Annotated in this window: 105 protein-coding genes, 1 pseudogene and 1 CRISPR repeat array (2 of these 107 cut by a window edge); of the genes and pseudogenes, 39 read left to right on the forward strand and 67 right to left on the reverse strand. The window is 69.3% G+C overall.

Translation table 11 applies throughout. The features are described 5' to 3' along the window. On the forward strand, positions 1–1032 hold the end of the coding sequence (locus tag HZS55_RS01440) for a hybrid sensor histidine kinase/response regulator (RefSeq protein WP_179909993.1). 1344 nt of this gene lie to the left of the window's left edge; the window shows 1032 of its 2376 coding nt (coding positions 1345–2376); its start codon lies off the left edge, out of view; it ends in the stop codon at positions 1030–1032. Positions 1033–1038: 6 nt separating this feature from the next. Here the strand turns inward: HZS55_RS01440 and HZS55_RS01445 are convergent, their stop codons facing one another. From HZS55_RS01445 to HZS55_RS22760, 6 genes and pseudogenes are all read right to left on the reverse strand, one after another. Further along, on the reverse strand, positions 1039–1467 hold the full coding sequence (locus HZS55_RS01445) for a plastocyanin/azurin family copper-binding protein (protein ID WP_179909994.1): 429 nt from the start codon (positions 1465–1467) through the stop codon (positions 1039–1041). A 43-nt stretch (positions 1468–1510) separates the two neighbouring features. Continuing rightward, on the reverse strand, positions 1511–2191 hold the full coding sequence (ribB, locus tag HZS55_RS01450) for a 3,4-dihydroxy-2-butanone-4-phosphate synthase (protein WP_179909995.1): 681 nt from the start codon (positions 2189–2191) through the stop codon (positions 1511–1513). 1 nt (position 2192) lies between these two features. Next, positions 2193–2900: a DUF120 domain-containing protein gene (locus tag HZS55_RS01455; protein ID WP_179909996.1), complete on the reverse strand. Its 708-nt coding sequence runs from the start codon at positions 2898–2900 to the stop codon at positions 2193–2195. Between the two features lie 158 nt (positions 2901–3058). Beyond that, positions 3059–4657: a methyl-accepting chemotaxis protein gene (locus HZS55_RS01460; RefSeq protein WP_179909997.1), complete on the reverse strand. Its 1599-nt coding sequence runs from the start codon at positions 4655–4657 to the stop codon at positions 3059–3061. Beyond that, positions 4650–4946: a hypothetical protein gene (locus tag HZS55_RS01465; RefSeq protein WP_246308331.1), complete on the reverse strand. Its 297-nt coding sequence runs from the start codon at positions 4944–4946 to the stop codon at positions 4650–4652. Before HZS55_RS01465 ends, HZS55_RS01460 begins: the two co-directional genes overlap by 8 nt. Before the next feature lie 176 nt (positions 4947–5122). Then, positions 5123–5350: pseudogene (locus HZS55_RS22760) on the reverse strand (4-demethylwyosine synthase TYW1); the annotation flags it as partial. Between the two features lie 676 nt (positions 5351–6026). On the opposite strand from HZS55_RS22760, the gene HZS55_RS01475 reads away from it, so the two are divergent. Further along, positions 6027–6659, forward strand: coding sequence for a YIP1 family protein (locus HZS55_RS01475; protein ID WP_179909998.1), 633 nt, complete (start codon positions 6027–6029; stop codon positions 6657–6659). Between the two features lie 149 nt (positions 6660–6808). Next, positions 6809–7003 (forward strand): hypothetical protein, encoded by a 195-nt coding sequence (locus tag HZS55_RS01480; RefSeq protein ID WP_179909999.1) that lies wholly within the window; start codon positions 6809–6811, stop codon positions 7001–7003. 58 nt (positions 7004–7061) lie between these two features. On the opposite strand, the gene HZS55_RS01485 is transcribed toward HZS55_RS01480, so the two are convergent. From HZS55_RS01485 to HZS55_RS01515, 7 genes are all read right to left on the reverse strand, one after another. Beyond that, a complete protein-coding gene (locus HZS55_RS01485) occupies positions 7062–9530 on the reverse strand; it encodes an ABC transporter ATP-binding protein (RefSeq protein WP_179910000.1) in 2469 nt (822 codons plus the stop codon). A 339-nt stretch (positions 9531–9869) separates the two neighbouring features. Further along, positions 9870–10967 carry an ABC transporter permease gene (locus HZS55_RS01490; RefSeq protein WP_246308333.1) on the reverse strand — a complete coding sequence of 366 codons (1098 nt, stop codon included), beginning with the start codon at positions 10965–10967 and terminating at the stop codon, positions 9870–9872. Then, positions 10954–11949: an ABC transporter permease gene (locus HZS55_RS01495; RefSeq protein WP_179910001.1), complete on the reverse strand. Its 996-nt coding sequence runs from the start codon at positions 11947–11949 to the stop codon at positions 10954–10956. Before HZS55_RS01495 ends, HZS55_RS01490 begins: the two co-directional genes overlap by 14 nt. Before the next feature lie 187 nt (positions 11950–12136). Beyond that, positions 12137–14104: an ABC transporter substrate-binding protein gene (locus tag HZS55_RS01500; protein WP_179910002.1), complete on the reverse strand. Its 1968-nt coding sequence runs from the start codon at positions 14102–14104 to the stop codon at positions 12137–12139. Between the two features lie 152 nt (positions 14105–14256). Next, complete coding sequence (locus HZS55_RS01505; protein WP_179910003.1) at positions 14257–14490, reverse strand: hypothetical protein; 234 nt, start codon at positions 14488–14490, stop codon at positions 14257–14259. Between the two features lie 624 nt (positions 14491–15114). Then, positions 15115–16335, reverse strand: coding sequence for a Gfo/Idh/MocA family protein (locus HZS55_RS01510; RefSeq protein ID WP_179910004.1), 1221 nt, complete (start codon positions 16333–16335; stop codon positions 15115–15117). 96 nt (positions 16336–16431) lie between these two features. After that, complete coding sequence (locus HZS55_RS01515) at positions 16432–17163, reverse strand: inositol monophosphatase family protein (RefSeq protein WP_179910005.1); 732 nt, start codon at positions 17161–17163, stop codon at positions 16432–16434. A gap of 409 nt (positions 17164–17572) precedes the next feature. Here HZS55_RS01515 and HZS55_RS01520 point away from each other — a divergent pair, with 409 nt between their 5' ends. The 3 genes from HZS55_RS01520 to HZS55_RS01530 all read left to right on the forward strand — a co-directional run bounded on the left by HZS55_RS01520 (position 17573) and on the right by HZS55_RS01530 (position 21143). Next, entirely contained in the window at positions 17573–18661 is a 1089-nt protein-coding gene (locus tag HZS55_RS01520) for an endonuclease/exonuclease/phosphatase family protein (protein WP_179910006.1), read from the forward strand. A 172-nt stretch (positions 18662–18833) separates the two neighbouring features. Next, positions 18834–19613 (forward strand): inositol monophosphatase family protein, encoded by a 780-nt coding sequence (locus HZS55_RS01525; protein WP_179910007.1) that lies wholly within the window; start codon positions 18834–18836, stop codon positions 19611–19613. Positions 19614–19760: 147 nt separating this feature from the next. Then, on the forward strand, positions 19761–21143 hold the full coding sequence (locus tag HZS55_RS01530) for a BNR-4 repeat-containing protein (RefSeq protein ID WP_179910008.1): 1383 nt from the start codon (positions 19761–19763) through the stop codon (positions 21141–21143). A gap of 63 nt (positions 21144–21206) precedes the next feature. Here HZS55_RS01530 and twy1 read toward each other — a convergent pair whose 3' ends face one another. Then, a complete protein-coding gene (gene twy1 / locus HZS55_RS01535) occupies positions 21207–22190 on the reverse strand; it encodes a 4-demethylwyosine synthase TYW1 (protein WP_179910009.1) in 984 nt (327 codons plus the stop codon). Between the two features lie 105 nt (positions 22191–22295). Here twy1 and HZS55_RS01540 point away from each other — a divergent pair, with 105 nt between their 5' ends. The 3 genes from HZS55_RS01540 (at position 22296) to HZS55_RS01550 (ending at position 24645) form a co-directional block, all read left to right on the forward strand. Further along, positions 22296–22619, forward strand: a complete 324-nt coding sequence (locus tag HZS55_RS01540; RefSeq protein ID WP_179910010.1) for a hypothetical protein — start codon at positions 22296–22298, stop codon at positions 22617–22619. 95 nt (positions 22620–22714) lie between these two features. Then, entirely contained in the window at positions 22715–23368 is a 654-nt protein-coding gene (locus HZS55_RS01545; protein WP_179910011.1) for a hypothetical protein, read from the forward strand. Next, on the forward strand, positions 23365–24645 hold the full coding sequence (locus tag HZS55_RS01550) for a hypothetical protein (RefSeq protein ID WP_179910012.1): 1281 nt from the start codon (positions 23365–23367) through the stop codon (positions 24643–24645). The genes HZS55_RS01545 and HZS55_RS01550 overlap by 4 nt, the downstream gene beginning before the upstream one ends. Before the next feature lie 27 nt (positions 24646–24672). Here HZS55_RS01550 and HZS55_RS22765 read toward each other — a convergent pair whose 3' ends face one another. The 10 genes from HZS55_RS22765 to HZS55_RS01600 form a co-directional block, all read right to left on the reverse strand. Next, on the reverse strand, positions 24673–24804 hold the full coding sequence (locus HZS55_RS22765; RefSeq protein WP_281372868.1) for a hypothetical protein: 132 nt from the start codon (positions 24802–24804) through the stop codon (positions 24673–24675). A gap of 65 nt (positions 24805–24869) precedes the next feature. Then, positions 24870–26189, reverse strand: a complete 1320-nt coding sequence (melA, locus tag HZS55_RS01560) for an alpha-galactosidase (RefSeq protein WP_179910013.1) — start codon at positions 26187–26189, stop codon at positions 24870–24872. Positions 26190–26394: 205 nt separating this feature from the next. Next, positions 26395–29049: a CRISPR direct-repeat array (repeat unit 30 nt; unit sequence GCTTCAACCCCACAAGGGTTCGTCTGGAAC). 335 nt (positions 29050–29384) lie between these two features. After that, positions 29385–31997 carry a polyphosphate kinase 1 gene (ppk1, locus tag HZS55_RS01565; protein ID WP_179910014.1) on the reverse strand — a complete coding sequence of 871 codons (2613 nt, stop codon included), beginning with the start codon at positions 31995–31997 and terminating at the stop codon, positions 29385–29387. Then, positions 31997–32692, reverse strand: a complete 696-nt coding sequence (locus HZS55_RS01570) for a metallophosphoesterase family protein (protein ID WP_179910015.1) — start codon at positions 32690–32692, stop codon at positions 31997–31999. The genes ppk1 and HZS55_RS01570 overlap by 1 nt, the downstream gene beginning before the upstream one ends. A gap of 343 nt (positions 32693–33035) precedes the next feature. Continuing rightward, positions 33036–33836 carry an inositol monophosphatase family protein gene (locus HZS55_RS01575; protein WP_179910016.1) on the reverse strand — a complete coding sequence of 267 codons (801 nt, stop codon included), beginning with the start codon at positions 33834–33836 and terminating at the stop codon, positions 33036–33038. Then, positions 33829–35430, reverse strand: coding sequence for an ABC transporter ATP-binding protein (locus HZS55_RS01580; RefSeq protein ID WP_449405178.1), 1602 nt, complete (start codon positions 35428–35430; stop codon positions 33829–33831). The genes HZS55_RS01575 and HZS55_RS01580 overlap by 8 nt, the downstream gene beginning before the upstream one ends. Next, complete coding sequence (locus HZS55_RS01585; RefSeq protein ID WP_179910017.1) at positions 35427–36476, reverse strand: ABC transporter ATP-binding protein; 1050 nt, start codon at positions 36474–36476, stop codon at positions 35427–35429. The genes HZS55_RS01580 and HZS55_RS01585 overlap by 4 nt, the downstream gene beginning before the upstream one ends. Next, the gene (locus HZS55_RS01590) at positions 36473–37939 is read right to left on the reverse strand and encodes an ABC transporter permease (protein ID WP_179910018.1); all 1467 of its coding nucleotides are present in this window, start codon (positions 37937–37939) and stop codon (positions 36473–36475) included. Before HZS55_RS01590 ends, HZS55_RS01585 begins: the two co-directional genes overlap by 4 nt. 1 nt (position 37940) lies before the next feature. Then, positions 37941–38960, reverse strand: coding sequence for an ABC transporter permease (locus HZS55_RS01595; protein ID WP_179910019.1), 1020 nt, complete (start codon positions 38958–38960; stop codon positions 37941–37943). Between the two features lie 177 nt (positions 38961–39137). Continuing rightward, the gene (locus HZS55_RS01600) at positions 39138–41105 is read right to left on the reverse strand and encodes an ABC transporter substrate-binding protein (protein WP_179910020.1); all 1968 of its coding nucleotides are present in this window, start codon (positions 41103–41105) and stop codon (positions 39138–39140) included. A gap of 146 nt (positions 41106–41251) precedes the next feature. Between HZS55_RS01600 and HZS55_RS01605 the strand changes: the two genes are divergently transcribed. The 8 genes from HZS55_RS01605 (at position 41252) to HZS55_RS01640 (ending at position 49597) form a co-directional block, all read left to right on the forward strand. Further along, positions 41252–41734: a DUF7529 family protein gene (locus tag HZS55_RS01605; RefSeq protein ID WP_179910021.1), complete on the forward strand. Its 483-nt coding sequence runs from the start codon at positions 41252–41254 to the stop codon at positions 41732–41734. Beyond that, the gene (locus HZS55_RS01610) at positions 41731–42783 is read left to right on the forward strand and encodes a metallophosphoesterase family protein (protein WP_179910022.1); all 1053 of its coding nucleotides are present in this window, start codon (positions 41731–41733) and stop codon (positions 42781–42783) included. The genes HZS55_RS01605 and HZS55_RS01610 overlap by 4 nt, the downstream gene beginning before the upstream one ends. A 162-nt stretch (positions 42784–42945) precedes the next feature. Next, the gene (locus tag HZS55_RS01615; RefSeq protein WP_179910023.1) at positions 42946–44181 is read left to right on the forward strand and encodes a PstS family phosphate ABC transporter substrate-binding protein; all 1236 of its coding nucleotides are present in this window, start codon (positions 42946–42948) and stop codon (positions 44179–44181) included. 33 nt (positions 44182–44214) lie between these two features. Next, positions 44215–45348, forward strand: a complete 1134-nt coding sequence (gene pstC, locus HZS55_RS01620; RefSeq protein WP_246308334.1) for a phosphate ABC transporter permease subunit PstC — start codon at positions 44215–44217, stop codon at positions 45346–45348. After that, positions 45348–46997, forward strand: coding sequence for a phosphate ABC transporter permease PstA (gene pstA, locus HZS55_RS01625; protein ID WP_179910024.1), 1650 nt, complete (start codon positions 45348–45350; stop codon positions 46995–46997). The genes pstC and pstA overlap by 1 nt, the downstream gene beginning before the upstream one ends. Continuing rightward, positions 46990–47892: a phosphate ABC transporter ATP-binding protein PstB gene (gene pstB / locus HZS55_RS01630; RefSeq protein WP_179910025.1), complete on the forward strand. Its 903-nt coding sequence runs from the start codon at positions 46990–46992 to the stop codon at positions 47890–47892. Before pstA ends, pstB begins: the two co-directional genes overlap by 8 nt. Before the next feature lie 5 nt (positions 47893–47897). Then, a complete protein-coding gene (gene phoU, locus HZS55_RS01635; RefSeq protein WP_179910026.1) occupies positions 47898–48569 on the forward strand; it encodes a phosphate signaling complex protein PhoU in 672 nt (223 codons plus the stop codon). Then, positions 48569–49597, forward strand: coding sequence for an AbrB/MazE/SpoVT family DNA-binding domain-containing protein (locus tag HZS55_RS01640; RefSeq protein ID WP_179910027.1), 1029 nt, complete (start codon positions 48569–48571; stop codon positions 49595–49597). Before phoU ends, HZS55_RS01640 begins: the two co-directional genes overlap by 1 nt. A gap of 125 nt (positions 49598–49722) precedes the next feature. On the opposite strand, the gene HZS55_RS01645 is transcribed toward HZS55_RS01640, so the two are convergent. The 5 genes from HZS55_RS01645 to HZS55_RS01665 form a co-directional block, all read right to left on the reverse strand. Beyond that, positions 49723–50766, reverse strand: a complete 1044-nt coding sequence (locus HZS55_RS01645; RefSeq protein ID WP_179910028.1) for a halo transducer protein — start codon at positions 50764–50766, stop codon at positions 49723–49725. A gap of 127 nt (positions 50767–50893) precedes the next feature. Beyond that, entirely contained in the window at positions 50894–52672 is a 1779-nt protein-coding gene (locus tag HZS55_RS01650) for a histidine kinase N-terminal 7TM domain-containing protein (RefSeq protein WP_179910029.1), read from the reverse strand. Between the two features lie 320 nt (positions 52673–52992). Further along, a complete protein-coding gene (gene argS / locus HZS55_RS01655) occupies positions 52993–54756 on the reverse strand; it encodes an arginine--tRNA ligase (RefSeq protein ID WP_179910030.1) in 1764 nt (587 codons plus the stop codon). Positions 54757–54883: 127 nt separating this feature from the next. Next, entirely contained in the window at positions 54884–55552 is a 669-nt protein-coding gene (locus HZS55_RS01660; protein ID WP_179910031.1) for an AIM24 family protein, read from the reverse strand. A 68-nt stretch (positions 55553–55620) separates the two neighbouring features. Beyond that, positions 55621–56427 carry a MinD/ParA family ATP-binding protein gene (locus HZS55_RS01665; RefSeq protein WP_179910032.1) on the reverse strand — a complete coding sequence of 269 codons (807 nt, stop codon included), beginning with the start codon at positions 56425–56427 and terminating at the stop codon, positions 55621–55623. A gap of 168 nt (positions 56428–56595) precedes the next feature. Between HZS55_RS01665 and prf1 the strand changes: the two genes are divergently transcribed. Further along, positions 56596–57840: a peptide chain release factor aRF-1 gene (gene prf1 / locus HZS55_RS01670; protein ID WP_179910033.1), complete on the forward strand. Its 1245-nt coding sequence runs from the start codon at positions 56596–56598 to the stop codon at positions 57838–57840. A 384-nt stretch (positions 57841–58224) separates the two neighbouring features. Here the strand turns inward: prf1 and HZS55_RS01675 are convergent, their stop codons facing one another. From HZS55_RS01675 to ahaH, 14 genes are all read right to left on the reverse strand, one after another. Next, complete coding sequence (locus HZS55_RS01675) at positions 58225–58617, reverse strand: DUF6276 family protein (RefSeq protein ID WP_179910034.1); 393 nt, start codon at positions 58615–58617, stop codon at positions 58225–58227. Positions 58618–58699: 82 nt separating this feature from the next. After that, positions 58700–59392 carry a V-type ATP synthase subunit D gene (locus tag HZS55_RS01680; protein WP_179910035.1) on the reverse strand — a complete coding sequence of 231 codons (693 nt, stop codon included), beginning with the start codon at positions 59390–59392 and terminating at the stop codon, positions 58700–58702. Between the two features lie 160 nt (positions 59393–59552). After that, a complete protein-coding gene (locus HZS55_RS01685; RefSeq protein WP_179910036.1) occupies positions 59553–60590 on the reverse strand; it encodes a Brp/Blh family beta-carotene 15,15'-dioxygenase in 1038 nt (345 codons plus the stop codon). Next, positions 60581–61303 carry a lycopene cyclase domain-containing protein gene (locus HZS55_RS01690; protein WP_179910037.1) on the reverse strand — a complete coding sequence of 241 codons (723 nt, stop codon included), beginning with the start codon at positions 61301–61303 and terminating at the stop codon, positions 60581–60583. The genes HZS55_RS01685 and HZS55_RS01690 overlap by 10 nt, the downstream gene beginning before the upstream one ends. A gap of 188 nt (positions 61304–61491) precedes the next feature. Continuing rightward, positions 61492–62223: a bacteriorhodopsin gene (locus HZS55_RS01695; protein ID WP_394353547.1), complete on the reverse strand. Its 732-nt coding sequence runs from the start codon at positions 62221–62223 to the stop codon at positions 61492–61494. Between the two features lie 269 nt (positions 62224–62492). Beyond that, positions 62493–64478: a bacterio-opsin activator domain-containing protein gene (locus HZS55_RS01700; protein WP_179910039.1), complete on the reverse strand. Its 1986-nt coding sequence runs from the start codon at positions 64476–64478 to the stop codon at positions 62493–62495. Between the two features lie 140 nt (positions 64479–64618). After that, positions 64619–66034, reverse strand: a complete 1416-nt coding sequence (locus HZS55_RS01705; RefSeq protein WP_179910040.1) for an ATP synthase subunit B — start codon at positions 66032–66034, stop codon at positions 64619–64621. A 2-nt stretch (positions 66035–66036) separates the two neighbouring features. Then, the gene (locus tag HZS55_RS01710) at positions 66037–67803 is read right to left on the reverse strand and encodes an ATP synthase subunit A (protein ID WP_179910041.1); all 1767 of its coding nucleotides are present in this window, start codon (positions 67801–67803) and stop codon (positions 66037–66039) included. 1 nt (position 67804) lies between these two features. Beyond that, positions 67805–68128, reverse strand: coding sequence for a V-type ATP synthase subunit F (locus tag HZS55_RS01715; RefSeq protein ID WP_179910042.1), 324 nt, complete (start codon positions 68126–68128; stop codon positions 67805–67807). Beyond that, positions 68125–69183 (reverse strand): V-type ATP synthase subunit C, encoded by a 1059-nt coding sequence (locus HZS55_RS01720; protein ID WP_179910043.1) that lies wholly within the window; start codon positions 69181–69183, stop codon positions 68125–68127. The genes HZS55_RS01715 and HZS55_RS01720 overlap by 4 nt, the downstream gene beginning before the upstream one ends. Next, positions 69180–69761 (reverse strand): V-type ATP synthase subunit E, encoded by a 582-nt coding sequence (locus HZS55_RS01725; protein ID WP_179910044.1) that lies wholly within the window; start codon positions 69759–69761, stop codon positions 69180–69182. The genes HZS55_RS01720 and HZS55_RS01725 overlap by 4 nt, the downstream gene beginning before the upstream one ends. Before the next feature lie 24 nt (positions 69762–69785). Next, positions 69786–70043, reverse strand: a complete 258-nt coding sequence (locus HZS55_RS01730; protein WP_179910045.1) for a hypothetical protein — start codon at positions 70041–70043, stop codon at positions 69786–69788. Between the two features lie 227 nt (positions 70044–70270). Continuing rightward, positions 70271–72514 (reverse strand): V-type ATP synthase subunit I, encoded by a 2244-nt coding sequence (locus HZS55_RS01735; RefSeq protein ID WP_179910046.1) that lies wholly within the window; start codon positions 72512–72514, stop codon positions 70271–70273. Further along, a complete protein-coding gene (gene ahaH / locus HZS55_RS01740; protein WP_179910047.1) occupies positions 72501–72833 on the reverse strand; it encodes an ATP synthase archaeal subunit H in 333 nt (110 codons plus the stop codon). Before ahaH ends, HZS55_RS01735 begins: the two co-directional genes overlap by 14 nt. Before the next feature lie 197 nt (positions 72834–73030). Between ahaH and HZS55_RS01745 the strand changes: the two genes are divergently transcribed. Further along, a complete protein-coding gene (locus HZS55_RS01745) occupies positions 73031–73648 on the forward strand; it encodes a methyltransferase domain-containing protein (protein ID WP_179910048.1) in 618 nt (205 codons plus the stop codon). A 320-nt stretch (positions 73649–73968) separates the two neighbouring features. Here the strand turns inward: HZS55_RS01745 and HZS55_RS01750 are convergent, their stop codons facing one another. Next, entirely contained in the window at positions 73969–75258 is a 1290-nt protein-coding gene (locus tag HZS55_RS01750; RefSeq protein ID WP_179910049.1) for a DUF7096 domain-containing protein, read from the reverse strand. Between the two features lie 144 nt (positions 75259–75402). Here HZS55_RS01750 and HZS55_RS22530 point away from each other — a divergent pair, with 144 nt between their 5' ends. The 4 genes from HZS55_RS22530 (at position 75403) to HZS55_RS01770 (ending at position 79882) form a co-directional block, all read left to right on the forward strand. Beyond that, positions 75403–76782, forward strand: a complete 1380-nt coding sequence (locus HZS55_RS22530) for a helix-turn-helix transcriptional regulator (RefSeq protein WP_246308336.1) — start codon at positions 75403–75405, stop codon at positions 76780–76782. Positions 76783–76884: 102 nt separating this feature from the next. Further along, on the forward strand, positions 76885–77676 hold the full coding sequence (locus HZS55_RS01760) for an electron transfer flavoprotein subunit beta/FixA family protein (protein WP_179910050.1): 792 nt from the start codon (positions 76885–76887) through the stop codon (positions 77674–77676). After that, positions 77673–78626 carry an electron transfer flavoprotein subunit alpha/FixB family protein gene (locus HZS55_RS01765; RefSeq protein ID WP_179910051.1) on the forward strand — a complete coding sequence of 318 codons (954 nt, stop codon included), beginning with the start codon at positions 77673–77675 and terminating at the stop codon, positions 78624–78626. Before HZS55_RS01760 ends, HZS55_RS01765 begins: the two co-directional genes overlap by 4 nt. 413 nt (positions 78627–79039) lie before the next feature. Next, positions 79040–79882, forward strand: a complete 843-nt coding sequence (locus HZS55_RS01770; RefSeq protein WP_179910052.1) for a polyprenyl synthetase family protein — start codon at positions 79040–79042, stop codon at positions 79880–79882. Between the two features lie 17 nt (positions 79883–79899). Here the strand turns inward: HZS55_RS01770 and HZS55_RS01775 are convergent, their stop codons facing one another. The 4 genes from HZS55_RS01775 to HZS55_RS01790 form a co-directional block, all read right to left on the reverse strand. Then, on the reverse strand, positions 79900–80298 hold the full coding sequence (locus HZS55_RS01775; RefSeq protein WP_179910053.1) for a hypothetical protein: 399 nt from the start codon (positions 80296–80298) through the stop codon (positions 79900–79902). Positions 80299–80357: 59 nt separating this feature from the next. Next, positions 80358–80549, reverse strand: a complete 192-nt coding sequence (locus HZS55_RS01780) for a hypothetical protein (RefSeq protein ID WP_246308337.1) — start codon at positions 80547–80549, stop codon at positions 80358–80360. A gap of 54 nt (positions 80550–80603) precedes the next feature. Next, entirely contained in the window at positions 80604–81827 is a 1224-nt protein-coding gene (locus tag HZS55_RS01785) for a glucuronyl esterase domain-containing protein (RefSeq protein ID WP_179910054.1), read from the reverse strand. Positions 81828–81905: 78 nt separating this feature from the next. Next, positions 81906–82361: a ferritin-like domain-containing protein gene (locus HZS55_RS01790; protein WP_179910055.1), complete on the reverse strand. Its 456-nt coding sequence runs from the start codon at positions 82359–82361 to the stop codon at positions 81906–81908. A 168-nt stretch (positions 82362–82529) separates the two neighbouring features. Between HZS55_RS01790 and HZS55_RS01795 the strand changes: the two genes are divergently transcribed. Next, positions 82530–82670, forward strand: a complete 141-nt coding sequence (locus tag HZS55_RS01795; protein WP_179910056.1) for a hypothetical protein — start codon at positions 82530–82532, stop codon at positions 82668–82670. Between the two features lie 60 nt (positions 82671–82730). On the opposite strand, the gene HZS55_RS01800 is transcribed toward HZS55_RS01795, so the two are convergent. Then, positions 82731–83537, reverse strand: coding sequence for an aldo/keto reductase (locus HZS55_RS01800; RefSeq protein WP_179910057.1), 807 nt, complete (start codon positions 83535–83537; stop codon positions 82731–82733). A gap of 109 nt (positions 83538–83646) precedes the next feature. Between HZS55_RS01800 and HZS55_RS01805 the strand changes: the two genes are divergently transcribed. Then, positions 83647–84309, forward strand: coding sequence for a CDP-alcohol phosphatidyltransferase family protein (locus tag HZS55_RS01805; protein WP_179910058.1), 663 nt, complete (start codon positions 83647–83649; stop codon positions 84307–84309). Positions 84310–84347: 38 nt separating this feature from the next. Here the strand turns inward: HZS55_RS01805 and HZS55_RS01810 are convergent, their stop codons facing one another. From HZS55_RS01810 to HZS55_RS01820, 3 genes are all read right to left on the reverse strand, one after another. After that, on the reverse strand, positions 84348–85145 hold the full coding sequence (locus tag HZS55_RS01810) for a PHP domain-containing protein (protein ID WP_179910059.1): 798 nt from the start codon (positions 85143–85145) through the stop codon (positions 84348–84350). Positions 85146–85260: 115 nt separating this feature from the next. Then, entirely contained in the window at positions 85261–85698 is a 438-nt protein-coding gene (locus HZS55_RS01815) for a ribonuclease BN (protein WP_179910060.1), read from the reverse strand. After that, positions 85695–86558 (reverse strand): YihY/virulence factor BrkB family protein, encoded by an 864-nt coding sequence (locus tag HZS55_RS01820; RefSeq protein WP_179910061.1) that lies wholly within the window; start codon positions 86556–86558, stop codon positions 85695–85697. The genes HZS55_RS01815 and HZS55_RS01820 overlap by 4 nt, the downstream gene beginning before the upstream one ends. Positions 86559–86699: 141 nt before the next feature. On the opposite strand from HZS55_RS01820, the gene HZS55_RS01825 reads away from it, so the two are divergent. Further along, positions 86700–87089 (forward strand): hypothetical protein, encoded by a 390-nt coding sequence (locus HZS55_RS01825; RefSeq protein WP_179910062.1) that lies wholly within the window; start codon positions 86700–86702, stop codon positions 87087–87089. Between the two features lie 128 nt (positions 87090–87217). Here HZS55_RS01825 and HZS55_RS01830 read toward each other — a convergent pair whose 3' ends face one another. The 9 genes from HZS55_RS01830 to hemC form a co-directional block, all read right to left on the reverse strand. Further along, positions 87218–88336, reverse strand: a complete 1119-nt coding sequence (locus HZS55_RS01830) for a tRNA (guanine(26)-N(2))-dimethyltransferase (RefSeq protein WP_179910063.1) — start codon at positions 88334–88336, stop codon at positions 87218–87220. A gap of 63 nt (positions 88337–88399) precedes the next feature. Beyond that, the gene (locus HZS55_RS01835; protein ID WP_179910064.1) at positions 88400–89350 is read right to left on the reverse strand and encodes a metallophosphoesterase family protein; all 951 of its coding nucleotides are present in this window, start codon (positions 89348–89350) and stop codon (positions 88400–88402) included. Continuing rightward, positions 89347–90369 (reverse strand): ABC transporter ATP-binding protein, encoded by a 1023-nt coding sequence (locus HZS55_RS01840; RefSeq protein WP_179910065.1) that lies wholly within the window; start codon positions 90367–90369, stop codon positions 89347–89349. The genes HZS55_RS01835 and HZS55_RS01840 overlap by 4 nt, the downstream gene beginning before the upstream one ends. Beyond that, complete coding sequence (locus tag HZS55_RS01845) at positions 90369–91313, reverse strand: ABC transporter permease (RefSeq protein ID WP_179910066.1); 945 nt, start codon at positions 91311–91313, stop codon at positions 90369–90371. The genes HZS55_RS01840 and HZS55_RS01845 overlap by 1 nt, the downstream gene beginning before the upstream one ends. After that, positions 91310–92290: an ABC transporter permease gene (locus tag HZS55_RS01850; protein WP_179910067.1), complete on the reverse strand. Its 981-nt coding sequence runs from the start codon at positions 92288–92290 to the stop codon at positions 91310–91312. Before HZS55_RS01850 ends, HZS55_RS01845 begins: the two co-directional genes overlap by 4 nt. Next, the gene (locus HZS55_RS01855) at positions 92290–93429 is read right to left on the reverse strand and encodes an extracellular solute-binding protein (RefSeq protein WP_179910068.1); all 1140 of its coding nucleotides are present in this window, start codon (positions 93427–93429) and stop codon (positions 92290–92292) included. Before HZS55_RS01855 ends, HZS55_RS01850 begins: the two co-directional genes overlap by 1 nt. Positions 93430–93579: 150 nt before the next feature. Next, entirely contained in the window at positions 93580–94350 is a 771-nt protein-coding gene (locus HZS55_RS01860; protein ID WP_179910069.1) for a uroporphyrinogen-III synthase, read from the reverse strand. Further along, positions 94347–95156: a uroporphyrinogen-III C-methyltransferase gene (gene cobA, locus HZS55_RS01865; protein WP_179910070.1), complete on the reverse strand. Its 810-nt coding sequence runs from the start codon at positions 95154–95156 to the stop codon at positions 94347–94349. Before cobA ends, HZS55_RS01860 begins: the two co-directional genes overlap by 4 nt. Next, entirely contained in the window at positions 95153–96412 is a 1260-nt protein-coding gene (gene hemC, locus HZS55_RS01870) for a hydroxymethylbilane synthase (RefSeq protein ID WP_179910071.1), read from the reverse strand. The genes cobA and hemC overlap by 4 nt, the downstream gene beginning before the upstream one ends. Positions 96413–96788: 376 nt before the next feature. Here hemC and HZS55_RS01875 point away from each other — a divergent pair, with 376 nt between their 5' ends. The 13 genes from HZS55_RS01875 (at position 96789) to HZS55_RS01935 (ending at position 109704) form a co-directional block, all read left to right on the forward strand. Next, positions 96789–97217, forward strand: coding sequence for an HIT family protein (locus HZS55_RS01875; protein ID WP_179910072.1), 429 nt, complete (start codon positions 96789–96791; stop codon positions 97215–97217). Between the two features lie 84 nt (positions 97218–97301). Next, positions 97302–98054 carry an AAA family ATPase gene (locus HZS55_RS01880; RefSeq protein ID WP_179910073.1) on the forward strand — a complete coding sequence of 251 codons (753 nt, stop codon included), beginning with the start codon at positions 97302–97304 and terminating at the stop codon, positions 98052–98054. A 252-nt stretch (positions 98055–98306) separates the two neighbouring features. Next, a complete protein-coding gene (gene nasA / locus HZS55_RS01885) occupies positions 98307–100466 on the forward strand; it encodes an assimilatory nitrate reductase NasA (protein ID WP_179910074.1) in 2160 nt (719 codons plus the stop codon). Between the two features lie 446 nt (positions 100467–100912). Continuing rightward, positions 100913–102220: an MFS transporter gene (locus HZS55_RS01890; protein WP_179911760.1), complete on the forward strand. Its 1308-nt coding sequence runs from the start codon at positions 100913–100915 to the stop codon at positions 102218–102220. Position 102221: 1 nt separating this feature from the next. Further along, entirely contained in the window at positions 102222–102791 is a 570-nt protein-coding gene (gene mobA, locus HZS55_RS01895; protein ID WP_179910075.1) for a molybdenum cofactor guanylyltransferase, read from the forward strand. Between the two features lie 219 nt (positions 102792–103010). Next, positions 103011–104777: a nitrite/sulfite reductase gene (locus HZS55_RS01900; protein WP_179910076.1), complete on the forward strand. Its 1767-nt coding sequence runs from the start codon at positions 103011–103013 to the stop codon at positions 104775–104777. A gap of 1 nt (position 104778) precedes the next feature. Further along, a complete protein-coding gene (locus HZS55_RS01905) occupies positions 104779–104937 on the forward strand; it encodes a hypothetical protein (RefSeq protein ID WP_179910077.1) in 159 nt (52 codons plus the stop codon). A gap of 148 nt (positions 104938–105085) precedes the next feature. Further along, a complete protein-coding gene (locus tag HZS55_RS01910; RefSeq protein ID WP_179910078.1) occupies positions 105086–105892 on the forward strand; it encodes an alpha/beta fold hydrolase in 807 nt (268 codons plus the stop codon). Positions 105893–105984: 92 nt separating this feature from the next. Next, on the forward strand, positions 105985–106560 hold the full coding sequence (locus HZS55_RS01915; RefSeq protein ID WP_179910079.1) for a zinc-ribbon domain and TM2 domain-containing protein: 576 nt from the start codon (positions 105985–105987) through the stop codon (positions 106558–106560). Between the two features lie 52 nt (positions 106561–106612). Then, positions 106613–107110 carry a DUF2085 domain-containing protein gene (locus HZS55_RS22955; protein ID WP_179911761.1) on the forward strand — a complete coding sequence of 166 codons (498 nt, stop codon included), beginning with the start codon at positions 106613–106615 and terminating at the stop codon, positions 107108–107110. 50 nt (positions 107111–107160) lie between these two features. Then, positions 107161–107889 (forward strand): type 1 glutamine amidotransferase, encoded by a 729-nt coding sequence (locus tag HZS55_RS01925; RefSeq protein WP_179910080.1) that lies wholly within the window; start codon positions 107161–107163, stop codon positions 107887–107889. Between the two features lie 55 nt (positions 107890–107944). Beyond that, complete coding sequence (locus HZS55_RS01930) at positions 107945–109114, forward strand: acyl-CoA dehydrogenase family protein (protein ID WP_179910081.1); 1170 nt, start codon at positions 107945–107947, stop codon at positions 109112–109114. Positions 109115–109179: 65 nt separating this feature from the next. Next, positions 109180–109704, forward strand: coding sequence for a hypothetical protein (locus tag HZS55_RS01935; protein WP_179910082.1), 525 nt, complete (start codon positions 109180–109182; stop codon positions 109702–109704). Between the two features lie 36 nt (positions 109705–109740). On the opposite strand, the gene HZS55_RS01940 is transcribed toward HZS55_RS01935, so the two are convergent. From HZS55_RS01940 to HZS55_RS01965, 6 genes are all read right to left on the reverse strand, one after another. Continuing rightward, positions 109741–110208, reverse strand: a complete 468-nt coding sequence (locus HZS55_RS01940; protein WP_179910083.1) for a cupin domain-containing protein — start codon at positions 110206–110208, stop codon at positions 109741–109743. Between the two features lie 156 nt (positions 110209–110364). Continuing rightward, positions 110365–110529, reverse strand: a complete 165-nt coding sequence (locus HZS55_RS01945) for a DUF6757 family protein (protein ID WP_006882760.1) — start codon at positions 110527–110529, stop codon at positions 110365–110367. 109 nt (positions 110530–110638) lie between these two features. Next, positions 110639–111451 carry a PHP domain-containing protein gene (locus tag HZS55_RS01950; RefSeq protein WP_179910084.1) on the reverse strand — a complete coding sequence of 271 codons (813 nt, stop codon included), beginning with the start codon at positions 111449–111451 and terminating at the stop codon, positions 110639–110641. Positions 111452–111615: 164 nt separating this feature from the next. Continuing rightward, a complete protein-coding gene (locus HZS55_RS01955) occupies positions 111616–112026 on the reverse strand; it encodes a hypothetical protein (protein WP_179910085.1) in 411 nt (136 codons plus the stop codon). Between the two features lie 3 nt (positions 112027–112029). Continuing rightward, entirely contained in the window at positions 112030–112716 is a 687-nt protein-coding gene (locus HZS55_RS01960; RefSeq protein ID WP_179910086.1) for an RAD55 family ATPase, read from the reverse strand. A 210-nt stretch (positions 112717–112926) separates the two neighbouring features. Beyond that, positions 112927–112940, reverse strand: the final stretch of a protein-coding gene (locus HZS55_RS01965; RefSeq protein WP_179910087.1) for a DUF7577 domain-containing protein. The gene runs 280 nt beyond the window's last position; only the last 14 of its 294 coding nucleotides appear in the window; its start codon lies beyond the right edge, outside the window — the gene reads right to left on this strand; it ends in the stop codon at positions 112927–112929.

Below are 112940 nucleotides of genomic sequence, written 5' to 3' on the forward strand. Positions count from 1 at the left end.
GAGACGGACGCCCTCGAACCCGCGGCGATCACCGACGAGGCCGCCGACCTGCTCGGCACGGCGCCGACCTACGACAGCGGCGAGAGCCTCTCCTGGGAGGCCTTCCAGTCGGGGGAGGTCCGCGTCTACGACGACCTCTCGACGGCCGAGGGACTGTTGAACCCCGACACGCCGATCAGCAGCGAGCTGATACTCCCCCTGGGCGAGCACGGCGTGTTGAACCTCGGTGCGACCACCGAGCAGGCCTTCGACGATGTGGACGTGTCGCTCGCCCGGATCCTCGCGAACACGACCGAGGCCGCGCTCGCGCGGGCCGACCGCGAGAGCGAACTCAGACGCCGCCGCGAGGAGCTGGCCCGCCAGAACGAACGGCTCGAGGAGTTCGCGAGCATCGTCAGCCACGACCTCCGGAACCCGCTGAACGTCCTCGCCGGCTGCCTGGAGATGATCGACGCCGACGACGACGACTACCTCGACCTGTGCGAGCGGTCGGTCGAGCGGATGGAACAGCTCATCGAGGACATCCTGACGCTGACCCGCCAGGGCGAGCGCGTCGACGCGGTCGAACCGGTGGACATCGCGACGGTCGCCCGGACGAGCTGGGGGACCGTCGCCACCGGCGACGCGACACTCCACGTCGACGCCGGGACGGTCGTCGAGGCCGACGAGTCGCGGCTCCGCCGGCTCTTCGAGAACCTGTTCCGCAACGCCGTGGAGCACGGCTCCACGAGCCCTGCTTCGCAGGCTCCCGAGGACGCTGTCGAGCACGCCGGCGACGGCGTGACCGTCCGCGTGGGCGCCCTCGACGACGAGCCGGGCTTTTTCGTCGAAGACGACGGGCCGGGCATCCCGGCGGACCGCCGCGACAGAGTGTTCGAGAGCGGCTTCTCGACCGCGTCGGGCGGCACCGGACTCGGCCTCTCTATCGTCGCACAGACCGCCGACGCCCACGGCTGGGACGTTCGCGTGACCGACGCCGACGGTGACGGCTCGGGCGCGCGCTTCGAGGTCGTCGGCGTCGACGAAGCGTGACGCCGGCTACGCCTCGACGACGACCGTCCCGACCATCCCCTGGCGGGAGTGGGGGATGCAGACGTAGGTGTACTCGCCGGCCGTCTCGAAGGTGTGCTCGTAGGTCTCGCCCTGCGGAACCGTCTGCCCGACCGCCCCGTCGTCGTAGCTTGCGAACGGCTCGGCGCCCTCCGGCAGGGTGACCTGCGGGGCGTCGCCGGGGCGACAGCCGACGTTGTGCGTCGGGCTGTCGAAGTACCAGGTGACCGTCTCGCCGACCGAGACGGTGTACTCCTCGGGGTCGAAGGCGTAGGCGCCGTCCGGGCCGGCGACGATATCGCCGGAGTCGGGTGTCCCCGTCGGACCGTCGGTATCGTCGTTCGTACAGCCGGCGGCGGCACCGACGGCGGCGAGGCCGGTGGCGCGGAGGAGCGAGCGGCGCGAGAAGCGTGCCATGGTCGGCGCTGGGGCCGGACGGGCCTTCAGTAACCCGGTACCGTCACCCGAGCCGTTCGACGACGGCGCTGCCCTCGACGTAGACGAGCCCCTCGCGGTCGGCGTAGGCTCGGGCGGCGGCCGGCGAGAGCGCGGCGCCGCCCTCGTCGTCGAGCATCTCGCAGACGACCATCGCCGGCGGGAGGTCGGCGGCGTCGGCCAGCGCGACGGCCAGTTCGGTGTGGCCCTTCCGGTCGGCGAGCAGGTCGGGCGCCGCCCGGAGGACGTGGACGTGACCGGGCGCGCGGAACTCGCCCGCGAAGTCCGTCTCCTCGGGTGCGGCCGCGGCGGCGGCGAGTTCGGTGATCGTGAGCGCCCGGTCCTCGTCTGTAATCCCGGTGTAGGTGTCGCGGTGGTTCACGGTGAACGAGAACGACGACCGCTCGTCGTAGCCCAGGTCGTGGTCGGCCGCGGCGGGGTGGTCGATGACATCCTGAACGTACGGCAGGTCGAACGCCACCGCGACGGCGTCGGCGAGCGCGACGCAGACCAGCCCGCCGGCGTCGTTGCGCATGCGGGCGACCGCGTCGGGCGTGACCGCGCCCGCGGGGTAGACAACGTCGACCTCGCCCTCGCGGTCGGCGGCGTCGTGGACGAGGATCGGGTCGCCGCGGCGCAGCGCGTCGACCGCCCGGTCGACGGTCGCCGTCGCGGTCGCGGTCGAAGTCGATGCGTCGCCGGTCATGCTATCGCTGTTCGGTGACATGGATGGTGAGAGCGGAGCCGTCCGCCAGCCCCAGTTGGTCGCGGAGTTTCACCGGCGCGATGATCTCGAGCTGGTCGTCGCCGTGGTGGGTGCGCTCAGGGCTGATGACGTGGGCGTCCTCGAACGTCTCGCCGTTCTCGGCTTCGACCGTGGCCGGGTAGCAGTACGCGGGCCCGTAGGTGCGCTCGTCGTCCTCCCAGCCGTCGATGGTGACGGGCTCGAACGAGGAGAGCCGGCCGCGCTCGCGGACGCTCTCCTCGCCGAGCTCGACGTTGAGCGTCCCGAGGAACGGCTCGTAACCCAGTTTGTCCTCGAACTGGCGCATGTAGCCCGGCAGCGAGATGTAGTGGCGGCCCTCGCCCATCCCGCTGGTGATCGACCCGTGGAGTTCGACGCTGGCGTCCCGTTCGAAGATGCGCCGGTAGTCGGCGTACTCGCGCTGGAGCGCGCGCTCGCCGGCCTCCGTGACGGTCACCCACTGGCCGTCGCTGACGATCTCCCGTTCGACCAGGTCGGCCTCCTCCAGCCGCTGGAGCCGCCGCGAGGCCGTCTGCGTCGAGGCGTCGAGCCGGTCGGCCAGCGCCGAACAGGACACCTTCTGGTCGCCGTCGAGGCCGCCCGACAGCGCCAGCGCCTTCAGCGTCGCCAGCTCCGCGTGGCCCACCGGCGCGCTCGTCGCTTCTGACATACCTCCCACTAGTGACCACTCGCCGATAAGGATACCGGATATGAGATGCGTACCAGAATTAAGTAAGACGATCGTGACGGATCGGTCCGTCGGTCGTGCCTGACGGGAGTACGGGCCGGCGCGTCAAAACGGCGGCGGGTCGCGACCGGCCGCGGGAGTCACTCTCCGGGGTCGAGACCGCCGTCGGTGGCGGCGGGGGTCGCGGCGTTGCCGCCGGTCGCGGCGTCGCCGACGACGAACTCGTCGAGCAACTCCCGGAGGTCGTCGGCCCGGTCGGCGAGCGAGCGGGCGTTGTCGGCGGCCTGGGTGAGCGAGGCGGTCTGCTCCTCGGCGGCGGCCGACACCTGGTCGGACTCGGTGTCGATCCGGCCGGCCATCTCCGAGACCTCGTCGACCATGCTGGCGACCTCCTCGGTGGAGGCGGCCTGGTCGTCGGTCGCGGCGCTGATCTCGGTGATGCTGTCGTGGGCGGTCCGGACCGTCTCGGCCATCTCCTCGAGGGCGTCCAGCGCTTCGCCGGTGGTCGCGGCGCCCGAGTCGACCCGGTCGGTCATCTCGCGGATGTTCGTGACCGTCCCCTCCGTCGACTCCTGGATGTCCGTGATGAGCCGCTCGACCTCGTCGGTGGCCTCGGCGGCCTCGGCGGCCAGGCCCTTGATCTCGTCGGCGACGACGGCGAAGCCCTCGCCGGCCTCGCCGGCTCTGGCGGCCTCGATGCTCGCGTTCAGCGCGAGCATGTTCGTCTGCTCGGCAATCTCGGCGATCATGTCGACCACCTCGCCGATCTCCGACATCTCCGCGGCCAGCGTCTCCACCTCGTCGACCGTCTCGTCGGCCTTGGTCTCGATGGCGTCGAGTTCGTCGATCGCCTCGCCGGCGGCCTCGCGGCCGGCCTCCCCGACCGCGACGGCCTCGCCCGTGGCGTGGTCGAGTTCGTCCGCGGAGGCGGCCACCTCCTCGACGGCGCCCGAGAGCGTGCTCATCTCCGTGGCGACCGACTGGAGGCGGTCGTTCTGCTCGTCGGCGTCGGCCGAGACCGCCTGCATCGACTCGGCGACCTGCTCGCTGGCCGACTGGCTCTCGGTCGCGCCCGCCTCGACCTCCTCGCTCGACGCCCCGACCTCGTCCGCGAACGACCGGATCTCCCGAACCGTCTCCTCCAGGTCGTCCATCATCCCGTTGAACGACGCGGCGATCTCCGCCATCGCCTCGTTGTCGGCCTCGGCGTCCATCCGCCGGGTGAGGTCGCCCGCCGCGGCCGCGCCCATCACGTCGCCGAACTCGGTCGCCTTCCGTTCGAGCGTCTCGCTCAACTGCCGGGCCTGCTCGCGCTCGCGTTCGGCCCGTTCTTTCGCCTCTTCGGCCGCTTCGCTCGCCTGTTCGGCCTCCAACCGTGCGTCCTCGGCGTCCTCCTGTAACTCGACGGCCTCCCGGCGCGCCCGGTCAGCTTCCTCCGTCGCGGTCTTCATGTCGTCGACGACCGCCATCGTCCCCGTCGACCCGACGGCGTAGACGCCGATCGTCGTCCCGAGGAACATCATGCTCAGGGCGTTCATCAGCGCCGGCGCGACGCCGAGCCACTCCAGCAGGACCGAACCGGTCCACAGCAGCCCCAGCGTCGCCCCGAACGTGAAGTTGACCCAGAACCCGCGTTCGAGGTCCGTGTCCCGCCAGTTCAGGACGCCGACGACGACCGCGCCCGCGAACGCGGCCGCCGCGACGAAGTCGAACAGGACCATCAGCGTTATCTCAGCCACCGTCGGGCACCTCCGGTTCGATCTCCCGTTTGCGGTGGACGTACGCGGCGACCAGGAAGGCGATCCCCGCCCCCATCAGCCCGACGGCGTGTTCGGTCGCGTTCAGCAAGTCACCGAGGAACAGGTCCTCCAGGTTGGTCGCCAGCGCCGCGACCACCAACAGCCCGTAGCCGACCGCGAACCACCGCGACCGCTCGCGGTACTGGATCGCGACCGGGACGATCCCGACGAGCCCGACGACGGCCACCGCGACCGTCAGCGGACTCAACGTTGCGAATATGCTTGCCATTCGAATCTCCGTGAGAACACTTCACACAGCATCCGGTATCAACGTACCCCACGAAATACGATAAATGATAATCGGAGATCCGCCCGCCCGGCGGATGCCACCGAGAGGGGGTTCGGAGTCGCTCGACTTCGGCGGGTCGAACGGTCGGGACGGGATGGGGGTCGGGCCAGGACGGCTCAGTCGCTCGCTGCGGCGTAGGGGTCCCGTTCCCAGAACTCGCTATCTTTTCTGAGTTTGGGCACCCAAGTGTCCTCGGTCTTCGAGAGCAGCGTGACGTGCGAGACGGGCACGTCGTTGAGGTAGTCGTGTTCGGGCACGTGTTCCATCACGTCCTCGGTGAACGCCCGCACGCCCTCGTGGTCGGGCATCGCATCGCGGTCGAGGCGGCCCCGCGAGTGGCCGACGACCCCTCGAAGCGAGGGCCCCAGTTGGGGACTGTAGATCTCGGGCGGACCAGAAATAGTAAATAACGCAGGTACTAATAAAAACACACATATCAGATAGAATGATAGACAGAGGAATCGTCACTCTGAGCCACAATCCGCTACGAATTCGACCATTGAGCGGTATTTATCTGCATTTTAGCCGCCAAAAGCGTGAGATCCGAACTCGAACCGCGAGCTCCAAGACCACACCACTCGACCGTAGACGAGATCTGAAGTATTGATATAATTGGGGAGAAAATAAAAATATAGTTGATTTGTGTGCCGGAAATTTTCTATATAACTAGATAATCCAGTATCTGGCGAAATAAGAGGGCCCGACGACGGATAAAGTGGCACAAATTCTAATTTATAACAATTTGAACTGCTATTCTTACCTAACATTGAAATTATGGTTGTTCGCTGGAGAGGCCCCTAGCCAGTAGGGCGGTGGAGATTACAATCATACACGTGTTATATACTGGTCTGATCTCTACGTTCCGATACATAGTAGAACGTCCGGCGAGATAGTGCGCCGTCGTCATCACGACCCGAACCCACACCGTCGGCTACCGGATTTGTCCCGAGCGAGCCTGAGCGCACAATTTCATTCGTGGGATGCACAATATATTTATGCCAGGTCAGACAACCGGTTTCCATGGCGGTACGCGTATTCGGGGATCCGGAGCCGTTTATCCAACGCAAAGCAGCGACGGGACGACTCGTGATACCGACCCTCATCGTGAGCGCCGTCTCGGTCGCGATGAGCCTGCAAGCGGCGGCGGTGTACATCGCGCTGGGCCCCGCCGTGTCGGAAATCATCAACGCCGTCATTCTGCTGGGCGGGTACTACTTCCTCGAGGGCTTTCTCCTCTGGCTGGCCTTCTCGTTCGCGCTGTACGTCCTGACGCTGGCAGCGGGCGGCCACCCCCTCTTCGGGCACATCACTCGGATCGTCGGCTGGGGAATGGCGCCGTTCGTCGGAACGGGACTGGTCTGGACGGCTGGCCGCTACTACGCGTTACAGGACGCCACGCCCCCGAAACTGGCCGTCAACAGCCGGATCGAACACGAGACGAACGGGCTGGCGGAGTTCATGAGTCACGCAGCCGGGGAACCGGCGTTCGTCGCCGCGATGGTCGCCGGGGGTCTCTTTCTGGCCGTGAGCGGGTACCTCTGGACGCTCGGCCTTACGAAAGCGGGAGAGCTCAGTAAGGCCCGAGCGGCGGTCGTCTCGGCGATACCACTCCTCGTCTTCTTCGGCTGGCGATTTCTCAACAGCGCCGTTTGACGGACAGGGCGGGCGGTCCGCATCTCGCCGACCGCGTGTTCCGAACGATGTTTCCGCCCCACCGCCCGACGGAAGCGCGGGCGAGTTCGGTCGCCGTCCCGTTGTTCACCGATGACAATCATTAAACGAGTGTTATTCGAACTTCCAGTATGGGCCTCGTTCGACAGGTGTCACGGATCGTCCTCACGCTGGACGTTCTGTTCGTCCTGCTGCTCGGCTTCTCGTACGCGTTCGGCACGTTCGACGCCGAGACGCGCGTCGTGACGACGCTCGCGGCGATCCCGATCGCCCTGTCGTTTTTGAGCGCGGCGGTCGTCGTCGCGGTCGATTGGGACCCGTTGTAACCGGAGAGCGGGTCCGCTGTGAGGACTCTCGAAGCGGGATCACCGACTTTCCGCCGAACTACTCCGGTCGATCCGATTCGAGGAAGCAGGCGACACCGCGGTCGGGACCGTCCTCGGTGACTGACACGGTCTCCGGGGACCGGGCCTGACAGACCGTCTCGAACTCGGTTCTGAACAGCTCGTCAGCGGCATCGGTCCGCCCCTCGGCGATGTGTTCGAGGCCCGTCGACAGCACCCGTTCGGCGTCGGGGTCGCTCAGTTGCTCCGGGATACCGAAGTGGTCCCGCATCGCCGCCGGAAGGGACTCGGCCGACCCGTCGGCAGTCGGTTCGCCGTTCGCATCCTCGAGAGCCTGCGCTTCGGCCTCCGTGCGGTCGAACCCCTCCCGCTCGACAGCGACTTTGAGGTCCATCACCGCGTTCCACGCCGATTGCTCGAAGTCGTACTCGGCCGGGGGGATCACCTCCGAGCACCTGGTGTGATACCGACACCCGCGAGGTGGGTCGGTAGGATCGGGAACGTCGATACGGCGCATCGGTCCGTCGCCGGCCTCGACCGACTCCCGGGACCCGAGATCCAGTTCCGGCGTCGCCCACCGCAGCGCCCGCGTGTATGGATGTCTCGGGTCGCTCATGATCTGGTCGACCGTCCCGACCTCGACGATCTCGCCGAGGTACATGACGGCGATCCGGCCGTCGGTCTTGCCGGCGATGTACCGGGCGTTCGAGAGATCGTGCGAGACGAACAGGTACGACGTGTCGAACCGCTCCTGCAGCTCTATCATCAGGTCCATGATCTCCACCCGCAGGCTCACGTCGAGCGCGCTGACCGGTTCGTCGGCGAGGATGACCTCCGGGTTCATCAGGAGCGCACGGACCAGCGCGACCCGCTGTTTCTCGCCGCCGGAAAGTTGGTGGGGGTACCGCTCGACGTAGTCTTCGGGGGGCGCCATGCCGACGTATTCGAGCATCGAGAGGATGAGTTCCCGCCGCTCCCGTTCGGATTTGTCCCGCTGCCAGCGTTTCAGCGGCGCTTCCAGCATCGAACTCACCCGTCGCATGGAGTTGAGCGAACTGCCCGGGTCCTGGTGGACGATCTGGAGCGACCGGCGGATCCGTCGATACGGCGTCTCGATCTCGCCGAGGCGCTTTTTCGCCCGCCAGACGTCCTGTCCCCTGTACTCGACGCGTCCGCCGGTCGGTTCCTGCAGCGCGACGCCGACTTTCCCGAGCGTCGTCTTCCCGCAGCCGCTCTCGCCGACCAGCACCAGCACGTCGTTCTCGTAGATGTCGACGTCGACGCCGTCGACCGCCCGGACGACCTCCGGCTCCGAGAGGATCGAATCCAGCGGCCCGTCGTCCTCGAAGTGGACCTCGACGTCCCGCATCGAAACGACCGGGTCCGTCGACGGTTCGCGTCCGGGGCCGCCGTCGTCGTCCCGTTCGACGGGCGTGCGCTCGCCCGCGCGATCCCCGGCACCGCCGCCATCGCTCGGCATGGGGACCGCATCCGCCGCGTCCTCCCAGTGATGACAGGCGACCACGTGGTCCTCGGACACCCGGTTCCCGCCGGGGTCCTCCCGTTCACACCGCTCGTCGGCGAGCGGACACCGCGGATGATACGAACACCCCGTCGGCGGGTCGACCGGGTCCGGGCTCGACCCCGCGATCGGTTCCATCGCGTCGAGCGGCATCGACGGGTTGGGCGTCGACTTCAGCAGCGACCGGGTGTACGGATGGGACGCATCCCGCAGGAGCGTCTCCAGCGGCGCGGTCTCGACCAACTCGAAGCCGTACATGACCGCCAGCCGGTCGACGAGGCCCGCGACCAGCGGGAGGTCGTGCGTGATGAACACGATCGTGAGGTCGTACTTGTCTTTCAGCTCCTCGATCATGGAGATGATAGAGCGCTGCATCAACAGATCCAGCGCGGCGGTCGGTTCATCCATCACGAGGACTTCGGGTTCGAGCACGAGCGACAGCGCGATGAGCGCGCGCTGTTTCATGCCGCCGCTCAGCTCGTGCGGGTAGGCGTCGAGCACCCGGTCGGGGTCGAGATAGAGGTCCGAGAGCAGCTGGCGCGCTCGCTCCATCCCCTCCGAGACGGGCTCGTCGTGAGCGCTCAGCGTCTCGACGAAGTGGGTTCTGATCTCCCGGACGGGGTTGAACGAACTCATCGCCCCCTGGAACACCATCGAGACCTCCTCCCAGCGGTATCGATTGCGCTCCTGTTTGCCGAATTCGAGCACGTCGACCGGCTCGCCGGAGTCGGGATAGTACGTGATGTCGCCGGTCACCACGCCCGGGTCGACGACCGCGTCGAGCAGCGAATCGGCGAACATCGACTTCCCGCTCCCGGACTCGCCGACGACACCGAGTATCTCGTTTCGCCCGATCTCGAGGGTCACGTCGTCGAGAACGCGCGAGACGCCCCGGTCCATATTGAACCGGACCGTCAGGTCGCTGACCGCCAGGATCGGGTCGGACACCGACAGCGGGTCGTCGGGGTCCGTCTGGGAGACCGTCATGGCGACCCCCGGTAGGCGTCGCCACCGGCGGTCGGCGTTGGTTGGGCCGGTTCACCGGCGGCCGGCCGTCGACCGCGCCTCCGCGGATCGATCCGCCGACCCGACGGAACGACCGCGCGTGTCCGGACCGGGCGTCCGCTTCCCGGCCCGAGACGCCGTCCCGGGAGCCGGTCGCGGCTCGACCGCACTGGACGCAGATGACACTTGGCCGTCGTACACTGTCGGCGCTCGTTCATTCGTAACGTGCGGGTGGTAACCTGGACGCGATTTAACGGTTTCGGGAGCCCGTGACCGTCGCCCCGCCGCGACAGGCGGACCGCACCGGGGCGGTAGTCCCAGTCAGAACCACGAGGACGCGGACGTGTCCGTCTCGTCGACCTCCTCGGCCGAGACCTCCTCGGCCGTCTCGGCGTGGCTCGCCCTGACGCGGGGGTTGAACACGCGGTCCAGCGACTGCGAGAGGAGGATCATCCCCATCGAGAGCCCGGTGACGGACACGATGGGCACGATCAGCCAGTGGACGGCCTCCATCCGGTAGTGGGCGCCGTACTGGTAGGCGAGGTTCATCGTGACCCCCCAGTTGGGGTCCGAGAACGGGAGGACGCCGATGAAGTACAGGCCGACCGCACCGAAGATCACGTTCCGGCTCGCGTGGACGAGGTTGACCGAGATGTACGTCATGAGGTGGGGCAGGACGTCCTTCGTGATGATGGCGCTCGTGGGGATCCCCATCGCCCGCGAGGCTTCGGCGTAGGACTCCTCGCGGATCGTGAGCACCTGCGACCGGATCGAACGGGCGAGACCGGCCCAGGAGGCGACCGAGAGGAGGAGCCCGATCAGCCACGGGCTCTTCGGGGAGAAGATGGCCGCGAGCACGATCACCAGCGGGAGGCCCGGGAGGTTGATGAACACGTCGGTGACCGTGCTCAGCAACGTGTCGACCAGCCCGCCCTTGTACCCCGCGACGGTGCCGAAGAGCGTGCCCACCGTCACCGTGAACAGCCCGCCGGCCGTCATCATCTTCAGGATCGGCGCCGTCGAGTAGACGGCCAGCGAGAGGAGGTCCGACCCAGTGTTGTCGGTGCCGAGCGGATGCTCCCAGCTCTCGAACGGCCCAAGCAGCGGCTCACCGTCCATGACAGTCGTCGGTTCGACGACCACCGGACCGAGGATCCCCATGGCGAGATAGAAGAGGATCAGCGCGCATCCGATACGAGCGCGCCAGTCGTCCCACAGCACCGAGACGGGCGTGTAGACGTAGTACCGGTAGAGCGTCTCCAGTCGGTCTCGTCGCGTGTTCTCGACGGTGTGGTCCGATGTCTCGCCGAGCGCATCGAGCGGCGAAGCCGTCCGTTGTCCGCCGTCGCTCCGGGGACTCGCAGCGCTCGTCGTTTCCGCCCGGTCCGACTCGGCCGTCGTGTCGTCAGTACGTGTCACTGTTAGTGCCCTCCACGCGGGGGTCGATCTTGCTGTAGGTGAGGTCGGCGACGAAAAGCGCCACCACGACCGCGATCGTGATCACCATGAAACAGCCCAGCATGACCGGATAGTCGCGGTGGTCGACGCTCTGGACCAGGATGAACCCCATCCCGTAGTAACTGAAGACCGTCTCGAGTATCACCGCACCGCTGAACATGCTCCCGAGGGAGATCATGAAGCCGGTGTACATCGGGAGCAGCGCGTTCCGAGCGACGTACTGGACGGCGATCGTCCTGTCGGAGAGGCCCCGCAGTCGAGCCACCCGCAGGTAGTCCTCGCCCAGCACACGGATGCTGTTCCCGCGCATCGAGAGCGATGCGATCCCGCCCGACAGGACCAGCGAGAACACCGGGAGCACCGCGTGGTTGATCACCCCGGAAATGTACGGCCAGGTGAACCCCGGTGCCATCCCGTTCGGGGCGCGTCCGCTGGTGGGGAATATCTGGTACCGGTAGGAGAGGAACAACACCAGCAGGACGGCGAAGACGTAGTAGGGGATCGACCCGGCGACCATCGCGTACGACGTGAGCCCGAGGTCCAGCCGTCCGCCCTCGTAGTACGCCATGAGCGCCCCGAGCGCGATCCCGACGAAGAAACTCAGGAACGTCGCCCAGCTCAGCAGGAAGACCGTCCAGGGAAGCGTGTCCGCGATCATCACGCTCACTTCCTTCCCCGACCACAGCGAGGTCCCGAGGTCGCCCCGCAACACGTCCGTCACGTAGTCGATGTAGGCGATGTGGATCGGATCCTCGGGGTTGATCCCCGCGAGGTTCGTCACCTGCGCCTGAATCTGGCTCGCCTCCACCCCCTCTGTCTCCAACTGTGCGATGAGCGCGTCGACAACGTTCCCGGGCATCAGCCGGATCAAGACGAACGACAGGGTGATAACCACGTAGATGGTTATCACCACCTGTCCGAGTCGCTTGAGCAACCATCTCATGTGCCGACAGTCCAGAGCAATACTATTTGAAGGTTACGCTCGACCGCCGCGAGTGCTGCCGGCCGACCACCTCCCGAGCAGTCGGGCGGCGGCCGTGTGCGATCGACTCCCGGGACGCGGGCTGCTGTGGGTTCGAGCCGTGGCCGATAGCCGAGGCTCGGGACCGGAGATCCGGCTGACGGATCCCCTACTGGGTCGTCGCGATGTGACCCTCTCGGAGGAGCCACCAGTTGGCACTCGGGCTGTCGCGGGGCGCCGGCTCGTCGGTCGTGATCTCGAACCCGTCGTTGTGCAGCGCGCCCATCCAGGGCCGCGAGCAGACCCAGGTGGCCATCTGATACTGGTTCCAGACCCACCCGAGCTTGGTGAGCACCTCCCGCTGTGTCGCCGTGTCCGTCGTCGACTCCATCGTCCCGATCACCTCCGAGAGGTCGACTGTCTGCAGGGAGCCGTTGTCGGGGTCGAGCACCGCTTCGCCGACGCTCGGGACCTCCACTTCCGTCGGGTAATGGAACCGTCGCTGGTCGTACCCCAGCATGGCTCCGGACTTCCAGTTCTCGAGCGAGTCGTCGATGCTGCTCGGGTCGATGTACGTGTCGAACTCGCCGTTCCTGCGCCGGTCGACGAAGGTCGGGTCGTCGACGATGTCGAGGGTCACGTCCCACCCGAACGAGTTGAGGTCGGCCGCCATCGATCGGGCCGCGGGCACGCGCGACGGGAAGTCCGCGGTCAGCAGCACCAGTTCGGCCTGTTCCCCGTTCTCGTCGAGGACCGTCCCCCCGTCGTAGGAGTACCCCTCGGAGGCGCGGATCATCTCCTCGGCGCGGTCGAGTTTGGGCGACCCGTCGTCCGAGTGGGCGGTGAACTGGTCGGCCGGCAACCAGTCGCTCTCGATGTCGTTGAAGTGCAGGTTCGTATCGACGTGCGTCCAGGGCTCCCAGATGCCCTGGCCCTGTGCCGCCGCGGCGTTGGCGCGGTTGATGGTGAACGAGATGGCGTGGCGGATCTCCCGTTCGAAGGTCGGCCGGTTCTGGCTCTCGGGGAGGTTCGCGCCGGAGTTCATGACGAGTCGCAACAGCCGGTTGTTGTCGCGGCTGTAGTTCTGGTACCCGTCGTCCGAGGGCATCTGGTTCTGCAGGTCCTGACCGAACGGGAGCCCGGCGTCGACCATGTCGACCTGTTGTTCGAGCCACGCGAGCCGCTCGTCCTCGTGGGTGTTCCACTCGATGCGGTCGTACTCGATGTCCTCCGCGAAGCGGTGGTCCTCGTACACCGAGAGTTCGAGGTAGGTCGGTTCCACGGTCTCGAACTCGTACGGACCGTAGCCGACGAACCGCTCACCGTCGACGGTCACGTCGGTGTGTTCGCCCAGTTCGGAGAGGACCTCGCCGAACTCGTCGGTCCCGGGACCGGCGCTGTCGAGTCGGTCGCGCCACTCGTTCCAGTGCGACGGGTGGAACGGGTAGAGGTACTCGTCGAGCAGGACCTTCGCGAACCACCGGGGGTTCCACTGCTGGGTCAGGTCGAACCGGATGGTGTGGTCGTTCTCGACCTCCCAGTCGGTGAAAAACCGGTCCATGTTCGTCTCCTGGTCGTTGTGCTCGTTGATCATGCTCTGGATGTCGTATCGCAGAGCGATCGACTCGGCCGTGTAGGGGTCGCCGTTGTGCCAGGTCTGCTCGCGCAACTCGACGTACGCCGTCTGGCCGTCGATCTCGAAGTTGCGCGCATGGACCGGGTGGATCTCGCCGGTGTTCACCGAGTACTTCACCAGCGGGTCGAACAGGATGCGCCCGAACCGAGCGCTGTTCGTGATAGCGTTCGCTGGACCGAACGCTCCGTTCATGTGGAACTGGTCCATCTGGTTCGTCCCGACTCTCACGATGGCCGTCGACTCGTCCGTCTCGGCGCTCCCGTCACCGCTAGTGTTACCGTCCTCGCTAGACCCACCGCTACTGCCGTCACCGGAGCCGCCGCCACCGCTACCCGACCCGGCGTCACCGTCGCCGTCGCCGGAAGTGCTCGCACCCGAACTGTCGTTGCTGCAGCCGGCGAGGAGCCCCGCCGCGGCCGCCCCGGCGCCCTGGAGCATCCGCCGCCGGGTCAGATAATCGTTGATCTCTGCAACTCTCGGATCGTCGGACTCGGGAGCCACAGCCGGGCCTTCCCCTCGATGGTATATAAAAATTTCTAACTAAGGAAGATATATCTGGAGGCGAACCGGTAACGATCCGACAAGCGGTTCGTCCGCACCCCGTCGGGGAGCGGCGAGTGCGACGGCGCCGGTCCCGGTGACGCCCCCGCCGACTACCGTCTCGTTCGCCGGATTAGCGCGTAGCTGACGGTTCCGACCGACAGGAGACCGATACCCCAGATCGGGAGAAGCGCCGCGTAGACACCCGTTTGAAGGAGAAATCCCGACAGGACGAAGCAGAGACCGGCGATCGCGAGTTTGAGCGAGAGCGACCGCCGTATGGTCCCCGCTACTGCGGTCGTCACTTCGACGGCATGGTTCGACGATATCGCGTCTGGTGCTGCCATCTCTCGATCGGGCGTCGAACACCACACTTAAATAAATTTTGTCGGCGGCGAATCGCTCGCTGGCCTCCGCGGCCGGTCCGCCGTCCGTCTCGGACAGCGCGGGGTCGGACACGCGCGGGGCGACCGAACGACACCCCCTGATTACACTCGTACGACTGTTATGTAGTGCTATAGGGGAGTGGTGACGAGAAAGTCATGGGGGTATAAACGGCGCAATCTCGCGACGCCCCAGACGAGTTCGCGGAGACCCGACCGCCGTCGTCGGTTCGTCGGGCGCTCGACACGGGCGCCCGGCAGGGCTGATCGGACGGTGGTCCGACCGAGTCCGAAACCCGGATCGAGCACCGTCGACCGGCCAGCAGTTCGGACGGCGATACCCCATCCGGAGCGGGGAAGCGGCTCCTCCCGGCTGCCCCGAATTACAATTTTAGGAGTGTTATGTAGCGCTACAGTGGCCTGGGTAGCGCTGGTTTCCCCGGGCATAAAGACGACACTCGCACAGCTGTGTAGGGGCGACCGGCGGATAGCCGCGGCTGACGGGTGAGTGGTTCGCGGTCGAGGAGCCGGGAGACGGTCAGCGCGGTCGGTACCGTGATGGCCGGACGCGTCGGGAACGGCGTCCGGTCAGGCGAACGGGGTAAACCGGGTGTACTCGGTCACGTCGACGGGCGACCGCGGCGCTGCCCACGACACGCCGAGTTCCGAGGGGAGCGCCCGCTCGGCGAACGCGTCGCTCAGGAGGTCGACGACCCCGTCGGCGACGTGATTGACGGCGCCGTCGTCCGTGGTTTCCGTGTGGACCGCGTCGTCCGGGAGGGGGACGACGGGTCCCGACGACTCGAAGGAGCCGTCAACGGCGACGACGAACTCCCGGGAGTTGTCCGGCGTGCAGTACAGTTCGCTTCTCCGACCCTGCTCGTACCGAGCGGCCGTCCGGAAGACCTCCTTCCCGAGGTCGACCCCCTCGTTGTCGAACTCGAACCGGTTTCCGTCGGCCGTCCGGACCGTCGCCGTCCCGTCGTAGTGCCACTCCGCGGTCCCGTCGGTGCCGGTGATCTGTATGCTGGGGTCGCGTCGCTCGGCCGACGCGTGGGTGACGTACAGGCCGATCTCGACGTCGCGCTCCGTCGTCGCGTGGACACACGCGATGTCGGCCGCCCGGATCGCCGGGTTCGCGCGGTATCGCTCGGCCCCGACCTCGGTCAGCGAGGCAGTCTCGTGGAGCCCGTCGCCCGCGAGGAACAGCATGTTCTGCAGGAAGTGCGCGAAGGCGTTGTTGACGGGGCCGTCCAGCACCACGTCGCCCTCGTGCAGGAGTTCGCCGGCCCAAGGGGTCCGTTTGTAGTACGCGTCGTCCCGCGGCCAGCAGCCCATGCATGCGATGGATCTCAGTTCACCCAGGCTCCCGTCGAGGATCGTCCGCTTCAGTCGTCGGATCGACGGGGCGTGGAGGTGCTGGAACCCGATCGAACAGAAGTTACCGGTCCGGTCGGCGGTCCGGCAGAGCGCATCGAGTTCGTCGATGGTGGGAGCCGGCGGTTTCTCCAGCAGGACGTCGTACCCGTGGGTCATCCCAGCGATGCTGAGCTCCGCGTGCGCGGGGATCGAGACGGGGAGCCCGATCACGTCGACGTGGTCGTGTCCGGTGCGGAGCAACTCCTCGTAGGAGTCGTAGATCCGGAACCCCTCTGACCTGAGTTCCCTGGCGCGCTCGGCTTCGCCTTTCCCGTCGGCCACGACGACGCCCGTCAACCGAAGGCCTTCGTCCCGGAGCGATCGAACGCGCGAGATGTACTCCGCGGCGAAGTTCTGTGCGCCGACGACCGCAAAACCGGTTCGGTCCATTGGTTGGGTCTCGGTGGGACAATCTGCGGGTGCCGGTATCAAGATTCCGGCTGGGCGATCCGAACGGGTAGCCGGCCGGGGGACACCGTTCGCACCTCACGACGGGTTCAGAAAGTCGATCCGGCCCCGGAGGTTCCCGTTCGTGGCGACGACGTCGCCGTCCAGGAGCGTCTGCTCGGTCCCGTTCCCGTCGAAGTCGGTGACGGTCCCGCCGGCCTCCTCGACGATGAGCGTCCCTGCCGCGACGTCCCAGGCGCTCAGGTTCCGGTGGAGGAACCCCTCGAAGGTCCCGTCGGCCGTGTAACACAGCTGGAGCGCGGCCGACCCGTACCGGCGCACGCCCAGCGTCTCGTCGAGGAGGTATTCGAACGCGGACCGGAGCGTTCGGTCACCGGTGTCCTTCCGTGAGAAGCCGATACCGAACAGCGACCGGTCGAGCGCCGTCTCCGTCGAGACGGAGATCGGGTCGCCGTCACGGTACGCGCCTTCCCCCCGCACCGCCGCGTACGTCGTGTCGGACTGGAGGTGGTGGACGATGCCGACCTCCCGGGTGCCGTCGACGACGAGCGCGAGCGAGATCGACGAGTGGGGCAGCCCGTAGACGAAATCCGTCGTTCCGTCGATGGGATCGATGTACCAGACCGCGTCCGAGTTCCCGACGGCCCCCTCCTCTTCGCCCACGAACGCGTGCGTCGAGAACTGCTCCGAGACGTGTTCCTTGATGCGCTGTTCGACCTCGAAGTCGACCTTGGTCACGAGCTGCTGCGGGGATTTCAGTTCGGCGCTGTCCCACTCTAGGTCCCGATGGATGACAGCCGCCTGCTCCACTGCTTCCAGTCCAACACGTAGCGGATCGCTACTCTGCCGAAGCGACTCCATGAGGGGTAGATACCGTGAAGTGTTTAAATAACCTGTGACTTGGTACTTGTGTGTTGCTGTTCGATCTGGGGGACCGATAGCGAGGGCCCCACCGGAGCCGTCGGTTCACCTGGATTCGACGGCACGGAGTGCCAGGGGCGGTGGCGACGAGTCGCCGCCCTCGCCGATCCACCCCGGCTCGCGAGCAGTTGTCACCCCTTTCCGTCGTGCGGTCACGGTTCGTCGGCGCCGACCGAATGTGACTCCGGATATGTTCTCTCAGTACCTGAAGAGAGCGTATCGACGTATCGTGTCCCCCATGTATAGAAATTATAAGATGTTTTGTCCAAAACCGAATAGAATGATATGCGGTCAACGCATGACAGACAGCACTGAGACTTCGGTTACCAGGCGAACAGCACTGAAAGCGGGAGTCGGCGCCCTCGGCGGCGGCGCCATCGCGATAGCGGGATCGAACGGGACCGTCCGGGCGGCCTCGGAGTCCCACCAGTTCCTGTGGGTGAACTCGTGGCTGACCGACGGGATCGAGGGCGTGCTCGGGCTCCCATCCGACGTGGCCGCGAAACCGGCGTACCAACAGCGGGCGGCGGAACTCGGGACGCGCCTCGGCGAGGACGGGTACGACATCGTCGGCCTGGCCGAGGTCTTCAACGACGAGCAGGACACCGTCGCGGACAACTACACCGCCGCCGCGGGCTCCGGCGAGTCCGTCCCGGGCCCGGCGGCCGACGGCGGTGAGAAGGGCGCAGGCCTCCTGGATCTCGTCTCCGGGGTGAGCGTGACCGACCAGGCGACCATCGAGTACGCGGCGGAGCCGTCGGACAACCTGACGTACGTCGACGCCCACGTCGGCAAGGGCGTGAACTACGCCGAGCTGGACCTCGGACCGGGGAAGATCGACCTGTTCTCGACGCACCTCGTCACCGGGTCGCTGCTCCCCTGGGCCGACAGCGGTGACGAGGACATCCCGGCCCTGCGGGAGGACCAGGTCGACGAACTCGGCGACTTCGTCTCCGAGCAGGCCAGCGACGAGAACGTGACCGTCGTCGCCGGGGACTTCAACATCGAGCCGACCGAGGACGCGTTCGACGCGGTCGCGGACCTCAAGTCGACCGTCGGCCTCTACGACGCCTGGGAAACCCACGGGACCGGACACGGCGGCACCGAGGACAACGCCATCTTCGACGGCTGTGACTTCCAGCCCAGCGAGGCGCCGCCGGCGTACTGCCCGAACGACGACGCCGGCGACCGCATCGACTACGTCTTCATCGAGGAGGCGACGTCCGCACACGCGATGTCGGTGACCGTCGAGGACATCCGACGGCGCGTCTTCTGGCGGGAGCTGGCCCCGCCGGAGCAGTTCTACGTCGACGACGACGAGACGGAACCGAACTACCTGACCGACCACGTCGGTCTCGACCTCTCGCTGAGCGTCGCCGCCGCCTGAGTCCCGGACCCCTCCGGTTCCCCTTATTTCGAGAGCTCGGGAGCAGGTGGCGTGCGTGGACCGAGGGGACCGCCCCACAGTGTCGAACGAGAGAGCGCTTTATAGCGGGGCTACTGATAGCTCTATACCGCACATAGCAATTTAATTACGCGAGAGGCGACCGATCCCGCGTATGGTCGAGCCGAAAAACGGGGTTCTGTGGACGGGCGTTCGGGCCGCGCGTCTGGCCGGCGATTCGCTGTCCGAGGAGTTCTTCGACCGGGGGAACCCGGCGACTGTCGAGGCGGGCGACCGGGATATCGACCGGTGGATCGAGGAGCGGGTCATCGCGGTCATCAGCCGAGAGTTTCCCGACCACAACATCGTGTCCGAGGAGAGCAACCCGGAGTTCGCGGTCCAGCCGCGGTGGATCATCGACCCGCTCGACGGGTCGATCAACCTCAGGAACGGGATTCCCCACTTCGCCATCTCGATCGCGTTTCAGGGCGCCCGGGAGCCGGACGTCGGGATCGTCTATCACGTCCCCAGCGACACGATGTACACGGCGGTCGAGGGCGAAGGCGCCTACGCGAACGGGCGGCGACTCTCCACGTCCGACACCGCCGACGTGTCCGAAGCGGTGGTCGTGACCGGGTTCGACCCGGCCACGATGCGTGCGAGCGACTTCCAGCAGTTCCAGTCCCTGCTGGCCGAGACGGGTGGCGTGCGACGGTTCGGGTCGGCGGCCAGCGAGCTTTCGATGGTCGCGGCCGGGCAGTTCGACGCCTTTTTCGAACGGATGCTCTCGATGTGGGACACGGCCGCGGGGACGATGATCGTCGAGGAAGCCGACGGGAAGGTGACGAGGGTCGACCTCGTCAACGACAACAACGAGATGATACTCGCGTCGAACGAGGAACTCCACCAGGACCTCATCGTCCTCATCTCATCGAAGGCGAAATCGAAGCAGTGAGGCGCTGTCTCGGAGTGACGAGCGGAGTCGGCCCGGCCGGAGAGCGCCGCTGGGGCTCGCCCGGACGGAGCGACTCCGGTTTCGGTGGTGGGCGACGGCGGCTTCGGCTGGGGTAAATTTATTACCCGGTCGGGTTTCTGGGGACACATGGGACCCGATCCAAAAGCCCCTGGTACCAGCGCCAGCAGTGCGTCGGTAACGGCCAGAACGATCACTGACGAGGCCGGTCGCAAGGCCGCCCACGACAAACAGAACCCTCAAGCGGTTTATCGGGCCGAACGGGAGACGACGTACGTCGTGTTCCGGGGTGACGACGCCGACCCGTTCGCGACCGAGTACGACCACGCGACCGGCGAGTTCGGGCCGCTGACGCGGGTCGGTCGGAACCCGATCCCCGACGACGACACGCACGGCGCTCCCGCACTGACCGTCGACGACGACGGCTACCTCCACGTCTTCTACGGCGTCCACAACGACCCCATCTCGTACGCGAGAAGCGCCCGACCCTACGAGACGACCGAGTGGGAACTGCTCGGCGACCCGGTCGACTGCGATGCCGACGATGTGCTCGCCTCGCCTGGATGGGACACCGACCGAGCCCTCCTCTCGGTCCCCGGCGGCACGTACACGTTTCCCCTCACGTATCAGAACGACATATATGTACTGTATCGGACTGGAACGGAACCGAACGCCCATGGCGCGGACCCGAAACAGGGGGGCGACCGGACGACCTACCCCTCTCACGAGTTCGCGACGATACTCAGGAGCACCGACCGAGGGGACTCCTGGGAGGACCTCGGACCGGTCATCGACACGAGGGGTGCGCGCGGACGGCCGGAGACGGACGCGTACGTCGAAGATTTCGACGAGCGGGGCGGCAACCTCCACATCACCTGGACGGTCGCGACGGGGGACGCCGAATCGCAACCACCTCGCGGACACGACGGTCCCCGGAAAGGCGGGTTCCACGCCTACTACGACGTATCCGACGGCGAACTGTACGATCTAGCCGGGAACAGGTACACGACACCGATCACGTGGGAAGACCACAACCGCGGCGCCGTTCGCATCGCGAACGACGAACACGTTACTGAAAGCGGGTGGGTGTACAAGCACCTGATCGCGAATGACGAAGTGTTTGTAGTCTTTCAGTCGAAAGATAACATCGGAAATTCGATAAACCATCCACAGCACGTGATCGCCACCTACGACGACGGCTGGCAGTTCGAACCGATCCCCGGCGGGCAGACTGCGAGCAGTCACGGTCACATTCGCACCGACGACGCGGGGGACCTGGAGGCGCACCTCGTCGAGCGGAACGCCGAGCGGGGCGACGGGGCGAACTACACCCGCTTCGTCCGTCGCGACGGTTCGTGGGAGCGCACGCGCGTCATCGAGAACGAGGCCATCGAGGGCATCAACACGGTCCGCGACGGGACCGACGAGTTCGCCGCCGTCGCGAACGAGTGCTCGGGCGAGAACGACGAGTTCTCCGAGCGACTGTGGGGCGTGGGGAGCTTCGAAACCTGAGACGGGGTCGCTCGTCCCGCGGACGGCCGGCCCGGAGGGACCTCCGGGGAACGGTCGTGCCCGTCAGTCGCTCGCTTCGGCGTAGGGGTCCCGTTCCCAGAACTCGCTGTCCTTCTGCAACTTGGGAACCCAGGTGTCCTCGGTCTTCGAGAGCAGCGTGACGTGCGAGACGGGCACGTCGTTGAGGTAGTCGTGTTCGGGCATGTGTTCCATCACGTCCTCGGTGAACCCCCGCACGTCCTCGTGGTCGGGCATCGCATCGCGGTCGAGGCGGCCCCGCGAGTGGCCGACGTGCATGTACGCCTTTAGCTCGACGAAGTCGGGGTCGGCCCGCTGGAACATCGACGCGTACCACTCGGGGTGGTGCATGTTGTTGCCGTTCACCAGCGTCGTCCGGAGGACCGTACGGGTCTCGTCTTTCTCGGCGAGCACGTCCAGCGTGTCGATCAGCCGCTCCCAGGCGTCGTCCTCGACCGCTTTGACCGTCTCGTCGAAGGTCCACCGGTCGGGCGCGTCGACACTGACGTACAGCTGCGTGGGGTCGCACTCGGCCAGCACCTCGGGTTTCGTCCCGTTCGAGACGAGGAAGGTAGTGATGTCCCGGTCGCGGAACTCCTCGATGAGTTCCGGCAGATAGGGGTACAGCGAGGGCTCGCCGTCCAGCGAGATGGCGACGTGACGCGGCTCCATCGCCTCCTCGAAGCGCTCGCGGGGCACCTCCTCGTTGCCGCCGAAGCCCGAGAGGATCTTCTTCTGGAGTTTCAGCGAGGCGTCGGCAACGGCGCTGGGGTCGTCCCACTCCACGTCGCCCAGCTCGTAGGCGTGGCCCGCGTGATCCCGCCAGCAGAAGACACAGCGCTCGTTGCACTTGACGACCGGCGTCATCTGGATACAGCGGTGTGACTCGATCCCGTAGAAGGCGTACTTGTAGCACTTGCCCTCTCCCCGGAGCGAGTTGGCCGTCCACCCGCAGGTCTGGGCGGCGGTGTGGTTCTCGCTGTGGTACTCCGGGTCCGACACCTGCTTGGGACCGTCCGATTCGCTCATTGGCAGTGGACAGGACGGCGATTCGTATACATCTGTTCCTCGCGAGGCCGACCACGGGACCTCCCGGTGGATGAGCTTATCCGTCCGGGCTTCGAGCACCCGACAATGGGACGAACCATCGAGGTGTCGGGCGGTTCGCTCCGGTTCACCCTCTACGCCCTCCAGCTGGGGGCGCTGGCGGCGGTCCTGCTCTTCGTGGTATCCCCGTTCGATTCGGCCGCCGGTGTCCCGCTGGCGCTCCTGTTCGGGGCGCTGGGAATCGCAACGGTGTACGGCCTGTGGCGCCGGCGGACCGACAGCGGCTGCTCCCCGCAGGCCCGGACCGCCGAAGACATCACGTACGACCCGATCGCCGACCCCGGACAGGCGGCCAGACACCGGTGGGAGAAGACCGTTCGGCGACTTCCCGGCGGAGACGACGAGGACTGAGACCCAGACCGCCAGCAGCGACCCAGGTGCGAGCGGCATTTTTGGCGGGCGCTCGGACACAAAGCGCATTACCCACCTGTGCAAATACCGGGACCATGCCCGACCTGACCCGCCGCCGAGCCCTCCTCGCGGTCGCGTCGGGGGCCGTGACGCTCGCCGGTTGCAGCGACCGGGAGTCACGCCCGACGATCGGACGGGAACGACGGAACCGACGGATCGAGGACTACGAGGTGCGCGCCGTCCGGAGCGAGGACGACGCGGTGCTGTTCGCCCAGGGAGAGCAGTTGCCGACGGCGACCGACGAACGGCGCCGTCGATACGCCCGCTCCGGCCGAGAGGTCGTCGTCTCCGCGGACGACATCGCCGAACTCACGTTCGGTGACGGGCCCGAAGCCGAGCGGCTCCGGTCGTTCGTGGACGGGACGGACTTCGACTCGGCGTCGGTCTACCTCCTCGCGATGCCGGTCGAAGCCTGCTACGAGATCCGTCTCCAGTCGGTAAGCGTCGAGTGGGACGACATCGACACCGACGACCTGCACCCCTCCGCCGACTTCTGCCGGGCCTACCGTCCCGCCGACGTCGAGTGCGACGCCGACGGGGAACACACCGTCGGGTTCGCGATCCGGCTGCCCGTCGCCGCCGAGCGGTCGTCGGGGAGCGGCCGCGGCATGTCGAGTTCCTGCCGTCCGAACCCGGAGGGCGAGTCCTTCCACGCGACCGTGACGCCCGCCGAGGGTGGTGAGGAATGAAATCGCGGCGTGCAGTCCTCGCGGGCCTCGGGACGGTCGGTGCCGTCGGCCTGACCGGGTGTTCGGCCCTGCCGTTCGGGGACGACGGGAACGACCGGGAGGACGTGACGCTGCCGGCGGACGCCGTCGAACCGGTGTCGTGGCCCGAGTCGCCGTTCCCGGTCGCCGTCCCCGGGGCGCTCGCGGACACTCACCGCGAGCGCGCACAGGAACTGCTGGCGGAAGTGCCGGCCGACCCGAACGTGCCCAACGGTGCGGTCGCCGAGGAACTCCGGTCGGACCGCGAGCGCGCCGCCGACCGGCTCGGTGACGCCGCCGAAGACCCCTGGCCGATCGAACGGCTCTCGGCGTGGCGCAGCCGACGAGAGGCGGCGGCGACCGTTCGCGGGGCCTACCGCGCGGCGACCGGCGAGGGCGACGCCGAAGCCGTCACGGAGCGGCGGCGGACCGTGCGCGAGCGCCTCGGTTCGTTCGTCGCCGCGAGCGAGTACCGCGCGTCCTCGCCGCTGGAGGCGGCGCTCGTCTACGCCGCGGTCGAGGAACTGGTAACGGACTGCCGTCGCTACCTCCGACCCGATCGGCCGTACCCGTCCGACCCGGTCGCACGCCCCTTCGAGGCCGGCCAGGCGCTCGGACAGGTCGAACGCGCCCGCGCGACGCTGGGCGACGCCCGCCGGCTGGAGGACGCCTACCTGGCCGAGCGTTCGGACGCCTCCTCGCAGTGGAGTGCCCTGATCGACGCGTCGGGCCGCCTGCGGTTCGCGGTCGCTCGTACTCGCTCGACCGTCGACGGGTTCCTCGACGTCGGCGAACCGCCCTTCGAGGCGAACCTCGACGGGACGGCGGCCCGGACGCTGTTCGTCGAGACCAGCAGACAGGTCTCGTCGACCGTCCAGAGCCACGAGGAGTACCGCGACGACGGAGACTACGCGCGCGCCGTGATCGAGGCCGGACAGGCGGTAGCCGCCGTCGAAGCGCTCCGGACGGCCATCGACGGGATCCGCGACGGCGCCTACCAGGGGGAGGTGACCGTCGACTCCGTCACCGAGGCGGCGGCCCGGGCGCGAGAGGCGATCGCCGCGGTCGAGGCCAGCGAACACCGGCGGCTCGCGACCCACTTCCTCCGTCCCGCGCTCCAGACGTTCGAGTACCTCCCCCGGCACATCGAAGAGGGGTACGCCGACGCGCCGCGCGTCCAGGGCGATCTGGCCCGGGTCGAACTCTACGCCCGCGCCGTCCCCGCCGCGACCGCGTTCGTGGCTCAGCGCCTCGAGTAGGGGATCGCGTACCGACCGACGACGGCGCTACGCCGCAGGTCGAGCGCCGGGAACCAGCTCACAGGGCAGCGACTCGAGGCCGTAGAGACTGGACAGCGGCTCCAGGTCCGAGCGATCGGCGTCGATCCGGTCGAAGCGGAGCAGTTGCGAGATGGCCACGTCCGGGCCGTCGCGCCACACCGGGTTTCGAGCGACTCAGCGGCTGTGGGAGCTGTTCCGGACCGTCAGTTCAGGTCGGGCAGGTACTCGGCGTTGGCCGCCAGTAGGTCGTCGACCATCTCGTCGATCGCGTCCAGGTCGAGCGCCGCGGCGGTCAGCGGATCGAGTTTGATCGCGCGCCGGAGCGCGCGCTCGTCGTTGTCGAGGCCGGCCCGGACGGCCTGCTCCTGGACGTTGATGTTCGTCCGGTTCAGCGCCGCCAGCTGCCCGGGGAGGGCGCCGACCGTCGTGGGGTGGATCCCGGTCCCGTCGACGAGACAGGGGACCTCGACGCAGGCCTCCTCGGGGAGGTTGGCGATCGCGCCGGTGTCGTTGCGGACGTTGAGGTTCATCCGACGGGTCGTGTCCGTCTCCCGCGAGTGGATGATGTGGGAGCCGTACTCCGAGGAGCGGTCCAACGCGAGGTCTTCCTCGGCCGGGTCGAACTCGGCGTCGAGGTCGGGCTGGTAGGACTGCCAGTGCTCGAAGTACCGGCCGGTTGGCATCCACTCGATCGTGTAGTGGCCGAACTCCGCCTCGGGCGTGTACTCGTCGATGATCCCCTGATCGGTCCGGAAGTAGGGGAGGTACTCGCTGAGGTGGTGACTCGACTCGGTGATGAACGCGCCGAAGTGGTCCATCACGTCGAACCGGACCGGGTCCTGCTCTCGGATCTCGGGGTCGTCGGCCGCCTCGCGGAGGTCGGGGTAGAGGTCCTCGCCAGCGTGGGTGAGCTCCAGGTACCACGCCATGTGGTTGATCCCGGCGACCTCGTGTTCGATCTCCTCGGCGGGGACGTCCAGATACCGACCGAGCGCGGCGGTCGTGTGCTGGACGCTGTGACAGAGGCCGACGATCTCCACGTCCGTCGCCTCGTCGACGGCCCAGCACAGCATCGCCATCGGGTTCGTGTAGTTCAACAGGACGGCGTCGGGACAGAGCTCCTCCATCTCGCGGGCCATCTCGAGCATCATCGGCATCGTCCGGAGCGCCCGGAAGACGCCGCCGGGGCCGAGCGTGTCACCGACGGCCTGGTTCACCCCGTGTTCCTGCGGGATCCGGACCTCGTTCTCGAACGGTTCCTCGCCGCCGACGTTGACCATGTTCAGCACGTAGTCGGCGCCGTCCAGCGCCGCCCGCCGGTCGGTCGTCGTGTGGATCTCGGCGGGGAGGTCGTGTTCCTCGACGATCGCCTCGCCGACGGCAGCCGTCCGGTCGAGCCGTCGCTCGTCGATGTCCATCAGCGTGATCGTGCTGTCCTGCAGCTCCTCGAACGAGAGGATATCCGTCATCAGGTTCTTCGCGAAGATGATGCTTCCTGCGCCGACGAACGCGATATCGACCATAAACGGGTCGTCCGAGAGCGGCGCCTAATAGGTTACTGACGCGGACAGTGTAACTCACCACGGTTGACACACGCTCACCCTCAGAGAGTCTGCAAACTCTGAGATCCCAGCGCCTGGGATCCTCCGGCTTTAGTGCGTGCTTCAACCCCAAAGGGTTCGTCTGGAACTCGTCGAAGACGGCACGAGCGAGGTCGCCGCACAGCAGGCTTCAACCCCACAAGGGTTCGTCTGGAACCGGTCGTGGGTGAGAGGGACATGATATACTTCGGATGCTTCAACCCCACAAGGGTTCGTCTGGAACACGCGATCCACGACCTCTCGCTGCTGACGGTTCGGCAGCTTCAACCCCACAAGGGTTCGTCTGGAACGTTCTCGTCTGTTCCTCGTGGCCGTTGAGTGGCGGGCTTCAACCCCACAAGGGTTCGTCTGGAACCAGATTGAGAAGCTCGCGGACACCCGCGCGAAGTGGCTTCAACCCCACAAGGGTTCGTCTGGAACCGCCGCGAGTGTCGTTCAGCAGTTCGTAGACGATGCTTCAACCCCACAAGGGTTCGTCTGGAACACCCTGGTCGGGGTGGCCGTCCTTGACCGCCTCCTGGCTTCAACCCCACAAGGGTTCGTCTGGAACACTCACATTCGGGTAGACACTATTGGCCGCATTGACCGCTTCAACCCCACAAGGGTTCGTCTGGAACCTGGACATATCACCACCACCCCTTTGTATCCCGCAGCTTCAACCCCACAAGGGTTCGTCTGGAACCACCTACAAAACCGGCCAGGAGGGCGTCAGAGCCGAGCTTCAACCCCACAAGGGTTCGTCTGGAACGGTGGTGGCCCACTACGGCCGCCCCGAGCGGAGCCAGCTTCAACCCCACAAGGGTTCGTCTGGAACCAGATGTACGAGCCGGACCGGACGCCTCGACCGGAGCTTCAACCCCACAAGGGTTCGTCTGGAACGTGTTAGTCGCGGATGTACTCAAGGATCTAATCCAGCTTCAACCCCACAAGGGTTCGTCTGGAACAACCGCCGATAGGATTGTTTCAGATAGTTCATACGGCTTCAACCCCACAAGGGTTCGTCTGGAACACCGACAACACCGCCACCGACGCCGCTACAATCCCGCTTCAACCCCACAAGGGTTCGTCTGGAACGTCTCGGTACGCGCTTCGGTCCAAGAGCATCCGACAGCTTCAACCCCACAAGGGTTCGTCTGGAACTAGGGCGCGACTCCGATGATATGCCAGTGCGGACTGCTTCAACCCCACAAGGGTTCGTCTGGAACGACCGCCGACCGTTGAGGACTCTGACGACGATCTCGCTTCAACCCCACAAGGGTTCGTCTGGAACACGTTGTAGTTCCCGAGGACGGCCTCTGCCTCTTCTGCGCTTCAACCCCACAAGGGTTCGTCTGGAACCAGTCACTTCCCAACAGTAAAACGTGGTATCGTGGCTGCTTCAACCCCACAAGGGTTCGTCTGGAACAGCCGCCTCCCGCTTCGCTGGGTCGTCGTACTCCTGCTTCAACCCCACAAGGGTTCGTCTGGAATCACGATCACCGTCCAGGACCGCAACGGACGGTTCCAGCTTCAACCCCACAAGGGTTCGTCTGGAACCGCTGCTCGCGATCGTGATGAGGCCGGCGCTCGCGACGCTTCAACCCCACAAGGGTTCGTCTGGAACTACATCGCGGCCGTACCCAGGATGAGTAGCGCCGGCTTCAACCCCACAAGGGTTCGTCTGGAACATCGCGTACTTGATGATGTCGTCCGGGTCGAGGTCGCTTCAACCCCACAAGGGTTCGTCTGGAACTGACTCAGGACCACCGCCACCTGCGGGTCGGACACGAGCTTCAACCCCACAAGGGTTCGTCTGGAACCTCACGTCGGTTCTCGCTCGGACGCAGGCGGACCTGCTTCAACCCCACAAGGGTTCGTCTGGAACTCTCGCTTCCCGGAGGACATACAGAAACGAACCAACGGCTTCAACCCCACAAGGGTTCGTCTGGAACAACCGATCCCAACTGGATACGGAGGCAACGAAGCTCGCTTCAACCCCACAAGGGTTCGTCTGGAACTCGATCTGGTAGCCCTGGATCTCTGGCGCGTTACTGCTTCAACCCCACAAGGGTTCGTCTGGAACGCGGATGACGACGGTCGTCATGTTCGTCGCCGCGTCGCTTCAACCCCACAAGGGTTCGTCTGGAACCCGCGCGCCCTGGACGACATCGACCAGTTGCCGCTGCTTCAACCCCACAAGGGTTCGTCTGGAACTTGCTCAGTGTGTACGCCTATCGATCAGACCGGCTTCAACCCCACAAGGGTTCGTCTGGAACCGGTTCCCGACAACGAGTGGCGATACCTCCCGAAGATGCTTCAACCCCACAAGGGTTCGTCTGGAACCCACCGTCAGATTGGCCTCTGCGGGAGCCTCGGGGCTTCAACCCCACAAGGGTTCGTCTGGAACCTCCAGGGCGCCACGACCGACGCCGGGGCCGACCCCGGCTTCAACCCCACAAGGGTTCGTCTGGAACTCGGTCGAGAATCGACCGTATACGCCACAGAACACCGAGCTTCAACCCCACAAGGGTTCGTCTGGAACGCAGTCTCACCCCATCCACGACGCCGTTCCGTAACCGCTTCAACCCCACAAGGGTTCGTCTGGAACGAGGGTCCATACCGGCAAATCTGGTCCTGGCGGGGGCTTCAACCCCACAAGGGTTCGTCTGGAACAATCTTCGTGCGGCGTCGGGGGTCGATTGCCGAGCGCTTCAACCCCACAAGGGTTCGTCTGGAACTCCGACGCGGACGACGCGGCGGAATTCATGGCCGGGCTTCAACCCCACAAGGGTTCGTCTGGAACCATGGCCGGTTCACCGGCCTCACGCGTGTTATGGAACCGTTCTCACTTCATCGTTTCCGTCGACCCTCGATACCCCGCTGACCCCCCGGGGGTCGACGGCCGAGTCGCGTGGGAACGGGTCGATCCCGAGCGGCCGCGCTGTACTCGGCGGCGATCACTCGCGGGTCGCGGGAACGCTCGATAGAAGCGCTACGGTCGTCGGCCCGAACGCGGTGACGGGGACGCGCCGGCGGCGTTCCTCGCGTCCACACCGAGGGATCGGCCCCGTATCGCCAGCGCGGGAGGGCAAGCGAGGAGTGACGTTCACACCACTCGGCGGGAGAGTCCGGCGGGACTCAGTCGCGATAGCGCTCGATCGCACTGGCGGCGCCGTCGGCGGTCTTCCGGTAGACGGTCCCGTCGGGCGTCCGGACGGCGAAGGCGTAGTGGTCGCTGTCGGGACGGTACCAGGCGCCGGGGTTCGCCGAGAGCGCGGTCGGGAGGTCGCCGTTCGTCGCGACCGTCGAGGCGGCGCCGTCGGTCTCGGCGACGGTCGCCGCTCCGTCGGTTTCGACCGACATCCCCGTCGGTTCGCTCGCCGAGCGGACGGCATCGGAACCGTCGTCGCTGTCGCCGACCGCTGCGTCTCCTCCGTCGTCCGCCGACCGGCGCTCGGAGTCGGAGCCGACGGCGTCGACGAGCAAAGTGGTCTCGTCGAAGGCGTCGGCGGGGATACCGCGGTCGATCTCGTCGTCGGTGGCGGCCCGGCGGGCCTGGTCCGCGAGGACGGTCTGGGTGCTGATCTCGGGCTCGCCGGGGCCGGGCTGGCGCTGCTCGTAGGTGCCGTCGGCGTTCATCTCCCAACATTTCCGGTTGTCCCGCAACAGCAGTTCGAGGACGAACCGCAGTTGCTCGCGGATCTCGGGGTCCTCGACGGGCGCAACGGCCTCGACGCGGCTGTCGAGGTTGCGGGTCATCCAGTCGGCCGACCCGATGTAGTACTCGGGGTGGCCACCGGGCGCGTCGGTCGGGAGGTCCGGGTCGCGGGCGCCGTTCTCGAAGTAGTAGACCCGCGAGTGTTCGAGGAAGCGGCCGACGACGCTGTAGACGTCGACGGTCTCGCTGACCCCCTCGATTCCCGGCCGGAGCCGACAGATGTCCCGGACGATCAGGTCGATATCGACGCCGGCCATCGCGGCCTCGTACAGTTCGGCCACGAGGTCGGGGTCCTCCAGCGCGTTGACCTTCGCGACGATGCGGGCCTCGCGGCCGGCGCGGGCGTGGTCGGCCTCCCGTCGGATGCACTCGGTCAGCCGGTCGCGCATCGTGACGGGGGCGATCAGCAGTTTCCGGAACTGCTCGTCGAGCGACGGCCCGGTGAAGAAGTTGAACACCTTCACCAGATCCTGGCCGATGTCGCGGTCGGCGGTCAGGAGCCCGAGGTCGACGTAGCCCTTCGCCGTCTCGGAGTGGTAGTTGCCGGTGGCGACGTGGGAGTACAGCTCGACGCCGTCGTCCTCCTCGCGGACGACGAGGGCGGTCTTGGTGTGGGTCTTCAGGCCGATGGTGCCGTAGGCGACGTGGATGCCGTTCTCCTCCAGGCGGCGCACCCACTCTAAGTTGTTCTGCTCGTCGAAGCGGGCCTTCAGCTCGACCATCACCGCGACCTGCTTGCCGTTGTCGGCGGCGTCGATGAGCGACTGGATGATCCCCGAGTCGCTCGCGGTCCGGTAGATAGCGGCCTTGATGGCGAGTACGTCCGGGTCGGCGGCGGCCTCCGCGAGGAAGCGCTGGACGGTGTCGGTGAACGAATGGTAGGGATGGTGCAGGAGGATGTCGTCCTCGCGGATGCGCGCGAAGATGTCCGCCTCGTCACCGGCCTCGCCGAGCGGCGTCCGCCGACGCTGGAGCCGCGGATGGGGCTGGGGCGTCCACTCCGGGAGCTTCAGCTCCGGTCGGTCGAGGTCGAGCAGGCGCGTGAACTCCCGGTAGTCCAGCGGTCCCGGTCGCTCGAACACCTCCCGGTCGTCCAGATCGAGCTGGTCGACGATCGTCCGGCGGGCGCGCTCGGACGTGCCGGCCTCGACTTCGAGGCGGACGACGGTGGCGAACCGTCGCTGTTCGAGCACCTCCTCGATCATGTCGATGAGGTCCTCGGCGACCTCCTCGTCGCGCCGGACCTCGGCGTTGCGAGTTAACCGAAAGAGCGACGCCTCGACCACCTCGACGTTCGGAAAGAGCAGGTCGAGGTTCGCGCGGATAACGTCCTCGATGAGGACGTAGCGCTCGCCGTCGACGACCTCGACGAGCCGTGGGAGGTTCTGGGGGATCTTCACGCGGGTGAACGTCGCCCCGTCGCCGTCGGTCTCGCGGGTGACCACCGCAAGCGAGAGGCTCAAATTCGAGATGAAGGGGAACGGGTGGGCGGGGTCGAAAGCGAGCGGCGTCAGCGTCGGCAGCACGGACCGCTCGAAGTACTCGCGCATCTCGGCGCGTTCGTCGGCCGAGAGGTCGTCGTAGTCGAGGATGTGGATACCCTCCTCTGCGAGCGCCGGGCGAACGACCGACTCGTAGCAGTCGGTCTGTCGGGCGAACATGGGACGGGCGGCGTCGAGCACGGCCTCCCACTGCTCGGCGGGCGTACGGCCGTCGACCGTCGGCTCGGTGACGCCGGCCTCGATCTGCTGTTTGAGCCCGCCCACCCGCTTCATGAAGAACTCGTCCATGTTGCGGGTGAAAATCGACAGGAAGCGCACCCGTTCGAGCAGCGGGTTGCGCTCGTCGATGGCCTCGTGGAGGACCCGCCGCTGGTAGGCCAGCTCGCTCAGCTCGCGGTTGAGGTAGAACGCGGGGTTCGACCGGTCGAAGTCCGCGCCGTCGACGGCCGCGGCGCCGGCCGCGTCCGGAATGTCGACGGTCGTCGACCCTGTACCGTCCCGGCCGTCGGCGTCTGACTCGTCGGCTCGCATCAGTGGACCGTTCGGGGGGAGACGATGCTGTCGTCGCTTCGCTCCCGATAGGTCTCCTCGGGCTCGACGGTTCGAAACTCGCCAGAACCGACGTGGTAGGCGGTCAGCTCGCCGCCGTAGACGCAGCCGGTGTCGAGGCCGACGGCGCCCGCGGACTCGTAGGGCTCGGCCAGAACGGTGTGGCCGAAGAACACCCGGGGGCTGTCGGCGTACTCCTCGAACCAGTAGGGGCGGTCGTAGCTGCCGTCGGGGACGAGCGACCGCATCGTCAGCAGCTCCCCCGGCTCGTGGTCGCCCAGCGACTTGCGCGGGTCGACCCCGCCGTGGACGACCAGGTGGCCGTCCCAGGAGATGGCGTGGGGGAGCGACTCGATGTAGGCGCGGTCGGCGCCGGTGAGACCGGGGACCTGCTTGTCGCCCCGGATCACCTTCGCCTCGTTGTTGCCGCGGACGCTGACGACGTTGTCGCGCTCGCGGACGAACTCGACGACGCCGTGGCTGTCCGGCCCCTTCCGGACCAGGTCGCCGACGACGACCAGCAGGGTGTCGTCGTCGGGGTCGATGCGGTCGACCAGCCGTTCGAGCGCCGGGAGACAGCCGTGTACGTCGCCCACGACGTAGATGTCGTCCCACCGGTCGGCGTCGACCCGATGGTGGCTGTCGCGCAGTTCGGCCAGCGCCCGGTCGCCCGTCACCGGCGGTCACCCCTGCCGTCGAAACTCATGAGTAAGGGATTCCGACCGACTATGTAGGCGGTTTATATTACTGTTACCGGCGGGTACGTAGGTCTCAATAGTCGAATCGGGGGCGGCGAGGCGTCGGCCGGTGGGTCGACACGCTCGATGTGGAAAACGAGGGCGGACGCGGGTAGCGTCCGCGGTAGACCGGCGTGGGGAGTCCGAGCGGACCGCGGGAGCGTCGGACCGCCCGGGAGATGGTGCATGCCTGACAGCCCGGACACGCCATCGGCGTGTCTCGCGCCGGGCGGCAAGTATCTCGCTAAGAACGGCCCGTGACACTACGTCGACCACCCGAGCGCTACGGAGCGCTCCCGATATCGGCCGCGGCCGCCAGCACCGCGTCGTGGACCGCACCGTTCGACGCGACCAGGCCCGTGGCGTCGTGGTGCCAACGGTCGCCGTCGATGTCAGTCACTCGGCCGCCCGCCCGTCGAACGAGGTGGACGCCGGCGAGGCTGTCCCAGGGGTTGACGGCGACGTTTGTGATCGCGCCGTCGAGGCGGCCGGCGGCGACCTGCGCGAGCGCGACCTGGACGGAGCCCGGCCGCCGGAGGTCGCCGAAGCGGGTGACGACCGCCTCGGCGGCGCGGGCGAACTCGTCGCGGCGGTCGCTGGGCCACCAGACCGTCGGCGCGACGCTGCAGGTCGCCGGGTCGGCGCGCTCGCTGACCGAGACGACCTCGCCGTTGCGCTCGGTCGGACCGTCCCCGGCGACGTAGGCGTCGCCCAGCGCGGGACAGACCGTCGCCGCGGCGACCGGCTCGCCGTCGCGGACGGCGGCGACGCAGGTCCCCCAGACGCGCCCGCCGCGGACGTAGTTGTGGCTCCCGTCGATCGGGTCGACCACCCACGCCGGGCCGCGCTCGGGGACCGCCTTCGCCGCGCCGTCCTCCTCGCCGACGACGGGCTCGTTCGGGTAGCGCTCGCCGATGACATCGACGATCTCCGCCTGGGCCTCCCGGTCGGCCCGGGTGACGTAGTCGGTCTCGTTGGCCTTGGTCTCGACGGTCAGATCGCCGCGGAACAGCGAGCGGGCGACCGCGCCGCCGGCCTCGGCCGCCCGCTCGGCGACCGCGGCGCGGTCGGCGGCGTCACTCACGGCCCAGGTCCCCCTCGCGGTCGGCGACCGTCTCGGCGACGCCGCGGTACTCGTCCTCCGCGCGGAAGCACCGGCTCTCGCCGCCCCCGACGGCGTACGCTTCGGGCAGTTCCGCGTCGCAGCGCGAGCCGAACGCCTCGCGGAGTCGGTCGGCGGCCGCGCGGTCGTCGCCGCCCTTCGCGAGGTCGACGGCCTCGTCGACGACCCGCCGGGCGTCGGCCGGGAGTTCGCGGTCGCCCAGCAGTTCGTCGACCGCCTCGTCGACGGCGTCGGCGTCGACGTCCAGCCCGAACCCGGCCTTCACCCGGGCGAGCGCCGACTCGTCGCCCCGAGCGCGCGTCCGGAAGACCACCCGGAGCTCGTCGAGCGCGCGCCAGGTCGCCTCGGCCAACTCGAACTCCTCCGAGCGGATCTTCGCCGGACAGCGGGTGGCGAACGGGCACCCCGACGGGGGGTCCCGCGGGCTGGGCGGCGCCCCTCGCAGGGTCACCCGCTCGCCGTCCCACGGCGAGCCGCTCCCGGGGATCGCCGACAGCAGCGAGAGCGTGTACGGATGTGACGGGTCCCGGAACACCGACTCGGCCGGCCCGACCTCGACGACGTTGCCCAGGTACATCACGGCGACGCGGTCGGCGATGTGGCGGACCAGCGAGAGGTCGTGAGCGATGAACAGGTAGGTGAGACCGAACGCCGCCTGAAGCTCCTCGAGGAGGTTGATGATCCGCGCCTGGACGCTCACGTCCAGCGCGCTCACCGGCTCGTCGAGCACGAGAAAGTCCGGTTCGAGCGCCAGGGCCCGGGCGATGCCGACCCGCTGGCGCTGGCCGCCCGAGAACTGGTGGGGGTAGCGGCGGACGTGTTCCTCGTTGAGCCCGACGCGGGTGATAAGCGCCTCGGCGCGGTCGCGGCGCATCTCGTCGACGGACTTCTCGACGGTCACGGAGACGGTCGGCCGGTCGCCCCGGTCGACCGAGACCGTCACGTCCGACGGGTCGAGCGGGAGCCGCTCGCGGACGGTCACCTCGGGGTCGCCCCCGGACAGCGCGACGGTGAGGTCGGCCTCGTCGGGGTCGGCCACCGCGTCGCCCGCCGTCCGGTCCGCGACGGGGCGGTTCCCGGTGACGGTCGCCTCGTCGACGCCCGCGACGGCGACGGTCAGCGTCGGCCAGTCGTGGGCTTCGAGTGGTTCGCGGACGATCTGACCGACGGTCTGGCGGTCGTTGAGGCTCTCCTGGGGGTCCTGAAACACCATGCCGACCCGGCGCTGCCACGCCTCGGCGTCGCCCCCCGAGAGGTCGGTCACGTCCCGACCCTCGGCGGCGATGGTCCCGCCCGTCGGCTCCTCGAGGCCGACGAGCGTCCGGCCGAGCGTCGTCTTGCCACAGCCCGACTCGCCGACCAGGCCGATCGTCTCGCCCTCGAAGACATCGAAGGAGACGCCGTCGACGGCCTTGACCGGCGGCGACCGCGAGAACATCGACCGCTCGTCGTAGTAGGTCCGCAGGTCCCGCACCGACAGCAGCGGCTCGCTGGTGGGTTCCTGCTCGCGGCTCTCGTGGCCGACGGTCCGGCCGGTCGCGGGATCGGGCGTCACAGCGACTCACCCCCGTCGGGGCTGACGGGGCTGTCGGTGCCCGGATCGCCGTCGAGGTCCGTCTCGTTCGGGTAGCGGTCGTCGTGGAGCAGGCAGGCCGCCGTCCGGTCGACCGCGGCGTCGCCGACCGGCTCGTGCTCGGGGTGGACCTCGTCGCAGGCGCCGAAGGCCGCCGGACAGCGCGGGGCGAACCGGCAGTCCGTCGCGGGGCCGGTCGGCGTCGGCACCTCGCCGTCGATGGTTGGGAGCTGCTCGTCGGGGGGCGTCCGCCCGGGGATGGACCGAAGGAGCGCCTCCGTGTAGGGGTGTTTCGGGTCGTCGAACAGCGCCCGGGTCGGCGCGCGCTCGACCACCTCGCCGGCGTAGATGACGTTCACGCGGTCTGCGGTCTCTTCGATGACGCCCATGTCGTGGGTGATGAGCAGGATCGCCAGGTCCTCCTCGCGCTGGAGGTCGTCGAGCAGGTCGAGGATCTGCGCCTGGATGGTCACGTCCAGCGCGGTCGTCGGCTCGTCGCACACGAGGAGATCGGGGTCGCAAGCCAGCGCCGTCGCGATGACGGCGCGCTGTTGCATCCCGCCCGACAGCTGGTGGGGGTACTCGTCCACCCGGCTGGCGGCGTCGGGGATGCCCACGTCCTCAAGCAGTTCGACCGCCCGGTCGCGGGCCTCGCGCCCGCGGAGGTTCTGGTGGATCTTCAGCGCCTCGCGGATCTGGTTGCCGACGGTATAGACGGGGTTTAGCGCGCCCCCGGGGTCCTGGAAGACGATGGCGATGTCGCCGCGGTGGGCGTCCCAGGTGCCCTCGGTGAGGTCCTCGCCGCGGAAGCGGATCGACCCCTCCTCGACGGCCCCGGGGTCGTCGACCAGCCCGAGGATCGAGCGGGCGGTGACGGACTTGCCCGAGCCGGACTCGCCGACGAGCCCGACCGTCTCGCCCGCGGCGATCTCGAAGGAGACCCCGTCGACGGCGTGGATCTCCTCCCGTTCGGTGTAGAAGACCGTCCGGAGGTCCTCGACGGCCAGCAGGGGGGCGGCGTCGCTCACGCGCCACCACCCCGCCCGGCCGCGCCGCCCTCGGCGTCTGACTGGGGGTCGATCGCGTCGCGGATGCCGTCGCCCAGCGCGTTGAAGCCGGTGACGACGACGGTGATCAGCAGGCCCGGGATGAGCGAGATGTGCCACGAGCCCGTCGTCACGTAGTCCTGACCGAGGTTGATCGCCCGACCCCACTCGGGGGTCGGCGCCGAGACGCCGAGCCCGAGGAACGACAGCCCGGCGATGGCGATGATGGCGCCGCCGAGCGTCATCGACCCGTAGATGAGCAGGTAGCCGGTGATGTACGGCAGCATGTGCCGGCGCATGATCACGCGGGGTTTCTGTCCGAAACTGCGGGCGGCGTCGACCCACTGGCGTTCGGACACCTGGAGAGCGGGGCCGCGGACCGACCGCCACATGTAGGTCCAGCCGGTCCCCGCGAGTATCAGCGCGAGGACGAACGCGCCGCTGTAGATCCCCCCGACCCAGGTGTCGGCTAGCACCGTCGTCAGCATGATAATAAGCAGCAGTTGTGGCATCGCCATCACCGCGTCGGAGGCGAGCACCAGCCCGAGGTCGACCCGTCCCTTGTAGTAGGCGGCGGCCAGTGCGAGCGACCCGGCGATCAGGACGCTCAGGCCGACCGAGAGCACGCCGATGATCAGCGATATCCGCGACCCGGCGGCGATGAACGTGAACAGGTCCCGCCCGGTCGGGAGCGTGCCGAACGGGTGATACCGGCCGTAGTCGTCGTAGGTGAACGGCATCACGCGCGACTGGGTGCCCGTCGACTGGGTGTCGAGGTTGGCCTGACCGACCAGCGTCGTCTCGACGGACTCGGCCTCGGCGTCCCAGTAGCTGATCTCGTTGCTGTAGGAGTTGCGCATGTTCTTGTCGACGGTCGTCGGCCCGAGCGCGGGCGCGAACACCGCCATCACGACGAACATGAAGACGACCGCGAGGCCGAACAGGCCCCAGGTGTGCGAGCGGAACCGGTCGACCATGTCGTCGCGGGGCGTCCACGCCAGCGAACGGATCTCCCGGCGGTAGAGGCGGTATCCGAGCATCGCCCAGCCGGCCCAGGCGAACGCGTAGGCGTAGACGAGCGCGACGCGGACCGCCCACGCGTAGGCGGGTTCCAGCCCGAGGAACGTGTCCACCCACCGCTGGCCGTTCCAGTACCCCCCGTTGGGGACCGTCTCCCGCGAGAGCAGCGTCGGGACCGACTCGGCCATCGAGCGGCCGGCCTCCAGCGCGTCGACGACCGGCGCGGCGGCGGTGGCGACGCCGGCGAGCGACACGGCCGTCCCCAGGGCGTCCGCGAGCAGGCCGACGGCGAACGTCGCGAGCGCGCCGGCCTCCAGCGCCAGCAGGACGACCCCCGCGGCGAGCCAGACGGCCAGCGGCGAGCCCGTGGGGAGGACCGTCGATTCGCGCGCATCGGCGGCGTCGGCGTCGTGTGCGCCCGCCATCTCAGGCGCCCTCCAGCCCGACGCGCGGGTCGATCACCGTGTACAGCAGGTCTTGCAGCAGATTGATTCCGACTATCATGAGGATGAAGACGTACATGAGCGTGCCGACGAGCGGCAGGTCGCCCTGGTTGGCCGCCTGGAAGAACAGCCAGCCGATCCCGTGGATGCCGAACACCGTCTCGACGAGCACCGACCCGCCGATGAGCAGGAACGCCTCGCTCGTGATGATCGGCACCAGCGGCACCAGCGCGTTCCGGAAGATGTGCTTCCAGACGAGCGCGAAGTCCGAGACCCCCTTGGCCTTGGCCATGTCGACGAAGTCCTCGTTGCGCACTTCCAGCACCGCGGTGCGACCGATCCGCATCTCGTTGCCCATCGAGGCCGACCCGAGCACGACGGCCGCCGGCAGCACCTTCTTGGTCGCGGCGAGGAAGCCGTCGACGCTGCCGAGGCGGGACATGTCCGGGCTCCCCGAGATGGCGTCGATCGGGACGAGCAACTGCTCCCAGCTCACGCCGAAGACGGCCTGGGCGCTGCCGAGCACCGCCAGCAGCATGATCGCCAGCCAGAAGTTCGGCATGGCGCGCCAGACGATGCCGCCGAACGAGGAGACGTAGTCGGAGACGGTGTTCGAGCGCAGCCCGGCGAAAAAGCCCAGCGGCACGCCGACCATGATGGCGATGAGCACCGACCAGAAGCCCAGCCACAGCGTGCGCGGCAGGAAATCGAGGATGAGCGCGTTGACGCTGGATCCCTGGTACAGCAGGAACGTCTGCCCGAGGTCGAACGTGTACAGGTCGAGCAGGTAGTTCGCGTAGTGTTCCAGCGGCGGCTGGTTGAGGCCGAGACGCTCCTGGGCGGCGGTGTAGGCGTCGGTGTTTCGCGTCTGCCCCTCGCTGAGCAGGCGGGCCGCCGGGTCGATGGGTCCCATGAAGATGATGAACCACGTCAGCGACGTGCCGAGCCACACCACCGGGACCGACAGCAGGAGGCGCTTGCCGAGGTACTTCAGCCGGCTCACGGACGGACCCCTCCGTCACCCGGCGGTCGCTGCCGCTCGTCCCGGTGCCTGCACCCGCAGGGCCGACCCCGCGCGCAGTCGTTTACGTTCATCGTGATCAGATCCAGATTGGGGGGAAACGGGCGTCGTCGGTCCGTCGCCCGCGACCGCCGGACCGGCGCCGCCGGGAACGGACCGCTACTCCAGCGTGACGTCGTCGAACGCCTGGTTCTCCATCACGCCGTACATCTCCACGTCGACACCGTCGTGCCAGAAACGCTGGCTATTCGGATGGAGGAACGGGAGCTCCTGGACCGACGCCCAGTTCATCTCCTCGATGGTCTGGAACGCCTCCGCGTGGTCGGCCTCGGTCGTGCCCTCGGCGGCGTAGTTGTCCTCCCAGGCCTCGATGGCCGTGTCGCGGTACTCGTCGGTGTAGTAGCTGCCCTCGGCGCCCCAGCGGGTGAACTGCGTGCTCGGGCTGTCGCCCCAGAGGAACCGCAAGAAGTTCTGCGGGCCGGGGTACTCCATCCCGTCGCCCAGGCCGAACACCTCCATGTCGCCGGAGATGGCCTGGCTGATGATCGTCCCGAACTCCGCCTCGGTGATCTCCATGTCGATGTACGCCGACTGCAGTTTCGGCTGGAGCCGCGTGAACACCTGCCGGTAGCCGCTGTCGCCGGAGATAGTCGTCGCCGTCACCTCGAATCGGTTGTCCTCGCCGTAGCCGGCCTCCTCCATGACGGCGCGGGCCTCGTCGAGCAGCGTCTCGCCGTAGCCGTAGGGGTAGCCGTCGGCCGCGAACTCGGTGTTGGAGGCGGCGCCGCTCTCGGCGTGGGCGTCGTAGGACTCCTCGCCGGACTGGCCGTCCTCGAAGGTGGGGTAGGGCGCCGGCGGCGTGATGTGGTAGGCCGCCTTGCCGGTGCCCTTGTAGACGCTCTCGGCGATGTCGTGCTGGTTCATCGCGTAGGCGAACGCCCGACGGACCGGCAGGGGGACCTCCAGCGTGTTGAAGACGATGTATTCGGTGGTCAGCGCCGGGATCTCGCCGTAGTTGACCGTGTCGCCGTTCTGGAACTGGTAAGTGCCGAGCGAACGGTTGCCCTGGCGCTCCTCGATGGAGACGTTGTCGGGGTTGAACGAGGCGGTCGGCATCCCCTCGTCGAGGATGTGTGCGTTGCCGTTGCGAAAGCGGCTGAGCCGCGTGTTGCCGTCGCCGACGACCGTGAACGTGATCCCGTCGAGTTCGGGAGCCTCGCCGTAGTAGTCCTCGAAGGCGGTCAGCTGGATCTGGCTGCCCTTCGTCCAGGAGTCGACCGCGAAGGGGCCGACCCCGGCGAAGGTGGGGCCCTCGCCTTCCGTGCTGAAGAACTCGTTGTAGCTGTACTCGCCGTCGTACCCCTCGATGTCGCCGACCGACCCCTCCGGGAGGACCGCGAACGTCCCGCCGGCGATCTGGAAGAGCGTGTACTGGAAGGGGGAGGCCAGCGTCATCTCGAAGGTGTAGTCGTCGACCGCCTCGACGGCCAGCGACTCCGGGACGACGTCGCTGAGCGTCTCCTCGTCCGTGGGTTCGCTCAGGCTCGCGTCCTTCTCGTGGTCGATCGTCATCGTCTCGCCGATGATGTCGTCCCGGTTGCGGGAGTTCTCGGACTCGGCGAGCCGACGGTAGGTATAGACCACGTCGTCGGCGGTGAGCTCCGTCCCGTCGTGGAAGGTCACGCCCTCTCTCAGCGTGAACGTGTAGGTCAGGCCGTCCTCCGAGACCTCGTAACCCTCCGCGACGGCCGGCTCGGGCGGGTACTGCCCGTCCGGAAACTCCATCAGCGGCTTGTTGTACTGGTTGTACCCCGCGCCCGACCCCTTCGCGTTGATCGGGTCCAGCGTCTGGATCGACCCGGTCGCCATCATCTGGAGCGTCCCGCCGCTCGCCGGCGACCCGTCGTCCGCGTCGTCGTCCGAGGAACCGTCACCCGACGACCCGTCAGACGACGACCCGTCAGACGACGACCCGTCACCCGAGGAACCGTCACCCGACGACCCGTCGTCGGATGTCCCACCGCCGCCCGACTCCGACGGGTCGTTGTTGGAACAGCCGGCGAGCAGGGTCGCCGCACCCGCGCCCGCTGCAGTGAGGAACCGACGCCGAGTCTGTTTTTCTGGCATCGGTGAGTGTGTCCGATTGAACAATTAAATAGGTTTTGACTCGTGATACGTTTAGATACATCCTAGAATTATAGGTATATTCATCAATATAGTCTATTTAGCTACCGCTTCGTAACACCCATACACCAGCAGCGAGAGGGACGGGTATGTCGGTCGATACGGACGGCGACACGTCCCCGTGGGGACGGACGGTACGGGAAGCCAACGAGATGGCCGAAGCGCTGCGGACGGACGGCTGGGAGGTCGTCGTCGTCCGCGCGGGCCACGTCGCGCCGGTCTCGCCCGAGGGGCGCAAGACCGACCGCGCCGGGCTGGTGTATCTCGCGCCGGACGGCGTCGCCGAGTCGCTGTCCGAGCTCGCCGAACGCGGCGAGTTCGGGCGGTCGACGGCGTTCCGGCGCCGCGTCGGTACGGATCTCTTCCTCGTGACCCGCGCGAGCGACCCCGAGCGCCGGCTGGCCGTCCTGTTGGTCGGCGGGGTCGACCTCGGACAGCCGGCGGCGGCCGATCTCGCCGCCGCGGCTCGCGAGCGCGGCCGCCTGCAGTCGCACGTCGAACTCCTCGACGGCACGCACCTGGCTACCTTCGGCCACGACCACCCCGAGGACTTCTTGCCGGAGGACCTGTGAGCCGGCCGATCGGTCCCGGCGGGTCCGGGACGGTACTGGCGCGACTGGCGCGGCCGACCGGCGATCCGACTCGGTTCGCGGTGGTCGCCGACCCGCACGTCGCGACCCGGGCCGAGGGCACCTCGAAGCTGTTCGAACGGACGCGAGCACACTTCGAGGCCGCGCTCGCGGACATCGCCGGCCGCGACGTGGACGCGGTGCTGTCGCCGGGGGACCTGACCAAGGACGGCGAGCCCTGGAACTACGAGGCGGTCGACGAGGCGCTGGCCGACCTCGACGCGCCCTTCCACGCCGTCCCCGGGAATCACGACGTCCCCAAGGAGGGTGACGACCACGACACCCCCACCCTCGGACGGTTCGTCGAGCGCTACACGCCCGAGGACCCGGTCGCTCGCGGACCGGACGGGCTCTCCTATCGCGTTCAGGTGGGCGACCTCGACGTGATCGGGCTCAACAGTGCTGGAACGGCCGAGCGGCTGACCGACAGTCACGAGGGCCACGTCGATGCCGACCAGCGGGCGTGGCTGGCCGACCAGCTCGCGCGCGCGGGAACTGCTATCGTGTTGGTTCACCACAACCTCCCCGAAGTGACCGGCCAGCTCGACGCCCACCGCGCGGCCGTCGAGCCCGACCTGGCGGAGATCCCGGCCATGCGCGACCCCGAGCCGCTCGTCGAGACGCTCGGCGAGGGCGACGTACCGCTCGTCCTCAGCGGCCACTACCACCTCCCGACGACGGCGGTCTCCGGCGGCTCGGCGGAACGCGGTTCCACCGGCGCCTCCGTGAGCGAAGCGAACGGAGGCTCGTCAGAGCGACGCTCTGACGGTGTCCGCGAGATCGCGGCGCCGACAACCTGTTCGTTCCCCCAGTCGTACCTGCTCTGCGACGTGACCCCCGAAGGGACGACCGTCAGGCTGGTGCCCGTCGCCGACAGTATCGGCCTGGAGACCGCCCACGCCCGCCGGGCCGCCGATTCGGCGACCGCCCGCGGCCTGACGGGGATCGCCGCCGCCCGCCTCGCCGCTGCTCCCCTGGTCGACGAGCGGTGAGCCCCCGCCCGCCCGGACATCTACTGGTGGCTATATACCGGTACGTACCGACCCCTGCAAACTGTTCGCACACCCACCGGAAAGTACCGCTCAGAGGGGTCTCGTACCGGGTGGTACCCCTATTATAAACCCGTTTAGTTAGGTCCCGACTCGACTGAAGTGATGACGCGAGATTCGGAGCGACCGGCGGACAGGGTAACGCGGCGCAAGTTCCTGCTGACATCCGGTGCCATCGGTGCGGCCGGGCTCGCGGGCTGTTCGGGCGGCGGCAACGACGAGACGGACACGCCCGAGCCTTCGGGCGGCGGGAGCTCCTCGGACGGCTCCGACGGCTCCTCGGGTGACGGCTCCGACGGTTCCTCGAGCGACGAGGAGACGAGCGGCGACTCCTCCAGCGGCGGGTCGAACGAACCGTCGCTGCTCACCGGCGAGGGGTCCTCGACGGTCTACCCCATCGGGAACAAGGGCGCCTCCTACTGGAACGGGAACGCCCCGCCGAGCGACGGCGAGTACTGGGGAAGCAACGACTCGGGCTCGGTCCCCGGCTGGTCGGAGATCGAGACGGACATGCACCTCGCGGACTACTTCGCGAGCCAGTACGGCTTCGAGGCGACCGGCGAGCGCTCGAACCCGCCCTTCCGTGCGACCATCGGCCTGAGCCACTCCGGGACCGGCTGTGAGGCGGTCACCGGCGGCCTCGTCGACATCGGTAACTCCTCGGGCCCGATCACGGCCGAACTCGACTGGAGCGAGGAGGAGGCACAGGAACGAGTCGTCGACCACGTCGTCGGCCGCGACGGCCAGCCGATCGTCGTGAGCAGCGACATCTACGACGCGGGGATCGACCAGCTCACCGCCGAGCAGGTTCGCAAGATCTACCAGGACGAGATCACCAACTGGTCGGAGATCGGCGGCCCCGACCAAGAGATCTTCTGCATCGGCCGCGCGGTCGGGTCGGGCACGGACACCTCCTTCCGCCTCAACATGCTCGGCGACGCCGAGGCCGAGATGCCGGGCGTCGACACCCGCCAGGGCCAGAACCAGGGCGTCGCCCAGCTCGTCCGCCAGAACGAGGGCGCCATCGCGTACATGGCGCTGGCCTTTACCGGCGAGGCGGTCCGCCCCATCGCCCTGGAGTTCGACGGCACGGTCTACCAGACCAGCAAGGACGCCGAGAACACCATCTTCGACAGCGCCTACCCGCTCAACCGCGACCTGCACATGTACACGCAGATCACCGAGGAGACCCCGAGCGGGACGGACATGCGCGAGGGCGCGTTCATGCGGATGTTCCTGACGCAGTTCGGCCAGCAGGTGTTCGTCGAGGACAACAACTACATCCCGCTGCCGACCGCCGACATCGAGGCCGAGATGGAGAAGCTCCCCGACACCGCCTGATCCGGGCCGCCGCGCGGTTTTCCTTCCGATACCATGGCAACAAACCAACAGAGAGACTCCGACGGGTGGCAGTCCCGACTGGCGTCTCGGTTCGCTCGGTTCGCGGCGTTCGTACAGGACACAGATAGCGACGCGGTAGCTGCAGGCGCTCTCGGGGCGCTGTCGCTGGTAGGCGCGTTCGCCGGCTTCCTCGTGACCTCGCCGTACACCTCGGTGTTCCTCGGCGGCTTCCTGGTCGCGGTGGCGTACGGCTGGGTGCGCCACCAGGAACTCGCGGCCCGCGGCGTCACGCTCGCGATGACCGTCTCGACGGTGGTCATCCTCGCGCTGATAACCGTCTTCATCTTCTACGAGGCCTGGCCGGTCCTGGCCGACCGGAGCGGCACGGTGTTCGGCGTCACCGTCCCCGGGCTACAGCTGTTCACCACCTCGGCCTGGACCCCCGCCGAGGCGACCCCGAAGTACTCGATGCTCCCGATGATCCAGGGGACGGTGCTGGTGACGGTCATCGCCACCGCCGTCGCCGGCCCGCTCGGCGTCGCGGCCGCCCTGTTCATCTCGGAGATCGCCCCGCCGGCTGTCCGTGAAGTCGTCAAACCCGGCGTCGAGATCCTCGCCGGCATCCCCTCGATCGTCTACGGCTTCCTCGGATTCACGGTTCTGAGCCCGTGGGCCTCCGACGCGTTCGCCCTCGTGGGTCAGGGCACCTACCTGTTCGTCGGCATCGTCGTCGGTCTGATGGCGCTCCCCACCGTCGTCTCGGTCGCCGAGGACGCGATCAACAGCGTCCCCGAGTCGATGAAGAGCGGCTCGCTCGCCCTTGGGACGACCGACTGGCAGACGATGACGGCGGTCACGATCCCGACCTCGTTCTCCGGCGTGTCGGCGGCCGTGTTGCTCGGTGTCGGTCGCGCGATCGGCGAAACGATGGCCGCGACCGTCATGCTGCGCAACACCCCGACGATCGCCGAGCCGCTGTACAACGCCTTCTACGGCTTCGAGACGCTCACCAGCCTCATCGCGGCCAACTACGGCTCCTCCAGCGGGCTCCAGAAGGACGCCCTGTTCGTCGCCGGTTGCATCCTCTTCGTCTCCGTGCTCGTCCTCAGTATCGGTTCGCAGCTGATCGAACGTCGCATGGACCGGAAGGTCGGGGGTGTCGAGTAATGGCGAGCGCCACCGATTCGTCGGTCGTCCGCGGCGACACCTCGACCTACGAGACGGTCGCCGCGCTGACCGTCGGCCTGGCCGCCGTCCTCTTTTTCCTCGGGCTGGCGGCCACGGTCGAACTCGTCTCGATCACCGGGACGCTCGCCGGCCTCCCGACGCTGACGACGCTGGGCCTGCTGCTGGTCTTGATGGGCGTCGCGGTCGCCGGGTTCGGGTTGGCCTCCTACCGAGGGATCTTCCCGACCGACCCGCGCGCGAGCGCCGGACTCGTCGCCGCGGGCCTGTTCGCGGGGCTGTGGGGACTGATCGGCTTGCTCGTCTTCGCCGAGACGCTCGGCCTCGGCCCCATCGGCGGCGTGGTCGGTGGTCTGGGCCTCGGCGCCGCCGCCTTCTTCGCGACCGCCCTCCCCCGGGAGGACATCGGCTCGACGCTGCCGGCCGGCGCGCTGGCCGCCTTCTTCGGGCTGGTCCTCCTACTGGGGATCGTCGGCCCCGAGTGGTCGTGGTCGCCGGCGAACTTCCCGGACGCCCAGGCGGTGACGTTCTTCGCGCGCACGGTCGCCCCGTTCGCGGTCATGGCGTCGTCGCTGGTCGTCGGCTGGGCCGCGGCCAAGGCCTACGGCGGCTTCGGCGCCCGCGGCCGACACCTCGGCGCGTACCTGCTCGTCTACCTCAACGTCGTCGCCATCATCGCGATCCTCGTCGCGCTCGTCGCCTTCGTCGTGTTCAAGGGCTTCAACCCGGTCACCGAAGGGATCGAGGTCGGCCTCGGCGTCGGCCCGACGACGACCATCGGGCTGTTCGGGCTCGGCTTCGACGTGGCCTGGCCGGTGTACTGGCCGTTCCTGATGAACGGCGCCTCCCTCTTTACCGACATCACGGGCGTGTTCCCGGCCATCGTCGGGACCGCCTGGCTGGTGATCGGCGCGGTCGTCCTCGCGGTGCCGCTGGGCGTCGGCGCGGCCATCTTCCTCACGGAGTACGCCGAACAGGGCCGGTTCACCAACGTCGTCGAGGTCGCCACGAACGCGCTGTGGTCCACGCCCAGCATCGTCTTCGGCCTGTTCGGCGCCGCGTTCCTGGTGCCGCGATTCACCCCCCAGCCCCAGAAGTCGCTGCTCTCGGGGATGATCACGCTGGGGTTCATGCTGCTGCCGCTGGTGGTCATCACGGCCCGCGAGGCGATGATCGCGGTGCCCGACGAGTACCGCGACGCCAGCGCCGCGCTGGGCGTCTCGAAGTGGCAGACGATCCGCAGCGTCGTCATCCCGGCGGCGATGCCGGGCGTCGTCACCGGCGTCATCCTCGGCGTCGGCCGCATCGCCGGCGAGACCGCCCCCCTGTTGCTGACGATGGGCGGCGGGTCGTTCGTCGCCGCCGGCCAGCGGGCGAAGGTACTCGACAGCTTCCAGCTGTCGTGGTCGCCGCCGTTCGTCACCAACCCCGAGCTCACGCAGGCGACGACGGCGCTGCCCTACCAGCTGTACCAGGTGGTCCTGACCGGCACCGGCGAGACCGCCGGCGTCAACGACGTCACCGCCTTCGGTTGGGGGACCGCCCTGGTCCTGCTGGGCGTCGTCCTCGCGTTCTACGCGGTCGGTATCGCCACGCGACAGTACTTCCGGAGCAAACTACAGTATGAGTGAGACAGAACCGAAAGCGGAGAGCACAGCGCGCCCGGCGGAGACGACCGCGGGCGAGACCGACGAGCGGATCCGCGAGGAGTGGCGCGACTACGAGTTCGCCGGCGAGGCGAAACTCGCCGTCTCCAACCTGGACGTCCACTACGGCGACGACCACGCGCTGAAGGGCGTCTCGATGGACATCCCCGAGGAGAGCGTCACCGCGCTCATCGGCCCCTCCGGTTGCGGCAAGTCGACGTTCCTCCGGTGTCTCAACCGGATGAACGACCGCATCAAGGCCGCCAGCATCGACGGCTCCGTCGAACTCGACGGCGAGGAGATCTACCAGGACGGCGTCGATCTGGTCGAGCTCCGGAAGTCGGTCGGCATGGTGTTCCAGGCCCCCAACCCCTTCCCCAAGTCGATCCGCGACAACATCACCTACGGCCCGCGCAAACACGGCGACCTCGACACGGGGTTGCTGGCGCGGCTCACCGGCCGCGACGACAGCGAGGACGCCGACGCGCTCGTCCGGCGCGCGCTCGAACAGGCGGCCATCTGGGACGAGGTCGAAGACCGGCTGGACGACAACGCGATGGGCCTGTCGGGCGGTCAGCAACAGCGGCTGTGTATCGCTCGCTGTCTCGCGGTCGACCCCGACGTGATCCTCATGGACGAACCCGCCTCCGCGCTGGACCCGATCGCCACCTCGAAGATCGAGGACCTCATCGAGGAGCTCGCCGAGGACTACACCGTCGTCGTCGTCACCCACAACATGCAGCAGGCGGCGCGCATCTCCGACCAGACGGCCGTCTTCCTCACCGGCGGCGAGCTCGTCGAGTACGACGACACCGACAAGATCTTCGAGGACCCCGAGAGCCAGCGCGTCGAGGACTACGTCACCGGGAAGTTCGGGTGATCGCCGTGACGCGCGAGGGATACCGGGCGTCGCTCGACGACCTGCGGGCCGACGTGCGCGCGCTGGGCGACGACGCGCTCACGCAACTCGACGACGGCCTGACCGCCCTGGAGACCGGCGACGACGACCTCGCCGAGGCGGTGATCGACGGCGACGCCGAGATCAACGACCGCTATCTCGAACTGGAAGGCGACTGCGTTGACCTGCTGGCGCTCCAGCAGCCGGTCGCCTCGGATCTCCGGTTCGTCGCCGCCTCGTTCAAGATCCTCACCGACCTCGAACGGGTGGCCGACCTGGCGACCAACCTCGGCCGCTACGCGCTGGCGGCCGAGCGACCGGCCGACGAGGTGGATGTGCGGGCTATCGGCGCCGACGCCCGCGATCAGGTGGCGGCGGCGCTGGACGCCTACGAGGCGGGCGACGCCGAGGCCTGCCGCGCGGTCGCCGCTCGCGACGACGAACTCGACGCCCACTGCCAGCGCGCCAGCGAACGGGTCGTCCGCGACCTCCTCGAAGGCGAGGCCGGGGAGGACTCGTGGGCGGTCGAACGGGTACTGGACGACGTGTCCCGGCTCCTCCTCACGATCCGGGACCTCGAACGCGTCGGCGACCACGGGGTCAACGTCGCCGCGCGGACGCTGTACATGATCGAGACGGACCCCGAGTTGCTCTACTGATGCAGACGCGCAAACTCCAACAGGTCGGCGGCGGCACGTACACGGTGTCGATCCCCAAAGAGTGGGCGAACGACCACCAGCTCGAAGCGGGCATGGAGCTGTATCTCAGTACCCACAGCGACGACTCGATCGTCGTCCGCGCCGCCGAGAAGGACGTCGACGAGCTGGCCACGGCCACCGTCGCCGTCGACGGCGACGAGCGCGCGCTGGTCCGGCGAGCGCTCCAGGCCGCCCACGCCGTCGGCTTCGAGACGGTCACGCTCGAACCGGCCGACGCGTTTACGGACGAACAGCGCCGGGCCGCCCGCTCGGTCGTCCGGAACCTCGTCGGGACCGACCTCCTCGTGGAGAACGACGGCGAGATCACCGTCCAGCACCTGCTGGACGCCGCGAACGTCTCCGTCCGCCAGTCGGTCGTCCAGCTGCAGTTCACGGCGCTGTCGATCCACCGCACCGCGACGGACGCGCTCGTCGCCGCCGACGCCGACGCCTACGAACGGCTCCGCGGGCGCGCCGACGAGGCCGACCGGCTCTTCCGGATGGTCGCCCGCCACCTCTCGCGGTCGCTCGTCTCGCTGGAGGAGATCGACTGCCTCGGGCTCACCCGCGCGACGCTGTTCGACTACTACGTCACCGCCCGTCAGCTGGAGGGGGTCGCACGTCGGGGCGTCGGCGTCGCCCGCGCCGCCCGCCGGCTCCCCGAGCCGCTCCCCGGCCCGGTGGCCGAGAACGTCCGCGAGGCCGCCGAAGCCGCCCGGACGGTCGTCGACGACGCGACGACGGCCGTCCTCGACGACGCCGACGAGGGCCTGACCGCGATCGCGCTGGACGGACACGAGCGAGCAGTCGCCGAGATCGAGGCCATCGACGAGGCGCTGTTCGACGAGGCGACCGCCCCATTCGACGGCTCGACGGCCGCCACCGTCGCGCTGGCCCGCGCGCTCGACCACCTCACTCGCACCGCCGACCGCGGCGCCGCCGTCGCCGACGTGGCCGCCCGCGCCGCTATCCGCGAGCGAAACGTCTGACCGCGAGACGTTCGCAGCCGTACTAACCGCTTCTCGACATCATCGTCTCGTTTTCCGCCGCATTCGGCGGTGAGATGCCCGTACGAGACGAATCTCGGGATCCAGACGCGTCGACCGCTCGGCGGTTACGCGCCCGATTCGAGGCCGTCGCGGTGCTCCTCCAGAACCGACCCCACGACGCCCCAGTCGACCGGCGGTTCGCAGTCGGCCAGGCCCGACTCGACGGCCGCGACCGCCTCGCCGAAGCGGTCGGTCCACTCGGGCTCGGCGACCGCGTCGAGTCGGTCGCCCAGCCCCTCGCGGCGACGGTCGAGGTCGTCGAGCCGACCGGCCAGGTCGTCCAGACCGCCGTCGTCGACGGGATCGGCGCCCGCGCGGTCGGCCCACGTCTGCAGGTCGTCGAGTTCGGCCCGCAGGTCGGCGACGGTGAGGCCGGTCGCGCGGTGGCTGAGCGTCGCGTCGAACCAGACTCGGGCGGGGTCGTCCGGGTCCCTCCCGGCCGCTTCGGGGTCGTCCGCGACCGCCGCCTCGATAGCGTCCGCGGCGGTCGCCAGGTCGTCGAGCGAGGTCGCGAGCGCGTCGACGTCCTCGCCGAGTTCGCGGACGCGGACGGCGTGGTCACCGAGCCAGCGCTCGAAGTCCTCCAGATCGAACTGGATCTCGTCGGCGGTCCGCTGAACCGCCCGCGCCCGTTCGTCGACCCGGCGGAGGCCGTCGGCGACGGCGAACCGCGCGGCGGGGTCCTCGCGGTCGTCGACGACCGACTGGAGCTCCTCGCCGAGGGCGGCGGCGCGGTCGGCGACGGCGGCTACCTCGGCCTCGAAGCCGTCCAGGCGAGCCTCGACGGTCGGCAAGTCCGGGGCGTCCTCGGCGGCCGCTCGGGCGTCGTCCAGCGCGATCTCGGCGAGTTCGACCCGCGTCTCCGCGGTCGTGAGCACCTTCGAGGTGAGCTTCAGCGACTCCCCCAGAGCGTCGCGGCCGACGACGCCGTCGGCGGCGGCGAACGACAGCGCGGCCCGGACGGTCTCCGGGTCGCGGTCGGGCTCGCGGGCGCGGACGCGCTCGACGGCCGTCTCGACCGCGAGGCCGTCGAGTTCCGCACCGTCGGTTCCGTCGCCCGTTTCGATCGTTTCTCCGGCCGTGTCGGTGTCGTTCGTGCTGTCGTGCATAGTGGCCCTCGACGCGTCGAACCCTGGTTCGGTCGCGTCAGATACCCGTCGCTACCGGAGCGGCGGATAAGACGGTGACTAAGTTCGCTATAGCGATCGGTCGAGAGGTACGGAGTGATACCGAGAGCTATGTATCAGCGTCGGTCGGCGCGGGGTCGGAGGGCTTCGCGCCGAAGCCGCCGGGGCCGTCGGGGATGCGGACGGTGACGACGGTGCCGTCGTCGGTGTCGAAGGAGACGGTGCCGCCGAGCGAGTCGACGCTCCACTGGACGACCCACAGGCCGATACCGGTGGCGTGTTCGAGCTGGGTCTCGGTGCCGGCGTCGAGCGGTGCCAGCTCCCCGTCGGGGATTCCGGGGCCGTCGTCGGCGACGGTCACCCGGAGCTCGCCTCCGTCGGCGGTCGCCGTCACGGAGACCGTGGGGTCGTCGACGTGGTCGACCGAATTTTCGACAAGGTTGGCGACGACGATCCGGAGCAGTTCCGGGTCGGTCGCGGGGGTCGCGTCGCCGTCGACGTTCACGTCGACCCTCGCGGCCGCGCCGCGGTAGTCGGCGACCGCGTCGGTCAGGACGGCGTCGAGGTCGACCGTCCGGTAACGCGGCCCGTCGCGACGACACTGCTCGAACGTGCGGGCCTTCTCGCCGATGTCGATGAGTTCGCGGGCGCTGCTGTCGATGATGTCCGCGATGTCGGTCAGGCGCTCGTCGTCGCTCCGGTCGGCGATGAGTTCGGCGTTGCCGGCGACGGCGGTCATCTTGTTGCGCAGGTTATGTCGGAGCACGCGGTTGAGCACGTCGAGCCGTTGCTCGCGCCGGCGCTCGCGGGTCACGTCCTGGAAGACGAGCGTCGTCCCGACGGTCGCGCCCTTCGGGTCGGTCAGCGTCGACCGCGAGACGAGGAACTCCCGACGGCGCCCGCCCGAGCGGACGGTGACGAGTTCGTCGGCCTCGCCGGGCCCGGCGCTCGTGGGCGCACTCGCACCGACCCCGGCGGCGGCACCGCCGTCGGGGGCCGGGTCGGCGCCGACGTCGACCAGCGACGAGATGGGGGTACCGAGCAGGGTCGTCCCCTCGCGGTCGGCCTCCAGCAGGGGGTCGGCGGCGTCGTTGTAGTCGACGACGCGGGCGTCGGGGTCGAGCACGAGCACGGGCGTCCCGATGTCGTCGATCGCGGTGCGGTCGGCGGCCCGGCGGGTCGTCGGGTTCGTCTCGAACATCCCGCTCTCGACGAACGCGTAGGCGTCCAGCAGGACGTGGGGGACGAACAGCACCGCGACGAACGCCAGCGAGGGGTCCGACCCCAGGCCGAACGCCCACATCACCACTCCGATCGTCGGCGTGACGGTGCTGAGCGCGACGGCGGCGGCCTCGCGTCGATAGAGGGGGCCGTAGCTCAACACGGTGTCGACCATCAGGGCCACCGCGATGCCCGCGGTCCCCGTCCCGAGAGCGAACGCGAACAGCCCCCACGGTTCGAGCGCGTAGCTCACCGTCACCGCGGGAGCGACGGAGTCGATCCGGAACGCCCGCAGGACCACGCCGTTGACCGGCGCCGTCGCGACGACCACCGAGGTCAGCGCCGCGACCGGCACCATCGTCCACCCGTCGAGCAGCCCGCTCCGGCCGGTGTACTCCAGCGCGAACGCCAGAAACAGCGGCCCGACCCACGCCAGCGCCGCCCAGGTCAGCGACTCCATGACGAACCGGGCACCCGGCTCCGAGACGGCCAGCGACGCGCCGGCCAGCAGACAGAACAGTCCCTGTGCGACCAGCGTCGCGACGAGCCAGCCGGCCCCCGGCTTGCCGAGGTGGCGCCGCAGGTAGGCGACCAGCGCGAACGTCCCACCCGCCGCCGCCAGCGACCCGACCGCCAGCCACGACGAGAGTGCGGCGAATCCGCTCACACTCGATCCACGGACCCCGCCGGGGTCAGCGTCGTACCTAACCAGATTGGTACCGACCGGCCAGCAGGTATGAGTCAGTTCGCTGTGGATTGACTCGGCGATGGCAACGACTGGACCGCCCCTCGCGAGAGCCGGCGCCGTCGCGGTGATCGGGCGACGAGCGCGCGCGACGGCGGGGACGAGGGCGTGCCCGGCCGGTGGATACTCGTCGTTCTCGTGCTCGCACTGGCGACGCTGGCCGGCGTCCTGGTCGCGCTCGGCGGGCCCTGAGCGGGAGCGAGTCGCAGCCGTCCGGTCGCGGACCGCGTCGAAGTCCCGCCCTACATCGAGTCCGGCGCGGCGACGCCCAGGAGGCCGAGGGCGTTGCCGACGGTCTCGCGGGCGGCGGCGACCAGCGCGAGCCGGGCGCGGCGGGTCGCCTCGTCCTCGGCGGTCAGGACGGGACACTCCCGGTAGAAGGCGTTGAACTGCTCGGCGAAGCTACGGGTGTAGGTGGCGACGCGGTGGGGTTCGAGCTCCTCGGCGGCCTCCTCGACGACCGCGGGGAAGCGGGCGACCGTCCGCAGGAGGTCGCGCTCGGCGTCGGTGGCGAGCAGGTCCGGATCGATACTCTCGGCCGTTTCGAGCCCCTCGCCCTCGGCCTCGCCGAGGATGCCGCAGGCCCGGGCGTGGACGTACTGGACGTACGGCGCCGACTGGGCCTCGAAGTCCAGCGCGCGCTCCCACTCGAAGGTGATCGACTTGGTGGGTTGCTTGGAGACGATGTCGTAGCGCACGGCGCCGGTCCCGACCTGTTCGGCGATGCGTTCCACGTCCTCGCTGTCGAGGTCGTCGTCGCGCAGGCGGTCGTCCAGCCGGTCCTCGACCTCGCTCCGCGCGCGGTCGATGGCCTCGTCGAGCAGGTCGTCGAGGTCGACGCCGGTCCCCTCGCGGGTGGACATCCCCTCGCCGCCGGGGAGGTTCACCCACGAGTAGAACACCTGGTCGAGCCGGTCGGTGTCGTGGCCCAGCAGTTCAAGCGTCTCGTTGAGCTGCTCGAAGGTGAGCTTGTGGTCCTCGCCGATGACGGTGACGGCGCGGTCGTAGTTCTCGAACTTCCACTCGTGGTGGGCGATGTCGCGGGTCGTGTAGAGGGTGGTGTCGTCCGAGCGCAGGAAGACGAGGTTCTTCTCGAAGCCGTGGTCGGACAGATCGAGCTGCCAGGCCTCGTCCTCGTAGACGGCCTCGTCGAGGTCCTGCAGGCGCTCGACCACGTCGTCGGTCGCGCCCGAGCGCATGAACCGCGTCTCCTTGACGAACTCGTCGAACTCCGCGGGGAGTCGTTCCAGGGTCTGGGTCATCCCGTCGAGCACGCCGTCGACGACCTCGCCGACCCGCTCGTAAGTTTCCTCGTCGCCGGCTTCGAGCCCCTGCATGATGGCCTCGATCTCCGCTTCGGCGGCCTCGGCGTCCTCGTCGTCGGCGTCTTCGAGGTAGGCGTTGCCTTTGCGGTAGTAGCGGACGAGTTCGTAGTCGGATTTGTCGCGGTCGGGCTCGGGCAGGTCGGACTCGTCGAAGGTCTCGTAGGCCCAGGTGAACACGGCGACCTGGCGGCCGGCGTCGTTGACGTAGTAGTGGGTGTCCACGTCGTAGCCGGCGAAGTCGAGCACGCGGGCGAGCGCGTCGCCGACGATGGGGTTGCGGGCGCGACCGACGTGGACCGGGCCGGTCGGGTTCGCGCTGGTGTGTTCGACGACGACGGAGGTGTCGCGGTCGTCGAGCCGGCCGTACTCGGCCGACTGGGCGCGCTCGACGGTGTCGGCGACGTAGCGGTCGGCCGGGAAGAAGTTGATGTACGGTCCCTGGGTGTCGACGCGGCCCAGATAGTCGTAGCCGGCGGGGTCGATCTCGCTCGCCACGTCGGCGGCCACCTTCGGCGGCGGCGCGCCCACCTCGCCCGCCAGGCGGAAGGCGACGCTGGAGGCGACGGCGGCGTCGACGTCCTCGGGCGGGCGCTCGATGCCCAGGTCCTCGGTCGGCAGGTCGAGGGCCGAGAGCGCCGCCTGCAGGGCGTCCTCGACCTCCGAGCGCAGGGAGAGATACATACCTCCCGGTTTTCGAGCGGCGGATATAGGAATGACGAATGCCGCCGGGGCGAGCCCGGCGGCTCCCGCGACGTGTCTGTCGCCGGGGCGATCTCGGTCGGCCCCGTTCGTGTCTATCGCCGGGGCGTCACTGCCCGCCCGGGCCTTCCTCGTAGGGCTGGACGACGACGAAGCCGTCCGACCCCTCGAAGTCGAGCTGGTAGGTCTCGCCGGAGGACTGGCCGATCGCGTCGCTGAGGCTGCGGTCGGTCTCGATGCCCGGCGAGAGGTTCGCGCTCCAGGCGACGGTCGCGTCGGGGTCGGTCCGCACCGGCGGCTCCAGCACGAGCGGGTCGCCGTGAGTCGTGACCGCGACCGTGCCCGGTCCGGAGAGGAAGACGTTGGTCAGCCCGGCGGCGGAGGCGCCGCCGATGCTGCCGATCGTGTTGATCTCGTAGTCCACGTCGGCCCCGAAGGCGAGCACGTCCTCGCCGTTGACCGAGATGGACTCGCCGGCGTCGAGGTCGAGGAGCTGGATCCGCTTCTCCCGGTCGGCCACGTAGACGTGGCCCCGGCCTTCGACCTCCATCACGGGCGTCCCCTCGCTGGAGGCGGCCTCCTTGATGAAGCCGGTGAGCCCGCCCTCTGCGGAGGACTTGCCGGTGAACGAGAGGTCGCCCTCGTAGGCGACCATCGCGCCGGCCTTGGTCATCACCGAGCCGTCGACCGCGATGTCGAGCAGCTTGCTGTTCTCCAGTTGGAACGAGTCGCCGCCCTCGTCGGGGGCGTTCTCGCTGACGAAGTCGTCGAGTTGCATGGACCAATCCAGAGCCGCGTGCGCGGCTCTGGACGGGCGTTCGAGCGCCCGCGACTAATAACCTGCCGTCAGCCGAACAGCCCGAAGCGGCCGCCCGAGTCGTCGTCTTCGTCCTCGTCGTCCTCGTCGTCGACGAACCAGTCGCGGTCGACGGCGGTCTCGATCTCGTCGATCTCCGTGCCTTCGAAGAAGATGCCGATCAGGTGCTCGGTCAGCCGCACGTAGGCGTCGGCGGCGGGGCTGGGCGGGGCGTTGAGCACGAGCGGCTCGTCGGCGGTCGCCTCGATGTCGTCGGGGACCACCGCGAGCAGCTTCGAGTCGAAGCGGTCGGCGATGGCCTCCACGTCGGTCTCGGTGGTCGTCCGGTTGAGGACGGTGCCGATGACCTCGCCGTCGACCCGCTCGGCGAGTTCGGCCGTCTTGATCGCGTCGCCGACGGCCACGTCGTCGGGCGTCGTGATGAGGACGACGCCGTCCGCGAGGCCGAGGGGGACGGTCGTCTCGTGGCTGAGGCCGGCGCCGGTGTCGATGAGGACCACGTCGTAGGCGTTGCGCAGCGTCTTGATGACCTTCTTGAGCTTCGCGGGGTCGGCGTCGGCGAACGCCTCCAGGCTCTGCTCGCCGGGGATGATCGTGATCCCGCCCTGCACGTCGGTGAGCGCGTCGCTGACGGCGCGACCGCCGGCGAGGACCTGGTGAATGCTGGTCTCCGGCTCGACGCCGAGCATCGCACCGAGGTTCGCCATTCCCAGATCGGCGTCGACGACGACCACGTCGTAGCCCTCCTCCTCCATGGCCGCCGCGACGTTGACCGCGGTCGTCGTCTTGCCGACTCCACCTTTCCCACCGGCAACTGTACAGACGTAGCCCGCCATTGTGCTAGGTCAAATCACGGGGACCACATAAAGCCGCCGTCCGTTCCGACGCTCGTCGGACGCTCGTCGGTCGGTTACAGGCGGTCGCGAGGCCTTCGAGAGGTGGATCGCGGCCGCCGCCCGGAGAGGTCAACACTTACTTAGCCCCGAGCGCCCGAACCATGGACAATGAGTGAGCAACAGGAACAGTCGGACAAACAGAAATACGAGTTCCGCAAGGTCATCGAGGAGCTCAAGGGCTACAGCGGGTCGGGGACGCAACTGGTCTCGATCTACATCCCGGAGGACCGCCAGGTCAGCAGCGTCGTCGCCCACGTCACCCAGGAGCACAGCGAGGCGGCCAACATCAAGTCCAAGGACACCCGCACGGCCGTCCAGGACGCCCTGACCTCCATCAAGGACCGGCTGCGCTACTACGACACCTACCCGCCGGACAATGGGATGGTCGTCTTCTCGGGGTCGATCGACACCGGCGGCGGCCGCTCGGAGATGATCACCCGCACGCTGGAGAGCCCGCCCCAGCCCATCGAGTCGTTCCGTTACCACTGCGACTCCGATTTCCTCACCGAACCGCTCGAGGAGATGCTCGCCGACAAGGGCCTGTTCGGCCTGATCGTCCTCGACCGACGCGAGGCCAACGTCGGCTGGCTGCGCGGCAAGCGCGTCGAGCCCGTCAAGTCCGCCTCCTCGCTCGTGCCGGGCAAGCAGCGCAAAGGTGGTCAGTCCGCCCAGCGATTCGCCCGACTGCGCCTCGAAGCGATCGACAACTTCTACCAGGAGGTCGCGGGGATGGCCAACGACCTCTTCGTCGACGAACGCCACGAGATGGACGGCATCCTCGTCGGCGGCCCCTCGCCGACCAAAGACGAGTTCCTCGACGGCGACTACCTCCACCACGAACTCGGCGACATGGTCCTCGGGAAGTTCGACGTGGCTTACACCGACGAGTCCGGCCTGCACGACCTCGTCGACGCCGCCCAGGACGTGCTCGACGAGCACGAGATGCTCCAGGACAAGAAGTACATGGAGCAGTTCTTCGACGAACTCCACGACGGCGACCAGGCGACCTACGGCTTCGGTCCCACCCGCGAGAACCTCAACATGGGCGCCGTCGAGACGCTGCTGCTCAGCGAGGACCTCCGTCAGGACGTGGCTATCTACGACTGTCCGGAGGGCCACACCGAGCGGGAACTGCTCGGACAGACCGAGAGCCTCGACGACGACCGGGCCTGTGATCGCTGCGGCGAGGAGATGGACGGCGAGCGCGAGGACGCCATCGACCACCTCATGACGCTCGCCGACCAGCGCGGCACCGAGACCTACTTCGTCTCGACGGACTTCGAGAAGGGCGAACAGCTCCTCTCGGCGTTCGGTGGCATCGCCGGCATCCTGCGGTACTCCACTGGCGTCTAGATCCCGCGTCGCTCACCGGTTCTCCGTCGATTTTCCGACCGACCAGCCGCGGTGCCGTCCGCGGACGGCCGACGGTCGAGCGACTCGCGAGTAACCGGTCGGTATCGAGCGAGAGAGAGAGTGTCGCCGGCGTACCCGGGAGGCGGGGGGGGGAGTGCCTCCGTCGGGCCACCACCGGCGACGCGAAATGGGTGCTGGTGGTTAGGGGGGATTGGGGGGAGACGACGACGGGTCCTACGTGTCGTCGCGGCGGCACCTGGCGTCGATGCCGCGATATCTAGTACGACCCCGTGATGTAAATGCGGTGTACCTAACAGAGTAGGCGTCCGGGGAGAGCGAGCGGAAAGCATGGCCTACCAGGGGTTGGATCGCCGGACAGCACGGTCACAGCAACTGTTCGAGCTGCCGTCGGCGCGCCCGCAGGTCCGCCTCGGCGTCGACGCTCGGGTCGTCGGCGAGGCGGTCGAGCGCGAGTAGCGGGTCGGTACCGGCGCGCTCGACGCTCGCCAGTAGCTCGGAGATCTCCGCGCGGTTGGTCGCCAGCGACGGGATCAGCCCGACCATGAGCACGAACGGGACCGCCGCCTCGTCGTTCGACGGGACGGCGTCGCCGACCGTCGTGAAGTCGGGCACCTCGGCGGGCGGGTCGGCGACCGGTCGAAGGACGAGACAGCGGGTGCAGATCTCGGCGCCGGGGCTCTCGCCGGGCAGGGCGTCGCGGTACTGCTCGGGGACGGCGAAGGCGAGCGTCGGCGCGCCGCAGTCGGGACAGGTCACGTTCGTGCGTGCGCGCGGGCGTGACTAAACGCTGCCGGGGGAGAGAACGGAGACGGCGCTGGAAAACGGGTGGGCGGCGGCCTCAGTCGTCGGCCGGGACGGCCTGCTCTGCTTCGTCTTCCTCCTCCTCGGCTTCTTCGGCGGCCTCCTCGCGTTCCTTCTTGTCTTTGATCTTCTTCATGCGGAAGATTTCCTCGCGCTCCTGCTCCTCGAGCTTCTGCTCGATGTACTCCTCGTTGGCACGCAGTTCGGGCAGCAGCTTGAACTCCAGGGCGTTGACGCGCCGTTTGGTGGTCTCGATCTCGTCGAGCATCTTCTTCATCGCCGTCTCGACCTCGGCGGCGAGGATGATCTGGTCGAGCAGCTCCTCGTAGGCCTCGGCGGCCTCGTCGATGCGGGCGCTAGTGCCGAGGACGCCGTAGCCCCGCTCGTCGAGACTCTTGGAGACCTTCGTCGAGTCGATCTGGGGGATGTAGACGCCCATGACGCTCTTGGACTCGGTGGTCAGCTCGGGGTGTTCCTTGAGCGCGGCGGCCGCGCCCCGCACTGCGACGTCGCCGTCGAGCGCGCGGGCCATGTTGATCGCGTTCTGGGCCTCCTCGTACTTCTCGTCGAGGTCCGCGCGAACGTCCTGGGCCTCGTCGAGGATGTCCATGAACTCCATGATGAGGCCGTCGCGTTTCTGCTCCAGCGTGTCGTGCCCGCGCTCGGAGAGCTCGATGCGCTCCTCGATCCGCATGAGCTCCTTGCGAGTGGGTTTGACGTCCTCGGCCATTTGATCCCCGGTTGTCGGCGTAGGCAGTTAACCGTTTTCAGTCGGAGCGAGGTCGAGCGTAGCGAGACCTCAGGAAGCGAACGGCGCGAAGCGCCGTGAGCCGCGGGGTCGAACGGAACGAGCGCCGCCGAACGAGCGATGGCACTCCGGTCGCGCCTCGCTACCAGTACCCCGCGATCCGGTCGAGCCACGTCACGACGACCACGTGGGGCAGCGTCAGCACGGCGATAGCCACGAGGTAGACGCCGGTCGCACCCGCCAGCGTGGGTTCGGGCGCCGGCGCCGCCCACCACAGTGCCCCACAGCCGACCAGCGCGACGAGCGTCGGGAGTGCGGCCTCTCGGGCGAACCGGCCGAGCGCGGGCGCGAGCCGGCCGCCTTCGAGCGCGGCGACCGCCCGGTCGTCCAGCGTGAGGACGCGCGCGACGTGACGGGGGGCGTGCCAGCAACAGAAGTACAGCCCGACGGCGAACACGGGCGGGACGACGAGGAAGTAGGCCCACAGGAGGAGCGTTTCGCCGGCGTCGACCGCCCACCCGCGTCGGTGGCCGGCCGCCCGATAGCCGACCGCGAGTGTCGCGAGCGTCAGCGCCGCCAGCGCCGCGCCGAGCGCCAGCCGCGCGTCGGTCGTAAACGGCCAGGCGGGCACCGACCCGCCGAAGGGGGCGACGAAGGAGGTCAGGACCGCGCGGTAGCGGTCCGGGAAGGCGAGCAGCGGGACGCCCATCGGCAGCGCGCCGCGGACGGCCAGCGTCAGCGCGCGCCGCCACCGCGCGTCGAGGTGGTCGGCGTCCAGCAGTTCCCGGAGCGGGTGGATCTCGCCCTGGCCCCAGTGGAACCACGTCAGCGCGAGGAAGGCGACCGCGGCGGCCAGCGGTACCGTGAACCACGCGACGGCGTAGGCGCCGCCGCCGAGCAGGTAGACGACGCCGACGACCGCGAGCCACCGGGGGGCGAGTCGCCCGGTCGCCGCCCGGGGGAGCGCCGCCCAGTCGACGGCGCCGTGGGGCAGGCCGAAGGCGACGACGCTGACGACCAGCGGGGCGTAGCGCCACGTCGGCGGGACCGACAGGCCGCCGGCGAACGCGAGCGTCGCGGCGGCGACGGGGATCCACGGTATCCAGACCGCGAGCGCGCGCAGGGGCGCGCGGGCGGCCGGCGGGACGCGGTCGTCGGCCCGGTCGCGGGCTAGCGCCATCGGTGGACCACCCAGCGGAACAGGACGACTCCCTGGACGACGAAGCAGTTCGTCACGACGAAAAACAGCATCTCCTCGACCGGGAGGCCGGCGACCGCCAGTCCCGTGGTGTAGGTGTCGGCGATGGTCCACACGCCCGCCTGGATGGCCAGGCGGTCGACCGCCCAGAGGTACGCCGACGGGACCATCACGGCGACGGCGACGCGGGCGCGGGCGCCCCAGAGATACCGCCAGCCGACCGCCCACTGCAGCGCCAGCACCGGACCCGCCCACGCGAGGATCGCGCCGAGATACGTCGTCGCCGGCGCGGTCAGCGCGAGGAGTCCGACGGCGCCGACGGCGAGGCCCGCCGCGGCCCCGAGGAGGCGCTCGCGCCGCGTGTGGGTGACGCCTTCGAGGATCGGGCCGGCGACGTGCAGCGTCCACAGCGTCGTGAGCGCGGGCTGGAGGACGAAGAAGGCGATCTCCTCGTAGGGGACACCCCACAGGCGACCCGCGACCGTCCCCGAGCCGTAGGACCACACGCCCATCGAGATGAGCAGGCGGTCCCACGGCATCGTGTAGGCGACCGCGAGCACCGTCACGACCGCCAGTCCCGCCGCGCCGACCCGCCAGTTGACACTGTCGCGACGGTGGTGAGCCGTCGCCGTCAGCGCCGCTAGGACGGGCAACACGTACAGCGCGTGGAACTGGACGTAAGTCAACGAGCTCATCGAGTCGATCTCCGGAAACCGCGACCGTAGTCGGTTCGGGCCGATTCTCGGCCGTGATACTGTTCGGCTGCGACGACGGCCCGCGGGGGCGGGCCGGCTCGGCTACCACCAGGTCGACGTCGAGCGGCGTCGTGTCGGCTGCGGCTCGGTGCGCGGCGACCGCGTTCGGTCGCCGTAGCGGCTCGTCGTCAGTCGTCGGCGGTCGCGGCCGCGCCGGTGCCGCTCGCGGCGGACACGTCGTCGAGGACCTGCCGGCTCGACAGCAGCAGGAACCCGAAGCCGACCTTCGCGACCAGGTCGAGTACCATGAACCCGGCTGTCTCGACGAACAGGACGCTCCCGCTGACTTCGGGGAGCAGCCCCAGCCCCTCGGTACCGGCCAGCCACCACACCGGGTAGACCAGCCAGACCGCGACGATCAGGTTGCGTAACTGTGCGAACTTCGCACCGACGTCGCTACCCAGCTCCTGGGCCTGCTCGGTGAGCGTCCCGAACAGGAAATACAGCAACACCAGCAGGAAGCCGGTGCTGATACCCCACCAGACCAGCCGGCGGGCGCCGTCGTCGAGGCCGGCCGCCACGAAGTTCCCGCCGGCCAGCGTCGCGATCGCGCCGGTACCGATCATCAGCGCGTCGAGGCTGACCAGCGTCGTCAGCTGGTTGCGGTTGGCCCGCGCCAACAGTCCCAGGTCGATCAGCAACAGCGGCGTCGTGAACAACCAATCGGTGTACCGCGCCCAGTAGATGCTGAGCTCCTCGCCGGCGACGGTGACCGTCGTCAGCCCGAAGCCGGTGGCCATCGCGAGGTAGTTCACCCCCGCGATCGCCGTGATCAGTATCGTCACGATGTAGAATTCCTGGCGCTTCTGGTCCTCCTCGCCCCAACCGCGGGCGATGAAGTACAGCATACCCAGGAACATCCCTATCGTCCCGATCCACAGCCAAATTTGTTCGCTCCCTGGTGATGGCATGACTACAGTAGACACTGGGGATTTTTGCCCCAAAAGAAAGATACCCAACTAGTTGGAGAGCCGTGACAACTGCGCGTGAGAGTCACAAACACTCTCTAGAAGAGGGCTCAATCGTCGTCACTCGCCCGATCGCTAAATCCGGGTCGATTCCGATGCCGACGGCGGGACGCATTCGGCTGCGTCTCCGGTATAAAAACAGCCGTGTGTGCGAGCGATGGCTACCCGTACAGTTCTTCGAAGACCTTCCGCTGGGCGGCCCGGAGGTGCTGGTGGAACGTCGAGCGGCCGATGTCCATGGCGGCGGCGAGATCTTCCCCGTTGGTCTCGCGGGGCCACTCGAAGAAGCCGCCGACGATGGCGGTCTGGAGCGCGGTCGACTGGCGGTCGGTGAGCCGGTCGTCGATGCGAGCGCGCACGTCCTGGCGGCTCTCGGCCGGGCGCTCGTGCTCGCGGTAGGCCGACAGGTCCGCGCCGTCGATCCGGTCCTCGACGACCTCGACGACCGTCCGCGGCTGGGCCTCCGGGGGGATCTCGACGGTCAGGTCGCCGGTGCCGCCCGCCGCCGACATCGCGGCGACCCGTCCGCCCCGGTCGACCAGGAGGTCGACCAGCGGCGACTCCCCCACGGTGAACTCGACGACCGAGCGCCCGTCGCTCGTCGTCACCGGCGTACACGCGGTCACGTCCTCGCGGGCGCTCGCGGCCTCGACGACCGCCTCCGGCTCGGCGTCCGTCTCGAAGAAGAACGTCGTCGCCCCGGCCTCGCGCGTGACGGTGCCGGTGTGGACGAACTCGGCGTCGAGGGCGGCCGAGAGCCCGACGAAAAAGGGGTCCTCGCCGGTCAGCGAGAACGCCAGCTCCGTCACGTCGTCCGAGCCGAGCAGCCGCTGGGAGGTCAGGGCGTGCAGCGCCATCGCGGTCGACTGTGCGACCGCCGCGAGCACGCGCTGTTCGGGCTCGGGCAGGTCGGCGCCGGTCCGGAGGCCGACGACGAGGACGCCGTAGCTCACGTCGCCGTACTGCAGCGGCAGGGCGGCCAGCCCGCCCGCCCCGCCGTCGACCAGCCCGTCGTAGACCGACGGGACCGCGTCGGCGACGACGAACTGCGCGTCGCCGGTCCGGGCCGCCCTCGCCGCCGGGTCCTCGCCGTCCGTCGGGAGGTCGATATCCGGCGGGTCCGCGACGCCCGCCCACGTCCCCGGACGGATGGTGTCGGTCGCGGGCTCGGCCTCGCCGACCCACGCCAGCGCGTACTCCTCGGTCTCGACCAGCCGGTCGGCCACCGCCCGCTCGACCGCCGAGCGGCTCCCCGCGCTCAGCAGTTCGCTCGTCACGTCCGTCACCAGCCCGTCCAGCCGGTCGAGCAGCGCCTCGACTTTCTCGCGCTCGGCCCTGGCCCGCTCGGCCTGGCGCTGGGCCTCCCGCTCGGCCTCGACGCGCTCGGTTACGTCCTCCTGGAACCCCACGTAGTGGGTCACCTCGCCGGTCGAATCGCGGACCGGCGCGATGTGGACGCGGTTCCAGAAGCGCTCGCCGTCGTCGGTGTAGTTGACCAGTTCGGCGGTGACGGGCTCGCCCGCGTCGATCGCCGTCGCCATCGCGGCGATCTCCGACTCCGCCGAGTCGTCGCCCTGCATGAAGTTGCAGTTGCGACCCAGCACGTCGGCCGTCTCGTAGCCGGTCAGCTCCTCGAAGGCCTCGTTGATGTAGATCAGCGGCGTGTCCCGCCGTTTCCCGTCGGCGATCGTGATCCCCACCGGCGCCTCGTCCATCGCCCGGTCTTTCAGCTCCTCGGTGACTTCGGCAAAGCGGCGGTCGCCCGCCTCGATCGCCGCGTCGAGGGCGTCGACCAGCGCGCCCAGTTGCTTCTCCGGCGGGTCGCGGGGCACGTAGTCGGTCACTCCGGCGGCGATGGCGTCGCTGGCCAGGTGTTCGTCGCCGACCGCGGTGAAGACGAGAAATGGTAGGTCCTCGGTCCGGTCGCGAACGTCGGCCAGCAGGTCCAGCCCCGACCCGTCGGGCAGCCGCCGCTCGCTGACGACGGCGGCCGGGGGGTCGGTGGCGACCGCGTCCAGCGCCGCCGCCGCGTCCCTGGCGCGCTCGGGCGTGTAGCCCGCGTCGCGGAGCGCGTCGACGACCGGCGCCGCGCGCTCGTCGTCGGGGTCGACGTAGAGGACCCGCGGCCCCGCAGTGGAGCGAGTCATGTCCCGGAGTACCGGTCGGGCCGCCAAGAGCGTTGTCCTCGCGCGGAACCGTGGCCCGCCCCCGACCGCAACCCGGTCCCCTCGAGTGCGGTCTCGCCACTGGGCGAGCGGCGACCCGAAAAAGTGCGTCGGCGAGCGCGTCAGTCGGCGGCGACTTCGGCCTCGACGTCCTCGCGGTAGTACTCGTCGATGTTCTCCTCGTCGATGCGGTTGAGCTCCTCTTTCGGGAGCATCGAGAGCAGATCCCAGCCGATGTCCAGCGTGTCGTCGATGTCGCGGTCGGTGCCGTACCCCTGCTCGATGAACTCCTCCTCGAACTCCTCGGCGAAGTCGAGGTACTTGTTGTCGCGCTCCGAGAGCGCCTCGCGACCGACGATGTTCACGAGGTCGCGCAGGTCCTCACCCTCCGCGTAGGCGGCGTACAGCTGGTCGGAGACGCCACCGTGGTCGCCGCGAGTGAGTCCCTCGCCGATCCCGTCGTCCATCAGGCGCGACAGCGACGGCAGCGGGTCGATCGGCGGCTGGATGCCCTGGCTGTTGAGGTCGCGGTCGACGAGAATCTGCCCCTCCGTGATGTACCCCGTCAGGTCCGGGATCGGGTGGGTGATGTCGTCCGAGGGCATCGTCAGGATCGGGATCTGCGTGATGGAGCCCTCCTGACCCTTGATTCGGCCGGCCCGCTCGTAGAGCTGGGCGAGGTCGGTGTACATGTACCCCGGGTAGCCACGACGGCCCGGGACCTCCTCGCGCGCGGCGCCGATCTCGCGCAGCGCCTCACAGTAGTTGGTCATGTCCGTCAGGATGACCAGGACGTGATAGCCCTTGTCGAAGGCGAGGTACTCGGCGGTGGTCAGGGCCAGTCGCGGCGTGACCGTCCGCTCGACGGCGGGGTCGTCCGCGAGGTTCATGAAGACGACCGAGCGTTCGAGCGCGCCCGTGCGCTCGAAGTCGTCCATGAACTCGTTGGCCTCCTCGGCGGTGATACCCATCGCGCCGAAGATCACCGCGAACTCGGTGTCCTCGTCGTCGCCGCCGTCGCCCTCTTCCTCCGGGACGGAGGCCTGACGGGCGATCTGCAGGGCCAGGTCGTTGTGCGGCAGGCCCGACCCCGAGAAGATCGGGAGCTTCTGGCCGCGGACGAGCGTGTTCATGCCGTCGATGGCCGACACGCCCGTCTGGATGAAGTCCTCGGGGTACTCCCGGGAGTAGGGGTTGATCGCTTCGCCGACGATGTCGCGTCGCTCGTCGGGGACGATGTCCGGGCCGCCGTCGATCGGGTTCCCGGAGCCGTCCAGCACCCGTCCGAGCAGGTCCTCGGTGACGGGCATCTTCATCGTCTCGCCGAGGAACCGGACCGACGAGTCCGTGTCGATGCCTTCGGTGCCTTCGAACACCTGGATGGCGACGTGGTCCGACGAGGAGTCGAGCACCTGACCGCGGCGGGTCTCGCCGTCGCCGGTCTCGATCTCGACGATCTCGTCGTAGCCGATCGGCTCGTCGGTCTCGACGTGGACCAGCGGGCCGCTGATTTCCGTGATTGTCTGGTATTCTTTCATCGTTAGTACAGGGAGCGCAGTTGTTCCGCGATGTCGTCTTCGAGGTCGTCGACGAACTCGTCGACCTCGTCGTCGGGCGTCGTGCCGATGCGGTTCAGGCGCGGCGCGGCGTCGATGCCCGTGATCTCGTCGATCGGGACGCCCGCGTCGAGGGCGTCGATCGCCTCGTCGTTGAACGTCCGGATCGCGCCGAGGATCCGGTAGGTCTTCTCCGGCGGGCAGTAGCGGTCGACGTCGTGCAGCGCGTTCTGCTGGAGCCACGCCTCCTTGATGAAGCGGGCGACTTCCAGCGTCAGCTGCTGGTCTTCGGGCAGGGCGTCCTTGCCGACGAGCTGGACGACCTCCTGCAGTTCGCCGTCCTCGTCGAGGATGTCGATCGCCCACTGGCGCTGCTCGGGCCAGTCGTCGGCGACGTTGTCCTCGAACCACGGGTCCAGCTGGTCCCGGTACAGCGAGTACGAATCGTTCCAGTCGATCGCCGGGAAGTGACGTTTCTCCGCCAGGTCAGAGTCCAGCGCCCAGAACGTCTTGACGATGCGCAGCGTGTTCTGGGTGACCGGCTCGGAGAAGTCACCGCCGGGCGGCGAGACGGCCCCGATCGCCGAGATGGAGCCCTCGGTGCCGTTGATGTTGTCGAAGTAGCCGGCCCGCTCGTAGAACTGCGACAGGCGGGCGGCCAGGTACGCGGGGTAGCCCTCCTCGCCGGGCATCTCCTCGAGGCGCGAGGAGATCTCGCGCATGGCCTCGGCCCACCGCGAGGTGGAGTCGGCCATCAGCGCCACGTCGTAGCCCATGTCGCGGTAGTGCTCCGCGATGGTGATCCCCGTGTACACGCAGGACTCTCGGGCGGCGACGGGCATGTTCGAGGTGTTGGCGATGAGGCAGGTCCGGGCCATCAGCGCGTTGCCGGTCTGGGGGTCCGGAAGCTCCGGGAAGTCGTCGATGACCTCCGTCATCTCGTTGCCCCGCTCGCCACAGCCGATGTAGACGACGATGTCGGCGTCGGCGAATTTCGCCAGGGACTGCTGGGTGACGGTCTTGCCGGAGCCGAACGGCCCCGGGATCGCGGCCGTCCCGCCCTTCGCGAGCGGGAACAGGCCGTCGAGGATGCGCTGGCCCGACGTGAGCGGCTCCGTCGGCGTCTGCTTGTCCTCGGTCGGTCGGGCCGAGCGGACCGGCCACTCCTGGCGCATCTGGACTTCCTCGCCGTTGTCGAGTTCGGCGACCGTCTCCTCGACGGTGAAGTTGCCCGACTCGATGGCGACGACTTCGCCGCCCTCGTAGTCGGGCGGCACCATCACCTTGTGGTCGATACTGGGCGTCTCGGGGACGACGCCGACGATGTCGCCGGCCTCGACCTCGTCGCCCTCGGAGACTTCGGGGGTGAACTCCCAGGTCTTCTCGAGGTCGATACCGGGGGCGTCGACGCCCCGGTCGAGGAACGCCGACCCCATCTTGTCTTCGAGGACGTCGAGCGGGCGCTGGACGCCGTCGTAGATGGAGTCCAGCATGCCCGGCCCGAGGTCGACCGACAGCGGCGAGCCCGTCCCTTCGACGGGTTCGCCCGGGGCGACCGCGGAGGTCTCCTCGTAGACCTGGATCGTCGTAATCGCTCCCTCGATCTCGATGACCTCGCCCATCAGTCCCTCTTCGCCGACGTAGACGACGTCGTTCATCTTCGCGTCGAGGTTCTTGGCCGTGACGACCGGCCCCGACACGCTCTCGATGACGCCGTCCTCGCGAACGGTCGTGTCTGTTGCTTGGCTCATGTTAGTCTTCCTCCATCAGGTCGATGCCGATGGCGCGTTTGATCTGCTCGCGCAGTCCGCTGGACCCGGCCTCGCCACCGAGGGTGACCAGCACCGGCTCCACGCTCGTTTCGACGTCCGAACGGACGCCCCGGGAGAGGTGGTCCAGATCCTCGTCGTGCATCACGAGGATGCCCACGTCGTCGTCGTCCAGCATCTCCCGGACCGCGTCGTCGAGCTGTTCGTCCTTGTCGTCGTCGGGCACGTCCGCGAACTCCCGCACCCCGGCGAGTCGGAAACCGGTCGTGAAGTCCGGGCTGCCGACGACGGCGATCTCCTGGCTCATTGTACCACCAGTTCGTCCCGGATCTGCTCCGGCGAGAGACCCGCCTCTCGGCCGCGCGCGACCGCGCGGATGTTGTTGATCTCCCGCTCCTTGGCGAGTACGTACGACAGCACCGGACAGACGGATAGGGGATAGCGGTTGGAAAGCGTGTCGGCGTACGCCAGCAGCGCCGCGTCGAGCGCGTGCTCGAACTCGATGAGGCTGTCGGCCTCGTCGAGCACGCGCAGCGCCTCGTCGAGGTCGTCGCCGTAGGTGCTGTCGCGGATCCGCTCGACCAGCGCCGCCTCGTCGTCGACCAGCTGGCGCAGCTCCTCGGCGTCGAACAGCCGGCCGCCCTCGATGAAGTACTCCGCCGGGTCCATATCCGTCTCGGTGCGGGCGAGCCGGAGGACGTTCCGGACGTTCCGGAAGTCGATCTCCGCTCGCAGGAACTGCACGTACAGCTGGGTCGGACGGTTCGGGTTGGTCGGCAGCCCCTCGATGAGCGTCTCGTAGAACCGCCGGTCGACCGCGTTCTCCAGCGGCACCAACAGTCCGGTGTCCTCGTAGTCTTCCATGGCCGCCTCGAGGGACTCGCCGAAGATGGTGCCCTCCAGCGCGGCGACGATGTCGTCGACGGACTCGGCCTCGACCAGCCGTCGTAGCAGGTCCTCGGAGAACTCGCCCGCGCGGATGAGGTCGTCCTCTACGTCGGCCGCCTCGGCGCCCGAGTAGACGCCGCGCAGGACCGTCTTGACGTTCCACGCGTCGAACTTCCGGAGGTACCGGACGACGTAGTCGTACAGTCGCCCCTCCGACCACCGCAGCAGGTCCTCGAAGTGCTTGGCGAGGTTCTGGTTCAGCGCGTACTCGATGAGGTCGACCCCGTCGTGACGGGCGCCGAGCCGGTTCATCTCGGTCTCGTACTCCGACTCCTCCATGAAGCGGGCGATCTCGCCCGGCCCCATGCGGATCAGCTTCCGGTAGTCGTCGCTGTCGAACAGCGACGCCCGACGGGACCGCACTCGGGCGTTGACGTACTCGTAGTTGCTGGTCTCGTAGTCGGGCGCGCTCATTGGTCTTCGAACAGGCGGGTGCTGATCTCCCGGAGTTCGTCCTCCCAGACGTCCTCCAGCACCGAGTCGAACGTGTTGTTCACCCGGACCCGCGAGGTGTCGCTCTCGACGACGACGCCGCCGAGACACTCGCGCTCGCCGGCGAACTCGTAGCCGTACTCCTCGGCGAGGTCGGCCAGCAGCTCCTCGTCGTCGGCGCGACCGTACACGCGCACGTCGTCGCCGTCGTCGAACTCCTCGCTGGCGGCGTCGAGCAGGGTCCGCGTCAGCTCCTCGCGGCGCTCGCCGTCGAGGTCGGCCAGCTCGGCTTCGACGGCCGCGCGGACCTCCTGGAGCACGTCGCGGCGGGCGCCGAGACGCTCCTGTTTGGCCTCGAGGTTCGCGCTCGACAGCATCTGCTCGCGCTCCTGTTCGATCGTGGCCTCGACCTCCTGGGCGCGCTCCTCGCGGATGGCCTCGGCGTCGGTTTCGGCCTCCGAGATGAGTTCGTCTTCCTGTGCCTCGGCGTCGGCCCGAATCTCCTCCGCACGTGCGCGGGCCTCGTCTCGAATGTCCTCTACGACTGTATCGAGGCTCATGTGTGATAGTAAAGTTCGGTGCGGTCAGTAAGCCGACGGGACGATGAAGATGGTGACGAACGCGATAATGATCAGCGTCTCGGGCAGGGCCGTGAAGATCAGCGCCTGCACGAACATGTCATCGTCCTCGGCGACAGCCCCGATGGCTGCGGAACCGATACCACGCTGGGCGTAACCGGTCGCGAGCGCGCCGAGACCGACGGCGATCGCCGCGGCCGCCTTGGGTGTGAGTGCGGGACTACTGGACGCCTGCTGCAGTGCGAGTGCGAGAGTGTCGATCATTGTTGTATAGGGTGTGTCGCGACGGTTCCGTTCCGTACACGGTCGAATTGCTCTATCGTGGGCATAAAGCTTCCCAAATCAACCGAATACAAACCCACGCCAACCGTTTCCAAGGATCACTCTCTCCGGTGGGGCGGCCCCGGCCGCCGAACGGCGCCGGTCACCGACCGATCGGCGTCGCCACTCGCTGCGTGTCGGCGAACGCGGAGAGCGAAAGCGCGGGCGGCTCAGGACTGGTCGTCGGCGGTGTAGGTCCGCTCGGTCCCGAACGGCTGGTAGGCCGTGCCGTTGCCCTCGTAGAACTTCTCGAAGAACTCGAAGAACTCCAGGCGGATCGACTGGATGCCCGAGGAGGTGACCCCCAGGATCAGCACGACGAGGTTCCCGACGATCAGGACGAACACGCCGAAGACCGCCATCGCCGGGCCCATGTGGACCATCCCCGGGAAGAGGATCGCCGCGCCCTCGTAGTGTTCGAGGGCGTACTCCGGGCCGTAGGTGAGCATGAAGTGCCACTCGGCGCCGTACTCGGTCGGGATCTCGTAGGCCCCCCAGAACAGGAGGTTCACCGCGAAGGCCATGCCGGCCTTCGCCAGGAGGACCGCGGCGATCCGCAGGTACGACAGGGTGTGAGCCAGCACGACGTGGATCTCGATGAGTTCGTGGACCGGCCCGATGGCCAGCAGTGCCATGCCGAGGCCGACCATGCCGAGGCCGACCCAGCCGATCTCGGCGGGGAACCCGGCGAAGCCCAGTTCGAAGGCGGCCGCGTGTCCCTCGTCGAACGTCTCGAACAGCAGGTCGGGCTTGGCGCCGTCGAACAGGCGGCTGAAGATGAAGATCCACAGCCCGTTGAGCGCCAGTATCCACGACCCCGTCTCGAGGATCGCTTCCTTCACGCCGTGCAGCGAGACGTTCTCGACGAACTCCAGCACGTACGCGGTGTTGAGGTGCAGCAGGCCAAAGAGTGCGGTGACGAGGAACCAGGTGTTGGCCCAGTAGCTCGTCGCCGGCGAGAGGCCCTTCTCGATGGGCGCGTGGTTGAGCCCGACGACACCCTCCCAGAACTGCGAGGCGACCAGATGCAGACCGAATATCTCGCCGTAGAGGAACCCGAATATCGCCGTCGCGACGCCGCAGACCGCGGTGATGACGCCGAAGTTCTTGAACGCGTCCGAGTCGTAGTTCCGGATCATGTAGTAGCCGACCCCGGTGTAGATCAGCCCGTAGCCCACGTCACCGATGATGAACCCGAACATCAGCGGGAAGGTCAGAAAGAGGATGAGCGTGGGGTCGAACTCCGAGTAGTTGGGTCGGCCGACGGCCTTCGTGAGGAGTTCGAACGGCTGGCTCACTCCGTTGTCCTGGATGACCGGCGGGTCGTCGTCGCCGCCCATCGTGACCGTTCCGCCGTCCGTCCGGGCCGTCTGCGGTTCGGCCTCGTCCTCGTCGGCCGCAGCGGTCGCCCCTTCCTCCTCGACGCCGCCGGTGCCGGCACCGGTGGCCTCGGGCGTGTGGTCGACCGCTTCGGTCGTCGCGGCGTGGCCGTGGCGGTCGTACTCGGCGACCTCGAGCTCCTCGACGTCGACGTGGTCGTCGACGGCGTCGGCCAGCGCGCGCTCGAACTCGTCGGCCCGCTCGCTCGGGATCCACCCCTCGGCGACGAAGGCGTTCTCGGTCGTCGCAAAGGAGAGCGGCGCCTCCGCCTTCCGGGCGCGGATCGAGAGCTTCTCCTCGGCGGCCAGCAGGAAGCCGGCCACGTCGTAACGCAGTTCCTCGAGCCGGTCTTCGACCGTATCGAGCTTCGACTCCAGTTTCTGCTCGCGGTGTTCGAGCTCGGCGAGCACGTCCTGCGGGTCGCCCTCCTCGTGGGGAACGTCGATGGCGGTGAAATCGGCCTCGACGACCGCGCTCTGGAGGGTGTCCTCGTCGGTCCGCGCGAACGCGGCGACGACGCCGTCCTCGGCGAACACCTGCGTCGCGACGTCCAGGTCGGCCAGGGCCCGCTCGACGCCGTCGGCGCTGCCCTCGCCGACCGCGACCGAGAGCGAATCGTAGCCCCACAGCAGGTCCAGGTCGATGCCCAGCGTCGCGAAGGGGTCCATCGCGGCGATCTCCTCCTCGACCTCGCGGAGCTCGCTCTCGGTCTCGGTGCGTTCGTCGTCGAGCTCGTTGGCCTCGGTCCGGATCTCTTCGAGCTCCGTCTCGAGGGTCTCGTCGGTGACGATCCGGCTGGGGCCGGCGTCCTCGGGCTCGACGCCGAGGATGCTCTTGAGCGAGCGGACGGTGACGAGTTTCTCGGAAGCCTCGTCGCCCCCCTCCATGGGGTTGCCGTTGTCGAAGCCCTCCCAGCGGCCGTCGTAGTCGGTGAAGTGGACGAGGTGCAGGTCGTGGACGGTCTCGATGACGTCGTCCATGACGGCTTTCGAGCCCGTCACGGACACCTTGCTCATTCGCTTAGGTCTGAACATTCACCGCCTCCTCGAACTGTGTCACGACGTACTCGACGACCGCCTCCTCGCGTTCCTCGGCGCGCGCCTCGAGCGCCTCACGCTCCTCGGCACCCTCTTCGAGGATGCGTTCGCGCTCGGTCTCGATCTCTTCGCGCGCGTCCTCGAGACGCTCTTCGGCCTCCGCGTCGGCCGCTTCGCGGGCCTGCTCGCGGATCTCGTCGGCCCGCTCGCGGGCCTCGGCGATCGTCTCCTCGGCGTCCTCCTCGGCCTCGGCGACGATCTCGTCCGCCTCCTGTTCGGCGTCTTTGACTCGGTCGAGAACCTCTGGCCTTGGCATTTGCTAATCGTGGGGAGATCCGTTCAGGGCCTATTTGGTAGTTGCGAAGTGTCCCCGGTCGAACGTCCCGAAACGCGCCCACACGACCACGCTGGAGAGCCGGACCGCCCGCGGGGTCGGGCGAACGGGACCGACCCGCTCCGCGCGAAGCGTCGGAAAACGGGGGAACTATGCCGATCTGGACCCAACCACCGCCAATGGCCGTCCAGGACAAGACGCGCGCCCGGATCTTCTACAAGTACCTCTCGAAGGTGTACGACCAGGTCAACCCGTTCATCTGGACCGAGGAGATGCGGACGGAGGCGCTGGATCTGTTGGACATCGGCCCCGACGACCGCGTCCTCGACGTGGGCTGTGGCACCGGCTTCGGCACCGAAGGCATCCTCGAACACACCGACGACGTCCACGGCCTGGACCAGAGCGTCCACCAGATGGAGAAGGCCTGGGAGAAACTCGGCAAGCGCGACCCCGTCAGCTTCTACCGCGGCGACGCCGAGCGCCTGCCGTTCAAAGACGACACCTTCGACGTGGTGTGGTCCTCGGGCTCGATCGAGTACTGGCCCGACCCCGTCGCCGCGCTGGCGGAGTGTCGCCGCATCGCCAAGCCCGGCGGGCAGGTCCTCATCGTCGGCCCGAACTACCCCTCCAACACCGTCTTCCAGAAGCTCGCCGACGCCTTCATGCTGTTCTACGGCGAGGACGAAGCCGACCGGATGTTCCGCGAAGCCGGCTACGAGCGGTTCCGCCACGTGACGATGGGCCCCTCCTACAGCCCCGAGGTCGCGATCACGACCGTCGCCGACGTGCCCGAATAGTCGCTCGCGAGCGGAGCGTGGTCCGAACGAAGTGAGGACCGCGGCGGCGAACGGCGAGTGGACCGAGCCGTGAGCGGAGCGAGCGCTTTTCACCCACGTTTTTCGACGAGCGGTACCCGGAGCGAGCGAAGCGATCGAGGATACCCGAGGAGAAAAAGGTGGATGCAGGTTCCTCCTACAGCCCCGAGGTCGCGATCACGACCGTCGCCGACGTGCCCGAGTAGTCGGCTCGCGGGCGGAGCGCGGTCCGAACGAAGTGAGGACCGCGGACGGCGAACGGCGAGTGGACCGAGCCGCGAGCGGAGCGAGCGCGGGGTTCGTCAGTTGGCGAAGAACCGTTCGCGGACGGTCCGGCCGCCGGCAGTCGTCACTTCGATGCGGACGGCCTGTTTCGGGGTGAGCGTCCAGAGGCGCCCGTCGTCGCCGGTCGACCCCACGTCGTCGCCGTTGATCGTGACGTTCGCGGCGAGGGCGTCGCCGGTCAAGTTGTCCCTGACCACGATCTGCATCGGGCCGGTCGCGTGCGTGCGATTGACGGTCAGTTCGACGCCCTGGCTCGTGTTGGTCGTGGCGGTCAGGGGCGTGTTTTCGAGGGGCTTGGTCTGTAACTCGCGGAACGGCGACTCCGTGCGTCCGTCGAGGTAGGTGTCGAGCGTGCCGTGGGAGTGGCGCAGCGACACGTAGTAGATGGAGGTGTTGCCGATGGGCTCGACCGTCGGTCCGGAGCGAGCGTTCAAACTCGCCCAGGGGTAGAGCTGAGTCATCCGCCCGATGGCGTTTCCGACCCCGTTCGGGTCGGCGTCCGTGACGAACCGGTCCCGGCCGACCTGCTCGCGGTTCTGGCCGAGATAGGCCTCGCGGTAGTACTGCGACCGCTCGATCGACGAGAGGACGGTCCCCGTCTGGGACGTGACGGTGTAGGCGGGGACGGACGTGCGCTCGCCCGCCATAGCGCTCCCCAGCTGGGCGCGGACGGGCCCGTGTAGCGAGAGGAGGTCGCCTTCGAGGTTGTTCATCTTCGTGTCCAGGTCCGAGGGCAGTTCGAGCCCCGTCGCGCTGCGGATCCGGGCGAACTGGTCGCCGGTGGCGCGGGCGGTCGCGTCGAGCGCCGCCAGCTCCCGCAGGAACTCGCGGGTGTCGATCTCGCCGGCGTTGTAGTCGTCGATGAGCCGGTTCCGACGGAGTTCGAGCCGCTGGACGCGCTCGCCGAGGCGCTCGACCTCCTCGTGGAGGAGCCTCGACCGCGCGCGCTCGCCCGTCGTGTTCTCGTAGCGCTCTTCGAACGTGAGCGACGCGTACCGACCACGGAGACCGGCCACGTCCCGCTGGAGGGCGCCACCGATGTTCAGCCCCACCCGCTGGTGGTCGGCGGCCTCGACGGACCCGTCGCTGATCCCGAGATAGTTCGAGGTGTTCTGTTCCGCGGTGTCCGTCGACAGCCCGGCGGCGTCGGCCGACGCGCCCAGCGGCGGTCCGGCGCCGGACTCGAGGGCGCGGTCGGGAACGGCCCCAGAGTCGGTTCCGAGCGACCCCGCGGCGACCGCCTGTGTCGCCGGTGCCGCGACGAGCAGGGCCAGGACCGCGAGGAGGACAGGGCGGTTCGGAGACATCGGATACACTCTTTCGTCGCCGGTTACAAAAACCCATCTACTCACGATACCGCCGCGAGACGTGGAGAGAGCCGCAGACGTTTCAAAAGCAACGGAGACGTTTTAATGAAAAGCGTTTTCCGCTCCGGCCGAAATGAGTCGAGTATGTCCCCGCGGTCGTTCGCCGTCGTCGTCACCGTACTCCTCCTCCTCCCGGTCGGGGTCGTCCCAGCCGCGACGCTCGGGGACGAGGTGGGCGCGAGCCCGGCGGACCACGCCGGAATGGTCGACGGGAACGCCGCCCCGCACAACGGCTCAATCGACCCGGGAGAGTTCGAGATGCGGGTCGAGATGGCCGCCGATGGCGACGCGCGGTGGCGCGTGAAGACCGTCGTGTCGGACTCGATCACGACAGGCGACGAGCGGCGGGCGTTCCGCGAGTTCGTCGACGAGTTCAACCGGAGCGAGTCGCCGCTCACCTTGAACTCGTTCGTGGAGGCCGCGGACAACGCCAGCGGCGTGACCGGTCGGGAGATGACGATCCGGAACGTCGAGCGCCACCACGCGCTGCACGACGAGACCGGCGCCGTCTGGGTCACGTTCACGTGGACGAACTTCGGGCGGACGAGCGGCGACCTGCTCGCCATCGACGACGCGTTCAACACCTCCTCGGGCGTGTGGCTCTCGTCGCTGCCGGCGGGCGATACGCTGGTCGTCGTCCCGCCGAGCGGGTACGGTATCAGCAGCGCGCCGACGAGCGGCCCCGCCGCGGCGTCGAGTCTCGCGGGCGGTGTCGCCAGGTGGGAGGGGCCACAGGACTTCGGCCAGCGCGGGCCGTGGATCGTCTACTCCGGCGACGCGGCGTCCCCGACACCGACGCCCACGGCCGGACGACCGCCGACGGTGACGCCGACCGGCACCCCCGGCGGCCCCGCGACGGGCACGGGAACGTCACCCGGTGGCCCCGGCAGTGACGGCGACGGCATCGCGGGCGCGCTGCCGTTCGTGGTCGTCGCCGTCGTCGGCGGGGCGAGCGCCGCCGTGCTCGTCGCGTACATGCGTCGCGAGGACGACGGGCTGGGCGGACTCGTCGGCTCCGGCGACGAGCCCGACGCCGGCGCGGCGGCCGCCGACGGCGCCGTGGCGGACGGCGAGACGGCCGATACCGCCGTCGGCGGCGCATCACCGGCCGACGACGCGGCCACCGCCGGTACCGGCGGTGCCGCGGGGGCCGCCGGGAGTGCCGCGGGCGCCGGCGGGTCGACCGCCGACGCCGACACCGACGCGGAGAGGGCCGACGAAGCCGACGACGGCATCGACGAGGACCTGCTCAGCGACGAGGAGCGCGTCGAGCGGTTGATCGAGCGCAACGGCGGCCGGATGAAGCAGGCGGCCATCGTCCAGGAGACGGGCTGGTCGAACGCGAAGGTCTCGCAGTTGCTCTCGGCGATGGACGACGACGACCGGATCGACAAACTCCGTATCGGCCGGGAGAACCTCATCTCGTTCCCCGACGAGGACGTGACCGATCTCGACTCCGAGTAGGCCGAGTGTTCTCGCGGTAGCGACCCGTTTCGCGGCGAAAACGCCGAACAACGGTCGCCCCCTCGGAAACGTTTAACCGCCGAGCGGGCCAACCCTCGGGGCATGAAGGTCCTCGTCACAGTCACGGACGTGGCGGTCGTCGACGACGAGTTCGAGATCGACGGACTCGACGTCGACGAGCGGTATCTCACCTACGAACTCAACGAGTGGGACGACTACGCCGTCGAGGAGGCCGTCCGGATCGCCGAAGACGGCGAGGACGTGGAGGTCGTCACCGTCACCGTCGGCCCGGAACGCTCCGAGGAGACGATCCGGAAGGCGCTGGCGAAGGGCGCCGACCGCGCGGTCCGGGTCTGGGACGACGCCATCGCCGGGCGCGAGCTGCTCGACGCCGAGACCAAAGCCGAGCTGCTGGCGGCGGTCGCCCGCGAGGAGGAGCCCGACCTAGTCCTCTCGGGCGTCCAGAGCGGCGACGACAGCTTCGCCGCGACCGGCGTCACGCTCGCCGAGAAGCTCGGCGAGGAGTGGGCGGCGGTCGTCAACCAGCTGGACCTCGACGCCGACGCGGGCGTCGCCTCGGTCCACCGCGAGCTGGAGGGCGGCGTCGAGGAGCTGACCGACGTGGAGCTGCCCGCCGTCCTGACCATCCAGACGGGGATCAACGAGCCGCGCTACGCCAGCCTGCGGGGCATCCGCCAGGCCCAGAACAAGCCCCTCGACGTGCAGACGCTCGGCGACCTGGGTCTCGACGAGAGCGCGCTGGAGACGCCGCTGCGCTGGACGGCGACCTACGAACCGGAGAGCGAGGGCGAGGCGACCGTCTTCGAGGGCGGCGCCGACGAGACGGCGGGTGAACTCGCCGCCGTCCTCCGCGAGGAGGGGGTGGGTCAATGACGGTCCTGGCCGTCGCCGAACACCGCCGCGGCGAGTTGCGCGACGTGAGCCACGAACTCGCGGGCGCCGGTCGCGAACTGGCCGACGCCACCGACTCGGAGCTACACCTCGCGGTCGTGAGCGGCGACGTGGATGCCTTCGGGGAGGCGTTGGTCCGCGAGGGCGTCGATCGGGTCCACACCGTCGACTACGGCGAGGAGTTCAACCACGACGTGTCCGTCCAGGCCGTCGAGCAGCTTGCGGGCGAACTGGACCCCGACTACCTGCTCGTCCCCCACACCGTCAACGGCCTCGACTACGCGCCCGCCGTGGCCGAGCGGCTGGGCCTGCCGATCGTGACCGACGCCGTCGATATGGCGGTCGACGGTAACCTCGCCGTCACCCGCGAGATGTACGGATCGAAAGTCGAGACGACCATCGAGGTCGACGCCGACCGGGCGGTCGTGACGCTCCGACCCGCGGAGTGGCCCCAGGCGCCGACGGGCGGCGACGCGACCGTCGAGCCCTTCGACGTGAGCATCGACGAGTCCGCGGTGCGCTCGACCGTGACCGGCTTCGAGGAGGTTGCGGGCGGCGACGTGGACATCTCCGAGGCCGACGTGCTCGTCTCGGTCGGCCGGGGCATCGAGGAGGAGGACAACCTCGACATCATCCGGGACCTGGCCGAGGCGCTGGACGCCACCGTCTCGGCCTCGCGTCCGGTCGTCGACAGCGGCTGGCTCCCGAAGAACCGCCAGGTCGGCCAGAGCGGAAAGGTCGTCACGCCCGACGTGTACATCGCCATCGGGATCTCCGGCGCGGTCCAGCACGTGGCGGGGATGAAAGGCGCGGACACGATAATCGCCATCAACACGGACCCCAACGCGCCCATCTTCGACATCGCCGACTACGGCATCGTCGACGACCTGTTCGAGGTCGTGCCGGCGCTGACCGAGCAGTTCGGTGGGTAGGGGCCGTCGCCGCTGGCGCCGAAAGGCGCGACGCGCCGTTCGAGCCCACGCTCGCAGGCTCGCGACGCCGGTTCACCGCGCCGAACCGTGTGAGGCGCGGTCTTTTTCGCCCACGTTTTTGCCGCGAGTGGTACCCGCAGGGCCGACGGCCCGAGGATACCCGAGCGGGAAAAAGGTGGTACTGGCATCGTCGACGACCTGTTCGAGGTCGTGCCGGCGCTGACCGAGCAGTTCGGCGGGTAGGGCCGGTGTCTGCGGCGTCGTGCGCGACTCTGTTCTCGCAGAAGACATTTACCGGCGATGGGCCACCGGGCCGCCAACGGACTCCGTCCCCTGGTGTTCGGCGCCGCCGTGGCACTGACCGGGTGGCGGTTTCGTCAGCTACTTGCGGGGCTGTTCCTAAGCGTGGGGCGATGGAGTACCTGGAGAGTCGTCGGGGACGCGTCGAGGAACGGCTGGAGGCGACCCTCGACGCCGTCGAACCCGACGAACTCGGCGACGAGGTCCGCCACGTCGTCCTCTCGGGAGGCAAACGGGTGCGGCCGACGGTGACGGTGCTGGTCTGCGAGGCGCTGGGCGGCGACGTCGATACCGCCGTGGAGTTCGCGGTCGGCATCGAACTCGTCCACAGCGCGTCGCTGGTCGTCGACGACATCATCGACCGCTCCGAGCTGCGCCGCGGGACGCCCTCGGCGTGGGCGGAGTTCGGCCACGGCCCCGCGATCATCGCCAGCGACGGCCTGCTCGGCGAGGCGTTCGCCCTCTTCTCTTCGAACGAGCGGGCGATGCAGGCCGTCTCCGAGTCGATGGTCGAACTCGGCGAGGGCGAGGCGACCGAACTCGTCGCCCAGCCGGCCAGCGAAGCGGAGTACATGGAGCTCGCCCGCCGGAAGACCGGCGCGCTGTTCCGCGCCGCGGCGGAACTCGGGGCGATCGCCGCTGAGGCCGACGCCTACACCGTCGAGAACTTCGGGAAGTACGCCGAGCGCGTCGGCGTCGCCTTCCAGATGCGCGACGACGTGCTCGACGCCACCGCCGACTCGGAAGAGTTGGGCAAGCCCACCGGCCACGACGCCGCCATGGAGCGCCCGTCGCTCGTGCAAGTCGCGGATCTCTCCCCCGAGGAGGCCAACGACCGCGCCCACGAGCAATCGCAAGTGGCGCTCGACGCGCTCGGGTCGGTCGACGCCGAGGACTCGAAAGCGATGGACTACCTGCGCGACCTGGCGGAGTTCGTCGTTGTTCGGGAGCGGTAGCCGGAGCTTCTCGCGGCCTACCGGGAGCGGTCCCAGTCGAACCGACGGACGGTTTCGAGGACACCGGCGGAGAGTATCGACAGCGTGCCGACGGAGACCGCGTAGCCCGCGGTGGTGGCCGTGTACGGGTCGAACACGACCCCGACGACGGTCACCGCGGAGCCACAGATGCCGCCGACGAGCGCGGCCGCGGCGCGGACCCGCGGCGGCGCGACGGCCCAGACGAGCGCGAGACAGGCCGCACCGACGGCGAGCGCCCACTTGAGCACGGGACGGACCCCAACGTGCGCGAGGCGCGGGTCTATCCACTGCGCCCGAGCGAACGCGACGGCGAGAACGACACCGAGAGCCAGCAGTAGCGCGGGACGGGTCGACCATCGCTCGTGCTGTGACCACAACTCCTCGGCGGGTGGCACGCTTCGACGGTCGTTCCGCGAGCCGATAAGACCACCTCCGGTCTCCGGTCGAAACGGGCCTACTCGTCGTCCGCCGCGGGCACGACCGCCTCGGCGCCGCAATCGGGACACTCGTCGTACTCGGTTGAAAAGCGAGCGTCGCAGGCCTCACACCGGTAGTCGTGACTGTCCTCGGCCGCCTGCTTGGCGCTCTGCTTGAACTCCTCGACCTCCCGGCCGAGCCTGTTGAAGATGCCCATCGGTCGTCCCATAGGAGGGTGCCGATCGGGATAAGCCTCGTGGCGCCCCCGTCCGGTCGCGGTCCCCTAGCCGCCGTCGAAGTGTACGTCGGCGAAGTCGAGGACGGCGTCGAGATACCCCTCGTTCAGGGTGTGACCGGTCTCGCGGCGGTAGTGACAGAGCGAACCGACGGTCTCGTCGCCGATCGCGTCATCACCGTACAGCGGGAGGTCGTCGCCGATCCCCTCGGCGCCGAGCAGTTCCCAGACGGGCTCGGCGGCGCGGACGGCGTCCAGGGCGCGGCCGGGGTTAGTCCAGTAGTCGCGGGCGCCCGCGGTATCGATGAGCGGGCGGGGCGCGACGAGCGCGGCGAGGGAGTGGCTGTCGACGGGGAGCCGGTCGACCTGGCCGTCGAAGGCCGCGTAGGTGTCGGCGAACCACCCCGGGAACATCCCGGTGATGTCGCCGATCCCCTCCTGATCGTTGTCGCGGTCGAGCGCCGTCCCGCCCGTCCCCGACTGGTGGGGCGCGACGAGGCCGACCCGCTCGTCGGTCGCGCCCGCCAGCAGCGCAGCCTTGCCACAGCGGGAGTGGCCGAGGACGGCGATCTCGCCGGCGCGGACCGCCTCCATCGGACGGAGCGCGTCGACACAGCGCTGGAGCCCCCAGGCCCACGCCGCGAGGACACCCCACTCGGTACCCGGCGGGCCGGGCAGATCGTCGTCGTAGTACGGGCGGATCCCGTCGGCGGGGTCGCCGCTGTCGGGGTCGACATCGGCGAGTTGGTAGGTGGCGAAGCCGTAGCCCCGCGAGAGGATCTGGTCGACGCACCAGTAGTCGGCGGCGACGCCGCGCTCGGCGGCCCCGTCCCCGCGGCCGCCGTGTTCGCGGGCGGTGTCGGTGATCGTGACCGCCGGGTCGTCGACGGCGGCGTGGTTGCCCCGCCAGTTCAACCCCAGCAGGACCGGGACAGACCGACCGGCGTCGACGGCGTCGCTCGGCAGGAAGACGGCGAGGGTTATCGAGGGCGCGTCGGCCGGCAGGGCCGCGAACGCGATCTCGGTCTCGACGAGCGTCGCCGCACCGTCGAGAACGTCCGCGGTGCGCTCGGTCGCCGTCTCGATCTCCGGTGGGTCGGGCGCGTAGCCGTAGACGTAGTGGCGGAGCGACCGGCGGAGTTCCGCCCGGCGCTCGCGCCAGTCGGCGGCGGTCTCGACGGGGGAGCCGTCGCGGAACTCGAGAAGCGGGGGCAACTCGTCGGTCGGCCGACACCGCGACGGCGGGGGTAACTCGTCGTCGTCTCGGGACACGTCCGCCCCGGTCGGCCGCCAGCGACAAGGCGTTTGCCCCCTGTGCGGGGGCGGCGGGCGTCGGGAGACGCCGGCGGGCTACTCGTCGGCGTACTCCTTGCGGAAGCCGCGGAACTCGGTGCGGTGGGCCTCCTCGTCGGCGAGCAGGGTCACCGCCAGGTCCTCGGTGAGCGGGTCGTCGGCGTCCTCGGCGGCGTCGATGAGGTCGTGGTAGGTCTCGATGGCGTCGGACTCGGCGTCGAGGACGCCGTCGATGACGGCGAGCACGTCCGTCGAGTCCTCGGGCGGCTGGAGGCTGTCCTGGTGCGCGGTGAACTCCGCCGAGCCCGGAGGGCGAGCCTCCAGCTGCTTGAGTCGCTGACCGATCTCCTCGGCGTGGCCCAGCTCCTCCTGAATGTCGGTCTGCAGGCTCGCTTTGACCTCTTCGGCGTGGATGCCGTCGAGGACGATCGCGTTCGTCTGGTAGTTCATCACGGTCTCGATCTCGTCGCTGTAGGCGCGTTTCAGCAGGTCGACGACGCGGTCTGAGGTCATAACAGTCGGAGGTACGGTCGCCAGCGTGATAGGGGTGTCGCGGGAGACGGTCACGCGGTCGCGCGAAGCGAGGAGCGTCCACGGGCAGCGACCGAGTCACCGCAGTCGACCACAGCGAGCCGTTCCGGGAGGCCAACGGCTTTCGGCGTGGGCGACTGGTCCGCGTCGATGACACGCTCGGCCGTCCAGCTGTACGCGCTCCGCGACGTCGACCGCCCGTTCACCGAGGTCCTCGAACTGGTCGCCGACGCCGGCTTCGACAACGACAGCGAGTGGCTGATCTACGAGTACGAGGGCGCGAACCGTTGACTCGCTGGAGCGGGCGGGCGAGCGGACGAACGGCCTCGTCTGAGCGGCGGCGACCGACCGCTACGCGTTCCAGGGGCCGAACGCGGGGTCGATGACGCGGTGCTCGCGCTCGACGTCGTCGATGCGGGCGATATCCTCGTCGTCGAGTTCGAGGTCGCGAGCGGCGACGTTCTGGCGCATGTGCTCGCGGCTGCTGGCCTTGGGGACGACGGCGACGTTGTCCTTCGAGCAGAGCCAGGCGAGCGACACCGTCGCGGGCGTGGCGTCGTGTTTCTCTGCCACCTCGCGGACGGCGGGCACGTCGAACACCGCGCCCTGCGCGAGCGGGGAGTAGGCGACCAGCCAGTGGTCGTGTTCGCGGGCGTAGGCACGCAGTTCGTCCTGCTGGAGGAGAGGATGGCACTCGACCTGGTGGGCGGCGACCGGTGCGTCGAGGGAGTCGCGGGCCTCGTCGAGCAGGTCGGGCGTGAAGTTCGACAGCCCGACGTGGCGGACGACGCCCTCGTCGCGCAGTTCGTCGAGCGCCCGCAGCGTCTCGTCGGGGTCGTAGCTGTCGGCCGGCCAGTGGACGTACAGCAGGTCGATTGCGTCGACGCCGAGGCGGTCGCGGCTCGCCGCGGCCGTCTCGAGCACGTCCGCGTAGGCGAGGTTGCCGGCGGCGAGCTTCGTCGCGACGAAGACGTCCTCGCGGTCGACGGCGGCGTCGGCGATCCCCTCGCCGACGTAGGTCTCGTTGTCGTAGTCCTGAGCGGTGTCGACGTGGCGGTACCCCTCGTCGAGGGCGGTCGCGACGTTGTCGCGCCACTGACCGCGGTCGTCGTCGGAGTACGTGCCCAGCCCGATCCGTGGGAGCGCGTCGGTCGGCATCGTCCGCCCCGTCGGACTCGGCCGTCTTCGGGGTACCGGTCGCGGCAGCGTCTCGAGAGACTGCGACGGATCGGTGGACACATGGGCGACGACGGTCCAACCCAGCACGATGGACATCGACTGGCGGGCGCGGGCGAGCGAGGTGTGGACCGTCCCGAACCTGATCTCGCTCTCCCGGCTGCCACTCGTGGCGGGGATCGTCCTCGCCGTGGACTCCCCGGTTCGCTACGCGCTGTTCGCGCTCGTCGTCCTCTCGGACGGCGTCGACGGCTGGGTGGCCCGCCGGCTCGACCAGACGACGGAACTCGGCGCGCTCATGGACCCGGCGCTGGACAAGCTCACCGCCCTGGTCCTCGTCGTCGCCCTCTTTCCGGCGACGGGGCTCGACGCCGCCTATCTGGTCTTCTTCTTCGCGCGGGACGCCTTCGTCGTGGCGCTGGTTCCCCTGGTCCCCGTGCTCGCCTTCGAGACCGAGAAGGTGAAAGCGCGGCTGCCGGGGAAGGTCGTCACGAACCTGCAGTTCCTGGCGATGGTGGCGATGCTGGTGCCGGCCGTCGCGGCGACCGAGGCGCTGCTCTGGGCGCTCGCGGTCGCCTCGGCGGTCGCGATCACCGACTACGTCGTCTTCGTGGCGCGCGAGCAGACCGACCGCGGGTGGGTCAACGACTGGCGCGGGACGGCGGTCGCGGCCGTCGCCGTCACCCTGACGTTCGCCGTCGTCGTGCGGCTGCTGCTCGCCGATCAGCTCGCCGAGGCGCTAGCGGCGCTGTAGACCCGGAACGGCGCTGTGGGGCGGGAGACCGGCGACGGCTAGAGGAGGCCGCCGTCGCTCCCGTAGGCGTTCATGTCGGCGAAGCGGTCGGGGTAGTCGCCGGCGGGGTGGGTCGGCTCGTCGCCGGGGAGGACGACGCGCTTGAACTTGTCGTGGGAGTTCTCCCAGCCCAGATGGGCGAACTCGACGCGCCGTTTGAGCTGGTGGACGAAGCCGTCGCGGTGGTACATCCGGCGGGGGGCGCCCGAGCGCAGCGCCGCGACGAGGTCGGACGCGGTGTCGACGGGGCGGTCGAAGGCGACCCAGGCCTCGCCGATCGTGGCCGTGAGGTGGGCGTACGACGAGAGGAAGGTCGGCAGCCCCGACTCGCGGGCGATCTCGCGGGCGCGGCGGTCGTCCCACGGCCAGTGTTTCGGGTTGTACACCTCGACGGCGTCGATGTCGTCGGCGTGGCCGGCGATGTCCCCTTCGGTCATGCTGAGCGTGAGGAACTCGGGGTGAGGGACCAGCACGGCGGCGTCGTGGCCGGCGATCTCGGCCATGGTGTCCTCGAAGCTGAGGAAGTCGGGGACCGGTTCGTCGGGGTCGACGGCGAGGACGTGCTTGCGGGTGGACCACTTGCCGGTGAAGTACTCCCGGCCGGGCACCACCAGGAGGTCGTCGTCGGAGAAGCGAGCGGCGCGCTCGCGGATCGTCGAGAGGTGGGTGAAGTGGGGGGCGTAGACGATGGCGTCGAGGCCGACGGCCTTGGCCCGGCGGACGACCCCCTCGTCCAAGACCTTGACGTGGAGGTCGACGCGGGACTCCCCGTCGGTCGATGCGCCACCCTGAGCCATGCCACGAACTACGCAAGCCGGACTTTATGTGTTACGAAGCCGGGAAGCGCGCAGTCGGGCGACTGCGGGCCGGCGGCGCGTCGCGCGGTGCGCGGCCGGCTCGCCGGCGGGACAGCTACCGGAACTTCCGGGCGAGGTCGGCCAGTCCGGCGGCCTTGCGGCCGGCGGCGAGGAACGAGCCGAGGACGACCATGAAGACGTAGAGGCCCAGCGTCGAGAGCCAGACGACGAGCATGGCGGCGACGGCAGCCCAGTTGTTCAGGTAGTAGAAGGCGCCGATGGTCATCGCGGTGCCGTAGAGGAGCACGAGGTAGGGACCCCACCCGGTCGCGTGGCCGCGGCGCTGGCGTTTGCGGACGTAGCGGCGGAGCTCCTCGCGGATGTCGTCGCGGTGGACCGTCTTCTCGTCGATGCGGGTCCGCAGCGCATCCAGTTCCTCGCGGAGCTCGTTGACTTCGGCGTCAACCCCCGCCTCTTCCGACCCCGGACTCGGGGAGGCCGTGCGCTCGTCGCCCGCGGCGGAGTCGTCGTCGGCACCAGTGTCGGCGGTCATGGGCGCGTACCTCCACTGTCGCCTGGCTCCCCCTTGGTGTTGGTGGTCCGGCGCCCCCGGTCGGCCAACACCGCGTTCACCGCCGCCCCCACCAACAGGACCGTCGCCCCCGCGTAGTACCACGTCACCAGCAACAGGACGACCCCCAACACCCCGTACACGTCGAACTGGCCGGCCATCCCCGCGTAGAGCCGGAATCCGGTCCCCAGCAGCGTCCAGCCGACCGCCGCGAAGACGGTCCCCGGGAGCGCCTCGCGGAGGTCGGCGTCGGTGTCGGGGAAGATCACGAACAGCGGGAAGAAGACGACGCTCAACACGACGACCAGGGCGACGGTTCCGAGGGAGCCGGCCAGCGCGACCCCGGCGTAGCTGACGGCGACGCCGACGCCCACGAGCGCCGCCAGCCCGAACCCGACCGCGCCCAGCGCGACCGCCGCGTCACGCACTTTGCCCACCATCGACTCCGCCGCCTCCGTCCCGTAGATCCGCGAGAACGCGATGTCCAGCCCGCGGAACACCTTCAGCGTGCTCCAGGCGAGCAGCGCGACGCCGACGAGCGTCGCCGGCGTCGCCCCCGCGGCGTCGACCAGCGTCGACCGCACCAGGTCCTGGCCAACCGGCGAGAGCGCGCTCCCGGTCGCCGCCACGACCTCGGCGGCCAGTTCCGGGCCGCCCAGCGTCGACGCCACGACCAGCAACAGCAGCAGCGCCGGCAGCAGCGACACGAACGCGTAGTAGGCGATGCCCGCCGCCAGGAAGGTGACTTCCCGCTCGCGCACGAGCGCGACGACGGCCCTGCCGACGGCGACCGCTTCCCGGCCGCCCGCTCGCGCCCGCTCGCCGACCGACTCCGGTTGCACGCTCTCGTCTGCGGGCCTGGGCCACTAATAGCCGCGGGCTCCGGCCGTCGGTCCCGGTCCGACGGGCGGCGCTCGCGTCTCAGTCCGGTGGTCAGACCGCGTGACGAAAGGACCAAGGCGCGCCCGCCGTCCCGTAGGTGTATGGACCGGGGACTCGACGAGGTCGTGATGCGCGGGACGGTCGTCCTGCTCGCCGGGGGCTTGCTCCTGGTCGCCGCCGGATCGGCGGGCGTCACCGGCTCGCTCGCGCTCGCAGTCGCGCTCGTCCTCGTCGGCCTCGCCCTCTATCTCGTCTCCGAGCGGGTCGGCTCGACCGAACGGGACGGCGGCCTCGGGCCGCGCGAGGTCGCGACCGACGTCTGGCTCGGCCCGTTCCTCGCGGCCGCCGTCGTCGGCGTCTACCTCGGCGCGACCGCCGGCGAGGTGCAGGCGCTGGGCGGCCTCCTCGGCCTCGTCGGCATGCTCAACTACTTCCTGCGACCGTTCTACCACCTGCTGTACGGCTTCACTCGGCGCGTCCGCGCGCTCTGAGAGGACCTGATCGCCACGGTCGCCGAGGACCTGTCGGTCGAGTTCCGCCAGGACGAGTGCTGAGGGGTATCCACGGGACGAGTGCTGAGGGGTATCCACGCCCCGCCTCGCCCCCGGCCGCGCCGCGGTCAGTCCTCGACGGCGGCGGCGCGCATCTCGGTCACGTCGGCGTCGGTCTTGAACGTCGTCCCGCCGTAGTGAGTGCGCGAGGCCGCGTGGCCCGCGTCGCGCAGTCGCCCGACGAACTCGTCCATGGCGACGGCGCCGACGCCCCAGCGCTTGCACAGCCGGTGCTGGTCGTAGTGGGTCGGCTCGTCGAGCTCCGCGGCGACCGTCTCGCAGAGCTCGCGGGCCCGTTCGGCGGTGCCCATCCCGTCGTCGACTTCCTCGCGGACCGCCTCGGCGAACTCCGGGTCGCAGGTCCGTCCCAGCCAGATGGGGCCGGCCGTCTGGATCGCCTCGCCGCACTCGGGACACCACTCGGTCGGGTCGGCGATCAGCCCGGGCGTCGCCTCGCGGTAGAGGCAGTGCTCGCAGTGGTCGACGTAGCCGAGTTCGTCGACGAGAGCGTTGGCCGCTCGCGCGCCCGAGTCCAGCCGGAGGTAGGTGCGGGCGTAGTGTTTCGTGGCGTGGCTGAACACGGGCCGGGCGGCCAGGTCGTAGCGGGCGGCGGTGCGCACGAGCGCCGAGAGCAGCACGCGCATGCCCATCTCGGCGTGGTACTCGGTGTTTCGCGGGACCGCCGAGTAGTGGCGGACGCCGCTCTCGAAGTGGGCGCCACAGAGCGGTGCGGTGTCGGTCGCGGTGATACAGACCAGGCGGCTCGCCCCCCTGAATGCGGCGTCGGCGAAGGGGATGGGGGTGCCGAACGGGTCCACGTCCACCACGTCGAACGTCTCCTCGTGCATGACGGCGTTGGCGTCGCGGTGGAGGACCCGCCCCTCCAGATCGTTGCGCGCCATGTTCTCGCGGGCGAGGTCGACCGCGTCGGGGTCCACGTCGCAACAGGTCGCGTCGAACCCCTCGGCGGCGGCGCGAACGCCGCGGATCCCGGAGGCGGCGTTGGCGTCGAGGTAGCGGGGGGTGCGGTCGGCGTCGTCCGTCCGCTCGGCCTCCATCGCGCGCAGGACGGCGACGGTCAGGTCGCGGTTGAGCTCCTGAACGGGGTTGAAGAACACGTTCTCTCCCACGCCGGCGTCGGCCTGTTCGGGAACCTCGACCGTCACGTCGCCCTCGGTCACGCGCATACGCCCACGACTCCGGCGACGGCGAAAAGCCATGCGTTTGCCGCTCGTCCCGGCCTGCTCGGCTCAGTCGCCGAGCCGGCCGACCAGTCGCCGCTCGGCCAGTTCGCAGACGACCCGCCCCAGCGGTTTCCCGTCCCGCGCCAATCCGTGGGCCTCGGCGACGCCGTCGGGGTCGGCCAGCGGGACCAGCCGGACGGTCGTCCCCTCGGGGCCGACTTCGAGGTGGACCGAGGTCTGCGGGAACGAGCAGGTCGCGGGCGCGAGCAGCTCCGCGGGGCCGCCGTGGGAGACGACCGCGGGGACGTGCTGGTGGCCCGACAGCGCGAGCGGCGCATCGTGCTCACAGAGCAGGCCCGCGACCGCGTCGGCGTCCCACAGACGGAAGTTCCGCCAGCGGTCGCCCTCCGGGCGCTCGGGCAGGCGAGCGACGGGGTGGTGGACCGCGACGACCGGTCGCTCGGCGTCGGCGAGCCGCTCGGCGAGCCAGGCCCGCTGGGCGGACCCGACGCGCCCGCCCCAGGTGTCCCGGAGGTCGTCGCCGGCGGCGGTGTCGAGGCCCAGCAGCGTCACGTCGCCGACCTCCCACGCGAACGGCAGCGGGCCGTAGCGCTCGGCGAACCGCTCGACCGACGGCGTGGCGTGGTCGTCGAAGGCCTTCGGCACGTCGTGGTTGCCGGGGATCGCCCGCCACGGCACCGAGAGGTCGGCGAGCGCGTCGTCGACGGCGTCGAACTCCGCCGGGTGTCCGTCCCGCGTGAGGTCGCCGGCGATCAGCGCGGCGTCGGCCCGGGCGTTCGCGACCGCGACGGCCGTCCGCAACCGCGCGAGCGTCCGGTGGTACACCTTCCAGGTGCCCCGCTCGGCGACGGCGACGTGCGGGTCCGCGATCACCGCCAGCGTCACCGCGGGGTCGCTGCGCGGGCGGTCGAGCCGCGCGAAGACCGGACCGGGCGCGGCCTTCCCGTCGGCGCCGCCCGCCCCGCCAGTCGCCTCGGCGCGGTCCGCGCCCGTCACGGCTCCGAGAGGACGTGGACGCGGTCGGTGTCGAGGCCGAGCGACACGCGGTCGCCGGTCGCCGGCGCGTCGGCGGGGTCGACACGGAGCGTGACCGACTCCCCGTCGGGCAGGTCCGCGACGGCGCGGACGTGCTCGCCGAGGTAGAACCGCTCGCGGACGGTCGCCTCGAACGGTCCCTCGCCCACCTCGAACGCCTCCGGCCGGGCGACGACGGTCACCTCGCCCTCGTCGCCGTTGGGCGCGGGGGTCGTCGCGTGGCCGAAGTTCAGCCGGCCGTCCCCGGCGGTCGCGGCCAGTCGGTTCGACGTGCCGACGAAGTCGGCGACGAACCCGTTGGCCGGCTCCTCGTACACCTCCGCCGGGGTCCCGACCTGCTCGACGCGGCCGTCGTTCATGACGGCGATGCGGTCGCACATCACCATCGCCTCGCTCTGGTCGTGGGTGACGTACAGCGCCGTCACGTCCAGGTCGTCCAGCAGGGCGCCGATCTCCTCCTGCAGGCGGGTCTTGAGCTTGGCGTCGAGACCGGTCATCGGCTCGTCCAGCAGGAGCACGCGGGGTTCGATCGCCAGCGCCCGCGCGAGGCCGACCCGCTGTTGCTGGCCGCCCGACAGCGTCGTCGGGTCCCGGTCGGCGAGTTCGCCGATGTCGAGCAGCTCCAGCAGCTCGGTCGCGCGCTCGGCCCGCTCGTCGGCGGGCACGTCGCGCATCTTCAGCCCGAACTCGACGTTGCCCCGGACGGTCATGTTGTCGAACAGCGCGTACGACTGAAAGACCAGCCCCACGTTGCGCCGCTCGGGCGGGACGTTCGTGATGTCGTCATCACCGAAACGCACGGCGCCGTCCGTGGGCGTCTCGAAGCCCGCGACGGTCCGCAGGGTCGTCGTCTTCCCGCAGCCCGACGGCCCGACGAGGCCCAGCGTCTCGCCCGGTTCGACCGTCAACGACACGTCGTCGACGGCGGTCGTCTCCCCGAACACCTTTCGTACGTCGTCCAGTTGCACTCGTTCTGCCATTATCTGACGCCTCCGATGGAGAAACCGCGCTGGCCGGTCGCCTGCAGCGCGACGGTGACGCCGGCCACGATCAGGAAGTACAGCGAGACGGCCGCCGCCGTCTGCAGGATGCTGCTGTTGGTGATGTTGTTGTAGAGGAAGATGGAGAACGGCCGCGGGCCCCGCGAGTACACCATGTACGAGAAGTTGAACTCCGCGGCCGCGAGCGTCCAGCAGACGATCGCCCCCGAGAGGATCCCCCGCTTGGCGCTGGGGACGATGACGGTGAGGAAGGTTCGCGGCCAGGAGGCCCCGAGCGAGCGGGCGCTCTCCTCTAACTGGCGCAGGTCCATCGACTCGAACGACGACTGGACCGCGAGGATCATGTAGGGGATCTTCAGCAGCGAGTAGCCGATCACCAGCGCCGCCGCGCTCGGGAGGCCCGGGTAGGTCCGCAGGAAGGCGATGCCTAAGATTACGCCCGGGACCAGCGGGAGGACGGCGGCCGTGTTCAGCCAGCCGACGCCGGGGAAGTCGTAGCGGGTCACGGCGTAGGCGATCGGCACGCCGACGACGAGGTTGATCAACACCCCGCAGAGCGCGATCACGAGGCTGAACACCAGCGAGGCGCCCATGATCGTCACCGAATAGCCGCCGGGTAGGGCGATCGTCGCGCTGCCGAGCGCCCGCTGTGCGCCGACCGTCTGCTGGAGACCGAGGACGTGGCGCCAGTTGTCGAGCGTGCCCAGGCCCCGCGGGAGGACGCCCGTCCAGTCGCCGGCGAACGAGGCGACGAGCGTGAGCGCGACCGGGGCGACGAGGAAGACGACGGTCACGCCGATCAGCGCCGTGACCGCCCGGCGACCGACCGCCGTCGAGAGCCGGGCGAGCCGGCCGGGGTCGCGGTCGGGAACCGCCCGCGCGGTGTCCGCGCTCGCGCCGGTCGTCCCGGTGTCGGGACTCATCCGGTCACCTCCGCGCTGGTGTACCGGAGCCCGACGAACGTGAAGGCGAGCGTGAACGCGAAGAAGACGACTGCCAGCGCCGACGCCATCGACAGGTTCCACCCGGTCGACAGCTCCTGGTCGAACCGGAAGGTGACCACCGACAGCGCCTTCAGCACGAGGACGGTCCCGAAGATGGCCAGCGCCGTCCGGAACGTGAGGATGAGCGCGCCGACGACGCCGGGGCGGATCTGCGGGAGCGTCACGTACCGGAACGTCTGCCAAGGGGTCGCGCCCAGCGCGCGGGCGGCCTCTTCGGCGTCGGTGTTGACCTCGGCGTAGCTGCCCCGCAGCAGGAAGGTGGCCCGAGGGATCATCGAGTAGCAGTACCCCAGAAACAGGCCGGCGATCGCCAGGGCGGTCCCGGGTGGCTGGCCGGTCAGCGCCAGATCGACCGGGTCCATCCCCGAGACCGCGGCAAAGAAGTTCGTCAGCACGCCCGTCCGGGCGAACCACACCATGATCATGAACGCGACGACGATCCCCGGCAGGCTGATGGGGAAGGAGATGAGCGTGACCAGCAGCCCCTCGCGGGGCAGGTCGTAGTTCTCCAGGCCGTGGGCGACGGCGATCCCGACGGCGACGCTGACGACGGTCGTCGCCGCACCGAACCACAGCGAGTTCCAGACCACCTCGCCGTAGACGGGGTCGGCGCTCACGCCGCCCCCGACGACCGGCAGGTACGCCAGTATCGACAGCGCGAGCGTCCGGAAGTTCCCGAACTGGAGGCCCTGGATCGCCGCGGACGACTCCGAGAGGCTCATCCGGACCAGATACACCAGCGGGACGAACGCGCCGACGACCGCCAGCAGGAGGAACGGGGCCACCAGCGCGGCGATCCGTCGGCGCTCGCGGTCGCGCTCGGTCACCGGCGCGAGGAGCCGCTCGCTCCGGGTCCGGAGCCGACCGACCAGTTTTTCGTCGTCGAGCGTGGACATCAGTAGCCCGTCAGGCCGACGCCCTCGCCGATCTGCTGGATGATGCTCTCCTGGTTGTCGACCATCTTCTCGTAGTCGACGCCGAACTGCGTCTCCTCGTAGCGGCTCTGGTCGGGGAACTCGTCGGGCATGTCGAGCTCGGAGGCGCGGATCGGGCGGACGTAGGCGTCGAGGAACTGCCGCTGGCCCTCCAGCGAGAGCACGTAGTCCATGAACAGCTTCGCCGCGTCGGGGTTGGGCGCGTCGGCGAGCATCCCGTAGCCGTAGGGGTTCTGCATGGCACCGGGCTCGCCGTCCGGCCCAGCGAGGAGGCTCACTCCGACCTGGTCCTCGCCGACGGCGTCGGAGTTGTACTTCAGGTCCAGCCCGGTGTAGTCGTACTCGACGAAGGTCACGACGTTGCCGGAGGTGAAGTCGCCCTCGAGGTTGCCCCGGAAGGTCGCGCCCATCTCCTGCAGTTCGTTGTAGTAGTCGACGACCGGCCCCACGTCGTCGAGCGAGCCGCCGTAGGCGTTGTTGATCGACAGCGCGCCGGCGAGCCCGACCGCCGCCTCGGGCGGCTGGAAGACGAGGTCCTGGGCGATGTCGGGGTTCTTCAGATCCTCCCAGGTCTCGGGCGGCTCGATGCCGCGCTCCTCGTAGATGTCGGCGCGGTAGGTGACCGTCGTGGTCATCTGCCGCGTGGCGGTCATGTGACCGTTGTCCGTCTTGAGCTTGTCCGGCACTTTGTCCCAGTTGGCGGGCTTGTAGTCGGTGGTGAAGTCGTCCTGCATCGCGAGGATGCCGTAGGTGTACCCGCCGTTGTACGCCGAGTGGGTCGGGTCCTGGGCGTTGGCGCGGATGTCCTGGAGCGCCTCGCCCGACGACCGCTGGTCGTCGTTGAGCGCGACGCCGTACTCGGACTCGAACGACTCCATGATCGCCCCCCAGTTCGACCACCCGGTCTGGACCGCGTAGATGTACAGCGTCTCCGGGAAGTTGGAGGGGCTAACCGTCGTCTGATAGTCGCCGTACCCCACCTCGTAGCCCTCGGGGGTCGCCGTCCCGCCCGACCCGCCGGAGACCGAACAGCCGGCCAGGGCTGCCGCCGCCGCGCTCGCGCTCACACCCGTCAGGAACTCGCGTCGTGACCGTGACATACAGGACAGACTGATAGTCACCCCCGAAAAGAGGTTGCTAAGACCCCTATATTCCGGACCCCGAACGTCCCCCCGCCACACACCGATCGGTAACGGTCCGGACGGCTATTGACAGCTACCGAGACGGGCGCGTCGAACCGACCGCGACGCTCACTCCGCGTCGACCGCCGCGACGACCGCCTCGGCCAGCGCCTCGAAGTCGGCGACTTCGGGGACCACGTCGACGGCGACGCCGGCGTCGGCCGCCGTCTCGGCGGTGGGGTCGCCGATGACGCCCACGACCGCGTCGGCCAGCCCGTCGATCGCCTCGTCGCGGACGCCCCGCTCGTCGGCCGCCGCGAGGAAGTGCCGGACCGTCAGCGACGAGGTGAACGCGGCGCCGTCCAGCCGGCCCTCGGCAGCCAATTCGGCCGACTCGCCGGCGTCTGCCGGGCGCTCCAGCCGGTAGAGGACGGTCTCGTGGACGTACGCGCCGGCGGCTTCGAGCCCGGTGAGCAGGACCGCCGAGCCGTGGTCCGAGCGGGCCACCTCGACGCGGGCGCCGCCCACCTCGGCTTCGAGTTCCTCGACCAGACCCGACGAGGAGAACTCCGCGGGCACCCGATCCACGTCGTAGTCGTGCGCCCGGAGCACGTCGGCGGTCGGCTCACCGATGGCGCAGACGGTCGCCTCGCCCGGCTCCCAGCGCTCGTCCGGTCCCCCGTCGTCGGCGCGTTCGCCCGCGACCAGTTCGACGCCGGTCTTGCTGGTGAACACCACGTAGTCGGCGTCGGTGCGAGGGTGGGCGCCGGTCGGGTCGACCGTCAGCATCGGGTCGGCGACGGCCTCGGCGCCCAGCGATTCGAGCAGTTCCACGGCCGCGTCGAGCCGCTCGTCGGGCGGCCGAAACACGGCGACCCGGGGGCGGTCCGCGGCGCTCACCCGTCGATCCCTCCGTTCGATTCGATCCCCGCCGCCTCACCGTCGGGCGCGTCGCCGCCGTACCCGCGGAGGAACTCGGCGAGTCGGTCGCGCTCGCCGGCCACGTCGCCGATCACGGTGATCGCGGGCGGGGAGATCCCGACCTCGTCGCGAGCGTCGACGATGGTGTCCAGCGTGCCCGTCGCGACCTGCTGGTCCGGCCAGGTCGCCCGCTCGACCAGCGCGACCGGGGTGTCCGAGTCCATCCCGGCCTCGCGGAGCGCGGCGGTGTAGTCGGGCAGTTTGCCGACGCCCATCAGGACGACGATGGTGCCGCCGGTCGCAGCGAGGGCCCCCCAGTCGACCGCCGACTCGTCCTTGGTCGGGTCCTCGTGGCCGGTGACGAACGACACCGAGGAGGCGTGGTCGCGGTGGGTGACCGGGATCCCGGCGACGGCCGGACCGGCGATGGCGGAGGTGACCCCCGGGACGACCTCGAAGGGGACGCCGTGGTCGGCGAGGTAGGCGGCCTCCTCGCCGCCGCGGCCGAAGACGAACGGGTCGCCGCCCTTCAGGCGGACGACCGTCTCGCCCGCCTCGGCGAGTTCGACCAGCCGCTCGTTGGTGACCGACTGGGGCGTCCGGTCGCCGCCCGCTCGTTTGCCCACGTCCTCGCGTTTCGCCTCGGGGATCAGCCCCAGGATCTCCGGGCCGGGCAGCTTGTCGTGCAGCACTACGTCGGCTTCCTCCAGCAGGCGCCGGGCCTTGACGGTCAGCAGGTCGGGGTCGCCCGGGCCGGAGCCGACGAGGTAGACGGTGCCGGTCACTTCTCGTCACCCGCGCTGTCGTCGGCACCGCCCCCGTCGCCCCCCTCGGCGGCGCGTCCGTCGTCCTCGTCGGGCGTGTCCGGCGAGGCGCTGGCGGCGCCGCTCTCCTCGTCGGCAGTCCGTCGCGCCTGTTCGATCAGGTCGGCGGCGCCGGCGTCGGCCAGGTCCGCCGCGAACTCCCGGGCGGCCTCGGCGTGGTTCTGGACGGGCAGTTCGCGCGCCTCGCGGACTTCCTCCTCGCCCTCGCGGTCGAGCACGCGGACGCTCGCGCGGACGACCGAGCCCTGAAGGACGGCGTAGATGCCCACGGGCGCGACGCAACCGCCGCCGAGCTCGCCCAGGATCGTGCGCTCGACGGTCGCCTCGACCCGCGTGGGCGAGTGGTCCAGCACGCTCCGCAGGTCCTCGGCGAGGTCGCCGTCGCGGGCGGTCACCGCGAGCGTCCCCTGGCCCGGCGCCGGGACGAACCCGTCGGGGTCGAGCTGGCGGTGTTCGACGTGGTGGAGCAGGCCCGCCCGCTCCAGACCCGCCTCCGCGAGGACGATGGCGTCGTACTCGACGTCGGGGTCCCGTTCGAGCGCCCGCCGCTGGAGTTCGGTCAGGTCCTCGAACCACTCCTCGACCGTGCGGTCGTACTCCGAGTCGTCGTCCGCGTCCTCGCCGTCTCCGTCCGCCTCCCCGTCCTCGTCGCCGTCGTCGAGCTGTTTGTACTCGGCCATGTCGTCGATCTCCTCGTCGGCCTCGGCGACGACGCGCCGTTCGTGCTCGGCCAAAAGCGGCGGCGCGAGCAGCTTCTGGACGCGCGTGTCGACGTTGCCCCGGAGCGGCTGCACGTCCAGGTCGTCCCGTTCGGCGAGCAACTGCGCGCCTCTGCGGAGGCTGGAGGTGCCGACCGTCGCGCCCTCGGGCAGGCCCGAGAGGGAGACGCCGTCGCGGGTGACCAGCACGTCCCGCGGCGCGGCCCGCTCGGGGACGCCCGCGACGACCATGTCCTCGGGCATCTCCGTGGGCATGTCCTTCATCGAGTGGACGGCGGCGTCGCAGTCGCCGTCGAGCACCTCCTCGTCGAGCGCGCGGACGAACGCCCCCGTCTTCCCGAGTTCGTGGATCGCCTCGTCGGTGATCTGGTCGCCCGCGGTCTCGACCTCGACGAGCTCCACGTCGAAGCGGCGGTTCTCCAGCCGTTCCTTGATGGTAGCGGCCTGGCGAAGCGCCAGGTCGGACCCGCGCGTCCCCAGCCGCAGCGTCGTACTCATTACCCCTCAGTGGTCGGGCCGTGGTGAAAAGCACACCACTTCCGCGCTCGCTCGACGTTCGGTTCGAGCCGGTAGTTGGTCTCGCTGCTGGCGTCGTGAAACGGAGTCGAGCGACAGCGACCGCCGGGGATAGCACTCGATGGACGCCTTCGACGCGCTCGCGGTCGCTGTCCGTGGGCGACCCGAGCGTCGCCCGCGTGGTCCGAGCGACCAGCCCTCGCCGCTCGCAGGCTGCGCTTCTCGTCCACCGTCGGAGCGTGCGTCGACAGTGCTCTCACCCCGTCTTTCGCGGCGGCGTCGGAAAACCCACCGTCCACCCCGCCGCGAAAGAGACGGTGGAGCAACCTTGATTGGGCCTCGCTCCGACGCCTCGCACATGAGCGACGATTGCATCTTCTGTTCGATCGTGGCCGGGGAGATCCCGAGTCGCACCGTCTACGAGGGCGACGACGTGCTGGCCTTCCTCGACGCGAACCCGCTCGCGCCGGGACACACGCTCGTCATCCCGAAGGCCCATCACGAACACGTCCAGGACATGCCGACCGACCTGGCCGGGGACGTGTTCGCGGTGATGCAGCGGTTGGTCGACCCGGTCGAATCGGCGGCCGGCGCCGACGGCTCGACGGTCGCGTTCAACAACGGCGAGGTCGCGGGCCAGGAGGTCCCCCACACGCACGGCCACATCGTGCCGCGCTTCGAGGACGACGGCAGCCGCCCGATCCACTCCATCTTCGGCGAGCGGCCCGATCTGGACGACGACGAACTCGACGATATCGCGGCGGCCATCGCCGAGAGCGCCGAGTGAGTCCGGCTCCGGACGGACCACCGGTTCGGACCGGCCGCCGGCCGACGCATAGGTTTTTCAACCAGTAGGCGGCCAAGCGGGGACATGACCGGAACGCAGGGAAGCGGCGAGTGCTACGCGGTGGTCGGGGGCGTCGGCGGCGCGGGCGCGACGCGGTTGTCGGTCGAGTTCGCGGCGACGCTGGCGCGGGCCGGCCGGGACGCGGCGGTCGTCGACGCGGCGTTCGCGACCCAGGGGCTGTCGGCGTTCGTACCCGAGCGGATCGAACCGGACGTGACGCGCGTGCTGACCGACGACCGGCCGCTGGCCGAGGCGGAGACGCGGCTCGGACTCGACGTGCCGGGGTCGGTGACCGTCGCGCCGGCGCGGACGCCGTTCGAGCGCCTCGCGCGCGCGAAGACCAGCGAGTGCGCCCGCCGACTGGCCGAGCGGCTGTCGGCGGCGACCGACCGCTACGACGCCGTCTTCGTGGACGTGCCGCCCGTGGGGGCCAACCAGGCGGTCGCGGCCGTGACCGCCGCCGACGCCGTGGCGCTGGTCGTCCCCGACGCCGAGCGCGGCAGCGACGCCGTCCCCCGAACCCGCGACCGACTGGCGGACGTGGACGCCGCGGTCGACACCGTCGTCGCGAACCTCGCGGGCGAGGACCGGACCGTCGAGGCGGCCGACGCGGTCGTCCCGGCGGGCGAGACGAAGGCGCTCTCCGCGGCACCGGCCGCCGTCGAACCGATCGAGTTCGCCGTCGCCGTCGCGTCGGCGGTCGAGACGCTCACCGGCGCCGACCTCGACCTGCCCGAACCGGAGCCCTCGTCGATGACCGATTATCTGCCCGGGTAGCCCCCGCTCGATTCCCGCCGCGCTCGAATCGTCCACGCGTCGGCCCGAACCGCACACCGGCAGCGACGGGGTCGAAGCGACGGAACTGACCGTCCGTTTCGATCGTGTCGGTATGTGTTTTAATCATTCAAGGGATAGTGTTTAGTGTAGGACGTATAGACTAGTAGACGACAGAATGGTTTGTGTTCGTCTACATTGTCGTGGAAAATCGGGACAAACCGAAACGCCGGCGCGGTCGGGGGCGGTCGAGTCGTGAGCGACTGGGTGCCGACGACGTGTATGCGCTGTGCGGTCGGCTGCGGGCACCTCCAGCGAGGGGCCGACATCGGGAACGGGATCGACGTGGTGCGCGGCGACGCGGCCCACCCGGTCAACCAGGGGCTGGCCTGCCAGCGCGGCGTGCGCGAGACCTCCGACCCCGAGGGGGAGTGGCTGACCCGACCGATGGTGCGCCGCGACGGCGAGCTGGTCTCGACGACCTGGGACGTGGCGCTGTCGGAGGCGCTGAGCGCCTTCCAGGGGATCGAGGAGTACCCCGACGGCGAGGTCGCCGTCCTGGGCAGCGGCCAGCAGACCAACGAGGCCGCCTACGCGCTGGGCAAGCTCGCCCGCGGCGGCTTCGGGACCCGCTACTACGACGCCAACACGACGCTGTGTATGGCCAGCGCCGTCACCGCCTACTACCAGGCGTTCGGGAGCGACGCGCCCCCCTGCAGTTACGACGACATCCCGGAGGCCGAGGCCCACGTCGTCTGGGGGGCCAACCCGGCGGCGGCCCACCCCGTCATGTTCCGGTGGATCCGCCAGGCGGCCAGCGAAGACGGCGTCGAGCTGATCGCGGTCGACCCCGTGGCGACCGAGACGGCCGACCACGCCGACGCCCACGTCGCGCCCGAGCCCGGACAGGACCTCGCGCTCGCGCGGGCGGTGCTCGCCCGGGTCGTCGAGACCGACCGCGTCGACGAGTCGTTCGTCGCCGAGGCGACCGAGGGGTTCGACGAGCTGCGGGCGGCGCTCCCCGACAGCGAGACCGCCGCCGAGCGGGCGGGCGTCTCGATGGACGACGTGGACCGTCTGGCGGACGCCTTCGCTCGCGACGCGCTGTGTTACTGGGGGATGGGCGTCAACCAGCACGTCCAGGGGACCGACATCTCGCGGGCGCTGATCGACGTCTGTCTCGCGACGGGCAACCTCCGGCCGGGCAGCGGCCCGTTCTCGCTGACTGGACAGGCCAACTCGATGGGGACCCGTGTCTGCTCGTGCAAGGGGAGCTGGCCGGGTCAGCGCCCGTTTCAGGACCCCGACGAGCGCGCGTTCGTCGCCGACGAGTGGGGCGTGCCCGTCGACCGGCTCCCCGACGACGCCGGCCCCGGTCCGGTCGGGACGTTCGACGCGTTCGACGACGAGGTCGCGGTCGCCTACACCGTCGCGACCAACCCGGTCGCCGGGATGCCCGACGCGAGCGCGGCGAAGGCGGCGCTCGAGGACACGTTCCTCGTCGCCCAGGACGCCTTCCGGACCGAGACCACCGAACTCGCCGACGTGGTGTTGCCGGCGGCGACGTGGGGCGAGTCCGAGGGGACCGCGATGAACATGGAGCGGGCGGTCTCGCGCGTGCGGGCCGCGACCGAAGCGCCCAGCGGCGTCTGGACCGACCTGCGGATCGTCTCGACCATCGGCGCGCGGCTGTTCCCCGAGCTGTTCGACGACCCGAACCCCGACCCGGAGACGCTGTTCGACGAGTTCGCCGGACTGACCGCCGGCAGTATCGCCGACATGTCCGGGATCACCTACGACCGACTCGAGGACCTCAAGGCGCTGCGCTGGCCCGCGCCCGACGCCGAGACGGACGCCGGCTATCGCTACTACGACGGCGACGACGGCAACCGCGGGTACGTTCCCCGCGAGGGCGACAACGGGGTCGAGCCGGAGCCGGACACCGGCGAGGAGTCGTGGTCGTTCCCGACGCCCAGCGGGAAGGCGGGCTTCTCGACGGCCCGTCAGGAGGGACTGCCCGAACCGGTCGACGACGACTACCCGCTGACGCTGACGACCGCCCGCGAGTCCGAGCAGTACAACACGGGCGTCCGATCGCGGGACGTCGACGACCTCGACCCGGTCGTCGCGCGGATCAATCCCGAGACCGTCGCCGCGAGCGACGCCGTCGACGAGGGCGCGGTCGTCGTCGAGACCCGACGCGACGCCGTCCCGGCGACGGTCGACCCCGACCCGGCGGTGCCCGAGGGCCTCGTGTGGCTCCCCATCCACCACCCGGCGACCAACCGCCTCACCGTCGACGCCTTAGACCCCCAGTCGAAGGAACCGAACTTCAAACAGTGCGCCGTCCGGCTCGTCGCGCCCGCCGACCGGGTGACCGCCGCGGCCACCTCGCCCGCGCGCGCCGACGACTGACCGGGCGAGGGTCCCGTTCTCCGCGTTCGTCTCACGCCACAGCGACGGCCACAGCGGGGCAGTACGGCCGATCGTCCGGACCCGCGCGGCGCGCGCCCGACACGCACCCCGCTCGACGCCGCCGCCGCGACCCGAGAGCGACCGCCGGCCGAAACTCGACGCCCGTCCGGTTTTCGAGCCGCGGAGTCGACGTATTACATCCTTATATCTTCAGTATTCATCCTAATATCTCCCGTTCGTCCACTCGCCGGCAAAGTGAGTTTATTTTCTAAACGACTAGGGTTATATGACACGAGTGTCCAACTCATATCCGTGCAAAGGTGGACGTTCGAAATGGGATTCGATAAAATACTGGACGAACAAACGGAAATGATAGTTAATTATGGTTCGGCGGTCGTCGGTGCGGCCGCCGGTGAGGGGGAGGTGCCGGCATGGGGCTGATCAAGATGACCAAGTGGCGGACGCTGGTGCTCGCCACGGTCGGGTTCAACTTCTCGTTCCTGATCTGGTTCTCCTTCGCGCCCTTCACGGGGCCGATGGCCGAGGAGTTCGGCCTCTCGCTGGCGGAGATCGGGATCCTGGCGAGCGCGGCCATCTGGCTGGCGCCGTTCGGCCGGATCCTGACGGGCTGGCTCTCGGACAAGTTCGGCGCGCCGGCGGTGTTCGCCATCGTGCTCACGTACGTCGGCGTGTTCTCCATCGCGAGCGCGTTCGCACAGAGCTACGCCGTGTTCTTCGTCGAGCGGCTCATCGTCGCGACGGCGGGGATCACGTTCGTCATCGGCATCCAGCACGTCTCCGAGTGGTTCGAGGAGGAACAGCTCGGGACGGCCGAGGGCATCTACGCCGGCATCGGCAACGCCGGCGCGGCGGGCGGCGCGCTCATCCTCCCGCGCGTGTTCGGCTCGAACTGGAGCGGGCCGCTGTTCGAGACCAACTGGCGCGCCGCGTTCTTCTACACGGGCTGCGTGTCGATCCTCCTGGCGGTCGTCTACTACGCGCTCGGCGAGGCCGCCAAGAGCGACGAGAAGCGCCAGGCCACCGCCGACAACGCGAGCTTCAAGGGCTGGTTCTACACCGCCACGCGCTACGGGACGGTCGTCCTCGCGCTGGCGTACGTGATGACCTTCGGTCTCGAACTGTCGATGAACGGCTGGCTCGCGACCTACTACCGCGAGGGCTTCAGCACGGACAACCTCGTGCTCGCCTCGACGTTCGCGGCGACGTTCTCGGTGGCAGCCGGGCTGCTCCGCCCGATCGGCGGCTACGTCAGCGACGTGCTCGCCCGCAAGGAAAAAGACATCATCCCGCTGTTCGAGGGCCGCTACCGCGAGCAGTGGACGTTCGTGACGCTGTGTTTCGTCGTCCTCTCGATGTTCGGCATGACGCTGGCCGGCCTCTCCGGCGAGGTGCTGATCGCGGTCGGCGCCGGCTTCCTGGTCGGGATGGGCTGTGCGTTCTCCGAAGGCGCCATCTTCGCGCAGGTGCCGGCGATGTTCCCCAACAGCTCCGGCGCGGTCGCGGGCGTCGTCGGCGGCGTCGGCACGGTCGGCGGGATCGTCTACCCCCTCGTCTACTCGGCGCCGTTCCTGGCGAGCCTGCACATCGGCTACTCGATCGTCGCCGTCTCGATGGTGCCCATCGTCCTGCTGGCGGCGTGGGTGTTCCAGCCCCACATCGCCGAGATCGCGACCGAGAGCGGCTTCGTCGGCGCCGGCGGCACCTCGGGGTCGGCCGCGCCGGGGGACGACTGAGATGCGCTCGGCACTGCTGCTTGCCGGCGTCGGCGACGCGCTCGACCCGTCCCCCGCCGACGCGCCGCTCGGCCGGGTCGCCGACGCGGTCGCGCCTGCGGTCGACGAGGTCGTGGTCGCCTGTTCGGCCGACGACCGGACCGCGGCCTCCGAGGCGGTCGGCGACCGCCCCCACCGGCTCGCGGTCGACCCGATCGCCGACGAGGGGGCCGTCGCGGCCATCCGGACCGGCGTCCGCGTGGCGAGCGGCGACGCGGTCGCCGTCGTCGCCGGCGACGTGCCCACCGTCGACACGTCGCTGCTCGACGACTGCTTCGCGGCCTGCGCCGACGCGGCCGCGGTACCCCGCAGCGACGACCGGCTCCACCCGCTCCACGCCGCCTACGACGCCGACGCGGCCCGCGTCGCCTGCGACCACACGCTCGCGGCCGGTTCCGGCCGCCTGTACGACGTGCTCTCGCGGCTCGACCCCGTCGTCGTCGACGCCGAGGCGCCCGACATCGACGCCCACCCGCTGACCGTCGGCTCGCACGCGGACCTCGCCCCGGCCACGGACGGCCTCGGCACCTGACCGCCGGCCGGACCCACCACCGGACCCGCTCGCCGACCCCACCCAAATGCGTTTAAGGTCATTGTATTTCGAGCGTTCGTCCGGATATACCACTCGTAACGCGAATTGTTAAACGATTATGCTTATGTGTATCGCAGTCAGCTAGCTAAAACGTAAATCAGAAGACGAACGTTTGAGTATTTGCCGAAATTGCGGACAAAACCAAAACGGAGGAGATCAATGCCACACAAGAAGGAAGCCTGGAAAGAGGAGATGTACGGCGACGAAGTGCGCGAGAAAATCGAGGAGTTCGCGGAGAAGGGGTGGGACGCCATCCCCGAGGACGAACGCGACGAGTGGTTCGCCCGGTTCAAGTTCTGGGGGGTGTTCCACCACCGGGGCGGCCAGGAGTCGTACTTCATGATGCGGCTGACCAACTGCGGGGGCGTCCTCGAACCCGACCAGCTGCGGGCCATCGGCGAGGTCGCCCGCGACTACGCCAGGGGGCCCGTCGAGAACCCCGAGTTCGGCAACGGCTGGGTCGACTTCACGACCCGTCAGTCGATTCAACTGCACTGGCTCAAGCTCGAAGACATCCCCGAGATCTGGGAGAAACTCGAAGCCGTGGGCGTCTCCTCGCGGTCGGCCGGCGGGGACACGATGCGCAACATCTCCGGCTGCCCGGTCGCCGGCAAGGCCGAGGAGTACGTCGAATCCCGGGAGCTGCTCGACGAGATCCAGGCGGAGATCCGCGGCGACGACGACCTCTGTAACATGCCCCGGAAGTTCAACATCTCGGTGTCGGGCTGTCGCCAGGGCTGCGCCCAGGACTCGATCAACGACATCGGGCTCGAACCGGCCCACAAGTTCATCGAGGGTGAGGAAGTGAAGGGCTTCAACGTCCGCGTCGGCGGCGGCCTCGGCGGTCGCGAACCACGGCCGGCCCGCCCGCTCGACGTGTTCGTCACGCGCGATCAGGCCAAGGAGACCGTGCGGGCGTTCGTCGAGTACTACCACGAGGCGGGCAACCGCGAGAACCGCTCGAAGAACCGCGCCCGCTTCTTCGTCGACGAGCACGGGACCGACGAGATCCGCGAGGCCATGGGCGAGCGCCTGGAGTTCGAACTGGAGCGGGCGGGGACGGACTTCCGCGGCGAGTACACCTACAACGCGGGCAAGTCCGCCGAGCGGGGCGCCCACGACCACGTCGGCGTCTACGACCAGGCCGACGACCGGAACTACGTCGGCCTCTCGGTCCCGGTCGGCCGGATGCCCGCCGAGGACGCGATCGAGCTGGCGGACCTGGCCGACGCCTACGGCTCCGGCGAGATCCGGCTCTCGCGGCGCCAGAACCCGCTGATCATGGACGTGCCGGACGGCCAGCTCGCGAACCTGCTCAACGAGGACCTGCTGGAGACCTACCAGCCCGAGCCCAACCCGTTCGTCCAGGGGGCGATGGCCTGCACGGGCACGGAGTTCTGCTCGATCGCGCTGACCGAGACGAAGGCGCGGATGGCTCGCCTGCTGCAGTGGCTCGGCGAGGAGGTCGACGTGCCCGACGACGTCGACCGCATCAAGATGCACTACTCCGGTTGCACGGCCGACTGCGGGCAGGCGATGACCGCCGACATCGGGATGCAGGGCATGCGCGCCCGGAAGGACGGCGAGATGGTCGAGGCGATGGACGTCGGCGTCGGCGGCGGGATCGGCGAGGACCCCACCTTCATCGACTGGGTGCGCCAGCGCGTCCCCGCCGACGAGGTGCCCGGCATGATCGCCAACCTCGTCGAGGCCTACGCCGCCCTGCGCGAGGAGGGCCAGACCTTCCGCGAGTGGGTCGACGCCACCGGCCACGAGACCATCGTCGAACTGGCGGAACCGGCGGAGGTCGAGGGGTACGAGGACCCGTGTCTCACCGATGCCAAGCAGTCGTGGTACCCCTTCGCCGACAGCGAGAGTCCCGCCCCCACCGACGCCGAGGGCCAGCCGCTCTCGGCGGACGACTGAGATGGTCGACGACACCGACCGCGACGCCGCGGGCCGCCCCGTCGGCTCCGCGACCGACCGCGACGCCGAGCCGGCCGACGCGGCCTTCGACGTGGCGCCGGAGCTGTTCGGCGCCGACGACGCCGAAGCGGTTCGACGCTCCGACGACACCGCCCTGTAGCGCGCCCGAGTCCGCTGGTTTTCGACGCCGATCAGGTGACCGCCCGCACGGCGACCGCTTCGAACAGCAACACCACGTCGGAGGTCGCCGTCGCGAGCGCGCCCGCGAACCGGGTCGCCCTTACGGCGACCGCGCCAACGAGTGAGCCATGACAGTCGTCACGAACGGGGGCGTCGATCTGTACTACGAGGCCAGGGGCGACCCGCGCCTGCCGGAAGACGCCGACCGCGCGGCGGACACGGTGGTGTTCGTCGAGCCGGCGGGCTACGGCGCGTGGGTGTGGGGCTGGCAACACGCCGCCCTGGCCGAGGGCTTCGAGACGGTCACCTGGGACCTGCGCGGGACCGGCCGCTCGGACGCCCCGGAGGGCCCCTACGAGGTCCGGACGCTCGCGGGCGATCTCGAAGCCGTGCTCGCCGACCACGGTGTGGCCGACGCCCACGTCGTCGGCGCTGGCCTCGGCGGGATGATCGCCCTGGAGTACGCGGACCGGTACACCCGCGCCGCCTCGCTGACACTCTTTGGCACCGCCGCCAGCGGCGACCGCGTCGACGCCGACGCGCTGGAGTCGCTGTTCGCCCCTCGCGACGACCCCGGGGCGCTCCGCGCGTCGCTGCGCAACGCCTTCGCGGCGGACGTCGACGCCCACGCGGACGTGGTCGACGAGATCGTCGGCTGGCGCCGCGAGGAGGACGCCGACCGCACCGGCTTCGACGCCCAGACCGCCGCCATGCGGTCGTTCGACCGTTCGGACTCGCTCTACGAGATCACGACGCCCGCTCGGGTGTACCACGGCGTCGACGACGCCGTCGTCCCGACCGACGCGGGCCGGGATCTGGCCGAGGGGCTGCCCCGCGGCGAATTCACCGCCGTCGAAGGCGGACATCTCTGCTTCATCGAGGAGAGCGCCGCGGTCAACGACGCGCTGCTCGGCGACTTCGAGGACGCCGCGTGAAGCGGAGTCGAAACCTCGGGTGACGGCCGCTCGCCGGCGGGAATTCACAAGCCAGCGGTAGTTTTACACGTACGACACGCGTCGTCGGGGATATGTCGAACGACGAGCGCGACGATCCGGACGACCCGAACGGATCCGACCCCGAAGAGACAGAGTCCGGTGAGGCCGGCGACGGACAGCCGCCGGCGGACGACGCCGGGAGCGACGACAGCTGGGTGAGCGACAGCGTCAACGAGGGCGACGAGTCGACTGTCGGCGACACCGGTCCGACCGACCCGAGCGGTACGGGGACGGACGGGACCGACGACGCCCCTGCCACTCGCGGCCAGTCCGCCGATGGATCCGGGGGCGGACGGAAGGGACCGAACGAGAAGTTCTGTTCGGAGTGTGGCGCGGTCATCAACGAGAAGGCCGAGATCTGTCCGGAGTGCGGCGTCCGCCAGCCCGGGATGGACTCGGGCAACGACGAGCGCATCGTCGCGGCGCTGCTCGCGATCCTGCTCGGGAGCTTCGGCGCCCACAAGTTCTACCTCGGAAACAACAAGCTCGGGATCATCTACCTCTGTTTCTGCTGGACCGGGATCCCCGGCATCATCGGGATCATCGAGGGCGTCATCTACCTCACCAAGGACGACGACGAGTTTCGCCGCCAGTACATGGACGAGTGAACCGGCCGATACCGGCCGAACACCCCGCCCTCGGGGCGCCCGCGCCCGCCGCATCGCCCGCGAACTCCGCACCGGACTCGCGCGCACCGGTCGGTATCTCCTCAGCCACCACGAACCCCACGAGTACGACCGCTGTCACCGCCTCGCCGTCGGCGGCCGGACGGTCCGCCTCTGCGCCCGCTGCAGCGGTGTCTACCCCGGCATCCTGGCGGGCGTCGCGCTCGTCCTGACCGACACCGCACCGGCCGCGTGGCCGTGGCTCGTCGCCTGCGGCCCGGCGCCGGCGCTGGTCGACTGGGCGGCCACGACGTTCACGCTCCGGCGGGGGTCGAACGCCATCCGGACGGCCTCGGGGGCGCTCCTGGGACTGGGGTACGGGGTCGCGGTCCCGTGGTTCCTGACGGCGCGGCCACTCTGGCTGCTGGCGGTCGCGGCGGGCTACGGCGGGGTCGCCGCGGCGCTGCTGGTCCGGTCGCGGGCCGAGAGCGTCGACGAAGAGACCGACCGCGACGGCGAGAACGCGGGCGAGAATCGGTCACAGGGCGCGTAGTCCTGCCACGGTGGACAGGCTTTTACTCGCCGAGCCGTTGGAACGGAACGATGACACGGCCGCGCATCGCTCTGTTGAACGCAGCCCACGAGGCCGAGGGCAACCGCCGGAACTTCCGCCGGGAACTCGACGCCGACCTGACGGAGTTTCACCTCCCGACGGGACAGCACCCGGAGACCTTCGAGTTCGACGGCGCGGTGGTCACCGGCTCGCGCGCCTCGGTCTACTGGGACGAGGAGTGGATCCAGCCGACCAAAGACTGGGTCGGCGAAGCGATCGACCGCGGGCTGCCGTTCCTGGGCGTGTGTTACGGCCACCAACTGCTCGCGGACGTGCTGGGCGGGACGGTCGAGCCGATGGGCGAGTACGAGATCGGCTACCGGACCGTCGAGCACTCGGGCGACTCGGTGCTGTTCGACGGGATCGACGACGACTTCACCGTCTTCACCACCCACTCGGACTACGTCGCCGAGATCCCGCCCGGCGCCGAGCGGCTGGCCGCCAACGACTACGGCGTCCACGGCTTCCGCAAAGAGCGGGTGTTCGGCGTCCAGTTCCACCCCGAGTACGACATGGACACCGCCGCCGAGGTGACCGTCGGCAAGGAGGGCCAGCTCTCCGAGGAGCGCATCCAGTCGGTCCTCGACGGGATCACCCCCGAGAACTTCGACGCCGCCTGCGAGGCCAAGCAGGTGTTCGACAACTTCCTCGCGTTCGTCGACGCGGTCGACGCGAGCGGCGCCGTGCCCGCCGACGACGCGGTGGCCTCCGGCGACTGACCGGCGCCGGACCGAGCCAGCGAGCGTTTTTCACGGCTCACGCCCAAGAGCCGTCATGCTCGACTACGTGGATCTGGAGGCCGACCTCTCGGCGGAAGAGCGGCTCGTCCGCGACACGGCCCGGGAGTTCGTCGAGGAGGAAGTCCGCCCCGACATCGGCGACCACTTCGAGGCCGGCACCTTCCCCGAGGACCTGATCGCCGAGATGGGCGAGCTGGGCTTCTACGCCCCGAATCTCGACCACGAGGCGACGGCGGGCCTCGGCGAACGGGCCTACGGGCTCGTGATGCAGGAACTCGAAGCGGGCGATTCGGGCGTGCGCTCGACGGCGTCGGTCCAGGGGGCGCTGGTGATGTACCCGATCCACGCGTTCGGCTCGGCGGCCCAGCGCGAGCGGTGGCTCCCCGACCTCGCAGAGGGGTCCGCAGTCGGCTGTTTCGGCCTCACCGAACCCGACCACGGGTCGAACCCCAGCGCGATGGAGACCCGCGCCGAGCGCAGCGACGACGGCGAGGGCTACGTCCTGAACGGGTCGAAGACGTGGATCACGAACGCCCCCATCGCCGACGTGGCGCTCGTGTGGGCGAGGGACCGCTCCGCGGAGGGAGACCCGGTTCGGGGCTTTCTCGTCGAGACGGACCGGGAGGGGATCACGACGAACCACATCGACGGGAAGCTCTCGATGCGCGCCTCCGTCACGGGGGAGATCGGCCTGAACGACTGTTACGTCCCCGAATCGGCGGTGCTCCCCGACGTGTCGGGGATGAAGGGACCGCTCGCCTGTCTCACGCAGGCCCGCTACGGCATCGCGTGGGGCGCGGTCGGCGCGGCGCGGGACTGCTTCGAGGTCGCCCGCGAGTACGCGACCGACCGCGAGCAGTTCGGCGGGCCGATCGCCCGCTTCCAGCTCCAGCAGGAGAAACTCGCCGAGATGGCGACCTCGATTACGACCGCGCAGCTGCTGGCCTATCGGCTGGCCGACCTCAAGGAACGGGGCGACCTGCGCCCCCAGCAGGTGTCGATGGCCAAGCGCAACAACGTCGCGGCGTGGCGCGACGTGGCCCGGACCGCCCGGGAGATGCTCGGCGGCAACGGCATCACGACCGACCACTCGCCGATGCGCCACCTCGCGAACGTCGAGACGGTCTACACCTACGAGGGCACTCACGACATCCACACGCTGATCCTCGGGGAAGACCTGACCGGGATTTCGGCCTTCGAGTGACGGGCCCTCGAAGCCGCGCGGGATAGACCCTCGAACTTATCACGGGCCGCGCCGACCACTCGGCGATGGAAACCGGGTTCGTCGGGGCGGTCGCGCTGGTGGTCTCCTTCGGGCTGGTCGTCGCGTCGCCGGTCGTCGCGCTCGCGGCGTGGGCGCTCTCGGCGCGTCGCGACCGCTTCGGAGACGCGCTGGGGACGGTCGTCGCGGGGTCGGTCGGCCTGCTCGCCGCCGGCGCGGTCGCGCTGGCCGTCCTCGTCGACCCCGGCGCGGGGCTGACCTTCGGAGCCGTCGCCGTCGCGGCGGCGCTGGTCCTCGCGGTCTTCCCCGTGTTGTTCGGCCGGCAACTGCTCGGCCGCTGGACGCTGCTGGACGCCGACGAGGCCCTGGAGTACGCCACGCTCGGCTGGCCGGTCGCGATGGTTCTCAGCGCCGCGCTGTTCGTCGCCCCCGGCGGGTTCGCCCGCTACAACGTCCTCTTCCTGGAGGGGCTGGCCGCCACCGTCGCCTGGCTGACGCTCGTGCTCGTCGTCACGCTCGGGCCGGCGCTGGCCGGGCTGGGGCTGTACAACCTGATCGAACGGGTCGCCTGACGCCGCCGGTCGGCTCGCGCTCGGAGCGCCAGCCGGTCAGTCGAACCGGCCGGTCTCGGCGCCGCAGTCCGTGCAGCGAGTCACGAGCGTCGCGCGGTCGTCGGCCATCTCGACTGTGTTCTCGGTGCGGCCCTCGCAGTCTGGACACGCCCGGAGCATCTCGGTCCGCCGGGCGTCTTTCGGGGCGCCCATCGCGATGGCGACGCACGGCTCGTCGCCGGCGTTGCGGCCCAGTTGCCACTCGCCGGGGGAAAAGCGGACGGCCTCGCCCGCGGAGACGGCCACATCGCCGTCCTCGGTCTCGAAGGTGGCCGTCCCCTCGACCAAGTAGAACACCTCCTCCTGGTCGGGGTGGCGGTGGTAGCCGAAGCCGAAGCTGTCGCCCGGATCGAGTTCGTAGTAGTTCAGCGCCAGTTCCTCGGCGCCGAGGGCGTCGGCGAGCGCGCGCTTGTCCGCGGCCGGTCCCATCCGCCGCTCGACATCCTCGCGGGCGACGCGGTCCATACCCACGGCTACGACGGCGAGTCAGTAAAGCCTCGTGGGGGCGACGCGAACCGCGCGGGGGGAGCGACCGGGGCGAGAGTGGAAGCGGCGAGAGCGGAGACGGACGCGAGCGGGGCGGACGGCGGGCGACCTACGGGGAGAGCGCGGCGCGGGCGGTCACTCGGCGCGGTCGATGTCGAGGTCTTCCTCGATCCCGTCGAGCCAGTCGGAGTCGGCGATCTCCTCCATCTGCTCGCGGAAGTGCGTCTTACAGACCCCGACCTTGACGCCGTCTTTCTCGACCGCGATCTCGGCCTCGCGGTCGCAGTAGTGGCACTGCATACCCGTTCTTGGGTCCGAGGGGCATTGAACCCTGCGGCCGCGGAGACCGACGTGGCGGCGTTCGACGGTCACACGCGTCCGAGCCGGGGCGGCCTCGACGCCCGGCCGGTCACGGGGCGACGCCGAGCGCATCGCGGAACCGCTCGTACTCGTCGGTCGACAGGCCGGTCTCGCCGAGCGAGCGCCCGTGAGCGTCGCTCCCGCCGGTGACGACCAGGTCGTGGCGCTCGGCGACCGCGCGCACGTTCTCGACGGCCAGCTCGCCGTTCGCGCCGGTGTGCCCGCGGGCGCCGTACGGGTAGGCGACCTCGACGGCGTCGAGCCGGGGAGCCAGCTCCAGCGCCGCCGCGGGCTCCGGGTACCGGAGCGGGTGGGCGAGGGAGACGAGCGCGCACGCGTCGGTCAGGAGGTCACGGCCGCGCTCGAACGACGGGATGTCGCGGGCGACGTAACAGGGCCCGCCCTCGCCGATGAGGCCGTCGAAGACGTCGGGGATCGAGTCGTAGCCGTCGTCGCTCTCGATCACCGCCCGGGCGATGTCCGGACGGCCCAGCCCCGGCTCGGGTTCGGCGGGGATCGCGTGACCGAGGCGTTGCTCGACGCGTGCGATGATCTCGCGACCGCGCTCGACGCGGTCGCGCTGGAGCCGGTCGATCTCGGCGACGAGCGCGTCGGTCGGGGCGACGCCGTACCCCAGCACGTCGACCCGCTGGTCGTCCGCCTCGACGCGGAGTTCGATGCCGTGGACCACGGTGACACCGTCGCGCTCGACGACCGGCGCGTCCAGATCGGGGTGGACGCGGTCGTGGTCGGTGACCGCGACGGCGTCGAGCCCGGCCGCTCGCGCGGCGGGCGGGACCTCCGAGAGACGGAAGGTTCCGTCGGAGTTGTCGGTGTGGACGTGTAGATCCGCGGCGACCATACCTGTCAGTCACACCGGGTGCTCAAGCCGGTTGCGGTCGACGCGAGTTCGACGGCCGGCCCCGGTGCGACGAGGAGCGCGAGTCCGACGACCGGTTCCGACGCGGCGAGGAGCGCGAGTCGGCGATCGACTCGCGGTCGTCGCCGACCGCCGGCGACGGTCGTCTACTTGTCGAGGAAGTCGGGGCGGTCGGTCGCGTCGATCTCGTCGGGGTCGGGCCGCTCCAGGCCCTCGAACTTGTCGACGGCCTCGGGGAGCCCGTCGCGACCGCCGGTCGGCAGCTCGTCTTCGTCGACGGTGACGACATCCCCCTCGACGAGCTCGTCCCACACCTGTGCCTCGTCGGCGTCGCCCGCAGGGGCGGCCTCGCGGCCCTCGTTTTTCCCCTCGCGGAAGGCGAGCTCGACGATGCTCTTGGTGTAGGCGGTGTCCATCTCGTCATGGACGGCCTCGAACTCCTCGCGGTCGTACTCGCCGAGCGACTCGGCGACCCCCAGCGCGTAGGCGCGTTCGGTCGCCTCGTCCCTATCGAGGCTCGTCCACGACGTGCCGTACTTCTCCTCGTACAGACCCATGGGTCAGGCCTCGACTTTCTGCTCCGGCCGCACCCGCAACCCCCTGTCGGAGAAGTCGATCGCGCGGATGTCGCAGTCGATCGCGGTCCCGCGCATCTTGATCACCTGGACGCCGCGGGTCATGCCGCCCTGCTCCAGGTAGTTGTGGAAGAAGATCACGCCGTGAGCGAGGTAGTGCTCGTCGGCGTACGACGAGGGGTCGGTCATCTCCGAGATGAGGACGGTGGTCGTGTCGGTCTGTTTCAGCGCGGAGAGAAAGCCCGTGATCTCGTCGGACACGTCGTTGAAGAAGTGCTGGAGCAGCATCGTCGAGTCGATGACCGCGCGGTCGATGTCCTGCTGTTCGAGGAAGGCGACGATGCGGTTCGTGAGTCCGCCCTCGGTGCCGAACTGGGTGATCGTCCGTTTTCCCCCGTCGGTCATGAGGTTGAGGAACTGGACCTTCCCGGAGGCCATCACCTGGTCGAAGCCGAACTCGTAGCCCGACATGTCCTGCATCAGTTCCTCTTTGGTCTCGTGCATCGTCACGTAGAGGCAGTTCTCCCCCGCCTTGGCGCCCTGCGTGATGAACTGCGTGGAGAAGGTCGTCTTCCCGCTCCCCGGGGGACCGCTCACCACGTAGAGCCTGTCTTTCAGGAGGCCGCCCTGGACCAGCTCGTCGAACCCAGGGACGCCGCTTGAAACGCGCATACAGTCGGATCGAGGCTTCCGATATAGACCTTTGCCCCTCATTTTTCACCGCTGATAACAGCACGTGCCGCGTCGCCGCCCCGTCGGGACCACCTCGGTCGGGTTCGGTCGGCGACGGCGTCCGCTCAACCCAGGCGGCCGAGGCACGAGCGACAGAACGTGACTTGAGGGGGGCGACAGTATCGACGGCGATAGCGGCTCGCCGGCGGCTCACCGGATCTGTG

The organism is Halosimplex rubrum (genome assembly GCF_013415885.1).
Classification (GTDB): domain Archaea; phylum Halobacteriota; class Halobacteria; order Halobacteriales; family Haloarculaceae; genus Halosimplex; species Halosimplex rubrum.

What these genes read in the sequence shown, in the direction of transcription:
- HZS55_RS01815 (WP_179910060.1), bottom strand. Translation starts at nt 85,698, where the DNA reads ATGACCGCCGACACTGGTGCCGACGACGACTCCGCCGCGGGCGACGAG.
- HZS55_RS01955 (WP_179910085.1), bottom strand. Translation starts at nt 112,026, where the DNA reads ATGGGTCTGTACGAGGAGAAGTACGGCACGTCGTGGACGAGCCTCGAT.
- HZS55_RS01910 (WP_179910078.1), top strand. Translation starts at nt 105,086, where the DNA reads ATGACAGTCGTCACGAACGGGGGCGTCGATCTGTACTACGAGGCCAGG.
- HZS55_RS01660 (WP_179910031.1), bottom strand. Translation starts at nt 55,552, where the DNA reads ATGCAACTCGACGACTTCGTCAGCGAGAACGCCCCCGACGAGGGCGGC.
- HZS55_RS01700 (WP_179910039.1), bottom strand. Translation starts at nt 64,478, where the DNA reads ATGACTCGCTCCACTGCGGGGCCGCGGGTCCTCTACGTCGACCCCGAC.
- pstB (WP_179910025.1), top strand. Translation starts at nt 46,990, where the DNA reads ATGAGTGAGACAGAACCGAAAGCGGAGAGCACAGCGCGCCCGGCGGAG.
- twy1 (WP_179910009.1), bottom strand. Translation starts at nt 22,190, where the DNA reads ATGAGCGAATCGGACGGTCCCAAGCAGGTGTCGGACCCGGAGTACCAC.
- HZS55_RS01880 (WP_179910073.1), top strand. Translation starts at nt 97,302, where the DNA reads ATGACCGGAACGCAGGGAAGCGGCGAGTGCTACGCGGTGGTCGGGGGC.
- HZS55_RS01825 (WP_179910062.1), top strand. Translation starts at nt 86,700, where the DNA reads ATGGACCGGGGACTCGACGAGGTCGTGATGCGCGGGACGGTCGTCCTG.
- melA (WP_179910013.1), bottom strand. Translation starts at nt 26,189, where the DNA reads ATGGTCGATATCGCGTTCGTCGGCGCAGGAAGCATCATCTTCGCGAAG.
- HZS55_RS01465 (WP_246308331.1), bottom strand. Translation starts at nt 4,946, where the DNA reads ATGGCAAGCATATTCGCAACGTTGAGTCCGCTGACGGTCGCGGTGGCC.
- HZS55_RS01690 (WP_179910037.1), bottom strand. Translation starts at nt 61,303, where the DNA reads ATGAGCTCGTTGACTTACGTCCAGTTCCACGCGCTGTACGTGTTGCCC.
- HZS55_RS01680 (WP_179910035.1), bottom strand. Translation starts at nt 59,392, where the DNA reads ATGGCCGAGGACGTCAAACCCACTCGCAAGGAGCTCATGCGGATCGAG.
- HZS55_RS01845 (WP_179910066.1), bottom strand. Translation starts at nt 91,313, where the DNA reads ATGAGTCCCGACACCGGGACGACCGGCGCGAGCGCGGACACCGCGCGG.
- HZS55_RS01960 (WP_179910086.1), bottom strand. Translation starts at nt 112,716, where the DNA reads ATGCGCGTTTCAAGCGGCGTCCCTGGGTTCGACGAGCTGGTCCAGGGC.
- HZS55_RS01725 (WP_179910044.1), bottom strand. Translation starts at nt 69,761, where the DNA reads ATGAGCCTCGATACAGTCGTAGAGGACATTCGAGACGAGGCCCGCGCA.
- HZS55_RS01530 (WP_179910008.1), top strand. Translation starts at nt 19,761, where the DNA reads ATGGGACCCGATCCAAAAGCCCCTGGTACCAGCGCCAGCAGTGCGTCG.
- HZS55_RS01900 (WP_179910076.1), top strand. Translation starts at nt 103,011, where the DNA reads ATGCCACACAAGAAGGAAGCCTGGAAAGAGGAGATGTACGGCGACGAA.
- pstA (WP_179910024.1), top strand. Translation starts at nt 45,348, where the DNA reads ATGGCGAGCGCCACCGATTCGTCGGTCGTCCGCGGCGACACCTCGACC.
- HZS55_RS01735 (WP_179910046.1), bottom strand. Translation starts at nt 72,514, where the DNA reads ATGTTCAGACCTAAGCGAATGAGCAAGGTGTCCGTGACGGGCTCGAAA.
- HZS55_RS01905 (WP_179910077.1), top strand. Translation starts at nt 104,779, where the DNA reads ATGGTCGACGACACCGACCGCGACGCCGCGGGCCGCCCCGTCGGCTCC.
- HZS55_RS01930 (WP_179910081.1), top strand. Translation starts at nt 107,945, where the DNA reads ATGCTCGACTACGTGGATCTGGAGGCCGACCTCTCGGCGGAAGAGCGG.
- HZS55_RS01805 (WP_179910058.1), top strand. Translation starts at nt 83,647, where the DNA reads ATGGACATCGACTGGCGGGCGCGGGCGAGCGAGGTGTGGACCGTCCCG.
- HZS55_RS01890 (WP_179911760.1), top strand. Translation starts at nt 100,913, where the DNA reads ATGACCAAGTGGCGGACGCTGGTGCTCGCCACGGTCGGGTTCAACTTC.
- HZS55_RS01810 (WP_179910059.1), bottom strand. Translation starts at nt 85,145, where the DNA reads ATGGCTCAGGGTGGCGCATCGACCGACGGGGAGTCCCGCGTCGACCTC.
- HZS55_RS01705 (WP_179910040.1), bottom strand. Translation starts at nt 66,034, where the DNA reads ATGAAAGAATACCAGACAATCACGGAAATCAGCGGCCCGCTGGTCCAC.
- HZS55_RS01540 (WP_179910010.1), top strand. Translation starts at nt 22,296, where the DNA reads ATGGGACGAACCATCGAGGTGTCGGGCGGTTCGCTCCGGTTCACCCTC.
- mobA (WP_179910075.1), top strand. Translation starts at nt 102,222, where the DNA reads ATGCGCTCGGCACTGCTGCTTGCCGGCGTCGGCGACGCGCTCGACCCG.
- HZS55_RS01935 (WP_179910082.1), top strand. Translation starts at nt 109,180, where the DNA reads ATGGAAACCGGGTTCGTCGGGGCGGTCGCGCTGGTGGTCTCCTTCGGG.
- HZS55_RS01695 (WP_394353547.1), bottom strand. Translation starts at nt 62,223, where the DNA reads ATGTTCCTGGGTATGCTGTACTTCATCGCCCGCGGTTGGGGCGAGGAG.
- HZS55_RS01685 (WP_179910036.1), bottom strand. Translation starts at nt 60,590, where the DNA reads ATGGCGCTAGCCCGCGACCGGGCCGACGACCGCGTCCCGCCGGCCGCC.
- HZS55_RS01850 (WP_179910067.1), bottom strand. Translation starts at nt 92,290, where the DNA reads ATGTCCACGCTCGACGACGAAAAACTGGTCGGTCGGCTCCGGACCCGG.
- HZS55_RS01605 (WP_179910021.1), top strand. Translation starts at nt 41,252, where the DNA reads ATGTCGGTCGATACGGACGGCGACACGTCCCCGTGGGGACGGACGGTA.
- HZS55_RS22530 (WP_246308336.1), top strand. Translation starts at nt 75,403, where the DNA reads ATGTCCCCGCGGTCGTTCGCCGTCGTCGTCACCGTACTCCTCCTCCTC.
- HZS55_RS01730 (WP_179910045.1), bottom strand. Translation starts at nt 70,043, where the DNA reads ATGATCGACACTCTCGCACTCGCACTGCAGCAGGCGTCCAGTAGTCCC.
- HZS55_RS01830 (WP_179910063.1), bottom strand. Translation starts at nt 88,336, where the DNA reads ATGCGCGTGACCGAGGGCGACGTGACGGTCGAGGTTCCCGAACAGGCC.
- HZS55_RS01510 (WP_179910004.1), bottom strand. Translation starts at nt 16,335, where the DNA reads ATGGACCGAACCGGTTTTGCGGTCGTCGGCGCACAGAACTTCGCCGCG.
- HZS55_RS01520 (WP_179910006.1), top strand. Translation starts at nt 17,573, where the DNA reads ATGACAGACAGCACTGAGACTTCGGTTACCAGGCGAACAGCACTGAAA.
- HZS55_RS01715 (WP_179910042.1), bottom strand. Translation starts at nt 68,128, where the DNA reads ATGAGCCAGGAGATCGCCGTCGTCGGCAGCCCGGACTTCACGACCGGT.
- HZS55_RS01855 (WP_179910068.1), bottom strand. Translation starts at nt 93,429, where the DNA reads ATGTCACGGTCACGACGCGAGTTCCTGACGGGTGTGAGCGCGAGCGCG.
- HZS55_RS01950 (WP_179910084.1), bottom strand. Translation starts at nt 111,451, where the DNA reads ATGGTCGCCGCGGATCTACACGTCCACACCGACAACTCCGACGGAACC.
- prf1 (WP_179910033.1), top strand. Translation starts at nt 56,596, where the DNA reads ATGAGTGAGCAACAGGAACAGTCGGACAAACAGAAATACGAGTTCCGC.
- HZS55_RS01790 (WP_179910055.1), bottom strand. Translation starts at nt 82,361, where the DNA reads ATGACCTCAGACCGCGTCGTCGACCTGCTGAAACGCGCCTACAGCGAC.
- HZS55_RS01665 (WP_179910032.1), bottom strand. Translation starts at nt 56,427, where the DNA reads ATGGCGGGCTACGTCTGTACAGTTGCCGGTGGGAAAGGTGGAGTCGGC.
- HZS55_RS01525 (WP_179910007.1), top strand. Translation starts at nt 18,834, where the DNA reads ATGGTCGAGCCGAAAAACGGGGTTCTGTGGACGGGCGTTCGGGCCGCG.
- pstC (WP_246308334.1), top strand. Translation starts at nt 44,215, where the DNA reads ATGGCAACAAACCAACAGAGAGACTCCGACGGGTGGCAGTCCCGACTG.
- HZS55_RS01640 (WP_179910027.1), top strand. Translation starts at nt 48,569, where the DNA reads ATGCAGACGCGCAAACTCCAACAGGTCGGCGGCGGCACGTACACGGTG.
- ppk1 (WP_179910014.1), bottom strand. Translation starts at nt 31,997, where the DNA reads ATGCGAGCCGACGAGTCAGACGCCGACGGCCGGGACGGTACAGGGTCG.
- HZS55_RS01445 (WP_179909994.1), bottom strand. Translation starts at nt 1,467, where the DNA reads ATGGCACGCTTCTCGCGCCGCTCGCTCCTCCGCGCCACCGGCCTCGCC.
- HZS55_RS01745 (WP_179910048.1), top strand. Translation starts at nt 73,031, where the DNA reads ATGGCCGTCCAGGACAAGACGCGCGCCCGGATCTTCTACAAGTACCTC.
- HZS55_RS01545 (WP_179910011.1), top strand. Translation starts at nt 22,715, where the DNA reads ATGCCCGACCTGACCCGCCGCCGAGCCCTCCTCGCGGTCGCGTCGGGG.
- HZS55_RS01760 (WP_179910050.1), top strand. Translation starts at nt 76,885, where the DNA reads ATGAAGGTCCTCGTCACAGTCACGGACGTGGCGGTCGTCGACGACGAG.
- HZS55_RS01505 (WP_179910003.1), bottom strand. Translation starts at nt 14,490, where the DNA reads ATGGCAGCACCAGACGCGATATCGTCGAACCATGCCGTCGAAGTGACG.
- HZS55_RS01800 (WP_179910057.1), bottom strand. Translation starts at nt 83,537, where the DNA reads ATGCCGACCGACGCGCTCCCACGGATCGGGCTGGGCACGTACTCCGAC.
- HZS55_RS01945 (WP_006882760.1), bottom strand. Translation starts at nt 110,529, where the DNA reads ATGCAGTGCCACTACTGCGACCGCGAGGCCGAGATCGCGGTCGAGAAA.
- HZS55_RS01750 (WP_179910049.1), bottom strand. Translation starts at nt 75,258, where the DNA reads ATGTCTCCGAACCGCCCTGTCCTCCTCGCGGTCCTGGCCCTGCTCGTC.
- HZS55_RS01770 (WP_179910052.1), top strand. Translation starts at nt 79,040, where the DNA reads ATGGAGTACCTGGAGAGTCGTCGGGGACGCGTCGAGGAACGGCTGGAG.
- HZS55_RS01590 (WP_179910018.1), bottom strand. Translation starts at nt 37,939, where the DNA reads ATGGCGGGCGCACACGACGCCGACGCCGCCGATGCGCGCGAATCGACG.
- HZS55_RS01915 (WP_179910079.1), top strand. Translation starts at nt 105,985, where the DNA reads ATGTCGAACGACGAGCGCGACGATCCGGACGACCCGAACGGATCCGAC.
- HZS55_RS01875 (WP_179910072.1), top strand. Translation starts at nt 96,789, where the DNA reads ATGAGCGACGATTGCATCTTCTGTTCGATCGTGGCCGGGGAGATCCCG.
- HZS55_RS01840 (WP_179910065.1), bottom strand. Translation starts at nt 90,369, where the DNA reads ATGGCAGAACGAGTGCAACTGGACGACGTACGAAAGGTGTTCGGGGAG.
- HZS55_RS01780 (WP_246308337.1), bottom strand. Translation starts at nt 80,549, where the DNA reads ATGGGACGACCGATGGGCATCTTCAACAGGCTCGGCCGGGAGGTCGAG.
- HZS55_RS01480 (WP_179909999.1), top strand. Translation starts at nt 6,809, where the DNA reads ATGGGCCTCGTTCGACAGGTGTCACGGATCGTCCTCACGCTGGACGTT.
- HZS55_RS01600 (WP_179910020.1), bottom strand. Translation starts at nt 41,105, where the DNA reads ATGCCAGAAAAACAGACTCGGCGTCGGTTCCTCACTGCAGCGGGCGCG.
- HZS55_RS01765 (WP_179910051.1), top strand. Translation starts at nt 77,673, where the DNA reads ATGACGGTCCTGGCCGTCGCCGAACACCGCCGCGGCGAGTTGCGCGAC.
- argS (WP_179910030.1), bottom strand. Translation starts at nt 54,756, where the DNA reads ATGTATCTCTCCCTGCGCTCGGAGGTCGAGGACGCCCTGCAGGCGGCG.
- HZS55_RS01485 (WP_179910000.1), bottom strand. Translation starts at nt 9,530, where the DNA reads ATGACGGTCTCCCAGACGGACCCCGACGACCCGCTGTCGGTGTCCGAC.
- HZS55_RS01645 (WP_179910028.1), bottom strand. Translation starts at nt 50,766, where the DNA reads ATGCACGACAGCACGAACGACACCGACACGGCCGGAGAAACGATCGAA.
- HZS55_RS01615 (WP_179910023.1), top strand. Translation starts at nt 42,946, where the DNA reads ATGACGCGAGATTCGGAGCGACCGGCGGACAGGGTAACGCGGCGCAAG.
- hemC (WP_179910071.1), bottom strand. Translation starts at nt 96,412, where the DNA reads ATGAGTACGACGCTGCGGCTGGGGACGCGCGGGTCCGACCTGGCGCTT.
- HZS55_RS01940 (WP_179910083.1), bottom strand. Translation starts at nt 110,208, where the DNA reads ATGGACCGCGTCGCCCGCGAGGATGTCGAGCGGCGGATGGGACCGGCC.
- HZS55_RS01455 (WP_179909996.1), bottom strand. Translation starts at nt 2,900, where the DNA reads ATGTCAGAAGCGACGAGCGCGCCGGTGGGCCACGCGGAGCTGGCGACG.
- HZS55_RS01495 (WP_179910001.1), bottom strand. Translation starts at nt 11,949, where the DNA reads ATGAGATGGTTGCTCAAGCGACTCGGACAGGTGGTGATAACCATCTAC.
- ribB (WP_179909995.1), bottom strand. Translation starts at nt 2,191, where the DNA reads ATGACCGGCGACGCATCGACTTCGACCGCGACCGCGACGGCGACCGTC.
- HZS55_RS01475 (WP_179909998.1), top strand. Translation starts at nt 6,027, where the DNA reads ATGGCGGTACGCGTATTCGGGGATCCGGAGCCGTTTATCCAACGCAAA.
- HZS55_RS01720 (WP_179910043.1), bottom strand. Translation starts at nt 69,183, where the DNA reads ATGAGCGCGCCCGACTACGAGACCAGCAACTACGAGTACGTCAACGCC.
- HZS55_RS01795 (WP_179910056.1), top strand. Translation starts at nt 82,530, where the DNA reads ATGACACGCTCGGCCGTCCAGCTGTACGCGCTCCGCGACGTCGACCGC.
- ahaH (WP_179910047.1), bottom strand. Translation starts at nt 72,833, where the DNA reads ATGCCAAGGCCAGAGGTTCTCGACCGAGTCAAAGACGCCGAACAGGAG.
- HZS55_RS01710 (WP_179910041.1), bottom strand. Translation starts at nt 67,803, where the DNA reads ATGAGCCAAGCAACAGACACGACCGTTCGCGAGGACGGCGTCATCGAG.
- HZS55_RS01550 (WP_179910012.1), top strand. Translation starts at nt 23,365, where the DNA reads ATGAAATCGCGGCGTGCAGTCCTCGCGGGCCTCGGGACGGTCGGTGCC.
- HZS55_RS01925 (WP_179910080.1), top strand. Translation starts at nt 107,161, where the DNA reads ATGACACGGCCGCGCATCGCTCTGTTGAACGCAGCCCACGAGGCCGAG.